The sequence below is a fragment of the Mesorhizobium sp. EU05-FHT14A09 genome, assembly GCF_058790995.1.
Genome location: NZ_JBYTDF010000001.1, coordinates 617870 through 733212 on the forward strand (window position 1 = coordinate 617870; position 115343 = coordinate 733212).

Here is a 115343-nt window from a genome sequence, read left to right on the forward strand (position 1 = left end):
TGAGCAGCTCTGGGGTGCAATCGGCGCCGTCTTTTCCAGTTGGATGAATGCGCGCGCCATCACGTATCGCCGCCTGCACGATATCCCTGAAGCCTGGGGTACCGCAGTCAACGTCCAGGCCATGGTGTTCGGCAATATGGGCGAGACTTCGGCCACCGGCGTTGCCTTCACCCGCAATCCCTCGACCGGCGAGAAGCTGCTCTACGGAGAGTTCCTGGTGAACGCGCAGGGCGAGGACGTGGTGGCCGGCATCCGTACGCCGCAGAACATCACCGAGGGTGCCCGTATCGCTGCGGGGTCCGACAAGCCTTCGCTTCAGAAGCTGATGCCCGAGGCCTTCGCCAATTTCGTGGCGATCTCGGACAAGCTCGAAAAGCACTACCGCGATATGCAGGATCTCGAATTCACCATCGAGCGGGGCAAATTGTGGATGCTGCAGACGCGTTCGGGCAAACGCACTGCCAAGGCCGCGCTGAAGATCGCGGTCGACATGGCTCACGAAGGCCTGATCACGAAGGAACAGGCGGTCGCTCGTATCGATCCGTCCTCGCTCGACCAACTCCTGCACCCGACCATCGATCCGCGCGCCGAGCGCAACGTCATCGGCGTCGGCCTGCCGGCATCACCAGGTGCCGCCACCGGCGAGATCGTGTTCTCTTCGGACGATGCCGAAGAGCTGAAGTCGCAGGGCCGCAAGGCGATCCTGGTGCGTGTTGAAACCTCGCCGGAAGACATCCATGGCATGCATGCCTCGGAGGGGATCCTGACCACGCGCGGCGGCATGACCAGTCACGCGGCTGTCGTTGCGCGCGGCATGGGCAAGCCTTGCGTCTCAGGTGCCGGTTCACTGCGCGTCGACCACAGGGCAGGCGTGTTGATTGCGCTCGGCACCACCTTCAAGAAGGGTGACATCATCACCATTGATGGCAGCAACGGTCAGGTCCTGAAGGGCTCCGTACCGATGCTGCAGCCGGAATTGTCGGGGGACTTCGCCGCCATCATGGAATGGGCTGACGGTGCTCGGCGTATGAAAGTCCGCACCAATGCCGAGACGCCGGCCGATGCACGCATGGCCCGCTCTTTCGGTGCCGAGGGCATCGGGCTCTGCCGCACCGAACACATGTTCTTCGACGGTGCCCGGATCGTCGCCATGCGCGAGATGATCCTGGCCGATACCGAGAAGGATCGCCGCGCCGCGCTTGCCAAGCTTCTGCCGATGCAGCGCTCGGACTTCCTGGAACTCTTCGAGATCATGGCCGGCCTGCCGGTGACCATTCGCCTGCTCGATCCGCCGCTGCATGAATTCCTGCCCAAGACGGAGGAGGAGATCGCCGAGGTCGCCGCCGCCATGAATGTCTCGGCCGACAAATTGCGGCAGCGCACCGAAGCCCTGCATGAATTCAACCCGATGCTCGGTCATCGCGGTTGCCGCCTGGCGGTCTCCTATCCGGAAATCGCCGAAATGCAGGCGCGCGCCATCTTCGAGGCGGCAGTTGAGGCCGGCCGCAAGGCCGGAGCGCTGGTAGTGCCCGAAATCATGGTGCCGCTGGTCGGCATCGTGAAGGAGCTCGACTACGTCAAGGCACGCATCGACCAGGTCGCCAAGGCCGTCATGGACGAGACCGGCGTCAAGATCGATTATCTCACCGGCACCATGATCGAATTGCCGCGGGCGGCCATCCGCGCTCATGTCATTGCCGAAACGGCGGAGTTCTTCTCCTTCGGCACCAATGACCTGACCCAGACCACCTTCGGCATCTCGCGCGACGATGCAGCTTCCTTCCTGGAAACCTATCGCCAGAAAGGCATCATCGAGCAGGATCCGTTTGTGTCGCTCGATCGCGATGGCGTCGGCGAACTGGTGCGCATGGCCGCCGAAAAGGGCAGGGGTACACGTCCGTCCATCAAGCTCGGCATCTGCGGCGAACATGGCGGCGACCCGGCCTCGATCAGCTTCTGCGAGGAAGTGGGACTGGATTACGTCTCCTGCTCGCCTTTCCGCGTGCCGATCGCGCGTCTGGCCGCAGCGCAGGCTGCGGTCGCGAAGTAGGGGAACATGCGGCGATCTTGCGCGTTCTGTCGCAAGATCGCCGTTTTCGCCAGCCATGGCCGGCGGGAATTGAGCTCCTTGGAAATTGCGATGCGTGTCCTTGCAACTGCTGCCTTGACGGCGACGCTGCTGACCGGGCCGGCCCTGGCCGGGCCGTCGGAAAGTCTTGTAGAGCCGACGCTGCGCATAACGCCAGGCGGCGAAGGAACGCCGCGTGTCGCGCTGACCTTCGATGCCTGCATGGGCAAGACCGATCGCCGCATCCTGTCTGTGTTGATCGACAATCGCATACCCGCGACGATCTTCGTCACCAGCCGCTGGCTGAAGCACAACAAGGATATTTTGGCCGAACTGCAGGCGCATCAGGACCTGTTCGAGATCGAGGATCATGGCGCGATGCATGTGCCGGCGGTCGATCGGCCGACCCGTATCTTCGGCATCGCTGCGGCGGGTTCGCCGGAGGCGGTCGACAAGGAAGTACGCGGCGGCGCAGCAGCCATCGAAGCGGCTGGTGTCACGGCGCCACGCTGGTTTCGTGGGGCAACGGCGCGCTACAGCAAGGGTACCATCGAGCAGATCCGCAAGCTTGGCCTGCGTGTCGCCGGCTACTCGGTCAATGGGGACGGCGGCTCGTTGCTCGGTGCCGCGACCACCGAAAAGCGAATTGCCGCTGCCCGCGACGGTGATGTGGTCATCGCCCACATCAACCAGCCGACACATGCAGCCGGTGAGGGTGTTGCCAAAGGCATCTTGGCGCTGAAGGCCAAGGGCTTTTCCTTCGTGAAGCTTTCAGATGTTTCTGCCGAGGGCTCAGACGGCACGACGGTTGAGACGATTACCGGTTACTGATTGGTCTGCCGGCTAGGCTGGAGTTGTTTCGATCTCGACCCGGTCAGGGTAAAATGCGCCGTGATCCTTGATGACGAGCATCTCGTCGTAGGGCGCCTGATAGGCCCACATCACATCCTTGCGCGTTTCACCGCCTGTGTCGACGCTCCAGTAGCTGGCGTCGCCCTTGAAGGGACAGTGGGTCGAGCTGTCGCTTGGCACCAGCGCATCGAAGCGGATGTCGGCGAACGGTACATAAAGCACTGGCCGGTAGCTTGCTTCCTGCAGAATCTGGGCACGGCCAGAGGTTGCGATCACCTTGCCACCGAAATTGACGGTGACCGTGCCGTCGAACGGTTCGATGGTGATCAGGTGGGCGGGATCGCGCTTGAAACCGGGAGCAGGATTAGCTTTCTGGTCCATCGGGCATCTCCATTGCTGGCTCCCATATAGGGCCGGCAACGGCTATCGCCAGCAGCCTGCTGACAAACCGGGTCTCTGGGATCAGGCGGCGACCTTCAGCGCATCCATCAGCCCGGCATAGGCCTCGGCGATGCGTGCGGCCGGGTTGCTGCTTTTGGAGGCGGTCTCCACTTTCAGCGGACCACCCTTGGCCGGCAGCGACAGCAGCAGGTATTGCCGGCTCTCGCCATCGCCCACCGACGCGGCGGCGACATATTCATCGGCGCCCTCGTTCAGCACGCACATGCTGAACAGCAATTTGCCGCTGACGGCCTCCAGCGCGCCGTCGACAACGGTTGCGAATTCTTCCGTGGAGACTGCCCTGGCCACTGGAGTCAGTTCGCCGAGGCTTTCCTCAAGCGCGGATTCAAGGGCTTCATCGTCGATCTGCGGGTCCATCGCGAACCTCATCCATCTCGCCTGTCACGTCCCGCCACCTTGAAAATATGCAGACTTTGGTCGGCTTGACAATGGTTGGTTGCAGATTCGCCGCGCGATACGCGTACAAAGGGTCTTTTCTGACCCTGCGGCAGTCTGGACTTTCCCGGCGTTCCTTTCAGAATGCGAAAAAACATAAGATGAGGAGGAACACGATGCTCGGACTGATGCAGCAATGGCCCTTGCTGTGCCACAAGATCCTGGACAATGCGGCGATCCAGCATGGCAAGCGTGAAATCGTCTCGCGCTCCTGCGAAGGGCCGATCCTGCGTTCAACCTATGCCGACCTCAGGCAGCGCTCATTGACGGTGGCGCAGCGGCTGGAGCGCGATGGTTTCAAGCTGGGCGACCGCATCGCGACGCTGGCCTGGAACACCGTCCGCCATCTCGAGGCCTGGTATGGCACCATGGGTATCGGCGCCGTCTATCACACGCTCAATCCGCGCCTTTTTCCCGAACAGATCGTCTGGATCATGAACCATGCGGAAGATCGGGCGCTTTTTGTCGATCTCACCTTCATGCCGCTGGTGGAGAAAATCGCCGGCGCGGTTCCGTCACTGAAAAAAATCATCGTCCTGACCGACCGGGCGCACATGCCGGCAACCGGCCTGCCCAATGTCGTGCCTTATGAGGAATGGTTGGCCGAAGCCGACGGCGATTTCCAATGGGCAAGCGTCGACGAAAATACCGCCGCGGGCATGTGTTATACGTCCGGCACCACAGGCGAACCCAAGGGAGTTCTCTACAGCCATCGCTCCAACGTGCTCCACGCCATGATTGCGGCCATGCCCGACGCCATGGGCATTTCGTCCCGCGATGTCGTGCTGCCGGTTGTGCCGATGTTCCACGCCAATGCCTGGGGGCTTGGCCAGTCGGGACCGATGATCGGGGCCAAGATGGTCATGCCCGGCGGGAAGATGGACGGCGCCTCGATCTATGAACTGCTCGACACCGAGCAGGTGAGCTTCACCGCGGCGGTGCCGACCGTATGGCTGATGCTGCTGCAGTATCTGGAGGAAACCGGCAAGCAGTTGCCTTACCTGAAGAAGGTGGTGATCGGCGGCTCGGCCTGTCCGCGCGCGATCACCCAGAAATTCCAGGAAAACTACGATGTTCAGGTCATCCATGCCTGGGGTATGACCGAGATGAGCCCGCTGGGCACTCTGGGGACGCTGAAGCCGGAATATGCCGGGCTGACCGGCGAGGCTCGACTCGATGTCCAGCAGACGCAAGGTTTTGCGCCGTTCGGCGTCGAAATGAAGGTCACCGACGACAACGACAATGCCCATCCCTGGGATGGCAAGACGTTCGGTCGCCTGAAGGTGCGTGGTCCCGCTGTGGCCCGCGCCTATTACGGTGGCGCAGGAGCCGAACAGTTCGATGCCGACGGCTGGTTCGACACAGGTGACGTCGCCCATATCGACCCCAACGGCTACATGCAGATCACCGATCGGGCCAAGGATGTCATCAAGTCCGGCGGCGAATGGATATCCACCATCGAACTCGAAAATCTCGCGGTTGGTCACCCCGATGTGGCGGAGGCGGCCGCAATCGGCATCCACCACTCCAAATGGGACGAGCGGCCGTTGCTGGTGGTGGTGAAAAAGCCGGGCAAGGAGCTCTCACGGGACGATATTCTTGGCTTCATGAGTGGCAAGATCGCCAAATGGTGGATGCCGGACGATGTCGCCTTTGTCGCCGAGATCCCGCACACAGCCACGGGCAAGATTCAGAAAAGCGCATTGCGCGCTCAGTTCCGGGACTATCGCTTGCCGACAGATTGATGGGGTTTGAAAATCGGAAGTGATTTTCGAACGATATGCATCCGTCAATGGAGTGCCGCGGGTTGAGCTTCAGCGCCTCGCAATTTCGCGGTCGATAGGCGGTGCTGATCGCCGCTTCTCGACTTCAATCCGGCGTCAAAACACTTTAATGCTCTGGCTGACCTGGAGCGTTTCCGTCCTTCCGGAAACGCTCCAGTTCTTTGTTTTTACGCAATTCCGGACGGGAAACCGCTACACACTTTTCCTGGAATTGCGCTGGGGGAAATTGGTGGCGATGACGGCATATCCCGAACGGCAGGTGGCAAAGGCGGCGGGTTGGTCGCGGCGAACGGGGGCCTTTTCGGCAGTGCTTCTGCTGACCGCCTGGGGTGGGCATCACTACGGCCTGGTCGAGACCGGTGGTTTTCTCTGGGTTTTGGCCCTGGTGGCACTGCTTGCTCTTTTGGCTCTGCTGTTTGCAGGTTTCGCGTTGGCCAGGCTTTGGAGCCATGGAGCGATCGGTGGCCGCGACCTCTCGGTGGGCGCGCTGCTCGCTGTGTTGGTGCTGGTGCCCTATGGTCTCGCTGGTTACCGCATCGCCAGCTTTCCGACGCTGCACGACATTTCGACGGATCTCGACAATCCACCGCGGCTCAATATTGCTTCCCGCACGGCTGGCATGAATGCGCTTGTGCCGCTGTCGCCTGGGGAAGAGCGCCTTCAGGCCGAAATCTACCCATCCGTGACTGGCCATCGCTACGACTTGCCTTTCGACGAGACCCTGGCAGCTGTGCAGACGGTGCTCGATCGCCGCGGCTGGACGATCGTCGGCGAAATGCCTGGACCGCAGGAAGGACAGACCGAGGCGACCATCACGGCGCTTGCCAAATCTTTCGTGCTCGATCTGCCAGCCGATGTAGCGATCCGCATCACCACCGATGGCGAGGCGACATTGGTCGATATGCGCTCAGCTTCGCGTTATGGCCGTCATGATCTCGGTGACAATGCCGAACGCATCGTCGCGTTCCTCGCCGAACTGGACCAGGAGGTCTCGGCGCAGATCGGGACGACAGCCGCGCAATAGCTTGCGCGCTTGGGCTTGATCTGGCCGTATCCAGAGTTTTCAGGCTGTTGGCCGGAAAACGCCGTCGATCGAGATCTCACCGTCGCTGGATGCCTGCCCGCGCGCGACCAGGTCTTCCAGATGCGCCAGCACCGAAAGCCCGGCAGCGCCATGCAGCCTCGGGTCGGTCTCGCGATAGATCGCCTCGACGATCGTCTTGATGGTGCGATCCCCGAGTTTCAGCCGTTCAAGCACGGCGCGCTCGCGCATCTTGCGGTGGGCCTTCAGCCCGCGCATGAAGGTTTTCGGCGCGGTCACCGGGCCACCATGACCAGGCAGCAAGACGCGATCGTCGCGCTCCAGCAGCCGGTCGAGCGAGCGCATGTAGTCGGCCATGGCGCCATCGGGCGGCGCCACGATGCTGGTGGCCCAGGCCATGACATGATCGGCAGAAAACAGGATGCCGCGGCCTTCCAGGGCGAAGGCGGCATGATTGGCGGTGTGGCCGGGTGTCAACACCGTGTGGATCGACCAGCCGTCGCCCGCGGTGACGGAATTGTCTGGCAGGACAACATCAGGCTGAAAGTCGGTATCGGCGCTGGCATCGAGCGGGTTGGTTTCTCCGATCCTGAGCGGCCGGGCAGGGCGGTGCGGTCCTTCTGCCAAAACAATTGCCCCTGTCGCCGCTTTAAGCCGTGCTGCAAGTGGCGAGTGATCGCGATGGGTGTGGCTGACGAAGATATGGCTGACCGGTCGTCCCGCAATGGCCTGGACCAGCGTGTCGAAATGCGCATCGCTTTCCGGGCCGGGGTCGATCACGGCGAGCGTGTCGCGACCGACAACATAGGAATTGGTGCCGTGGAATGTAAACGGGCTGGGATTTTGCGCCGTGATGCGCAGGACATCAGGCGTCAGTTCGACCACGGAACCATAGGCCGGCTCGAACCGGGCATCGAATTTGAGGGTCATGACGCTTTAGACTGCCGGATGTGTTGCACTGTCCATCCGCTGGGAAAACAGACTCGCAGAGTCGCCTCTGCCGATAGCGTAATAAAGTAGCCCATGCCTGCGAAGTTCGGCTGGATCATAGAGATTGCGGCCATCGACAACGATCGGTGCTTTCAATTGTGACTTCAACCAATCGAAGTCGACAATACGGAACTGTTTCCATTCCGTGCAGATGACAAGCGCATCGGCGTTTGCCACCGCTTCTTCTTGACGCTCTACCAGCGTGAAATCCGCGCGATGTCCATAGAGTTTTTGGGCGGCAGCACCAGCTTCCGGATCGTAAGCTCTGACCTTGGCTCCAACGTCCCACAGCGCTTCCATCAGGCTTCTGCTGGGAGCCTCGCGCATGTCATCGGTGTTTGGCTTGAAGGCAAGTCCCCAGACAGCGACAGTTCTGCCTGCCAGATCATTGTCGAATATTCGCGTGAGCTTATCGAAGAGGACGTTTCGCTGACGCTTGTTGGTTGTCTCGACCGCCTTGATGAGAGCTGTTTCGTAGCCGACGTCTTCCGCGCTGCGTGCCAGTGCCCGAACGTCCTTGGGGAAGCAGGAGCCGCCGTAGCCGCAACCGGGGTAGATAAAATGATAGCCAATGCGCGGATCCGAACCGATACCGAGACGGATCTGTTCGATATCCGCGCCCAGTCGTTCGGCAAGATTGGCGATCTCGTTCATGAAACTGATCTTCGTCGCCAACATCGCGTTGGCGGCATACTTCGTAAGCTCAGCCGACCGCACATCCATGAAGATGAGTTTGTCGTGATTGCGGTTGTATGGCGCATAAACCGTCCGCATGATTTTGCGCGCCCGCTCGGAATCGGTGCCGATCACGGTGCGAGCCGCCTTGGTGAAGTCCTCGATTGCACTGCCCTCTTTGAGGAATTCAGGGTTGGAGCAAACGTCGAATGGCAGGTTCAACCCGCGTGCGGCCAGTCGGGCAGAGATTGTGGCTGCGACTTTATCGGCAGTCCCTACCGGAACGGTCGACTTGTCGACCACGACGGCGTAGTCGCTCAGATTGTCACCGATGGTTGCTGCCACGGCCAGGACATGACTGAGATCAGCAGAACCGTCCTCCTCTGGTGGCGTTCCAACGGCGATAAAGATCAACTCGCTGAAATTGATCGCTGCCTTGGCATCGGTCGAAAATAGCAGGCGACCGGCCGCAAAATTGCGCTCGACGAGTTCGTCGAGTCCCGGCTCGGAAATGGGGACGACACCGTTCTTGAGGCCTTCGATCTTCTCGGCGTTGTTGTCGACACAATAGACCTGATGTCCCACCTCGGCGAAACAAGCGCCCGCAACCAGGCCGACATAGCCGGTGCCGAAGACGGAGATTTTCATGTAGAGGACCTCATAGCGATCTTCGGTGGGTGTTCGTGTTATTGCGTTTAAGGCGCTAGTGCGCCAGCGGAATCTGAACCGGCAACACGCCGGGTATCATTGCGATGTTGAGAGAGATAGCGTGCCTGCCAGAAGCTAGCATCAGGGAGTTTGCCGTTGAGGCTTGAAACCATGAGAGGAACGAAGACCGACTGGCTCGGGATGTTTCTTGAGTTGGTTGCGGTAGTCAAATCATCTCGCTAAAGGCGGGACAACAGCGGATCGTTCTGCAGGCGGAACTGGGTGAGCATCGTAGTTTGAACGCGGGAAGAAGAATTGACCGAATGACCAATTCTTCAAAATTGAGATTGTTTATGCGCCTTTCAAAGATATTTCTCTCATTTCGATTTCAGCTTTTTGGAGCAATTTTAATCGCTTCGATATTTCCTGCCATGATACGGCAGATTTTTGACAACGACGCATTTTCGTCTCAGACTCAGATAAACACATTGCTTGGAACATCTTCTGCAATAATATTAGGGTATTTTTTGCATAGAAGATTATCTATAATACCGGGCGTGAAGGCGGATTTTTATATCATACCGATATACGCGGTATCTTTCTATGTTCTTGTTCTTGTTTTTTTTCTGGCGAGAATAGATTATACGCGCGTGACATTAATTTCCAGTTTTTTCGTGGTTATTCTGTGGTTTCACGGCCATGCCGTCCTTTCTCGTCGAATTCAGGAGTATTCTCTGGCCATTGTTCCTGGTGGAGACGTTGAAGCGCTCTTGGGGTTGAGTGGCGTGCGGTGGGTTGTGCTGTCCGGCACAGCGATGCCGGATCGGACCTGCAATGGGTTGGTGGCCGATCTGCGGGCGGATTTGTCGCCTCAGTGGGTTCGCTTCATCTCAGAGACAGCGCTTGCGGGAACTCCAGTCTTCCACGTCAAGGAGATTCGAGAGTCTCTCACTGGAATGGTGGAAATCGAACACCTTTCCGAAAATACCTTGGGTTCACTTAATCCAAATGAAGTCTATCGAGAGCTTAAGCATACGATGGACTGGTTGAGTGCGTTGTTGGCTTTGGTTGTTCTGCTTCCGGCTTTTGCAATTATTTCTTTACTCATAAAAATAGACTCTCCCGGTTCTGTTCTGTTCAGGCAGGAGCGCCGTGGATATCGGGGCAAGGCGTTCAAGGTATTTAAATTTCGCACGATGATCGCAGTGCAGCCCACAGAAGATGTTGCGGCAAAAGTTGACGGCCTCGAGTTCGCGCGCGAACAGGCCAGAACCAAAGATCAGGATATGCGGATAACGCGCGTCGGCCGGGTTCTGAGGCGAACCAGATTGGATGAACTGCCTCAGGTACTGAATATTCTGCGCGGCGAAATGAGTTGGATTGGGCCGCGACCCGAGGCGTTGGTTCTGTCAAAATGGTATGAAAGCGAGCTTCCATTCTATAGCTATAGGCATATCGTATATCCTGGAATAACGGGTTGGGCTCAAATAAATCAGGGCCATGTTTCGTCTGTTGAGGACGTAAATGAAAAACTTCACTACGATTTTTATTATATAAAAAACTTTTCATTTTGGCTTGATTTGATAATAATCATGAGAACGGCAAAGATAATATTTACGGGGTTCGGTTCCCGCTGATGGCTTTTATCTGAGATACTCGACTGGTCCTGGTCTTGGGCGGCATGCTTGTGGACGCATTGCCCCTGCCTTGCGGACATCAATCTCGGCATGTCGGCCAACCTTCATCGAGGCGCGGCGCTGAGCGTGTTGACGGGAGGCTCTGCTGTCTACGCGAGGGCAGCTTCAATCGCGGTCGAAGCAAGATCAATCGGTGCTTGCGAGTGCAACCTCATTTGGGTATGGGGTGCGCGCGTTGCCGTAATTTGTGGAACCTGCGCGGTTTCGTAACTCGTCCGAGACGTGTTAGTCGGTTGTCGTGCGTCGACACATCTGCACGTCAGTGGACGATGGGATGGTCCGCTCCGGGCGCATTTATGAAAGTGATACTGCTCCATGATCAATCGTCGTTCCTATCAAATCTGCACGAATTGCATCATGGACACGTCGGATTCGAAGATCAGTTTCGATTCCGAAGGACGCTGCGAGTATTGCAGCAATTACTATAGCAACATTCTGCCCAATTGGCATCCCGACGAGCGTGGACTGCGCGAGATCACAGCGGTCGTTGATAAAATCAAGAAGGACGGTCAAGGCCGAGACCATGACTGCCTCATTGGCATCAGCGGTGGTGTCGATTCATCTTATGTAACCTATCTGGCTAAGGCGAAATTTGGTCTCAGGCCGCTGTTGTTCCACGTCGATGCGGGGTGGAACTCGCAGCAGGCGGTGAACAATATTGAGAAGCTTGTCGATGGCTTGAATCTCGACCTTCACACTGAGGTCGTCAATTGGCAGGAGATGAAAGATCTGCAGCTGGCGTTTTTCAAGGCGCAGGTCCCTCACATCGACACCCCACAGGATCACGCATTCTTTGCGGGCCTGTATAATTTTGCTGCGAAGCATGGCTTCAAATATATTCTGACCGGCGCGAACTACTCCACGGAGTGCGTTCGCGAGCCGTTGGAATGGCACTATCACGCGAGTGACCTGCGGCAGCTTAAAGACATCCATCGCCGGTTCGGTTCCAGGCCTTTGAAAACCTTCCCGCTTTCGGATATTTTTACCTTCAAGATTTATTATCGCTATTTCAAAGGCATCCAGGTTGTAAAGCCACTCAACTATGTGCCCTTCCGCAAGGAAGAAGCCATGCAAGAGTTGGTTGATAAGTTTGGCTGGCAGAAATATGCACACAAGCACTACGAATCCCGTTTTACGCGTTTCTATGAAGGCTATTGGTTGCCGACAAAATTCGGCTACGATAAACGCCGAGCGCATTTTTCCAGCCTGATCCTGACCGGGCAAATAACGCGCGAGGATGCACTGGAGCGTATTGCGCAGACTGCTTACAATCCCGATGATCTGGCTCAGGACTTCGAATACATCGCTACCAAACTCGACCTTACGGTTGCAGAGTTGCAGCAGATTATGGATGGTCCGAACAAGAGCTATAAGGACTATGCGAACGCAATGACCTTCATAGATCTCGGAACGAGAGTCTTGCGCGCGGTTGGGGTCCAAAGAGCGATCATCAGATGATTTCCATCGTGGACTACGGGCTTGGGAATGTCCGAGCCTTTTCAAACATGTACAAGCGGATGAATTTGGAGGCGACCCCCGTCAGATCCGCTGAGGAGTTACGCAAGGCAACCAAAATCGTTCTGCCAGGTGTCGGTGCGTTCGATCATGCCATGGAGCTTCTGGAAGCATCCGGCATGCGCGGTGTGCTTGATGAACTGGTACTTGAGAAGAAAATCCCCGTTATCGGTGTTTGCGTCGGGATGCAGATCCTGGCGGAAGACAGCGAAGAGGGCAGCCGTCCTGGGCTTGGCTGGATAAAAGGCACGGTTCGTAATTTTCGCTCGGAGCCTCGTGCGAATGGACTTCCTCTCCCTCATATGGGGTGGAACGACGTTAGGCCGTCTGCAGCCAGCGGGCTCTTTGATGGGCTTGGTGAGGATGCGCGGTTCTATTTCCTGCATTCTTTCTACTTCGATTGCACCCGTGCCGAAGATGCTGCGGCTCGCGCCAGCTATGGCGCCGACTTTGCGTGTAGCGTGATAAGCGGCAATATCCATGGGGTGCAATTCCATCCCGAAAAGAGCCATCACTACGGTGCGCGGCTCCTCAAGAACTTCGCGGACCTGTAGATGCTCAGACCTCGAATCGTTCCCTGCCTGCTCGTGCATGGTGGCGGACTCGTAAAAACGATCGGCTTCAAGGATCCGAAATACGTAGGCGATCCGATCAACGCGGTGAAAATCTTCAATGAGAAGGAATCCGACGAACTGATTGTGCTTGATATTGACGCGACCGCCGAGGGGCGGGAGCCAAATTTCAAAATGATCGGTGATTTGGCCGTCGAATGCCGCATGCCTCTTTGCTATGGCGGCGGCGTAAAGACAGCGGAACAGGCCAAACGGATTATCGGACTTGGCGTGGAAAAGGTTTCCATCAGCTCGGCGGCCATTGAAAATCCGCAGCTTATCTCGCAAATCTCCGATGAAGTTGGCCGCCAGAGTGTCGTCGTGGTGCTCGACGTAAAGAAAAAGGGTGGAGGTTACGAGGTCTGGACGCACAATGCCACGCGCAACACGGGGCGCTCGGTTATCGATCTTGCAAAGGAAGCTGAGCGCTGTGGGGCCGGCGAGATTGTTGTGAACTCAATCGACAACGATGGTCAGATGAAGGGCTACGATCTTGAGCTGGCCCGCCAGATCCGGCAAGCCGTCGGCATCCCCATGAGTGTGCTCGGCGGCGCAGGGTCGTTGAAAGATATTGGCGCATTGCTGGCAGCGTGCGGCGTTATCGGTGCGGCAGCGGGGAGTTTGTTTGTCTTTAAGGGAATGTACCGAGCTGTCTTGATTAACTATCCCAACCCAGATCAAAAGGATGAGATCATTCGTGCCGCCATCGGCCAATAAACGGCCTTACCCTCATCTAACTTTATCGAGAAAGCTATGTTTAAGGACAAGGTCCTCCTGATCACCGGCGGTACGGGTTCATTTGGCAACGCTGTGCTGCGCCGCTTTCTTGATACCGATGTGCGCGAGATCCGTATTTTCAGCCGCGATGAGAAGAAGCAGGATGATATGCGCAAGCGCTATCAGAATGCGAAGCTGAAATTCTACCTTGGTGACGTACGGGACTCGTCCAGCATTGCAGCCGCAATGCGCGGTGTTGATTTCTGTTTCCACGCAGCTGCACTTAAACAGGTGCCGTCTTGCGAGTTCCATCCGATGGAAGCTGTCCGGACCAATGTCATGGGTACGGAAAATGTGCTCGAGGCGGCAATCGCAGCCGGTGTCAAACGAGTTATTTGCCTGTCGACCGACAAGGCAGTTTATCCGATCAACGCCATGGGCATTTCCAAGGCGATGATGGAAAAGGTTATGGTCGCCGTTTCGCGCAACCTGGACGGGACAGGTACCGTGATTTGCGGTACCCGCTACGGAAATGTCATGGCGTCACGCGGATCTGTGATACCGCTCTTTATTGACCAGATCCGGAACAATCGCCCGATCACCATCACCGACCCGGCGATGACCCGTTTTATGATGACGCTGGAAGATGCGGTAGAACTGGTGCTCTATGCTTTTCAGCATGGTGGCAATGGCGATATCTTTGTTCAGAAAGCTCCCGCCGCGACCATCGCAACACTGACTGAAGCCATCACCAAATTGCTTGATAAGCCTGACCATGATGTGCGGGAGATCGGCACACGTCATGGTGAGAAGCTTTATGAGGTGTTGCTCAGTCGCGAGGAGATGGCCGGCGCTGAAGATCTAGGGGAATATTATCGGGTTCCACCGGATGGGCGCGACCTCAACTACACGAAGTTTGTTGAGCAAGGTGAACCGAAGATCAGTGCCAGCGAGGAGTACAATTCCCACAACACTCGCCGCCTCGACGTCGCTGGGATGCAGGATTTGCTGCTGAAACTCGATTTCATGCGCAGTATCATCAAGGGCGAAAAGCCTATGCTGGAAGACTGACGGTCGTGCAAATTGTCGTCACCGGCGCGAATGGCTTTATCGGCAGGAACCTCATAGTTCGACTGCGCGAGTTGGGCTACGCGGACATCCGGCAAGTCACCCGCGCAACCTCGGCCAGCGAGTTCGAGGCAATGCTGGCGACGGCCGATTTTGTCTTCCATCTGGCAGGTACGAACAGACCGAAAGATCCAGCGGAATTCACCATCGGCAACCAGGGCTTTACGCAACGGTTGTGCAGCACCTTGCGAGGCGTCGGACGCCCTGTACCCGTGGCCTACGCCTCGTCCACGCAAGCGATCCTGGACAATCCATACGGTGCCAGCAAACGCGCTGCCGAGGATGTCCTTTTTGCTTATGGACAAAGTACCGGGGCGCCTGTCCGGATATTCCGGTTAGCCAACGTGTTCGGCAAATGGGCGCGTCCGAATTACAATTCGGCCGTCGCAACTTTTTGTCACAACATTGCGCGCAATCTGCCGATCTCGATAAACGATGCGAATGCGAAACTAAACCTCGTCTACATCGACGATGTCGTATCCACATTCATTGATCTGCTCGAAAATCCCCAGCCAGGCGGCGGCTTCGGTGAGATTGCCCCGATCCATGAAACAACTGTGGGCGAAATAGCCAGGGCAATCTCCGACTTTCGCGAAAGTCGTGAGACCCTCACGACGTCACGCGTCGGGGAAGGCTTGTATCGTGCATTGCACGCGACGTATCTCAGCTACCTTCCGTGCGACGAGTTTACCTATTCCGTTCCTGTTCACGCCGATCCGCGTGGCGAGTTCGTAGAGATGTTGAAGACTCGAGATAGCGGCCAGTTTTCATATTTTACCGCACATCCAGGCATTACCCGTGGTGAACACTACCACCACACCAAAACGGAAAAGTTCCTGGTTATTCGAGGCACTGCACACTTTGGATTCCGCAACATCGACACCGGAGAAACGTTTGAGTGCGTGACCAAGGGGGGCGAAGCCAAAATCGTGGAAACGATCCCCGGCTGGGCTCACAACGTGACCAATGTTGGTGAAGATGAATTGATCGTCATGCTTTGGGCGAATGAGATATTCGATCGCGCCAAACCGGACACAATCGCGATGAAAGTTAAGCCGTGACCAAACTGAAAGTGCTTACTGTCGTCGGCACACGTCCCGAGATAATCCGGCTCTCGCGTGTCATGGCGCGACTTGACGAACACTGCAGTCATATTCTTGTCCACACTGGTCAGAATTATGACTATGAGCTCAATCAGGTCTTCTTCGACGATCTTGGCGTCCGCAAGCCAGATTATTTTCTAGACGCGGCCGCAGGCAATGCAGCTCAGACGATTGGTAACATCATCATCGCTGTCGACAAGGTCCTGGCGGATGAAAGACCTGACGCGATGCTGGTCCTGGGAGACACCAACTCCTGTCTTGCAGTCATTCCCGCAAAACGACGTAAGATCCCGATTTTCCATATGGAGGCCGGCAATCGTTGTTTCGACCAGCGCGTGCCTGAAGAAACCAATCGCAGAATTGTCGATCACACGGCCGACATCAATCTGACCTACAGTTCAATAGCGCGCGAATATCTACTTCGCGAAGGATTGCCGCCCGACATGGTCATAAAGACCGGCAGTCCGATGTTCGAGGTCTTGAGCTACTATCGGGACAGAATTGATGCCTCCGACGCCTTGGCACGCCTTGGGCTCGAGGAGTTCCGCTACTTCATAGTCAGCGCCCACCGCGAGGAAAATGTCGATTCGCCACGCTCCTTTTCCAAACTGGTCGAGGTGCTGAATGCGGTGGCCGAAGATTATGATCTTCCAGTGGTGGTATCTACTCATCCCCGCACGATGAAGCGTGTCGAGACTTCTGGCGCCAAGTTCCACGACAATGTTCGTTTGCTAAAACCGCTTGGTTTTCACGATTACGTCCGGCTTCAAATGTCTGCACGCGCCGTGCTTTCAGACAGCGGTACGATCAACGAAGAGTCTTCCATCTTGAACTTCCCGGCCCTGAATCTCCGCGAGGCACATGAACGGCCGGAGGGAATGGAAGAAGCGGCTGTTATGATGGTTGGGCTGGAGGCGGATCGCGTCCGCCAAGGGTTGTCAATCTTGGCGTCTCAATTGCGCGGTGCCGAGCGACAGATGAGATTGGTCGCCGACTATTCCATGCCAAATGTTTCCGACAAGGTGGTGCGGATCATCCACAGCTACACGGACTATGTCAGACGCGTGGTCTGGCGCCAGTACGATTGACGGTCCGTCATGCGTATCCTGGTAATGACGCAGTTCTTTTGGCCCGAAACATTTCGAGTCAATGATCTGGTCGAGGAATTGATCGCGCGTGGCCACGATGTAACGATCCTGACCGGATTGCCGAATTATCCGGACGGCGACATCTTCGAAGAGTACCGCCGGGAGCCGCAGCGCTTCTCGAAATTCCATGGTGCGCCTGTCTTGCGTGTCCCGGTAATTGGTCGAGGACGCAGCAGCAAGCGCCTTCTGTTGAACTATCTAAGCTATGTTTTGTCGGCCGGTATGCTGGGGGCTTGGAAGCTCCGCGGGCATAAGTTCGATGCCATTTTTGTCTCCATGAGTTCGCCGATTACAGCTGTGTTGCCTGCAATTCTTCAAAGGCGATTGAAGCGCGCAAAACTTGTTGTCTGGGTTCTCGATCTCTGGCCGGAAACGCTTTCGGCCGTCGGTGTCGTGCGATCGCCAGTCATATTGGGTTGGATCGGTCGTCTCGTGGCCTACATCTATCGGCGCACGGATCATATCTTGGTTCAATCTAAAGCATTTTTTCCCAACATTGAAAAATATGCCGGGAAAGAGGCAAAGGTCGACTACTTCCCTGCGTGGGCGGAGCCCATTTTCGAAGGAGATCCTGCGCTCGTCGAGAAGGCACCCGAGATGATGCCCTATCAGGACACTTTCAACGTGCTGTTCGCCGGAAATATCGGCGAGGCGCAAGATTTTCCAGCGATACTCGATGCCGTTGAAAAACTGCGGAACCACACTGGCATACGCTTCTTTGTTCTCGGTGACGGCCGCGCAGCAGACTGGGTGAAGAAGGAAATAGTTCAGCGTGGCCTTGGCGAGCGGATCATTCTGTTGGGCCGTTTTCCGATTGAAAGGATGCCTTCCTTTTTCCGTGCTGCGGACGCGCTGCTGGTATCCCTTAAGGCAGCGCCAATCTTTTCGATGACGATACCGGGCAAAGTGCAGAGCTACATGGCTGCCGGGGTACCTCTGCTGGGTATGTTGGATGGAGAAGGCGCCAGAGTTATCAACGAAGCGGGTGCCGGCTTAACGTGTGCTGCGGGAGACGGGCAGGGCTTGGCAAAGCTGGTTCAGCGGTTGTCGTCTCTTACAATCGAGGAGCGGCAGGAAATGGGACTGGCAGCACGGATATATTGTCAGCGGGAATTCGATCGAGAGACATTGATCAGCATGTTCGAGGGATGGCTTGCCGATCGTGCGGCGCCAGAGACGAAAAGAGTTGAAGTGCGGTGATCTCAAGGGTGTTGGCACCTTTGTCGCCATCACGACCCCGCAAGCTGACCGGGCACGAGATGGCCTTCGAGCTCTTTCCTCGCCTATGCTTATTCCGCGCAAATAGCTCCCCGCAACGACATCCACATAGTTCTTGCTCGAGTAGCCTGCCTGGGATAGTCCGGCATGGGATATTCATGGTGGACGATTGATGCAACCTGACGTTTCTATCGTTATAGCGGCAAAAAACGAAGAGTTACACGTTCAGGAAGCTGTTACGAGCATCCTCGCCCAAAAGGGGGTGAACTTCGAACTCGTGTTCGTCGATGATGGCTCAACAGACAGAACTTACGATATCGTCAGTGAATTTACGCGCGGTAATAACAATCTGCGATTGGTAAGAAATACTGGCAAAGGTAAAGTTTCGGCGTTCAACTATGGCATCAGTTTAGCGCAGGGAAAGTGGATCGCCATCTTTGCTGGCGATGACATAATGCCTGAGGGCAGTTTGGCCGCACGTTGGCTGGCCGTGAAAGACATCAAGTCAGACAAGCCGGTCATTGGCCTGTGTCGCTTGATGCAGATATCAGACATCAAAAAGATGCATGGCGTGGTGATTCCCAAAGATCCACGGAAAGGCGGACTGACAGGCGTTTCCTATCTGATGGATCAACGCGCAACGGCGAGAATATATCCGGTTCCAGATGAATTCCCCAACGAAGATACATGGACCGAAACGGGGGTTCTATACTTTGACAATTTGCTTGTTCACTCCGGTGTTATTGGTTGTCACTGGCGCGTTCACAGCGGGAACAGTATCAATTTTCTCCTGAACTTCGAGGAATTCAACAAGCGCTACACGCCTCGTATGCGGGCTTATTCGGTTTTCCTTGCACGATACGGATCAGGGCTGGTCCCTGAAAAGAGAGCTTCGCTTGCGGCAAAGGTCGAATGCGAGGAAGGTAGGAAGTCTCGAGATCTCAAAAGGATTGCTCTCAGTGGTGCAACGATCGTTGAAAGATTGAGGGCAGCTTCTCTGTCAGGTCCTTTCCTGTATAAGATCCGGCGGTTTCTCTATCGGTTTCTTTCAGGCTGGTGAGCCTTTTCCAAAGACGGGCGAGCGACCAAATCAACATTTGCGCTGGAAACCAATCGGCACCCTGGCCACTCAGCGCACGCATCGGTATACGAGACTGAGCTTTCAGCTTACCGGAGAATAGCGGCGGCCGCCACGCACACGAGCCCTGCGGCAACCCACAAGAGAAGAATAGGGGCGGCGCGTATCGCGCTCTTCCATGTTTCGAGCACCGTGCAGCCGGTTACCCCCAGGATGACGAACAGGTACCCCAAGTAGAAAACAAATCCGGATACAGCGTAAGTCTCCGACAGCAGATTTGCGAAGAACACGGAGGCAATGAGCACGCTTCCCGCGCGGAGTACGAGCCCTGCAGCTTGCAAGAATAGTGCCGCGCGTTGGTTGCCGGTCACATGCAGCGCCATGGAAATTGGGCTCGCCAGGAATTGTGCAACAAACCACGGCGTCATCCAGCGCACCAAATCTCCGGCCGGCCGCCACTCCTTGCCAAAAATAATCTCGAAGAAGTCCGGTGCCACCACACCGGCAAAGATCAGTGGACCAACGCCGAAACGAAAAAGTCCGGCCAGCATCTTGGCAGTGAAGACGTTCAGCCGGCCTGCATAATATTCCTCAGGCGAGCGCGACAGGTAAACTTGTGCCACCGACGATCCGATCAGGCCGAGAGGTGCCTGCATCACTTGCATGGCGAGGATAATGTATCCAGCGTCCGCCCGTGGCGACAAGGATCCGATCAGGATGACAGGAATGTAGATCGACGCATTGTTGCACAGCGCTTCAAACGTCGAATACTTGGGAAACCGCGCATTGGTGCTGAAGGCGGTCTTCATCGCCGGCCAGGAAACCGACTGGAGAAGGTGTCCATCTTCCCGAAAGAAACGATAGCCGAGGCCAAGGAAACCCGCGCCGGCATTGACCGCGAAGCCAAGCAACAGTCCTGTGGGGCTGGGATCGAAGAAGCCGAAGCCGATCATGATCACAGCCGCGACGCCGGCCTGGATGACACGGTTTGTCGCAATGCCGCGGTAGGCCTTCCGCCGGACCATCCAGTTTTGCAAAGCGCTATAAAAACTTGCGGCGAGGATTCCCAAGGGAAGCAGCCAAAGATAGGGCTCAAACGTCGGATGATGCAGAAAATCCGCCGTGGTCCTTGGCCCGAGGGACACGGGTACCAAAATCACACAGCCAACCAGTGCCGCAAAGGCGAGGGCGATGGCTAGGACATTCACCGCCTCGTCGTCACTGCGTACGATAGGAATTGCGATGTCGAAGCGCAGGCAGGCAGCAACCGAGACGATGGCGACGATCGAGGTGAACAGAGCGAGCAAAGAAAAATCGCTCGGCGAGTAGAGGCGCGTCGCCACTGGCATGCTGAGAGCGAAAATGACCTGGGCAGCCGCCGTGCCGCTGACCAGCAGACCGGTCGCCCGGACTAGGTCGTTTTGGACGAAGTCCTTGAGCCTACCAATCAGGCGGGCCATGAGGCGGCCTTCAACGCCTCTACGATGCGATCCTGTTGCTCCTCTGTCAGGTCGGCACTCATCGGAAGGCTCATCACATGAGCAGCTGCCCAATCTGAGTTCGGCGTGGCGTTACCGGTGGCCAGATGCGCATAAGCAGGCTGAGCATTGAGTGGGACGGGATAGTGAACCGCCGTCGGAATGCCTTGGCTTTGCAAATGGGCCTGGACCTGCTCACGGTTCTCAACGAGCACAGTGTATTGGGCGTAGACACTGTTACGGTCCTGCCGCTGATGCACGCGCTTTAGGCCAGCCTCGTCGATCAACCGGTTATAACGTGCCCCGATCGTTAAGCGACGCTCTATTTCCCATTCGAAACGCTCAAGCTTTGCCAGCACCACCGCGCACTGCAGCGTATCCATACGCCCGCCGACGCCGACCCGGGTGTGGACATAGCGCTTGCTCTGTCCGTGAACCCGAATTTCTCGGAAGGCCTTGGCAAGGTTGTCGTCACTGGTGAACATCGCGCCACCGTCGCCGTAACAGCCAAGTGGTTTGCTCGGAAAGAAACTGGTGCACCCCACCGTCGACAGATCGCAACTTTTGCGGTCACGGTAATCGGCACCGAAGCTCTGTGCTGCATCCTCGATAACGGGCAGATTGTGGCGAGCCGCCAGCTCGTTGATTTCGTTCATGTCGGCGGCCTGTCCGTAAAGACTTACCGGCATGATAGCCTTGGTGCGTGCACCAATCTTGGCTTCGATCAATGCTGCATCGATGTTGCAGGTTGCTGTTTCGATGTCGACAAAAACCGGAGTGGCTCCGAGAAGGACAATCATCTCGGCTGTGGCAGCAAAGGTAAAGGGGGTCGTTATCACTTCGTCGCCAGGCCCGACACCGAGCGCCATCATTGCGATCAAAAGTGCTTCAGTGCCGCTCGATACGGTGATGCAGTGCTTTGCGCCGGTATACACTGCAAGTTTCTGCTCGAGCTCACCGACTTCTGGTCCCATGATGTATTGACCATGATCCAGAACGGTCTGAATGCGTGCGTTCACCGCTTCACGGATAGCTGCGTATTGCGCCTTCAAATCAATGAACTGGATGGGATCATTCGACTTGGTTTGGATTGGCATTTGGTTCATGGTCCCAGCCTTTCGACGACGCCGTCGCGAAGTTGATATTCGTCGCCAGCAATAGGGCATCGGGCTGTGCCATTGCCTTCCACAGGCAGATCGAGGCGTTCGCCATGCATGCTCATCCATCCGATGCGCCGCGCCGGCACGCCAGCCATCAAGGCATATGCTGGGACGTTCCTGTTCACGACCGCGCCGGCCGCGACGAATGAATATTCCCCGATCGTAATCCCGCAGACTATGGTGCAATTCGCACCAAGTGTCGCGCCACGCTTGACGAGAGTATCCCTATACTCGGCCTTTCGGGGCACTGCGGAACGCGGATTGTAGACATTGGTGAAGACCATGCTCGGTCCGCAAAAGACATCATCCTCCAACGTCACGTTGTCGTAGATGGAAACATTGTTTTGTATCTTTGCATTGTTTCCGATCACAACGTTGTTGGCGACGAAAACATTCTGTCCGAACGAACAGTCGCGTCCGATGCAGGCGCCTCCACTGATATGTACCCAGTGCCAGATACGGCTCCCATCGCCGATTGTGGCGCCGGCGTCGATGATCGCGGAGGGGTGCGCTGTGTAGCCCAAGATCAAATCTCCAGCGGTAGCGGCACGCGGGTGCCGTTTCTCGCGGACTGGTACATGGCGACAAGCAGTTCCAGGCTCTTCAAGCCGGAGCGCCCATCCGTTTCTGCGTCGGCCTCCCCACGCAATGTCTTGATGACATTGTCATAATAGAGAGGATGGCCCAGCCCATAGACACTCGTTGTCTCGTAGTTCGCAGTCTTGATCAGGTCGTCTTCGGGGAGCTGTTCGGCAAACGACCATTCTTGGATCTCATTGACCGCCACACCTCCGATCCGAACCGTTCCGGTCTCACCCAGAATGGTGATCGAACCTTCAAGGTTCTTGGGATAGGTCAACATCGTCACATTGAGCGTGCCCATGGCGCCATTGCGCCATCTGATCGCAGCGACGCCCGTATCCTCGGCTTCGATGCTGCGCGCCAGTGTTCCAGTGTAAGCCATAACGCTTTCGACCGGACCGATGAGCCATTGCAGCAGATCGATGTAGTGGCTCGCTTGGTTCATGAACGCGCCGCCGTCAAACTCCCAGGTCCCACGCCATTTGGCGGCATCATAATAGTCCTGCGGGCGTGTCCAGAATACGTTGACCGCGACCGAATAGATGCGGCCGAAGCGCTTCTGGTCGATGGCCTGCTTCAGCAGTTGTAGGGTGGCGTTGCGCCTGTTCTGTTTGACGACAAAGAGTTTCACTCCCGCCAGGTCGCAGGCCTCGACCATGGCCAGGCCATCTCTCCACCGTGTCGCCATTGGTTTTTCGGTCAGGACATGACGGCCAGATTGCGCTGCAGCAATCGCCTGCGTGGCGTGAAGCCCGCTTGGCGTTGTCAATATCACGCAGTCGGCACTCGTCTCCGCCAGGAGGTCGTTTAGCTGGCTATAGCCTTTGGCTCCTGTCAGCGCAGTCGCAGCGGCAAGCGCCTGCGGATTGGTGTCGCACACACTGACCAACTCGCATCGATCGGCATGGCTCTCAATCGATTTGAAGTGATTGGCGGCAATCCGCCCAGCGCCAACGAGTGCGAAACGGACCTTGCTGTTCGAATTTTGTGCCATCATAGCCGAAACACCGTGAAACCTTCAGCCGCCGCAGCGTGCCGGTCGTAGAGACTTTTGACGTCGGCAAGCACGGGAGCGTTGCCTCGGGTGAGCGATCGTAGGTAGGCGGGGGTCATGTCACGGTATTCGTGGTGGCCAACCGCCACAACAATCGCGTCGACTGGATTGTCGGGAGACAACGAACCGACCTCGAAGCCATACTCAGCCCGAACCCCGTCCGCGTCCGCGTGAGGATCTGTGACCAGCACTTCGACGCCGTGATCCTGCAACTCACGGACGATATCCGCTACGCGCGAGTTTCTGGTATCGGGGCAGTTCTCCTTGAATGTGACACCCATCACGCCGATGCGGCACCTTGGAACATCCATGCCATTTTTCAACATCAGTTTGATTGTGTTGCGTGCAACGTAGCGGCCCATGTTGTCGTTTATGCGCCGACCGGCAAGAACCACCTGGGGAATGTATCCGAGTTGTTCCGCCTTGTGAGTCAGATAGTACGGGTCGACGCCGATGCAGTGGCCGCCTACGAGACCAGGCCGGAAGTTCAGGAAGTTCCACTTCGTGAGAGCTGCCTGCAACACCTCGGCGGTGTCGATGCCGACCCGCGCGAAGACGATCGAAAGCTCATTCATAAGGGCGATGTTGAGGTCGCGTTGCGTGTTCTCGATCACCTTGCAGGCTTCAGCGACCTTGATGCTGCTGGCCCGGTGAGTCCCAGCGGTGATGATTTCTGAATAAAGCCCATCCACCGCTTCGGCGGCCTCCGGTGTCGAGCCGCTTGTAACCTTTACGATGCTTGGCAGGGTATTTTGCTTGTCTGCGGGGTTAATACGCTCCGGGCTGTAGCCGCAGAAAAAGTCGACGTTAAACTTCTTGCCTGAAGTCCGCTCGAGCGCTGGAACACAGACCTCTTCGGTTGCCCCTGGATAAACAGTTGATTCATAGATCACCACCGCGCCCTGTGGCATCACCGAGCCGATCAGTTCGGATGCACGCACCAGTGGTGTTAGGTCTGGGCGATTGGCGTCATCGATCGGAGTGGGTACCGTTACGATAAAGACACCACATGCCTTAAGATCCGCGGGATCATCAGAGAAGGAAAGCTTCTTGGCTTCTGCGAGAGCTTCGGGCGTTACTTCTAGCGTATCATCCTCTCCGGCACGCAACGCATCGATGCGTTTGCGTTTGATGTCAAATCCGACGACGCGTCGTTTTTTCCCGAATTCAACTGCCAATGGCAGGCCAACATAGCCGAGGCCCACAACTGCAATCGCAGCGTTTTCTAAGCTGATCGTCATTTGCGAATTAGTCCACGACTTTGGATTGAGAGCTTCTGTTCTGCAAGTTTGCGGGGGCGGCTGTCAGGGTGCCGTCCTGAAGGATTGTGAATTCCGATATTCTCGGAGTTCAGCTCTATGTCGAGGCTGATCCTGCTGCTTTTCACAACAGCTTGAGGCTCTAACTTCTTTGATAGTCATGCGTGTATGTTCGCCTCTTAGAGATCAATCAACCCGCAAGCGGAGCCGGTAGGTATCTCGACAACATTGCGCCAATCCACTGATATCGCAGGTTATGTAATGCTTTTCCGGCACTTAGTCGTCTTAAGCAACAATGCCGGTGAGCATCTCCGCATGGCACCCGTTTGTGTGCGCTGGCCATACGCGAGTTGAGGCTGCTACTCAAGTCCCTCAAGGGTACTGTTCCCCTGTGGCAACAGTTCTGCATGCGTTGACGACTGGGCGGATTCAATAGGAAACGTGCTCTATCCGCAGATTCTCATCATGGTGCAGCCTAGGTGGCTCCGCCTCGACCGCATTTGGATCGTCCCGCAGGGAAATTCCAAGAACTGCCGGTTCCGGGAAAAATATATCTCAATAAGGGAAGGCAAAGAGCCTCGACAATGTTGGCGGGGCCTATTTCTGGCGCTAGAAGGTGGCAGGTTTGGCGTCCGGCCGGAACCGCGACAGCTTTGTCCCGCCAGGGTTGTTCGTTCCGGTTTGTTCGCAGGCGGAACTACGGCGATAAGAGACCTCATCGATGAACATGGCATTGACCCACCTGCAGCGGTTGGAAGCCGAGTCCATCCATATCTTTCGTGAGGTTGCTGCCAATTTCTCCAAGCCGGTGATGCTGTATTCCGTCGGTAAAGACTCGTCGGTCCTTATGCATCTGGCGATGAAGGCCTTTTATCCGGCCAAGCCGCCGTTTCCTTTCCTGCATGTCGACACCACCTGGAAGTTTCGCGAGATGATCGCTTTCCGCGACCAGATGGCGGAGAAGCTTGGCTTCGATCTTCTGGTGCATGTCAACGAGGATGGCGTGCGCGACAACATCAACCCGTTCGACCATGGTTCGAACGTGCACACCCATGTCATGAAGACCGTGGGCCTGCGCCAGGCGCTCGACAAATACGGCTTCGACGCTGCCTTCGGCGGTGCCCGTCGCGATGAGGAGAAGTCGCGCGCCAAGGAACGCATCTTCTCCTTCCGCAATTCAAGCCATGCTTGGGATCCGAAGAACCAGCGGCCGGAGATGTGGAACATCTACAACACCCGCATCGCCGCCGGGGAGTCGATCCGCGTCTTCCCGCTCTCCAACTGGACCGAGCTCGATATCTGGCAGTACATCCTGCAGGAAGACATCCCGATCGTACCGCTTTACTTCGCCAAGCAGCGGCCGGTGGTCGAACGCGACGGCATGCTCATCCTGAAGGACGACGACCGCATGAAGCTGCGTCCTGACGAGGTGATCGAAAACCGCCTGGTGCGTTTCCGCACGCTCGGCTGCTATCCGCTCACCGGCGCCATCGAATCCAGCGCCGACACGCTGGAAGCCATCGTCGGCGAGATGCTGACGGCGCGCACATCCGAGCGGCAAGGCCGCCTGATCGATCGCGATGAAGCCGGCTCGATGGAAAAGAAGAAGCGCGAGGGGTATTTTTGAGAATGCGCCATGTTCCGGCAAAAACCCTCGAGCCGAGCAACGAGGTGCGCGATTATCTGGCCGCGCAGGAGAAGAAGTCGCTGCTGCGCTTCCTCACCTGCGGCTCGGTCGACGATGGCAAGTCGACGCTGATCGGCCGACTGCTCTCCGACACCAAGCAGATCTTCGAGGATCAGCTCGCAGCGCTCGAGCGTGACTCGCGCAAGCATGGCACGACCGGCGAGGATGTCGATTTCGCGCTGCTGGTCGATGGTCTGGAGGCCGAGCGCGAGCAGGGGATCACCATCGATGTGGCCTACCGCTTCTTTGCCACGCCAAAGCGCAAGTTCATTGTCGCTGATACGCCGGGGCACGAGCAATACACCCGCAACATGGCGACCGGCGCTTCCACCGCCGATCTCGCCATCGTTCTGATCGACGCGCGCCAGGGCGTGCTGCGCCAGACACGGCGCCATTCCATCATCGCGTCGCTGCTCGGCATCCGCAACATCGTGCTGGCGGTGAACAAGATCGATCTGGTCGGCTTCGATCGCGTTATCTTCGACCGCATCGTCGCAGAATATCGCGATTTCGCGCGCGACCTCGGCTTCGAAAGTATTGCGCCGATCCCGATGTCGGCGCGCTACGGCGATAATGTTTCGGCGCGTTCGGAGCGGCTGGCCTGGTATCAGGGCCCGACGCTGATCGAGCATCTGGAGACTGTCCCGGTAGGAAGCGCTTCGGTTGAACAGCCGTTCCGTTTCCCCGTGCAATATGTGAACCGGCCGAACCTCGATTTTCGTGGCTTCGCCGGCACCATCGCCTCCGGCTCGGTGTCGCGTGGCGACGAGGTTGTGGTGGCGAAATCCGGCCGTTCCGCCCACGTCAAGCGCATCGTCTCTTATGGTGGCGACCTGCAGAAGGCGATTGCCGGCCAGGCGGTGACGCTGGTGCTGGATGAAGAAGTCGAGGTTTCGCGCGGCAACATGCTGGTGCAGCCGGATGCGCGCCCGCAGGTGTCCGACCAGTTCGCCGCCAAGCTGGTTTGGTTCGACGAGCAGGCGTTGCTGCCAGGCCGTTCCTACATCCTGCGCACCGAAACGGATGAGGCGAGCGCGACCGTCACCGAACTGAAACACCGTCTCAACGTCAACGACTTGAGCGAAGAAGCGGCGAAGTCATTGGAGATGAACGAGGTCGGCGTCGTCAACATCTCGACGCGCACCCCGATAGCCTTCGATGCCTTTGCCGAAGACCGCTCGACCGGCGCTTTCATCCTGATCGACCGCATCACCAATGCGACCGTCGGCGCCGGCATGATCCAGCATGCTCTGCGCCGTGCCGAGAACATCCATTGGCAGTCGCTCGACGTCGACAAGCGTGCGCGGTCCGACATGAAGCACCAGCGACCGGCGGTGTTCTGGTTCACTGGCCTGTCGGGCTCGGGCAAGTCCACCATCGCCAACCTGCTCGAGAAGAAGCTCGCCGCCACCGGGCGTCACACTTATCTGCTCGATGGCGACAATGTGCGCCATGGCCTCAACCGCGATCTCGGTTTCACCGATGCCGACCGCGTCGAGAACATCCGCCGTGTCGCCGAAGTGGCGAAGCTGATGGCGGATGCCGGCCTGATCGTGCTCGTCTCCTTCATCTCGCCTTTTCGTGCCGAGCGGCGTCTGGCGCGCGAACTGATGGCAGGTGGCGAGTTCGTCGAAGTGTTCGTCGACACGCCGTTCGAGGAGTGCGCGCGACGCGATCCGAAGGGCCTTTATGCGCGGGCATTGCGCGGCGAGATCAAGAATTTCACCGGCGTCGATTCTCCCTATGAACCGCCAGAGACCCCCGAGATCCGCCTGCAGACGGTCGGTAGAACCGTCGAAGAGATGGTGGATATCCTGGACGAATGGCTGGCCGAGCGCGACAAGGCTGAGACGCAATATGAAAGTGGCGGCGGCATCTAGGGCGTATTGAGGCCCGATCGATATCGGTCTGCAAATGGCGGACCGTCATTGCTCTCGCTGCTTGCATGTCGGGCACCATGCTGTATCCCGTCTATTGAAATCCACCAATTCAGGCTCGCTTTGCCATGAATCTCAACACGCCCGAGACCAGTTCTGCAGAGGCCCAGAAAGGCTCGGCACATGGCGATGTTGCCATGCTCGTCGTGTTGGAAAAGCTGTCATTGGCTGCCGGCAGTGCCATCATGCGCATCTTCCACGAAGGCTGCGCGGTCGATGCCAAAGCGGACGCATCACCGGTAACGGAAGCAGATCGGCAGGCCGAGCAGATCATTCTCGCTGGCCTTCGCGAAATCTATCCGGACGTGCCATGCGTGGCAGAAGAGGAAGCCAGCGCCGGTATCCTGCCGGCTTCGCTCGGCGAAGCCTTCTTTCTGATTGATCCGCTCGATGGCACCAAGGAATTCGTCAAGCGTGGCAATGACTTCACCGTCAACATCGCGCTGGTGCGCCACGGTGTTCCCGAGGTCGGCGTGGTCTTCGCACCGTGCTCCGGCAAGCTGTATTCGGGGCGGCCTGGAATGGCGGAAGCTGCAGAAGTCGATGCAAACCTCGGCGTGGTTGCGCGCCGGGCGATTGCGGCCCGTCCAGCCGCCTCGCCACTTGCAGTCGTTGCCAGCCGCTCGCACCGCACGCTGGAAACCGACGACTATATCGCAACACTGGGGCCGACGGAGATCGTCTCCATCGGTTCGTCGCTCAAGTTCTGCCTTCTTGCGGAAGCCGTCGCCGACCTCTACCCGCGTTTCGGTCGCACCATGGAATGGGATACGGCGGCGGGTGATGCTGTATTGCGCGCTGCTGGTGGCAGCACATCGACGCTCGATGGTGAACCGCTCACCTATGGCAAGCGAAATCAGGCGCACGACGCCGATTTCGCCAATCCGTTTTTTATAGCCAGAGGCAGGTGAGGGCCGCCTGCGCTGCAGGCAAATGCCCTCGGTCGATACGGCGAGGTATGCTTACTCCGCCGCCTGGATCGAGTTCGAACCGATGTAGTTGCGGATCGTCTCGATGACACGATCCTGGTCGGCTTCACTCAGATAGGGGTGCATCGGCAGGCACAGGATCCGGTTGGGCAGGCCTTCCGATACCGCCAGGCCGGTGGGCGTGCGCGGGAAGTGACGGTAAGCGACCTGCTCGTGCAACGGCTTGACGTAGTAGATGACGGACGGGATGCCTTTTTCCTGCAGGTGCGCCTTCAACCCGTCACGCTTTGGCGTTTCGATGGCGTATTGCGCCCACGCCGAGCGGCTGCCGTCGAGGTTGCCTGCTGCCGTGACGACGTCGCCGAGGCCTTCGGCATAACGCGCCGCCACCTTCTGACGGGCGACCATCTCATCTTCCAGGATCGCCAGCTTTTCGATCAGAATCGCTGCCTGCAGTGTGTCGAGACGCGAATTGATGCCGACATGGACATTGTCATATTGCGTTTCGCCCTTGCCGTGGAAGGCGAAGGAACGCAGCTTTTCAGCCAGTGCACCGTCATTGGTGAACATCGCGCCGCCGTCGCCATAGCAGCCGAGCGGCTTGGCCGGATAGAACGATGTGCCGGCGACATGGCCGAAGGCGCCGCATTTGGCATTGCTGGCGGTGCCGCCGATCGACTGGGCGGCATCCTCGATCACCAGCAGGTTCTCGCGCCTGGCAATCGCCATGATGGCATGGTAGTCGGCGGCAAGGCCGAACAGGTCGACGGGGATGATTGCCTTCGGTTTCAGCCGGCCTTCGGCCTTGACCATGGCGATGGCAGCTTCCAGGCTTTCGATGTCGATGTTGTAGGTCTTGGCATCGACATCGACGAAGATCGGTTCGGCCTTGGCCAGCGCCACCACTTCGGCGGTCGCTGCGAAAGTGAAGCTCGGTACAAACACTGCATCGCCAGGCCCAATGCCGGAGGCGTAAAGCGGCAGCAGCAAGGCGTCGGTGCCGTTGGCGCAAGCCACCACATGCTTCACCCCGACGTAATCTGCCAGCTTGGCTTCGAATTCGGCGACCTGCGGCCCGAGAATATAGCGGCCTTCCTCAACGACCTTGTCGATGGCTGACTTCAGCCTGTCGTGGATGCGTGCGCGCTGCGCGCCTAGATCGATGAACTGCATGTCGGCCCCGAATTTTGCCAGATAACGCGCCGCTGGTACCAGAGTTGCACGGCGCGCGAAAGATTTGCAGCAAGGCTGCGGCTTTAGGCAGCGGTCGCCTTCGTTACCAACAGCCGTTAAGCTGCTTTGGGGAAAAGCTGCAAAGCCAGGCTTTTGCGGGCTTTTTGTGCGGCCTGCGGCTACGGCATCGTCGTTTGCGAAACATAATGTGATTGCAATACGGGCTTTTAGCCGGCGACAGCGGCGCTTTCGATGAGTTCCCGCCGTGAAGGCGGATTGGCGCCGGCGCGGGAAACGGTGATGGCGGCGGCCTTGGCGCTGAAGGCAAGCACTGTAAGGATCTGGTTTTCCGAAAGGCCGGCAATCGCCTGCTTGGACAGCAGGCCCTGGTCGCGCAATGAGGCGAGGATCCCGGCATTGATCGTATCGCCGGCCCCGACCGTGTCGACAACCTTGACTGGCTCTGCCGGTACGGAAACGGCATGGTTCCGGGAGAATGCCACCACACCCTTGGCACCTTGCGTCACCACCATAAGACTGGGCCCCAGCCCAAGCCAGCGCGCCGCGATGTCTTCGAGGCTGCCGGTCTCGCCAAACCAGTCCAGGTCCTCGTCCGACAACTTGACGATATCGGCGAGCGCCAGCATCCGCTGCATGCGCGCGAGATGTCGCGGTTTGTCCTTGATGAAATTCTTGCGGATGTTGGGATCGAACATCATCACCCGCTTGTCGTGCTCGCGGCGCATCAGCGCCTCATAGGTCGCCCCGCACGGTTCCTGGATGAGGCTGACACAGGAGAAGTGCATCGCTTCAACCTCGTCATCGACGGTGGGCAGATCGGCCTCGACCAGCATGCGTCCCGCAGTGTTTTCGTCATAGAAGAGATAGCTGGCTTGGCCTCCGCTCAATCTCACGAAAGCAAGCGTCGTCGGCAGGTCGGCAAATTTGATGAAGTCGAGCGACACTTTGCTGGCGACAAGGGCATTGCGCAGCATGTCGCCGTAAAAATCCGTCGAGATGCCGGTGAAGAAACCAACCGGAATATCCAACCGGCCAAGCGCCACGGCTGTGTTGAAGACGGCCCCGCCGACATAGGGCGCGAAAGCTGCTTCGCCGGCTGTACTCTCGCGCGGCAGCATATCGATGAGGGCCTCGCCGCAGCACAGGATCATGCGTTCAGGCTCCGGTCGGGTAGATCACGCCCTTGCGGACGATGATGTTGGCGTAGAGCCGGGGCTCTGATGTCTGAACGATGGCATGGGCCGCCTTGACCCTGGCGTAGAAGTCGGCGCCTGGCATGGCGACCACCTTGCGGCCGGGCGCGCGTTTGGTGCACACCGCTTCGATCTCACCGTGGACGGGGTCGACCAGCTTCGGATCCCCTTTTTTCGAAGAACGGAACAGCGCTTCTTCGACGAAATCATCCACTGGCAAAACGGAAAGGATGGCATCGAGCATCGGCACCAGATCGACGCCGTCGGCACGGATCAGGCGGGTGGCTTGTTCTTCTGCTGGATAGTTGCCGTCAACGATGGCGATTTCGTCGCCATGGCCCATCGCACGCAGCACGCCAAGAAGTTCGGGCCCGAGCAGGGGAGAAATGCCGATCAGCATGTCAAAGCGTTCCGGATGTTGAGGTTGGACCGACAAGGAAGCGGTCGGAAAGGGGCAGGCTCGCGCCGCCGAGTGCTCGGGCGTGGATGCCGACAGTGCCTTCGCGCACGGTCGGCAATTTGAGGCCTTCGGCATCGACCTTGTCCAAAGCGGCGCCAACGGCCTTGACCAGACGGGCGCGAATTGCAGTGGGCATCCAGCCGTCAATCACTGCTTCCTCGAAGTCGATCACCGCGGATGCGGAGGCTATGGCGTAAGCAAGGGCCTCGGCCGCGCCGGCAAGCCAAGCGTCGAGCTCCGGCCCAATGTCACCCCACTCCTCGGGCGAGGTCCACAGGTGCTGGGCATCCACGCCACGCAGCGCAAGCGCCTTTTCCAACGTTGCGATGGAGGCGACGTCGATAAGCTGGATCGGCCTGCCGTCTGGCCCCGGCACCGGCATAGAGCCAAGCGCGCCGGCATTGCCGGTCGGCCCGCTGTAGATGCGGCCGTTGAGCACGATGCCACCGCCGGCAAAGGCGCCGATATAAAAATAGACGAAGTCGCGCACATCCAGCGCGTTGCCGAAAACAAGCTCGGCGCCGCAGGCGGCAGTCGCGTCATTCTGCAGATAGACGGGGAAGTCGCACAGCGCCTGGATGTCGGAGCGGATGTCGCGATGGCGCCATTCCTCCATGATCGAACGTGGCGCACCGGCTGCGTCGGCCCAGTTCCACAGCTCGAAAGGTACCGCGATGCCGAGGCCGGAGACACGTCGATCTTGTGCGGGCGTCAGTCCTGCCCGCAATTTGGCGACGCCGGCAGCAACGAAATCCACGGTCTCCGATGGAGCCGGGTAACGGTAGGAATGGTGAAGCATGGCGCGCACCTTGCCAAGGAAGTCGATCAGCACCAGTTCGGCGCTGCGACGGCCGATCTTGAGACCGATGAAGAAGGCGCCCTCCGGGTTGAGTGCCATGGGAATGGACGGCTGGCCGATGCGGCCACGCAGCGGTTCGCGCCTGAGCAGCAGGCCTTCTTCTTCCAGTTCACGCATGATGACGGAGACCGTCTGCGCGGAAAGACCGGTCATGCGGGCGATGTCGGATTTCGCCAGGCCGCCATGCTGCCGGACGAGCGAAAGCACGAGCCGCTCATTGTGGTCGCGCATGCCGCTCTGGTTGGTGCCGCGATGAAGACGGCTCGCCCCCGGCTCGTTCGAACCGTGCTTTTGAACGCCGTCGTCCAACAGCTTCCTCCCTCCCATGATTTCTTGTCTGACTTTTGGCCGAGAATGAGCCGGCTCCGCAAGTGTGTCAATAATAAATAAGAGTGATTTAATTATTGACTCGGAATTGCGATTGGTGTTTCGTTTGGACCGGGGAGCTCACCGGGAAAGCAGACGGGCGCCTCGGCGGCGCGCATTCAGTCGGCCGCGATCTTTGGTTCTGGGAGGAGTACCTCAATGCGATTTTCTGTTCTCAAGACGTCCGTGTTCGGCGCTGCGGTCGCAGCGCTCGCAAGCTTTACCGCGCCTGCTTCGGCGGCCGATGTCGGCGCGTGCCTGATCACCAAGACCGATACCAATCCGTTTTTCGTCAAGATGAAGGAAGGCGCCACCGCCAAGGCAAAGGAGCTGGGGGTCACCCTGAAGACCTATGCCGGCAAGATCGACGGTGATACCGAAAGCCAGGTCGCGGCAATCGAAAGCTGCATCGCCGACGGCGCCAAAGGCATCCTGATCACCGCTTCCGATACCAAGGGCATCGTTCCGACCATCAAGAAGGCGCGCGATGCCGGCATCCTCGTGATTGCGCTCGACACCCCGCTCGAGCCCGCCGATGCCGCGGACGCCACTTTCGCCACCGACAATCTGCTGGCTGGCAAGCTGATCGGTCAGTGGGCCGCCGCCACGCTGGGAGACAAGGCAAAGGATGCCAAGATCGCGTTTCTTGACCTTACCCCGTCGCAGCCGACCGTCGATGTGCTGCGGGACCAGGGCTTCATGATCGGTTTCGGTATCGATCCCAAGGACGCCAACAAGATCGGCGACGAGGATGATCCGCGTATCGTTGGCCACGACATCACCAACGGCAATGAGGAAGGTGGCCGCAAGGCGATGGAGAACCTGCTGCAGAAGGATCCGTCAATCAACGTCGTCCACACCATCAATGAACCAGCCGCTGCCGGCGCCTATGAGGCACTGAAAGCCGTCGGCATGGAAAAGAACGTGCTGATCGTATCGGTCGATGGCGGCTGCCCAGGCGTCAAGAACGTCGAAGGCGGCGTCATCGGCGCCACCTCGCAGCAATATCCGCTGCTGATGGCATCACTTGGTGTCGAGGCGATCAAGAAATTCGCCGACAGCGGCGAGAAGCCGAAGCCGACGGAAGGCAAGAGCTTCTTCGACACCGGTGTGGCACTGGTCACCGCCAAGCCGGCCAAGGGCGTCGAATCCATCGACGTCAAGACCGGTCTTTCCAAGTGCTGGGGTTGATTTGAACCCTTAACGGCATGATGCTGGCTGGAGTGTTTCCGTTTTTCACGGAAACGCGGAAACGCTCTGGGTTTATTTGTAGCAATTCCGGACACAAAACCGCTGCGCGATTTTGCTGGCATTGCTGTAGCGCATCGGCCCGAAAATCGGGTCCGATTTTCGGAAAGCACGATGCGCGGATTTAAGTGATAGAGTGGCCTTTGCGCGTCCGCAGGACGCGCGGCGCTCTATGCGGGGGTGCTCTCCTGGCGGAGCACCCTCTCTCCCGGTCGTCTTCTGACCGGGGAGGGGGTATCGGCCCGCCGGCGAGGCATCAACACCTTGGGCGTATGACGGGGCGTCAGTCCCCGATCGGGAGGAGCCGACATGACCGACGCTTCGGCGGATGCCAGGCGACCGCAGGAATTCGAAAAAGTGCTGACTGGAGCCGACACGGCGGTGGCGGACTTCGACACGCACACGCGTTCGACCTTGGAAAAGCTACAGCATTTCCTGCATTCCAATCCGGCTGCCGTACCATTGATCGTTCTGGTGGCTTCGGTGCTGATCTTCGGCCTGATCATTGGTGGCAAGTTCTTCTCTGCCTTCTCGATGACACTGATCCTGCAACAGGTCGCCATCACCGGCGTGATCGGGGCAGCGCAGACGCTGGTCATTCTCACTGCCGGTATCGACCTCTCGGTGGGCGCCATCATGGTGCTCTCGTCGGTGGTGATGGGACAGTTCACCTTCCGCTACGGGCTGCCGCCATCGATCGCGATCCTGTGCGGCTTCGCTGTCGGTGCGCTGTGCGGCTGGATCAATGGTGCGCTCGTGGCCTACATGAAGCTGCCGCCCTTCATCGTCACGCTCGGCATGTGGCAGATCGTTCTGGCCTCGAATTTTCTCTATTCGGCCAACGAAACCATCCGCGCGCAGGATATCGAAACGCAGGCGCCGATCCTGCAGTTCTTCGGCAACAATTTTCGCGTGGGCAATGCGGTCTTCACTTATGGCGTCGTCGCGCTGGTGCTGCTGGTCGCCATTCTCTGGTACGTCCTGAACCACACCGCCTGGGGCCGCCATGTCTACGCGATCGGCGACGATCCGGACGCGGCCGAACTGTCTGGCGTGCGCGTCACTCGCATGCTGCTATCGGTCTATGTACTGTCGGGCCTGATCTGCGCACTCGGCGGCTGGCTGCTGATCGGCCGTATCGGTTCGGTTTCGCCGACCGCAGGCCAGTTTGCCAACATCGAATCCATCACCGCGGTGGTGATCGGCGGCATCTCGCTGTTCGGCGGGCGCGGATCCATTCTCGGCATGCTTTTCGGAGCGCTGATCGTCGGTGTCTTCTCACTCGGGTTGCGCCTCATCGGCACGGACCCGCAATGGACCTATCTGTTGATTGGCGTGCTGATCATCAGCGCCGTCGCCATCGACCAGTGGATCAGGAAGGTCGCAGGATGACCACGGAACCCATTCTCACCGCACGCGGACTGGTTAAGCGGTACGGCCGCGTCACGGCACTGAACAACGCCGATTTCGACCTCTACCCAGGCGAAATCTTGGCCGTCATCGGCGACAATGGCGCCGGCAAGTCGTCGCTGATCAAGGCGATCTCCGGTGCTGTTACACCGGACGAGGGCGAGATCCGCCTGGAAGGCAAGCCGGTGCAGTTCAAATCTCCGATGGAGGCGCGCGGCGCAGGCATCGAGACCGTGTACCAGAACCTCGCCTTGTCGCCGGCCCTGTCCATCGCCGACAACATGTTTCTTGGCCGTGAGATCCGCAAACCCGGCATTCTCGGCTCCTGGTTTCGCATGCTCGACCGCACGGCGATGGAAAAACGGGCGCGCGAAAAGCTCACCGAACTTGGCCTGATGACCATCCAGAACATCGGCCAGGCGGTCGAGACATTGTCGGGGGGGCAGCGCCAGGGTGTGGCTGTCGCACGTGCTGCTGCTTTCGGCAGTCGCGTCGTCATCATGGATGAGCCGACCGCAGCGCTCGGCGTCAAGGAGAGTCGGCGCGTTCTGGAACTCATCCTCGATGTGAAGCGGCGTGGCCTGCCCATCGTGCTCATCTCGCACAACATGCCGCATGTCTTCGAGGTGGCGGATCGCATTCATATCCATCGGCTTGGCCGACGTCTCACTGTCATCAATCCGAAAGAATATTCGATGTCGGATGCGGTCGCTTTCATGACCGGGGCGAAGGCTCCGCCTGAGGCCGTCGCAGCAGCCGCATGATCTGCCGATTGCGCCCGGAGTGCATTGCGATATGCTCTGGGTGCAACGCAGAATATTAGCGATATTAAATCGATTGAAAAATTCCGGTCGGCTGTCTGGTCTGGGCCGGAAGGTCCTGCTATTCATGCTGTTTGAAAGGCAAAATCGGTTCTCGGCGAGATGAGTAAACTCTGATCGCCGGTCGCGCGAGAGGCAAGATGACCCGCACCAAGAAGCCCAGTGCTCCGCTGCCTGATCTCGACCACCCCGACCCGGAGACACTTGCGTCCGAGGTGCTGATGGCCCTCAAATACCGCGTCGGCAAGGACACCACGGTTGCGACGCCTTACGACTGGCTGACGGCTTCGATCAAGGTGGTGCGTGACCGCATCATCGACCACTGGATCAGTGCCACCAAGGAGACCTACGACCAGCAGGAAAAGCGCGTCTATTACCTGTCACTCGAGTTTCTCATCGGCCGGTTGATGCGCGACGCGTTTTCCAATCTCGACATCATGGACCCGATGCGCGAGGCGCTGTCCTCCCTTGGAGTCGACCTCGACGAGATCGCCACGCTCGAGCCTGATGCCGCGCTCGGCAATGGCGGCCTGGGCAGGCTCGCGGCTTGTTTCATGGAATCGATGGCGACCGTCGATGTGCCGGCCCATGGCTATGGCATCCGCTACGCCAACGGTATGTTCCGCCAGGAGATCCAGGATGGCTGGCAGGTGGAGCTGCCGGAGACCTGGCTCGATCATGGCAATTCGTGGGAGTTCGAGCGTCGCGAGCGTTCCTTCGAAGTCGGCTTCGGTGGCTCGGTCGAATCCGTCACAGCGAGGGATGGGCGACTAGAGCGCCATGTCTGGAAACCTCTGGAGCATGTTCTGGCGGTCGCCTATGACACGCCCGTGGTCGGCTGGAAGGCCAAGCGCGTCAACACCCTGCGGCTCTGGTCCGGCATGCCCGTCGACCCGATCCTGCTCGACAAGTTCAATGCCGGCGACCACATCGGCGCGCTGGCCGAGAGCAACAAGGCGGACGCGCTGTCGCGCGTGCTTTATCCGGCGGATTCCCACAAGGCCGGCCAGGAGCTGCGGCTGCGGCAGGAGTATTTCTTCTCGACCGCTTCACTGCAGGACATCCTGCAGCGTCACCTCAGCCAGTACGGAGAACTCGAGTCCCTGCCGGACAAGGCCGCAATCCACCTCAACGACACCCATCCAGCTGTTGCCGTACCAGAATTGATGCGACTGCTGATGGATGTCCATGGCATGGATTTCGCCAAGGCCTGGGACATAACCAAGCGAACCTTCGCCTATACCAACCACACGCTGCTGCCAGAGGCACTCGAAAGCTGGCCGGTGCCGCTGTTCGAACGGTTGCTGCCGCGCCACATGCAGATCGTCTACGCCATCAATGCCGAGGTGTTGCAGGAAGCGCGCTCGACGGGTCGTTTCTCCGGCGACCAGATCGCATCGATCTCGCTGATCCAGGAGAATGGTGATCGCCGCGTGCGCATGGGCAATCTTGCCTTCGTCGGCTCGCATTCGATCAACGGCGTGTCTGCGCTGCACACCGAACTGATGAAGCAGACGGTGTTCGCCGACCTGCACCGGCTCTATCCGGATCGCATCAACAACAAGACCAACGGCATCACCCCGCGGCGCTGGCTGATCCAGTGCAATCCGGGCCTGACGGCACTGGCGCGCGAAGCCATCGGCGACCGTTTCCTCGACAACATCGAGGTGATCAAGGATCTGGATCGCTTTGCGGATGACGCGGCATTCCGCAAGAAGTTTGCAGCCGTCAAACGCGCCAACAAGGTGCGGCTCGCCAATCTGGTCGCCGACCGGCTGGGCATCCGCGTCGATCCGTCGGCGTTGTTCGACATCCAGATCAAGCGCATCCACGAATACAAGCGCCAGTTGCTCAACATCCTGGAGGCCGTGGCGCTGTACGACCAGATCCGCTCGCATCCCGAGAAAGACTGGACGCCGCGGGTGAAGTTCTTCGGCGGCAAGGCGGCGCCGAGCTACCACAACGCCAAGCTGATCATCAAACTGGCTAACGACGTTGCCAAGGTCATCAACGGCGATCCCGCCGTTCGCGGGCTGCTCAAAGTGGTGTTCGTGCCCAACTACAATGTCAGCCTGGCCGAGATCATGATGCCGGCGGCCGACCTGTCGGAGCAGATATCGACTGCAGGCATGGAGGCGTCGGGTACCGGCAACATGAAGTTCGGTCTGAACGGCGCGCTGACCATCGGCACGCTCGATGGCGCCAATGTCGAAATGAAGGAACATGTCGGCGACGACAACATCTTCATCTTCGGCCTGAAGGCCGACGAGGTGGCAGAACGCCGCCGCAACGGCTATCAGCCGCGCGCCGTTATCGAAGGCTCGCCGGAACTGGCGCAGGCAATTTCGGCGATCTCGTCAGGGGTATTCTCACCGCACGATCCCGATCGCTACCGCGATCTGATGAACGGCCTCTACGACAGCGACTGGTTCATGGTCGCCGCGGATTTTGACGCCTACGCTGCCAAGCAGCGCGAGGTGGATGTTGTCTGGAACGACAGCGCCGATTGGAACGCCCGTGCCGTCCGCAACGTTGCCCGCATGGGCTGGTTCTCGTCGGACAGGACGATCCGCCAGTACGCGAAAGAAATCTGGAACGTGCCTGTGTGATGTGATTGCATGAGGCCATGTCCGTGGCCGTGGACCCAGGGAGGGGTACCGCTTGACAAAAAAGCCGCGCGCGACCGCGACGAGCGATCAATCTGACGGGGCGGCTTCAGCCACCGACGTCAAGGCGATTGTGGCGGGTACGCATGGCAATCCTTTCTCCGTCCTGGGCGTGCAGGAGGCCGGAGAGGGGTCTGTCGCACGGTGTTTCATTCCCGGCGCCGAGACCATCACTGTGCACACCCTGGCCGGCAAGGCGGTCGGCGAACTCTCGCGCCGCGGCGAGGCCGGCTTCTTTGAAGGACCGATCGCGGTCACCAAGCGCCAGCCCGTGAAATACCACGCCCGAAACGCCGGCGGTGACTGGTGGATCGCCGATCCTTATTCTTTCGGGCCGGTTCTCGGGCCGATCGATGACTACTACATGGCCGAAGGTTCGCATCTGCGCCTGTTCGACAAGCTGGGTGCGCATCTCATCGATCATGAAGGGGCGAGCGGCGTGCATTTCGCCGTCTGGGCACCCAATGCCAAACGCGTTTCCATCGTCGGCGATTTCAATGTATGGGATGGTCGTCGCCATCCGATGCGGCTGCGGCAGGACAGTGGCATATGGGAGATCTTCATTCCCGACCTCGGTGAAGGACGGCCCTACAAATACGAAATCGTCGGCGCAAAGGGCGTTCGCTTGCCGCTCAAGGCCGATCCCTTCGCATTCCGCTCGGAACTGCGCCCCGCCACGGCTTCGGTAACAACGGTTCCTTCCCGGCACAAATGGGGTGATGCTGCGCACCGCAAGTTCTGGCGCGAGGCGGAGGCGCGCCGCCAGGCCATTTCCATCTACGAGGTTCATGCCGGATCCTGGCAGCGCAATGAGGACGACAGCTTCCTGACCTGGGATGAACTGGCCGAGCGGCTCATTCCCTATGTCATCGACACCGGTTTCACGCACATCGAACTGCTGCCGATCTCGGAACATCCCTACGACCCATCCTGGGGCTATCAAACAACAGGGCTTTATGCGCCCACCGCCCGTTTCGGCGATCCCGAAGGTTTCGCCCGTTTCGTCGATGGCGCGCACAGGGCGGGTATCGGTGTCATTCTCGACTGGGTGCCGGCGCATTTTCCGACCGATGAATTCGGCCTGGCGAAGTTTGATGGCACCGCGCTCTACGAACATGCTGACCCACGCAAAGGCTACCAGCCTGACTGGAACACGCTCATCTACAATTTCGGCCGGCGCGAAGTGCTATCCTTTCTCGTGAACAATGCGCTCTACTGGGCCGAGAAATACCATGTCGACGGGTTGCGCGTGGATGCGGTCGCCTCGATGCTCTACCTCGATTATTCGCGCAAGGCGGGCGAGTGGATCCCCAACGAGAAGGGGGGACGCGAGAATCTCGAGGCCGTCGCCTTCCTGCAGCGCATGAACAAGGAGCTGTACGGCACGCATCCCGGCGTCATGACCATTGCCGAGGAATCCACGTCCTGGCCGAAGGTTTCGCATCCGGTGCACGAAGGCGGGCTCGGGTTCGGCTTCAAGTGGAACATGGGTTTCATGAACGACACGCTCGAATACCTTGCCCGCGAGCCGCTCTTCCGCAAGCACCATCACAACCAGATCACCTTCGGTCTGATGTATGCCTTCACCGAGAATTTCGTGCTGCCGCTCTCGCATGACGAGGTGGTGCACGGGAAATCGACACTGATCGGCAAGATGCCCGGCGATGACTGGCAGAAGTTCGCGACCCTGCGTGCCTACTACGCATTCATGTGGGGCTATCCCGGCAAGAAGCTGCTGTTCATGGGACAGGAATTCGCCCAGCGTCGCGAATGGAGCGAGGCTCGCGCGCTTGACTGGGACATGCTGCAGCACGCTCCGCATCGCGGCGTGCAGGAGGTGGTGCGCGATCTGAATCGCCTCTATCGCGAAAAGCCGGCGCTGCATGCGCGCGACTGCGAGCCGGAGGGCTTCGAGTGGCTGATTGTCGACGACGCCGAGAATTCGGTGTTTGCCTGGCTGCGCAAGGCTCCGGGCGCCAATCCAGTCGCTGTCATTTCCAATTTCACGCCGGTTCCACGCGAGAATTATCGCGTTCCGTTGCCGGAGGCGGGCACCTGGTGCGAGATCATCAACACCGACGCCGTCGCTTATGGCGGCTCGGGCAAGGGCAATGGCGGCGTTGTGGAAGCGCATGCCGAAGGCGATCGTGCGGCGGCATTGATGGTGTTGCCGCCACTGGCAACGCTGATGCTGGAATTCGTACCGGCGACCACGGGCAGGAAGGTCGAAGGACGGGCAAGTAAGGGTGCAGGGCCACGTGTGAGGAAAGCGGCGGCTCCAAGGGCAAAGCAGGGAGGTTGATAATGGCGGATTTCAAACGGTCGCAACCGCTGGCGCGCGATGCGATGGCCTATGTGCTGGCCGGCGGACGCGGCAGTCGCCTGAAAGAACTGACCGATCGGCGCGCAAAACCCGCGGTCTATTTTGGCGGCAAGACCCGCATCATCGACTTCGCGCTTTCGAATGCGCTGAACTCGGGCATCCGCCGCCTTGGGGTGGCCACCCAATACAAGGCGCACTCGCTGATCCGCCATCTGCAGCGTGGCTGGAACTTCCTGCGGCCGGAGCGCAACGAGAGTTTCGATATCCTGCCGGCCAGCCAGCGTGTTTCGGAGACGCAATGGTATGAAGGCACGGCCGACGCGGTCTACCAGAACATCGACATCATCGAAGCCTACGGGCCGGAATACATGGTCATCCTGGCCGGCGATCATATCTACAAGATGGACTACGAGTTGATGCTGCGCCAGCATGTCGATGCCGGCGCCGATGTCACGGTGGGTTGTCTCGAAGTCCCGCGCATGGAAGCGACCGGCTTCGGTGTCATGCATGTCGACAACAAGGACGCCATTCTCTCCTTCATCGAAAAGCCGGCCGATCCGCCCGGCATCCCCGACAAGCCGGACTATGCCTTGGCCTCGATGGGCATTTATGTCTTCAAGACCAAGTTCCTGATGGAACAGTTGCGCCGCGATGCCGCCGAGCCAGACTCCAGCCGTGATTTCGGCAAGGACATCATCCCTTACATCGTCCAGCACGGAAAGGCAGTGGCGCACCGTTTCGCGAAGTCCTGCGTGCGTTCGACGGCCGAGGCAGGGCCTTATTGGCGTGATGTCGGAACCATCGACGCCTATTGGGAAGCCAATATAGATCTGACCGATATCACACCCGAGCTTGACCTCTACGACCGCGACTGGCCGATCTGGACCTATGCCGAACTGAAGCCGCCGGCGAAGTTCGTGCATGACGACGAGGGCCGGCGCGGCATGGCGGTTTCGTCGCTGGTGTCGGGCGACTGCATTGTTTCGGGCGCCTCGCTGAAGCGCAGCCTGATCTTCACCGGTGCCCGTATCAATTCCTACTCCAGCCTCGACCATGTCGTGATGCTGCCGGACTGTCATGTCGGTCGCAACGCACAACTGACCAATGTCGTCATCGACCATGGCGTGCACATTCCGGAAGGTCTTGTCGTCGGTGAGGATTTGGAACTGGACCGCAAGCGTTTCCGGGTTTCGGAACGGGGTATTGTTCTGATAACGCAGGACATGATCGACAGGTTGGAAACGTAACGCATGCAGGTTCTGTCCGTCACGCCGGAGATCTTTCCGCTGGTCAAGACTGGCGGGCTCGCTGATGTCGCCGGCGCTCTGCCGGTCGCACTGGCCGGCAAGGGTGTCGCGATGCGCTCGCTCGTGCCTGGCTATCCTGTCGTGATGGATGCGCTGAAGAAAAAAAAGACGGCGGCGACCTATCAGGCACTCTATGGCGGCAAGGCCACCGTCCAGGCGGCGCAAGTGGACGGGCTTGATCTCCTGGTGCTCGACGCCCCGCATCTGTTCGACCGTGTCGGTGGGCCCTATGGTGACAGCAATGGCCGTGACTGGCAGGACAACTGGCGCCGTTTCGCGGCGTTGAGCAGGGTCGGCGGCGATATCGCCGGCGGCATCATCGAAGGCTACAAGCCCGACATCGTGCATGCCCATGACTGGCAGGCGGCAATGACGCTCGCCTACATGCGCTATGGCAAGGCGGTGGCTACACCGTCGCTGATCACCGTGCACAATCTGGCCTTCCAGGGCCAGTTCGGTGCCGGCATTTTCGGTGAGCTTGGCCTGCCGGCCGAGGCCATGAGCCTCGACGGCGTCGAATATTATGGTGGTGTGGGCTATCTGAAGGCGGGCCTGCAGGCCGCCTGGGCGATCACCACTGTCAGCCCGACCTACGCACAGGAAATCCGCGTGCCGGAATTCGGCATGGGGCTGGATGGGCTGATCAATCTCAGGGCGGCCGATCTCCACGGCATCGTGAACGGCATCGACGTCGATATCTGGAATCCGGCGTCTGACAAACACTTGGTGTCGACCTATTCTGCCGAGACACTGGTCAGGCGCGCCGCGAACCGCGCCGCGGTCGAAGAGCGCTTCAATCTCGCCAAGGACGACAGCCCGATCATCTGCGTGGTCAGCCGCCTCACCTGGCAAAAGGGCATCGACATCCTCGCGGCCATGGCCGACAGCATCGTCTCGGCCGGCGCAAGGCTCGCCGTGCTGGGATCGGGTGATCCAGGCCTCGAAGGGGCGCTGCTTGCTGCCGCTGCCCGTCATCGCGGCCGCATCGGCACCGTGATCGGTTATGACGAGGCGTTGTCGCACATCATGCAGGGTGGTTGTGACGCCATCGTCATTCCGTCCCGGTTCGAGCCGTGCGGCCTGACTCAGCTTTACGGTCTGCGTTATGGCTGTGTGCCGATGGTGGCACGTACCGGTGGGTTGGCCGACACCATCATCGATGCCAATGAGGCTGCGGTGGCTGCCGGTGTCGCCACCGGGTTCCAGTTCGCGGCCAACAGTGGCGATGCGCTGCTGCATGCTGTGCATCGGTTGATGCAGGCGCACGGCAATGCCGGCGTCTGGACCTCGATCCAGCGGCAGGGCATGAAGGCAGACGTGTCCTGGGACCGCAGCGCGGACAAATATGTCGAGCTCTATCGCTCGCTGCTTGCAAGGAAGGTTGCCTGAACGATGATCCGTACCGTCGCCACCAAGCCCTTTGACGACCAGAAGCCCGGCACATCGGGGCTGCGCAAGAAGGTGCCGGTGTTCCAGCAGGAGAACTATGTCGAGAATTTCGTGCAGTCGATCTTCGATTCACTGCAGGGCTTTCAGGGCAAGACGCTGGTGCTGGGCGGTGACGGCCGCTTCTACAACCGCGAAGTGGCGCAGAAGGTGATCGCCATTGCCGCCGCCAACGGCTTCGGCAAGGTCATGGTCGGGCAGGGCGGCATCCTGTCGACGCCGGCCGCGTCCCATGTCATCCGCAAGTACAAGGCCTTTGGCGGCATCATCCTGTCCGCCTCGCACAATCCCGGCGGTCCGCATGAAGACTTCGGCATCAAATACAATGCCGAGAACGGCGGCCCGGCGCCCGAGAAGCTCACCGATGCGATTTACGAGCGCACCAAGGTGATTGCCGAATACAGGATTGCCGACATCGCGCCTGTCGATCTCGACACGATCGGCACGGTGAAGGCGGGCGGCATGACGGTGGAGGTGATCGATTCCGTCGCCGACTATGCCGAACTGATGGCTGAGTTGTTCGACTTCGATGCGCTGCGCAGACTGTTCAAGTCCGGCTTCCGCATGCGCTTCGACGCAATGCATGCCGTCACTGGGCCCTATGCCAAGGAAATCCTGGAAACCCAACTCGGCGCGGCCGCTGGTACCTGCCGCAACTTCAAGCCGTTGCCGGATTTCGGCGGCCACCACCCGGATCCGAACCTGGTTCATGCCAAGCACCTCTATGACGAGATGATGGGGCCGGATGCGCCGGATTTCGGCGCGGCTTCCGATGGCGATGGCGACCGCAACCTGATCATCGGGAAAGGTATCTTCGTTACGCCGTCGGATTCCGTTGCCATGCTGGCTGCCAACGCGCATCTGGCGCCAGGCTACAAGGACGGTCTCAAGGGCATCGCGCGTTCCATGCCGACCAGCGGTGCGGCCGATCGTGTGGCGGAAAAGCTCGGCATCGGCATCTACGAAACGCCGACCGGCTGGAAGTTCTTCGGCAACCTGCTCGACGCCGGTATGGCGACGATCTGCGGGGAAGAGAGTGCCGGCACCGGTTCCAATCACGTGCGCGAGAAAGATGGCCTCTGGGCCGTGCTGTTGTGGCTGTCGATCCTCGCTGCGCGGGGAGAAAGTGCGAAGCAGATCGTTACCCAGCACTGGGCCGAATATGGCCGCAACTACTACTCCCGCCACGATTACGAAGAGGTCGACAGCGCCCGCGCCAATGCGCTGGTCGATGAACTGCGCGCCAGGCTGAGCTCGCTTCCAGGAACGGTTGCACGTGGCTTGAAGATCACAGCGGCCGACGACTTTTCTTACCACGATCCGGTTGATGGTTCCGTCAGCCAGAAGCAGGGCATCCGCATCCTGTTCGAAGGCGGCTCGCGCGTGGTGTTGCGGCTTTCCGGCACCGGCACGTCGGGTGCGACACTGCGTGTCTATATCGAACGCTATGAGCCGGATCAGTCCAAACACGGCCTCGACACCCAGGAGGCACTGGCCGACCTTATTGCCGCCGCCGACGACATCGCCGGGATCAGGCGCCATACAGGCCGCGACAAGCCGAGCGTCATCACCTGAGCCGTCTCCCGAAGAGGAGACGGTGTTTCGCTCTCAGCAGGACCAGAGCGTTTCCGTTTTTCACGGAAACGCGGAAACGCTCAAAGTTTTTGTTTTCGCCGCATTTTTGTAACGCCAAGTGATCCACTTGGCCACAAAATGCTTCAGGAGGCTGCAGGACTAGGGAATGTTGGGCTCGACCACATTGGCAAGCTGCAGCAGCGACTCCTGCCAGCCGAGATAGCAGCCGGCCTCCGGGATCAGGTCCGGTATGCCGGCCTGCTCTACCCTGATGTCGGTACCGCAGAAGACCTCGGTGAGTTCCACCGTGACCTTGATCTCTCCCGGCAGGTTGGGATCATCGAAGCGGTCTGTGTAGACGAGCTTGCGGTTGGGTTCGAGTTCGAGAAATTCACCGCCGAAGGAATGTGCATGGCCGGTCGTATAGTTCCTGAACGCCATGCGGAAGGTGCCGCCAACCCTGGCGTCGACATGCTGGACGCTGCATAGGAAGCCGTAGGGCGGCAGCCAACGAGCCAAGGCGTCTGCATCAAGGAAGGCGCGATAGACTTTTTCGGGTGGAGCTTTCAGGACACGGTGCAAGCGGATGGTGTAGGGCACGACTTCCTCCTGATCGGTTGCCGTTGAGAAATTCGGGTGAACAGCCGGTATCGACTTTCTGAAACAAGGTGATGAAACGCGCTATTTCGCGTCACGGCAAGCTTGTTAGTGTTGCTTGCCGACGAGTCGCATACAACACCGAATTCATCGCAGGAGCGCATGGTCCCCGCCACACTCGGAGCACGACCCGACAAATCCGGGACCGAATTTGAAGTCTGGTCCAGCCGTGCCGGGACGGTCGAGCTTTGCCTCTTTGATGCCACCGATCGCGAGATCGAGCGCTTGCCGATGGCACCTGGCGGGGACGGGGTCTTCCAACTGCACGTGAAGGGCATCAAGCCAGGCTCACGCTACGGCTATCGCGCCGATGGAGAGTATGATCCCGCACGGGGCCTATGGTTCGATCCGGACAAATTGCTTGTCGATCCTTATGCCGTCGCCATTGACCGTCCCTACGTCTACGATGCCACGCTAGGGACGCGTCGCGGGACGGGCGGCGACACTGCGCCTTTGATGCCGAAGGCGGTTGTTACGGCCTTGCCTGATGCATCGCCGGCGCCGCCGCCACTGTTCCAGCCGGGCGGGCTGATCTACGAACTGCCGGTGCGGGCCTTTTCGATGTGCCATCCGGATGTGCCGGAGAAGGATCGCGGCACGCTGCGCGCTCTGGCGCATCCTGTTGTCATTGATCACCTCAAGAAAATCGGCGTTTCCGCGGTTGAACTGCTGCCGGTGACGGCAAAGATCGACGAACGCCATCTGCCGCCACTCGGCCTGACCAATGCCTGGGGCTACAACCCCGTCAGCTTCATGGCGCTGGATCCACATCTGGCGCCTGGAGGCATTGCCGACCTGCGCGTGGCCACGGATGCGCTGCGCAAGGCGGGTATCGGCGTCATCCTCGATCTGGTCTTCAACCATACCGGCGAGAGCGACGAGCACGGCCCAACCCTGTCACTGCGCGGCCTCGACAATCTTGCCTATTATCGTCACGCGCCTGACGGTCGGCTGATCAACGACACTGGCACCGGCAACACGCTTGCCTGTGACCACCCGGCAGTGCGCGATCTGGTGCTGGCAAGCTTGCGCCATTTCGTGCGCCACGCCGGTGTCGACGGTTTCCGTTTCGACCTCGCTCCCGTGCTCGGGCGTGGCGACGACGGTTTCGCGCCGGATGCACCGCTGCTTGCGGCCATGCGTGCCGATCCGGTTCTGTCGGACAGGATCCTGATTGCCGAGCCGTGGGACATCGGGCCGGGTGGCTACCAGCTCGGTCGGTTCGGTTCCCCCTTTCTCGAATGGAACGACAAATACCGCGACGATGTTCGCCGGTTCTGGCGCGGCGGCGCCGGTTTGGTCGGGCGTCTGGCGACCCGGCTGGCCGGGTCTTCGGATGTTTTCGTCGGTGAAAAACAAAGCCGCAGCGTGAATTTCGTGGCCGCCCACGACGGCATGACGCTCGCCGACCTCGTGCGCTACGAGAAAAAGCACAACGAGGCCAATGGCGAGGCCAACCGTGACGGCCACGACGAGAACCTCTCCTGGAACTTCGGCGTCGAAGGCGAAAGCGCGGAGCCCCGGATCGTTGCTCGACGGGCCGGCGACCAGCGCGCACTGATCGCGACCCTGTTTGCCTCCCGGGGCACCATCATGCTGACCGCCGGCGACGAATTCGGCCGAAGCCAACACGGCAACAACAACGCCTATGCGCAGGACAACGACCTGACTTGGCTGGACTGGGACAGGCGCGACCGGGGTCTGGAAGACTATGTCGCCGCGCTAACGACTTTGCGCCGTAACCTGCCTGCGTTGCGTGACACGGCCTTTTTGACAGGTCAGCCACGGGGTGGCGACGGGGTGCCTGATGTCGTCTGGATGACGGAGACCGGTCTGCCGATGGACGAGGCTGCCTGGAATGACCCGGGTCGGCATCGCCTGGTTATGGTGCTGGCGGACGCCAATGGCGATGGGGGACGTCTCGCCGTTCTGGTCAATGGCGACCGGCGATCCTCGACCTTCGCACTGCCATTGCGTGACGGTTATCGGTGGTTCGATGCGCTTGATCCTGCTGCATCTGCCGAAGCGTGGCATCGGGTCGAGAGCAGGGCGGTGGTTTTCATGGTCGAGCGCAGGTCGGATGGAGGTGAGCCAAGATGACCAATCCCGGAAGCGAATGGTGGCGCGGCTGCGTCATCTACCAGATCTATCCGCGCTCCTTCCAGGATACGACCGGTGACGGCAGTGGTGACCTCAAGGGTGTGACGACGCGGCTTGCTCATGTCGCCTCTCTTGGCGTCGACGCGGTCTGGCTCTCGCCGTTCTTCAAGTCTCCCATGGCTGACATGGGCTATGATGTCTCCGATTACCGGGCTGTCGATCCCATCTTCGGTTCTTTGGAGGATTTCGATGCGCTGCTGGCCGAGGCGCATCGGTTGGGGCTGAAGGTCATCATCGACCAGGTGCTGTCGCACACGTCGGACCAGCATGATTGGTTCAGGCAAAGCCGCTCCAGCCGCGACAATGCAAAGGCGGATTGGTACGTCTGGGCCGAAGCCAGGCCGGATGGCTCGCCCCCGAACAACTGGTTGTCGGTGTTCGGAGGGCCGGCCTGGGAATGGGACGCGACACGCCGGCAGTACTACATGCACAATTTCCTCGCTGCCCAGCCGGATCTCAATTTTCACAATCCGGCGGTGCAGGACGCGCTTCTGGACAGCGTTCGGTTCTGGCTTGATCGTGGCGTCCACGGCTTCCGCCTCGATACGGTGAATTATTATGTCCACGACCGCTGGCTGCGCTCCAACCCACCCCTGACCGCAAGCCTTGCTGGAACGTTGATCGAAACCAACCCCTATCTTTTTCAGGAACATCTGTTCGACAAGACGCGCCCGGAAAATCTCGAATTCCTGAAGCGGTTCCGCGCCTTGATCGATGAGTACGACAACCGCGCCGTGGTCGGAGAGGTCGGCGATGAAGGTCGGTCGCTGCAGACCATGGCGGCCTACACATCAGGCATCGATCGCCTGAACATGTGCTACACCTTCGATTTTCTCGGGCAGGCGTTTTCGGCAGGACATATACGCGGCTGTGTCGAAGCGTTCGAGGCTGCAGCGCCGCAGGGCTGGGCGTGCTGGGCTTTTTCCAACCACGACGTCGTGCGCCATGTCAGCCGCTGGACGCCGCCTGGCGGAGATGCCGACGCTGTGGCGAGATTCGCCATTCGGTTAATCGCCTGCCTGCGTGGTTCGATCTGCCTCTACCAGGGCGAAGAGCTTGGATTGCCCGAGGCCGAGCTTGCCTTCGAAGATCTGCGTGATCCCTACGGCATTCGTTTCTGGCCAGCCTTCAAGGGGCGCGATGGTTGCCGAACGCCGATGCCCTGGGCGGCTGGCGCTGAAAACTCCGGCTTCTCAAGCGCGAAGCCATGGCTGCCGATTTCGCCTGAGCACAATACTCGTGCCGTCGACGTTCAAAACGGTAGCGACGAAAGCGTGCTCGCTGCTTATCGTGCCGCGCTGGCTTTGCGGCGGCAGCATCCGGTGCTCGCGACGGGCACGATCCGCTTCCTGGGAACGGACAGCAATGTTCTGGCCTTCCTGCGCGAGGGGAAGGGGGAGCAACTGCTGTGCGTCTTCAATTTCGCGCATGAAGACGTCGCGTGGACACCGCCGGCAGGCGTTGGCGACGTCTTTGATCTTGACGGTGCGCCGGCCTCGTTTGATGGCGGGAAACTGCCGCCGCTCGGGGCGTTTGTGGCCAGGCTGGCCTGAAAATGCGCAGACGGCGGGAGAGCAATCGCCATCCCGCCGTCTTGAGACGTTTCAAGTTTTCCAGGCTCTACTGCACCAGCACCGATCGGCCGCAGGTTGCGCCGGTCACGCGCACGTCGGCTTCGCCAAGTGTAATCCCCAGGGAGTTGAGCAGGCTGAACAAGATCGCATCGACCTGTGACGTCACGCTTGTCAGCAAAGGCAGGACGGCTGTCTTCAGCGGATCGAGAACGATGTCCAGAAGGCTTATAGGCGCTCCCAGCAGGTAGGGCTTCAATTCCAGTCCGGTTAGCAGCGAAGAGGTCAGCGACGTCGCGAAGTCTTTGGTCGATGTTTTCTTGATGCGCTTGGCGGTGATGTCGGCATCGTCGAAAACAAGTGTCGTTGGCGTCATGTTGCCGCTGCTGACATGGGCTTTGGCTCTCAGCTCCAGAAGGTCGAGTTTGATCAGTCCAAGTATGTTGATGTTGGCTGCTACGACGCTGGCATCGCTGAAGCTCTGAGGTTTGGTGAAATCGGCAAAGTCCGAACTGGTATTCTTGGCGAGATAGGCCTCGACGATGCCGGGCCGTGCCGCAATCGTTACCTTTCGGCTTTCCGGGCGACCGGTCGGGCAGCTTATGTCCATGAGCTCGGCTTCGGCGTAGGCCACCTCGACATTGAGCGGGATCGAGACGCTGACGATCTTGATGCCAGTGGACACATTGCTGGAGCCAACGGTCACCTCAAGCTTCAGGCGTGTCTGCGCGGTGCGGACTTTGGCACCCTTTTCGCCAACCGTCAGCCAGGGCGTCGACTGCGGTGGCTCGCCGACGGCGACCTTCGCAACGACCTCGAGCAGGCCCGGCAGTGAAATACCGGTGTTGAGGTCGATTTGTTTGGCGCCTCCCGCAAGATTGGCTGCTGCCTTGACGATGGAGAGAGCATCCGCATCGATCGTCAAGCCGGCAGGGCGCTGGCCAAGGCCCACTCGGCCGACATTGCCGAGATCGATGAGATGATCCAGCGGGATCTTGATGGCATTGGTGGCGCCCGCCACCATGGTTTGCAGCGCGAGTTTGCTGCGTGAATCAAGCCCGGGAATATTGGCCATGGCGCCGATGATCTGGGTCAGTGTCGCCTTGGAGGCCAGCACGTTGGAGTAGCTGACACCGGTCAGATTGAGCTTGATGGCAAGCTGATCGAGGAAGGACAACACATTGACGTCGGCTCCGATCAGCGCGTTGTAGTCCATTACGTTCAGCGAGATGTTGGTGCCCAGCGCATCGCCCAGAATGCTGTTGAGCAGGGGACTGCTCGACGTATCGACCGCGGCGAGCCGCGAGCCGATCGAGAACGCGGCTTGTGGCGTCGTCGAGGCGATCGCATCGCTGCGGATCATTGGCGGATCCATGAAGGCACCGCCAAAATACATGGTGCCGATCTTCTGCACCGAAATCGAAACGGCATTGAAAGGTGTCTTGTTGGCTTCGAAACGTTGGCCAACCGCCAGGCTTGGCGTGTAGCGTCCCCGCACGACACTCACCACAGGCTTGCCTTGTGCGGGCGCACCGGTGCCGATCACCGCGCCGGTCAGTCCGTTGTCACTCAGCGTATTCAGGACAGCTTGTTCGGCATTGGTGATGTTGGTGCCGCCTGCGATGGCCGCGAGGTCTGTGATCGACTGCACGGCACGCCGCTCTGTATAGAGCGCGCCTTCGTCGACAGCGACAGCCGTGACTGCCAGCATTATCGGCATGCAGAGTGCCGCCATGACGGCAAAGTTCGCGTTGCGATCCGGCAGGAAACGCCGGGTCGCAACGGTCAGGATCGAATGGATGCGCATCATATGCCCCCGACGCGGATCGTGGATTGGCGCGCAATGTTGGTGCCCGGCAGTTGCAGGCCGGACAAAAGGTTCCAGATCGGTAGGTTGCGCGCATCGTAAGTCACGGAAACCACGAACTGGTTGCCGTCCGCGCTGCTGTCCTGGGCGACCACCGTAAGCTTGGTGGGATCGACGAACGGATAGCCGGCCGCGTTGTTGGCCAGGAACGTGGTAACGAGCGATTGACGCTCGGTCTGGTTCAGACCGCCGACCGCGGTGCGGGCCGCATCCGCGGCGATCTGTTGTACGGAATGGCTGGCACCGAAATAAATTCCGTATGCAACCATTCCGAGTAGAAAGAGAATGAACAGCGGCGCAAGCAAAGCGAATTCAATCGCCGATGTTCCTTCGTCGTTATCTTTCCATCTCGAAATTCTCGAGCGGAGAGGGAAAGTTGAGCCTCCTCGTATACTATGCATGCTTTCTCCCGCCTAAAAAAGAAAAGCCTACAAAAGTACATTCGAAAGTAACCGGGGGTTGCTTAATGTCACATTAATATTTTGGGCGGGTGTCAAAGGAGTTGGGTTTTTATCGCGCTAAGGCGAATAATGGTTAGTTATGGGTTACGTATTTGATTTTATTAATCTTTCGAAACATCTGCACAACTATCGATGAAAGATGACGCTGGGGAAGGTTGAAGGTGTGTTGAAATAAAAATTCGCGGCGTTAGTGTCTGCGCATCTGCTGCGGAGAGGGAACCGCGGCTCGCCCCAGGAGAGGCCGGTGAACGGTCTGCGGGTGTCAACGTCCCGCGAGCCCCAGCAGGCTGGCTCGCATGAGAAAGGGAGTATTGTTTCAATGCTGAAAACCATGCTGAGGGCGACTGTGTTCGCCTCTACGCTTGCTTTGGCAAGCGGTGCCTTCCACGCGGCGGCATTCGCCGAAGTGGTCTACAATCGCGGCAGCGCGGCCGAGCCGGAAACCGTCGATCCGCACAAGACGTCGACGGTTTACGAAGCCCATGTGCTGCGCGACCTGTTCGAAGGTCTGGTCATGCAGGACGCCAAGGCCGATCTCATCCCTGGCGCCGCCGAAAGCTGGACCATCTCCGACGACGGCAAGACCTACACTTTCAAGCTGCGCAAGGATGCGGTCTGGTCGGACGGCAGCCCGGTGACGGCAGATGATTTCGTCTATGCCTTCCGTCGCCTGGAAGATCCCGCGACCGGCGCTGAATACGCCTCGATGTTGTATCCCGTGGTCAAGGCTGAGGACGTCAACAAGGGCAAGGCCAAGCCTGAGGAGATGGGGATCAAGGCGGTCGACCCCTTGACCCTCGAAGTCAAGCTGAACGCGCCGACGCCTTATTTCCTCGAAATGCTGACCCACCAGGCCGCTTACCCGGTCAACAAGGCGTCGATCGAAAAACTGGGCGCGGAATGGGTGAAGCCGGGCAAGCTTGTCTCCAACGGCGCCTACACGCTGGCCGAGTGGGTACCGAACGATCACATCAAGATGGTCAAGAACCCGAAATTCCACGATGCCGCCAACGTCAAGATCGATGTGGTCAACTTCATCCCAACCGAAGACCGCTCCTCGGCAATGAAGCGCTTCGAGGCTGGCGAGATGGACAGCTACGACGATCTGCCGACCGAGCAGTTGCCTGACCTCAAGGCGAAGTTCGGTGACCAGATCCGCGTCGCGCCTTACCTCGGTACCTATTACTACGCGATCAAGACCGACAAGAAGCCGTGGGACAACGTTGAACTGCGCAACGCCATCTCCGAGGCCATCGACCGCGATTTCCTGGCTGAGAAGGTCTGGAACAATTCAATGTTCCCCGGCTATTCGATGGTGCCGCCCGGCATCAAGGGCTACACGCCTGCCATGGCCAAATTCGCTGAGAAGTCGCAGATCGACCGCGAGGATGAAGCCAAGAAGGTTCTGGAAAAGCTCGGCTACGGCCCGAGCAACCCGTTGAAGATGGAAATCCGCTACAACACCTCCGAGAACCACAAGAACACCGCCGTCGCCATCCAGGAACAGCTGAAGCCGCTGGGCGTCGAGGTCACTCTGCTCAACACCGACACCAAGACCCACTACGGCTTCCTGGAGCAGAAGGGCAATTACGACGTTGCCCGCGCTGCCTGGATCGCCGACTATCAGGATCCGGAAACCTTCCTCGGCATCACCCGCAAGGACAGTGGCAACAACTATTCGAGCTACAACAGCCCGAAGTTCGAAGAAGCCATGAACAAGGCCGCTGCTGCCGGTGGCAATCCGGAAGAGCGCATGAAGCTGCTGAGCGAGGCTGAACGCGTCATGATCGACGAAGTCGGTCAGATCCCGCTGCTCTATTATAGCTTCCACAACATCGTTTCTCCGAAGTTGCACGGCTTCGAAGACAACGTGATGGACGTGCATCCTTCGCGCTTCATCAGCAAAGACCAATAATCCGCACGGACCGCCGTCTCCTTCCGGAGACGGCGGCTTCCCTGCGCTGGTGAGGTCTGGCGACAATGTTGATTTACGTGTTCCGGCGGCTTCTGACCGCTATCCCGACGCTATTCGTGATCGTTACGCTGGCGTTCTTTCTGATCCGGGTGGCCCCTGGTGGCCCCTTCAACCAGGAGCGTGGACTAAGTCCCGTCATCAAGGCCAATCTTGAGGCCCAGTTCGGTCTCAATGATCCGCTCTGGAAACAATACCTGAATTATCTCAACAACTTGCTGCACGGTAGTTTCGGGCCGAGCTACAATCTGCCTGACTTCACCGTTGGTGAGCTGTTCTGGAAAGGCTTGCCGATTTCGATCCAGCTCGGCACCTCTGCACTGATCCTTGCGTTGATCCTGGGGTCCATCCTCGGCGTCACTGCCGCGCTCAATCAAAACAAGACTGGCGACTATGCGGTGATCGCGGTTGCGACCGCCGGTTCCACCATTCCCACCTTCGTCATCGCGCCCCTGATCCAGCTTGTCTTTGGGCTAAGCTGGAAACTGCTGCCGATCGGCGGCTGGGGCGATGGCGCCCTGATCAACAAGATCGGCCCGGTGATCACGCTGGCGTTGCCGCAGATCGCCATCGTGGCGCGGCTGATGCGTGGCTCGATGATCGAATCCTTGCGGTCGCATCACATCCGAACGGCGCGGGCACTGGGTCTTTCGGACTGGTCGGTGGTGGTCAAGCATGCTTTGCGCGGCGCGTTGCTGCCGATCATCTCTTATGCCGGCCCCGCTGCAGCGGCACTGCTCACCGGTTCCATCGTGGTCGAAACCATCTTCTCGATACCCGGTGTCGGTCGTTACTTTGTCGATGCGGCGCTCAACCGCGACTATACGCTGGTTATGGGCACGGTGGTTGTGATCGCCATCTTCACGATCATCTTCAATCTGATCGTCGATATCCTCTACGCCGTGGTTGACCCGAGGGTGCGCTATGACTGAGATCGCAGCCACCTCAGCTCCTCCTCCCTTGACCGTTGTGGGCCGTTCGCTCTGGGGCGACGCCTGGGCACGATTGAAAGCCAATCGGGCGGCCATGTTCAGCCTCTGTTATCTCATCCTGATGGGGCTGGTCTGCATCATCGGTCCCTGGTTCGTGCCGCACCAGTACACGACCATCTATTCCGACTATGTGCGCACGCCGCCGAGCTTTTCCGCCTATCCGAAGGAAGAGATGATCAAGACGGCGCTCGACGATGTGGTCCGGCGCATGCGTGTCGACGTCAAGGACGTGAAGCAGGATGGGAGCAACCTGACCATCACGCTGAGCTCGTCCAAGCCGATCGATGAACGATATCTTCGCTACCTCGATCGCTCGGATACGTTCGATGGCGCCCAGGTGCTGAGCAAGTCGCCGGAAGGCAACGAACTCGTCATCGGCACGACGGTGCGGCAGGCCTATTTCTTCTTCGGCACCGACAATATCGGCCGTGACCTGTTGTCTCGCACCCTTGTGGCTGGCCGCATCTCGTTGGCCATCGGCCTGCTTGCCGGCGTCGTCGCCGTCGTGATCGGCGTGCTCTACGGCGCCACGGCGGGTTTTTCCGGCGGCAAGGTCGATGAAGTGATGATGCGCATCGTCGATGTACTCTATTCGCTACCCTTCATCTTCTTCGTCATCATGCTGGTGGTGTTCTTCGGGCGAAATTTCGTGCTGATGTTCCTAGCCGTCGGCGCGGTGCTCTGGCTGGACATGGCGCGCATCGTGCGTGGCCAGGCATTGTCCATCCGCCGGCAGGAATATGTGCAGGCAGCCGAAGCGCTTGGGGTTGGCCAGCGCGGCATTTTGCTGCGTCACGTTATCCCCAACCTGCTCGGGCCGGTCGTCATTTACATGACGTTGCTGGTGCCGCAGGTCATCATCCTGGAAAGCTTCCTGTCGTTCCTCGGTCTGGGCGTGCAGGAACCGATGACCAGCTGGGGCGTGCTCATCTCCGCGGGCGCCAAGAATATCGGCACCGCCAACTGGTTGCTGCTGTTCCCCGCCTTCTTCCTTGTCTCGACGCTGTTCGCACTGAACTTCGTCGGCGATGGCCTGCGCGATGCGCTCGATCCGAAGGACCGTTGAGATGGCTGCTGCAGAAACCGTTCTCGATGTTCGCGACCTCAAGGTTCGTTTCCGCACGCTCGATGGTGCCGTGGAAGCCGTGAAAGGCATCAACATCAACGTGAAAGCCGGCGAAACCGTCGCCGTCGTTGGTGAATCGGGCTCCGGCAAAAGCCAGACCATGATGGCTGCGATGGGCCTGCTGGCGTCCAACGGCGAAGCGACCGGCACGGTCGACTATCGCGGCTCGAACCTGCTCACCATGCGCAAGAGCGAGCTCAACAAGGTGCGCGGCCGCAAGATCAGCATGATCTTCCAGGAGCCGATGACTTCGCTCGATCCGCTCTACACGATCGGCAACCAGTTGATGGAGCCGATCCGGCGCCATCGCGGTCTGAGTGCTGCGGCCGCACGCGAGGAGGCGCTGAAACTGTTGCGCCTCGTCCACATCCCTGATCCAGAGCGGCGGCTGAAATCCTATCCGCACGAAATGTCGGGCGGCCAGCGTCAGCGTGTGATGATCGCCATGGCGCTTGCCAATGATCCGGACATTCTGATCGCCGACGAGCCGACGACGGCGCTGGACGTGACCATCCAGGCCCAGATCCTGGTGCTGTTGGCTGAGCTGCAGAAGAAACTCGGCATGGCCATCGTCTTCATCACGCACGACCTTGGCATCGTGCGCCGCTTCGCCGACCGCGTCTATGTGATGCGTTCCGGGGAAGTGGTGGAGGAAGGGGAGGCGACTGCGCTTTTCGCCAACCCGCAGCATCCCTACACCAGGATGCTGCTGGCTGCCGAACCCACCGGTCACAAGGCGGCTCCGGCCCCCGATGCACCGGTTCTGCTCGAAGGGCGCAAGGTCGAAGTCACCTTCAAGATCGGCGGCGGCTTCTTGGCAGGCGATCCGGTCATCCTGCGTGCTGTCGATGACATTTCCATTCGCCTCAAGCGCAACCAGACCATCGGCATCGTCGGCGAATCCGGTTCGGGCAAGTCGACGCTTGGTCGTGCATTGCTGCGGCTCCTGCCAAGTGACGGGCAGATCCGTTTCGGCGACAACGACATTTCCGGCGCAGACAAACAGGCAATGCGGCCGTTGCGCCGTCAACTGCAACTGGTGTTCCAGGATCCGTTCGGTTCGTTGTCGCCGCGCATGACGGTCGGCCAGATCATCACCGAAGGACTTCTGGTGCATGAACCTGCGTTGTCGTCCAGGGAGCGCGACCATCGAGCGGTGGAAGCGTTGAAGGAAGTTGGCCTCGATCCAGTCATGCGCAACCGCTATCCGCATGAATTTTCAGGCGGCCAGCGCCAGCGCATAGCCATCGCCCGCGCGATGATCCTGAAACCAAAAGTGGTGGTTCTGGATGAACCGACATCGGCACTTGATCGCTCGGTGCAGAAACAGATCGTGGAATTGCTGCGCAAGCTGCAGGCCGACCACGACCTGTCCTATCTGTTCATCAGCCACGATCTCGCCGTGGTGCGGGCGATGGCCGACTACATCATCGTCATGAAGCAGGGCAAGATTGTCGAGGAAGGTCCAACGGACGCCATTTTCGACCATCCGCACGAGAAGTACACGCAGACGCTGATGGCCGCGGCGATCGATTCAACCCGCTTCCGGGCAAGTGCCTGACAGGTTGAACGCGTTTGCAAAAGAAAAGGCCCCGGAACCTGATGGAACCGGGGCTTTTCCATTCTGGCGGCTATTTCAGTAGTTGCCGTTGTAATATCGATCGTCGCAGGGCGCGGTGTAGACGCGGCCATAGCGATCCTGGTAGCGGCACATCTCCTGGCCACGGCGTTGTGGTGTCGTTGAACTGCCCACGGCCGCACCCAGCAACGCGCCGGCACCGGCTCCGATCAGGGTGCTCTTGGTGTCGCGGCCGATCGCCTGGCCGACCAGCGCGCCGCCGGCGCCGCCGATCAGCGCGCCCGTGCCGGCCCGCTGCCCTTGTTCCGATGTCTCGCAGCCCGCGAGCGCGACCGCCATCAGCATGGCGGTAATGGTTGTATGAAGTCGCATCGCGAAATCCTCTCATGAAGCCCCACCGTTGCCCTGAAAGGTCATTGCGGCGGAACGGGGGCAGCTAATCATGTCGTGACCAGCGGCAACGCAACGTGATCGGCATATCCCGACGCTGACAATTGAACTGCGTGGCAGAATGTCGGCGGCTTGATCGATGGTTATTGAAACCAGGCCGAATTCAATCTGCATATTCTCGATGCACCGGCCGGCGCTGTGGACGCCCCATCGTCGGAGCGCCCCCTTATGGTATGCAAGTATGGACTGACGCGCAGGTATCTGTTTGCATCGCATGCCACATCGCCTCGCGAGTCGAGAGAGGCACACAATGCTTGATCTGTAAATTGCGATTTCAGTCAAGCTGTTCGAATGTGATGTTTTGTATCTGGATGGTTGATTTTTCCGGATTGTAGTAATTTAGCAAGAAGATCGGCGCAACAGTCTGCGTTTTGGCGCGAAATTGATTGACAGTGTTTCCGGATCCTGAAAATTCGCCAGAATAATGCTTCCACTCAGGGGATGGTTTGATGGTGGCGTTGTTAAGAACACCATAGCGATGGGTGCCCGGTTCTTCTGTTTCGACGGCGCCGCTGGCGTCGTATGTGGCCAGCCCCACGAAGACATTTGCTTCAGGGTTGTTTTGCGGGACGCGCATGTCAAAGGAGAGCCGATATCGCTTCTTGATATCAACCGCAACTTGCCGGCCTGTCGTCACGACAACTTTTCTGTCCAATGTAAGATAGGCTGTCCCGTCTTCCGTTGAAATTGAGCCGGCGCATTTCAAATTCGTCCCATCGTCTGTCATCAAACCCTTATCGTCTGTGACGGTAAACAGCGCTGGATTTCCGGAAGAGACGAATATCGGACCTGACTGCTGTTTGCTGAGCAGAGGTGGGATTCCCGCTGCTGTGAGCAGTTGATTGCCCTCTATTGAGGCTTCTATCTGGAAGTACTTGTTATCTTTCAGAAGGTCTCTGAAGATGGTCCTCTCGATTTCACCCATCTTGTATTGCGGCAGCAATATGTGGGTGATCCCGAGTGATCTTAATGCAGTAAACGCTTCCTGACTGCTCGGCGCCAGAAACGCGGGAAGTAGCTTTGGGTCGAGATAGCTGACTATCGGATAATTGCCATAGTAAGCAGACCCGGCAGGGAAAAAGGCCAAAACTTTTATCTTGCGATCAGTCGTTGTCGTGAGGGCGGTATTGATTTTACTTACCAGTTGGAGCGCAGGATTGGGATTGCACGCAAGTACGATATTCGGATCGCTCGAATGGGATTCGTTGACGGGGTTTATCCGGAGCCTCCAACTGCTTTGGCCTTTTGCGTCGTCAAGCAACGTCCATGACAGTGCAATTGCGATCGGCAAATAGATGTATCCTGGTGAAGGCAGTCGCCACCAGCGCCGTTCTCCCAGCCAAAACAGGATCTTGTCTGCCATCAACGCCGCGGCAATTCCTGCAAGCGCGGACATGGTTGCTATGTAACGGACGTTCTTGATCATCGTGTTGGACCCGAGCGCGACTGACAGGATCAGTAATGCCAGGAAAGCGCCCATCGAGAGGATCAAAGTGTTGATGAGTGTAGGTTGGGTCAATTTTTCAAAAAGTGCCTGAATGCCTCTGCGCGGTAAGACCAGGAAAATCAGGTAGAAGAAGAGACTCAATGCAAATACGATCGTTGTCCAGCCGAACGTTGTAGGCTTGGCGAGGGCGCCGAAAACGCCATTGACCAGCTTCTGGTGCATGCTGCTAATCGCGCGCTGTTCATTCAGGAAAGACGCAAGGTCTAGGGATTTAACCTCCCAGAGCGGTACGCTGTCGCCTATCAAGTAGCCAAAGTGAGCGTAATTTGCTGCGTAGTCGGGAAGCAGCATCAAAATGGCGGCCGCCGATGTCAGCAGTCCATGGGCCAGCCGGCTGGCCAGTCGCCCAGATTGCAGGACCAGCAAGAGGCCAGCCAGGAAGCCAAAGAAAAGCACTCCAAGGGAGTGAATGAACAAGGCCAGACCAGCAAGAATTCCGAATGCCAGGGACGTTGCAAGAGTTCGGCCCCCCAGCCACATCGGAATTATGCATATTATGGAAGTCCATACGGCCAGGCGGGCAACGTCGACGTGCATGTCGAAGACTTCCCACATGACCAAAGGAATAAGCAGGACGATCAGCGTGCTGATCACGCTCGACCATCTAAACGGTCCGCCGGACCAAGCCCATGTGACCAGGGCGAGGCTGACGGCGGCGTAAACATTGAAAATCTTCGCGATGCCGGCAAAAGCCGCGGTTCCTTGGCAAAGATAGAGCCAGGCAATAACCAGTACATAGCCAGGGGGGTGCGTCCAAGGACCATAGAAACCCTTGGAAACGTTTTCGTCCAGGATCGGATATATTCCGTCAAGTCGCTGATGCTCGAAAATTGCCCTCGCGACTGTGAAGTACTCCATTGGATCGTTGGTGGCGACCGGTAGGCGGATATTTGCCGACAGTGCTATTGCCGAAAACACGATCAGTACTGCGATCAAGAGCATTGGAGCTGATCGCTCTAACCACGACCTTTTGTTCCATCGTAAACCGACGCGGTATAGATTTGGCGTCTTGCGGCCGCACGCAATCAACGACCAGGCTGCAAATGGAACTGCAATCGCAATAACAGCAATGAGGTAGAACCGCGGTGCGTGATTTGGCGCGAGGCGCAAAGCACTTCCATATGTCCAGCTCAAAGCCATCGGTCCCAAGGCAACGCAAGTTGCCAAGGCCTGAAGGGGCGTAAACCGCTTGAACAGGCCAGAAGTGCAGCCGACCCAGAAGATTACGGCTGCATAGCACAAGAACACGCCAAGCGCTAAAGCTGCACTCGTTGCAATATCAAGTGAATTCATCGTTCCGTCCGCCGGTCAGCGTTTCAATGACTTGTTGGCCTCCATATCCATCCACATCGAAAAGAAGAAACTGTTTAAGGAAAAACTGACGGTAAAAAGGAAAGCGAGGGTGGACAAAACTGGTGCTTCGCCCACGGTAATCCATTTGACAATGGTACTCGCCAGGAAAAACAAAGACATGATCGCGGTCAAGATACCGAAGATAAAGAAGAATATAAGTGGATTGAAGTCGTAAACGACGTATTTGAGGAATAGTCTCTCAAGTCCTCGTTTTACAAGCACGTTCGATATGGTGAATATCACGCGATGAAGTTTTATTCCGCTTACCTCGCCCACTCCGTATATGGGCTTCACGGGGACGTCTTTTACCGAAAAATTTTGAATGTTTAGTGAAACGAGCAAGTCGTTCGGCTGCCCGTAACGTCTGTACATCTTGCTCCAGTCAACCAGGCGGAGGACATTTTTGTCCACAACCGTGTATCCGCACTGGCTGTCGCTCACGTGCCAATAGCCCGATGCAAACTTGGTAAGAAGCGACAGGGCTGAATTGCCGAAGAACCGAATTCCAGGAATGATGTGTCGGGACTGCTGATAAACCAGTCTGTTGCCTTTTACATAGTTGACGCCGTCGCGCAGGCAGGGGGCAAGTAGACTGGGCAATTCGGCTGGATCCATCTGAGCGTCACCGGCCATGACGACGGCGGCATCCATGCCGTTGTCCCGCGCCCATTCGTAGCCGGTTGCAATGGCTCCACCCACTCCCTGATTTACCTCGTGCTGCAGAACGACAACCCGTGGATCTTTCTCGCGCGCAGCCACAGCGACCGCGACTGTGTCATCCGAACTTTTGTCATCTACGACGACAATGGCGTCGCAATAATCCGGAATCGTCTCGATCACCGTTGTCAAATTGCGCTGTTCGTTATGGCACGGGACAACGATCGCGATCTTGGCCTTACGAAGAACTGGCAACAGTTCCGGATCCACCTCAGCTTCGCTGGGCTTCGAAATATGCATCTAATATATCCCCTGACCTAGCTGCTCAACGGCGCGAGCAGCAGGACTGATTGGCAGAAGCTCGTCTCTTGATCAAGCGCAATAGCACCGAAGCTTAATTTAGTTTAACTCATCCGAAGGCATCCCAAGGCTGGCCCCCTTTATCCTGTGGCAAGCGACGCATTTCGATCGCTCATGTAGAATTTGGGAAATGGCATCAGGCAGTCGGGCGAACCGTGTGCAATAAGGTAGCCTGGGATTGCGAGCGCGATTCCTTCTGCTCGTTTTTCTCGGCTCTCGGAAAGAAAGGGAAGCTGCCCCGGCGCAGTATCAAGCGCACTATCATCCATTGGGTGGCCATTTTTGACTATGAGTCCGAAAATACCACGCATGTTGGCTGCTTTAAAAAGATATTGAGGAATGACTTTCACGTCGGTTGCCCGATGATCGCGAGATATGCTTAGACGCAAGCAAGCGCTCGTGGCAAGTCCCGGCCTTCATGTGCGTTCAGCGTCCTTGGTAAACCGCTCACTGATGCCGCCAGTTGGAGGCGATTCTGCAAAAACTCACGATAAATCTTGCTGTGAACCTATCCAGTCTGGCCTTCCTGGCTATCACTGGATTTGTAATTAATATTCTGATTGGACGCTACTACGGACCTTCGGATCTTGGCGTTTTCAACGTTATTTTTGCGCTCTTTATCTTTTTTTCGCAGCTTGGGTCGTTCGGATTACAGTATTCAACTTTGCGTTTTGCTTCTCGGAGTCGTGATTTTGACGAGCGCCATTTGATTTTCCGGTCAGCAATCAGTCTTGCTGTCAGGACATCATCTGCCACTGTCGTCTTGGGCTTTGCGCTGACGCCTGTAATAGGCCACTTCTTCGACCTGGGCGGGACGGTTTGGCCGTGGCTGATCGTTCTCCCTGGATTGTGGTGCTTCTCGCTCAACAAGGTACTTCTGGCATTTTTGAATGGCATTGATGCTATGCGATCTTTCGCGGCCTATCAATCTTGCCGTTATATTTTAATGAGCGTGGCATTAATCATTTTTATAGAACTTGGAATGAGCGGAAGTCTTATATGCGTAATATTGACTTTTGCGGAATGTATAATGTTGCCACTGATAATGTGGCGTCTTCGTATTTATTTTAGGAAGCCTGCTGGTGAGCAAGATGGTGTAAAAAGCTGGCGGAAGCAGCATTTTAATTTTGGCGCGGTTGCTATGCCAAGTGGTGTCATGGCCGAACTAAATACCCGGGTGGATACACTCATCGTTGCCTTGATGCTCGGCTCTCACGAGACCGGTGTATATACGATAGCGATCTTGCTGGCCGAGGGGCTTGGCCAGGTAACACCTGTCGTGCGCAATGTGATCAATCCAATGCTGGCGCCGATCGTTGAGCATCGGGACCAGCAAGCTCTCAGAAACCTCACGCGTCGTCTTGGGTTGGCCACAGCAGCTGTCATGGCTATTGGCGGAGTTGTTCTGATCGTCCTGTTTCCATATTTGAATCGCTGGTACCTCAATTCTGCCTTCTCGGATGCATTTCAGCCGTTGGTCATCCTGATCGTCGGACAGATCATTACAGCTCCGATGATGATCTTTGCGATGATATTAAACCAAGGCGGAAGGCCTGCCTTGTTTACATTGTTCATGATGATCGTTTTGATAGCGAATGTCGCACTCAATGTAGCCGGAACTGCATGGTGGGGATTGTCGGGAGCTGCCATCGGAACCGCAATCTCTTATGTCGTTGGCATAGCAGCGCTCAATATTCTTTGCGCACGTGCCTTTGGGCTCCGGTTGATCAGCTAGGAGTGAAGTTGCAACCCAGACTCGGGAAAAGCGCAGATACCGGATAGCCAAGCCTCCGACTTTCTGGTCGGAGCGGTGGGACCTGCTCCCCCATCGTGTCGAACGCCTCTGCCTGCCATCGATGCCGAAGCCGCTCCCCTTGGACGAGGCAAGCCGGCGATACATTTGGCCGCCGGTCTGCGTCTATGTAGAACTCGGCGAGGTAACGCGGCGCGCAGAAGGCTGGCGGCTTGATCCCTTGTCAGCCAATGGACGCGAGCTTCGGATTTCGCTGACGATGATAGGAAGCGTCGTGATGTAATTCTCAACATGGCGGCCGTCTCTTTCGGCTTTGCGTGGCTCGGAACAACGCCATCAGCGTGGACAACTGCGACGTCTGCGATCGTGATGCGGCGGGGTCGGTTGCGCCCACTGTCGAGATGTTCAGTTTGGCAAGGTAGGCCGTGAGGTCTTGTTATCATGCAAGATCGCGCGCAGGCCGGCCATGGCCCGTGCGCTTCCCGCCGTCTTCGATGGATCGTCCAGATTTGCTGCGGAGTGATCCGCCTATACTGCGGCTTTCCTTGCACCAAAGAAGTCGGTCGACTGTTGCTCAGCAGCTCTTCGCCTTACCTGGGTAAGTTTCACCCGGGCGGAGTGGACAGAGCGCGATCACGCCCGCGATCAGGATGCTCGAGATGTTGGCTGCCGCGTTGACGAAAGTCGACAAGAGGCCGGCAGTGTTTAGGGTAATCGTCATTTGCAACGTGAAGAAAGGAATTGCCTCTGGGAGAGGCGTGAGCGTGCGAAAAAATGATATATCGCGTCAGTCCGCTCCGGTTTTCATGAGAGGACTTCATTATGTCTACGTTCTACTGGACCTGGCTTCGTGAAAAGGGCATATCAGCGCGCGGGTAGTGGGGGATTCTATTCGTGGCGGTGTTCCAATTCGTGGCCGATCGCATCGGTCGCTGGCTCTTTCGTGAGGGCGGCAGATACAATCTCGCCATCGGCCGGGTCGCAATTGGCCTGGCGCTCTTCCTCACCATCACCCATCACGGCAATTTCGATTCCATGGCGTGGGATTGGGCCGGATGGGTCAAGGGATATGAGCCGTCTGGCTGGACTCCAAAAGGCATCATCAAGATCGCAAACTGGTGGTGGAGCGGACCGCCGCCGGCCGATCTGACGCTCGCGATCTTCCTCGTCAGCAAAGTTGCGATCATCATGATGATCGTCGGGTTCTTGACATTCCCGGCACAGATCATTGCGACGATGGGAACGCTCTATATCGTTTCCCTGCAGACGTCCTACGGCCCGTATTGGTCGCACGCTTACAACGTGCAACTGCTCGCTGCGCTATCGTTCATGTTCTCGCGAACATCCTCCGATGTCTTGTCGGTCGACAGTATCATCAGGAATTTGCTCGGTGGACCTCGCCGGTCGAACGAGGGGCATTACTGGTGGCCTGTGGTGTTCGCCGAGTTGTCGACGACGCTTTTCATGTTCGGGGCCTTCTTGCAGAAGTTTCGGACCAACGGCTTCGACTGGGCATGGTCGGACAACATCCGCAATTCGCTTGCCGTGTCGTGGTTTCAATATAGGAGCGATCCTCCTCCATTGGTGGAGTTCATTGCCAGCCACGCGGAGTTCTGGAAAACTGCCGGCACGCTCCAACTTGTCGCTCAGGCCACAACGGCTTTGGCCGCGATCCTTGTCGCACGGCCGCTGTTTCGGTTGATCTTCGGCGGGTTCTTTTTCCTACTCGAAATCATTGCGTTGGGGAGGGTGTTCAGGTTCTGGCATCCATTCTGGGTGCCTCTCTGCCTGCTTTCGATAGATTGGGAGCATTTCTACGCACAGTTCAAGGAACGGCGCCTCATTCTCCCTGGGTGGGCCAAGCGGAACAGGTGCCTATGGCTGTTAGGCTTTCTGTTTCAGCGGCGCATTGAAATGACAGACCAGCATCCCAGAATGTCATTCGCTTCAGCTATCCCCGTCCTCGGGTTCGGCGTGACGTTCTTGGGTTACTACCTCGCCACGCTCTATTGGCAGCTCGGAGAAAAGCATCTCAACTATCCGTTCTCGACGATGGGCTTCTACAGCGAGAACCGAGCGGTCGCGCCATACGGTGTTCATCGATTCTTCCCGATTTACACTGGAAGGATCGACGCTTACCGTAAGGGGGACAAAGAGCCGGTCCCGCTATGGTATCGAGTTGGAATGCTAGAAGATCGCCTCTTTCGCGTCAGCACGATTGCCGAACTGAAGGAGTTGATCGCCGTCTACCGCATTTCTGCCGAGCGCGGACTTTATCAGAGCGTAGGCAAGAACGACGGCAGCTTTAATTACGCACCCGTTGACGCTGATCGCATAGTTCTCCGCGCCGGCATGATGGCTGTTCCTCCATATCCGCAGCCTGTGGGTATGGTAGACTATTTCATGGGCCTAAGAGCGGTGGGGGCAGCTGGCCAGTTCCGGGCGCTTGTTGGTCATCCTGGCGTTGATGACACCGGCAAGCAGTTCGTAGACATCGACTACGAGGGGTTCAAGAAACCTTCATTTGAGATCTGGCAGCATATTCTCGACCCGGAAGCAACCACACTGCCAAAATTGGTCGCGGTTTCTGGGGAGTGGAAGGGGGATCGCTTCTTCCCAAGCGAGGAAATTTCAGCTGCATACGTGATGATCCGGGTGCAGGACCCTATATTGGAAATTGATGAGACCTATTATGGCGCCGATCTTTTCAGAAACTGAAGGTGACTTCCTGCTCTATGACGGGGAGTGTCCGTTTTGCTCGGCCTACGTCAAGATGCAGCGCTTGCGTGCTGCTGGCGTCAGGCTCGAGCTTATCGACGCTCGCCAGGATCCCGAGAAGGTGAGCGTGCTGGCAGCACATGGCATCGATGTAAATCAGGGAATGTTTCTCAAACTAGGTCGCAGCGAGTTCTTCGGCGGTGACGTCATGAACGCGGTTGCTCTGATGACCGGGCCAACGGGAACAGTAAATCGAGCCTTGGGCCTCGTTTTCCGGAACAGGACGGCTGCTCGGCTTCTTTATCCGGTCTTGCGGACTGGCCGGAACACTATTCTGAAACTGATGGGCCGCCGACAGATCACGGTTCAATAGCCTTTCCGCAGAGTTTTCTCTGCTCTCTTCGTCGTTACAGGCCTGCAGCTTGGCGTCAAGCAAAGCGTGGCTCGGCCCGGGGGGGAATTGCCTCCCTGATACAAGCTCTGCCTGCCTCGTAGACAGACTAGCGTACATGCTTGAAGCCGATTTTCGGGCCGTACGACTTCACCCTCGTGATCCGATCCCAATCGTAGGGGATGTCGGTTCGCTCGCCGTTTATGTCGACCGTGAAAATCTCCATGTCCTGCCTCACGTCGACGATGAACAGTTCGATCGTGACGCGGTCGCCAGTCTTTAAGTTGCGTGCTTTCTTGGCCATCCTGCCCTCTTATGTCGAATCTGACCCTCATCGTAACCCTTGTCTGCTACGCTATCGACGGTCACCGTTGTAGAATTCTGCATGCCCGGTTTTCAGGATCTGAAAGCCAGACCGGGCGCGGATCACGGCCCTATGCATGATGATCTGATCCACGTGCTTCGTTGCTCGAAGTTGGGCGGGAAGGAATGGGCTCCATCCGCGAAGGGCAATGATAAACGGTTGGCGACCTCACGCACCGCGGCACCTACTCCGGGGCCAAGGGGCATCTAGAGCATGCTCTTCACCCACGCGCCAAACTTCGAGATGAGAGGCATCCCGAACGAATCTGGCGTCAGCTTCTCAGTCATCTTTCGTCTCCTGGAACCAAGACGCGATCGTGCCGGGAAGTTTAGAATGTCCAGAGAACAAAGATAGATTATTCGGGATGGGCGTTTCTGTGCGCCGACTGGTCGGAGTGGCAGGATTCGAACCTGCGACCCCATCGTCCCGAACGATGTGCGCTACCAGGCTGCGCTACACTCCGTGACCAGACGGCGGGCTTATAGCTGCCGCATTCGGTTCCTGCAAGCGGGTATGGCGCAGTTACCGTCGCATTTTATGAGCTTTGTCGGCGCAGTGTTTTTCCAGGGCAGATTTCGGTGGGCAAGAGCCCTCGAGGTGTCCGCCGCGTTTTCGACCAACGCGCACCGTGATGGGATATTTCGACGAGACGCGAACCTGACGGAGCGGCGCACGACTCAGAAAGAGATCGTGCGTTCTAGTAGGGGCTCGCCACATCGCCGGTCTCGACATAGACCGCCTTTTCCTGGGAATAGAGCGCCAGTGCCGCCAGTGAATTCTCGCGGCCGATGCCTGATTGCTTGAAGCCGCCGAAAGGCATCTCGACCGGCGACAGATTGTAATTGTTGATCCAGCAGGTGCCTGCTTGCAACTCGGCGATGACGCGGTGTGCGCGTGGCAGATCGCGGGTGAACACGCCGGCCGAGAGGCCGAATTCGGTGTCGTTGGCGCGGTCGATCACTTCGTCTTCGTCGGTGAAGGACAGCACACTCATCACCGGGCCGAATATTTCCTCGCGCGCTATGCGCATCTGGTCGCTGACATGGGTGAAGATGGTCGGTTCGATGAAGAAGCCGTTTTCGAATCCCTGCAGCTTCGGCTCGCCGCCACCGTAATGGAGCGATGCGCCCTCAGCCTTGCCGATACCGACATAGGACATCACCTTGTCGTGCTGTGCCTTGTTGATCAGCGGGCCCATCTGCGTTTCAGGATCCAGCGGGTCGCCAATGCGGATCGCCTTGGTGCGTTCGGTCAGTCGCTCGACGAAGCGGTCGTGCAGGCCCTTCTGCACGAATACACGGGTGCCGTTCGAGCAGACCTGGCCTGTCGAATAGAAATTGCCGAGCATGGCACCGCCGATGGCGTTCTCGAGATCGGCATCGTCGAACACGATCAGCGGCGACTTGCCGCCAAGTTCCATCGTGGCGTGTTTCATCAGCGAGCCGGTCAGCGCCAGCACCTTCTTGCCGGTCGGCACCGAGCCGGTCAGCGATACCTTGGCGACAACCTCGTGCGAGGCCAGCGCGCCGCCGACGTCGCCATAACCCTGTACGACGTTGAACAGTCCGTCCGGAAGGCCGGCTTCGGTATAGATTTCAGCGAGCGCCAGCGCGGAAAGGGGGGTGTTCTCGGATGGCTTGAACACCATGGCATTGCCCATGGCGAGTGCCGGTGCCGATTTCCAGCCCGCACCCTGGATCGGGTAGTTCCACGCGCCGATGCCCACGCACACGCCGAGCGCTTCGCGCCGCGTGTAGGCAAAGGGGCCGCCGAGATCGACATAGTCGCCGGTATAGCTTGCCACCGCGCCGCCGAAATATTCCAGTGCATCGGCGGCGGAAGCCGGATCGGCCACCAATGTCTCCTGGATGGCCTTGCCGGTGTCCAGCGTCTCGATGCGGGCAAGCTCGGCGTTGCGGGCACGTAGGATATCGGCGGCACGCCGCAGGATACGGCCGCGCTCCACTGGTTTCAGTCGGGCCCAGGCCGGCTGCGCCGCACGCGCTGCTTCGACGGCCAGTTCGACGATGTTGGGCGTCGCAGAATGCAGCGTGGCGATGGTTTCACCGGTTGCCGGGTAGATAACCGGTAGCGGCGCGCCCTGTTCGTCGTCGACGTAACGGCCGTTGATATAGTGCGATGCCTTGGGCTGCGCGCGCATGGGATACTCCGAATTCTGTGGCTGCCGGATGCGGCGGCCCGATGATGCTCTATCTGTCCGAGACCTGCCAGCGCGGATTGATCCAGGGTTCCTGGTTCGACGGCGCAAGCGGCGTGCGGCCAAGAATATGGTCGGCGGCCTTTTCGCCCGTCATGATCGACGGTGCATTGAGGTTGCCGTTGGTGACGCGCGGGAAAATCGAGGAATCGGCGACACGCAATCCGTCGACACCGATCACCCGGCACTCTGGGTCGACCACGGCGTGGAGGTCGTCAGCGCGGCCGATGCGGCAGGTGCCGCAGGGATGATAGGCGCTCTCCGCATGCGCGCGAATGAAAGCGTCCAGTTGATCGTCGCTCTGCACCTGGTTGCCGGGCGAAATCTCCTGGCCGCGGAACGGATCGAAGGCCGCCTGCCCGAAAATCTCGCGGGTGAGGCGGATGCAGTGGCGGAAGTCGCTCCAGTCGTCGGGATGCGACATGTAGTTGAAGCGGATGACCGGCTTGGCGTTGGGGTCGTGCGAGCGCAGCGTTATCGAGCCACGCGACTTCGAGCGCATTGGTCCGACATGCGCCTGAAAGCCGTGCGACTTCGCCGCCGCCTTGCCGTCATAGCGAACCGCCGCAGGGATGAAATGATACTGGATATCGGGATAGTCGACGCCCGGCGCCGAGCGCACGAAGGCGGCGGCCTCGAAATGGTTGGTGGCGCCAAGCCCGCTCTTGAAGAACATCCAGCGTGCGCCGATCAGCGCCTTGGAGAATGGATTGAGGATCGAGTTCAGCGTGATCGGCTGGGTCGCTTCCTGCTGGATGTAAAGCTCCATGTGATCCTGCAGGTTCTGGCCGACGCCAGGTCGGTCGGCGATGACGGCAATGCCGTGCTCGGCCAGATGTTTCGCCGGGCCGATGCCCGACAGCATCAGGATCTTGGGCGAATTGATCGAGGACGCAGCAATGATCACCTCACGTCGCGCTTTAACGACCTGAATCTGTTTGCGAGCTTCGATCTCGACGCCGACGGCGCGTTGATTCTCGATGATCACACGCCGGGCGAAACCTTTGACGAGACTCACGTTTTGTCGCTTCAGCGCCGGCCTCAGATAAGCATTCGCCGCCGACCAGCGCTGGCCCTTGCGGATGGTCTGCTCCATCGGGCCGAAGCCTTCCTGCTTGGCGCCGTTATAGTCGTCGGTCAGTTCGAAGCCAGCCTGGCGGCCTGCCTCGATGAAGGCGGCATAGAGCGGGTTCGTGCGGGCACCGCGCTGGACATGCAGCGGGCCGCTCTTGCCGCGCCAGCCATCTTCGCCGCCATGGCTGTCTTCCATACGTTTGAAGTAGGGCAGCACGTCAGCAAAGCTCCAGCCATTCGCACCTTGTTCGGCCCAATGATCGAAGTCGCGCGCATGGCCACGCACATAGACCATGCCGTTGATCGAGGACGAACCGCCGATGACTTTGCCACGCGGCGTCGCCAGGATGCGTCCGCCGAGATGCGGTTCCGGTTCCGAGGCGAAACCCCAGTCGTAGAGCGGCATGTTGAGCGGGATCGACAGTGCCGACGGCATCTGGATGAGCGGGCCGGCGTCGGAGCCGCCATATTCGATGACGATCACCGAATGTTTGCCGTCCTCTGAAAGACGGTAGGCCATGGCCGAACCGGCAGAGCCGGAGCCGATGATGACGAAATCCGCTTCAAGCATTATTCACCCCTCGGAAAGCGTTTGTCCGCTTCAAGTGTGTCGAGGTTCATGTGGTTGCGCATGTAGCGCTCGGAAGCTTTCTGCAGCGGCTGGAATTCCCACGGGTAGTAGGCGCCGTTGCGCAGTGCCGGATAGATCACCCAGCGTCGTGCCTGGCTTTCGCGCACCGCGGCATCAAATGCCGCCATATCCCAGCGCGACCGCACCTTTTCCATGAGTGCGGCTGCCACCGCTGTATGGCTGGGATCGCCGGCGAGATTGACGCGCTCGTGCGCGTCCTGTTCGAGGTCGAACAGTTGCGGCGGGTCGATCTCGCAATGGACGTATTTGTAGCGGCCTTCGCGGATCGCCACCATCGGGGCGTAGGAGCCCTCGGCTGCGTATTCCATGAGCACCGGTTCGCTGCGTCCGCCACCTTGCAGCAGCGGCAGGAGCGACTGCCCATCGGTCCAGGGCAGGATGGCGCTGATGTCGATACCAGCGAGGTCGCAGAGCGTCGGGCAAAGATCGAGGTTCGAAACCGGTGCATCGACGCGGGCAGGGTTGATCCCCTTGCCGGCGATCATCAAGGGCACGCGCGCCGAACCCTCATAGAAGCACATCTTGAACCACAGGCCTCGCTCACCCAGCATGTCGCCATGATCGGACGCGAAAACGACAAGTGTGTCGTCGGCCATGCGGGTACGCTCGAGCACAGACAGCAGTTCGCCGACCTTGTCGTCGAGATAGGAAATGTTGGCGAAATAGCCCTGTCGGGCACGACGGACATGCTCCGGGGTGATCGAGAAGCTGTCGTAGTCGCTGGCCTTGTAGAGCCGCTGCGAATGCGGATCCTGCTTGTCGTAAGGGATGAAGCCGGTTTCGGGTTCGAGCGCCGGGGAGTTCTCATAGAGATCCCAATAGCGTCGCCGCGCGACATACGGATCGTGTGGATGGGTGAAGGAGACGGTCAGGCACCAGGGACGGCGCTGCGGGGCATCCGATGTCCGGGCGAAGTCGTAGAGCTTCTGCTGGGCGTGGAAGGCGACTTCGTCGTCATACTCCATCTGGTTGGTGATTTCGGCGATGCCTGCGCCAGTCACCGAGCCCAGATTGTGATACCACCAGTCTATGCGTTCGCCGGGTTTGCGGTAATCCGGCGTCCAGCCGAAATCGGCTGGGTAGATGTCGGTGGTCAGCCGCTCCTCGAAGCCGTGCAACTGATCGGGTCCGACGAAATGCATCTTGCCCGACAGCACGGTGTGATAGCCGGCCGCGCGCAGGTGGTGCGCGAAGGTCGGGATCGAGGATGGGAACTCGGCCGCATTGTCGTAGACGCCGTTGCGTGACGGCAGTTGCCCGCTCATGAAGGCCGCGCGTCCGGGCGCGCACAGCGGCGATGCGGTGTAGTTGTTGCGGAAACGCGCCGAGCGTGCGGCCAGCGCCTTGAGGTTCGGCGCATGCAGGAAATCCGCCGGCCCATCCGGAAACAGCGTTCCGGACAGCTGGTCAACCATGATGATCAAGATATTGGGGGTCATCGGACCTGTGCCAGCTTGGCGTCGATATAGTCTTCCACCAGCGCACCGGCGCTGAGCGGATTGGGCAGGCCGTCGCGCAGCGCCCGGCGGATGTAGAGCCCGTCGATCATGGCTGCGATTGCCTCGGCCATGCGTGCGGCCTCGTCGCGCGGCACCAGCGGCAGAAGCCCGCTCATCAGGTTGGAGTGCAGCCGGCGTGCATAGATACGCAGCAGCCGGCGCAGCGAGAGCGAGTTCTGTGCTTCGACATAGAAAGCGAGCCAGGCATGCACCGTCTCTTCACGGAACTGACCGGCATTGAAGTTCACGCCGACGATTGCCGAGAGCCGTTCCCGCGGCGTGCTGGCCTTGCCGAGGGCCGCTATCGTGTCGGCGCCGAGGTCCGCCAGCAGATGTCGCATCGTGGCGAGCAGCAGCTCTTCCTTCGGGCCGAAATAGTGATGCGCAAGCGCCGAAGAAACGCCAGCGCGGTCGGCGATTTCCGACATGGTGACGTTCAGTGATCCACGCTCGCCGATCGCGGAGATTGTGGCATCGATCAGCGCCTTGCGGCGCAGTGGTTCCATTCCGATTTTCGGCATGACGAGTATCTCCCGAGGGGCAGGTTATTTTTTATTGACTCGTCAATCAATAATAATCCCGTCATGCATTTTGGTTGTTGCGACGTGAGCCGGGCCTCTTCCCGAAAGGACATTCGTAACTCTCGGCAACTGGCCTATATGTTCAGGATTGAACAGTTACCGCGCCGGGCCTAATGTGCTAGGAAAGGCAAGGCCAATCCGGAGAACTCCCATGACCGCAAGCATCGTTGGCTGGGCGCATTCGCGCTTCGGCAAGCTGGAGGGCGAGACGCTCGAAGGCATGATCACCAAGGTTGCCGCGGAGGCGCTCGAACATGCCGGCATCGGGCCGGGCGATGTCGACGAAATCGTGCTCGGCCACTTCAACGCGGGTTTTTCGGCCCAAGATTTCACCGCGAGCCTTGTGCTGCAGGCGGATGACCGGCTGCGCTTCAAGCCGGCTACCCGGGTCGAGAATGCCTGTGCTACCGGTTCGGCCGCGGTCCGTCAGGGTATCCGCGCCATCGATGCCAATGCCGCTCGCATCGTGCTGGTGGTTGGGGCCGAGCAGATGACGACAACGCCCGGTCCTGAGATAGGCAAGAACCTGCTCAAAGCTTCTTACCTGCCGGAAGACGGCGACACGCCCGCTGGTTTCGCGGGTGTCTTCGGCAAGATCGCCCACGCCTACTTCCAGCGTTACGGTGACCAGTCTGACGCGTTGGCCATGATCGCGGCCAAGAACCACAAGAACGGCGTCGACAATCCTTATGCGCAGATGCGCAAGGATTTCGGCTTCGACTTCTGCCGCCAGGAAAGCGAGAAGAACCCCTTTGTCGCCGGGCCGCTGAAGCGCACCGACTGTTCCCTGGTTTCGGATGGCGCAGCGGCACTGGTGCTCGCCGATACCGACACCGCGCTCAGGATGCGCCGCGCAATCACTTTCCGCGCCAACGAGCATGTGCAGGATTTCCTGCCGATGTCGAAGCGCGACATCCTCGCCTTCGAAGGCTGCGAACAGGCCTGGGAGCGCGCGCTGAAGAAAGCTGGCGTCACATTGGGCGACCTTTCCTTCGTCGAGACGCATGACTGCTTCACCATCGCCGAACTCATCGAATATGAAGCGATGGGCCTGGCCAAGCCGGGCGAGGGCGCGAAGCTGGCGCTCGAAGGCTATACCGCCAAGGATGGCAGGCTGCCGGTCAACCCATCAGGGGGGCTGAAGGCCAAGGGCCATCCGATCGGCGCCACCGGCGTATCGATGCATGTGCTGACCGCCATGCAGCTTGCCGGTGAGGCCGGTGGTATCCAGGTGAAGGACGCCAAGCTCGGCGGCATCTTCAACATGGGCGGCGCAGCGGTCGCCAACTACGTCTCGATCCTCGACCGCATCCGCTAGGGCATGATCCTGAGACGTGGAAAGATCCCGTTCTGACAACAAGATAGAACGGGATTCTGATTCACTATAGTCCCGCATGGGGACGCCTTGAGATGGAATGGGGCCGGCCTGCAATGCGCAGACCGGCCCCATTTGACTCTCTGCCGTCTCGACCGGGCTCAATCATGCCCGGGTTGTCGCGTCCTTGGGCAGGATCATGGTCTGGGGCACATCGGCGTTGCGCGCCAGGAAGTAGTAAACCACTGAAGTGGCCACCAGGGCGACGATCCAGGAGATGTCAGCGCCGCCCAGCAGCACGGCAATCGGTCCTTCGTAGAGCGCCTGGTTCAGGAAGGGGATCTGGATCACCACGCCGAAGAGATAACAACCGAGCGCTGTCCAGTTGTAGGCGCCATAGCGACCCGATGCATCGTACAGTGCTGGAATATCGACCTTCTCCTTCGAGATCAGGTAGTAGTCGACCAGGTTGATGGCGCTCCACGGCACGAAGACGGCAAGCAGCAGCAAGACGAAGTTCTTGAACGCCGACAGGAAATTCGCGCTGGCAAAGATGGCGATTGCCACCGATACGATGACGAAGGCAACGATGTAGGCGATGCGCGTCGCCTGGGAGATGCGTTCCTGGCGGGTGAAGGCACTGACCGTGGTCAGCATGGTCATCGAACCGCCATAAGCATTCAGGCAGTTCACCGTCAGCTTGTTGGTGACGATGACGATGTAGGTCAGTAGCGCGGCCAGGGCCGGGCCCGCCAATTCACCCATGAAACCGACCTGGTTCTGCAGGAATTTGCCGCCGAGTGCCGCCACGATAACGCCGAAGCTCATGGCAATCTGTGCGCCGATCGCCGAGCCGAGAAGCGTCGACCAGAAGGTCGTGCTGCTCGGAGTTGCCGTGGGCAGATAGCGTGAATAGTCCGCCACATAAGGGGCAAAGGTCATCTGCCAGCCGGCGGCGAGCGCGATGGTGAGCAGGAATGTGGCGACGCTGAACGGCTTCTGGCCGAAGGCGTCCGCGACATTGTATTGCGAGAACAGCTGTATGGCGAGGTAGCCGAAGCCGAGGATGCCGACGACCGTTGCGATGCGTCCGATGACATGGATGAGCTTGTAGCCGACGACCGCGACGATGATGGTGATGAGGCCGAACATCAGCATGCCGAAAGCCGCTGTCTGCACGCCGAACATCAGGTTGATTGCCTGGCCGGATAGCACCGTGCCGGTGGCAGCAAAGCCCAGATACATCAACACGGTGAGGATGAGCGGCAGGGCCGCACCCTTAACGCCGAACTGCGCACGGCTGGAGATCATCTGCGGCAGGCCGAGGCGCGGGCCCTGCGCCGAATGCAGCGCCATGACTGCGCCGCCGAGCAGGTTGCCGATGGCGAGGCCGATGATCGCGGTCAGCGCCTCCGCCCCGAAAACGATAGACAGGGCTCCGTCGACGACGGCGGTTATCTGAAGGTTCGCACCGAACCACAGTGTGAACTGATTGAAGGGCGAACCATGTCGCTCACCTTCCGGAATTCGGTCGATCGTGCGCCTTTCGGCCACGCCGGTTGATGCCGCTGCCATGCTTTCCTCCTCCCGAGAGTCGGTCTTTGATCCATTGGAGATGTAATATGTATATACATAGATCGGCGGGTGGTGAGTCAAGAGTGAGCGCTCTGGTTGTGTTTTCCCCGCTATTTGTGAGGGCCAAACCGAGTCATCGGGCTTGTCGGCGTGAGATATCCTTTCCATCGAAAGGCTTATGCGCTTCTCGTTCCGAGACTGCCGGTTTCTGTCAGCCGGCTTCGATCCTGGCGGGAGTGGGCCTCAGAACCGCTGCGATAGGGCCAACGCTTGCCGGTTGCGTGAAAAGCGCGGAGCCGCTACCCGTTCGTGGCGAAATCGAAGCGAGGATTCCATGGCCAATCCGGTTCTGGTCGAGGTGCTGCGTGGTGCCGTGGTGGAAAGTGGCCACCGTGGAGCCGTGGCGGTGGTGGATGCGGACGGCAAGACGGTGTTCGATGTCGGCAACACTGCCCATCCGGTTTTCCCGCGTTCGGCAGTAAAGGCGATCCAGGCGCTGCCGCTGATCGAGAGCGGTGCTGCAGATGCCTACGGTTTCGGCAATCGTGAGCTGGCGCTGGCCTGCTCATCCCATTCCGGTGAGCCTGAGCATGTCGAGCTGGCGGCAGCGATGCTTGCCAAGGCGGGACTGGACGGCAGCGCTCTGGAATGCGGTTCGCATTGGCCTTCCAATCACCATGCCACCATCCAGCTCGCTCGTGCTGGCGGCGAGCCGAATCCCTTGCACAACAACTGTTCCGGCAAGCATGCCGGTTTCATCTGCACCTGCTGTCATTCTGGTTTTGATCACCGCGGCTACGTGGCGGCCAGCCACCGCATGCAGGAGATGATCAAGGACGCGATGGAAGCGGTGACGGGTGCCGCACACAGCGCGTCCCATTGCGGTACCGACGGCTGTTCGATCCCGACCTATGCGGTGCCGCTGCGCAGTTTCGCGGCAGGATTCGCCAAGATGGCGACCGGAAACGGCCTGACGCCAGAGCGTGCCAAGGCTGCGAAACGGCTGGTCGATGCCTGCATGGCCGAGCCGTTCCTGGTTGCAGGGACGGATCGCATCGACACAAGGCTGATGCTGGCTGCCCCTGGTCGCATTTTCGTGAAGGTCGGCGCCGAAGGCGTCTTCTGCGCTGCCTTGCCAGAGCTCGGCCTCGGCATCGCGCTGAAATGCGACGACGGCGCCGAACGTGCCGCCGGGGTGATGGTCGCAGCCGTGCTGGCTAAGCTGCTGCATGCGGATGCCGAACTGGCGGTCAAGCTGGTGGAATTCGCGAATCCGCCGGTGGAAAGCCGGCTCGGGGCTCGAGTGGGTCTCCTGCGCCCGACCGCGGCCCTGGTGTAGGGGTTCAGCTCACCCGGTTCCGTTCCACAGTGAGATGTCCGTAGCCGGCATTGCCGATCTCAGCGAGGTCGGCGGTCACCGGCTCAGCCCAGCGTTTGCCGATGATGGCGCCGTGCAGCAGGTCCTGCAACACATTGTCGGTGATGATCGTTGGGCCCGCACCATCGACGACGCTCACCGCGATGCCGATGCCGGCTCTGCGCACGACATTTCCCGTCGCCACCACATTGCGCAGGTACGGCCCCCAGCCGAGCTGCATGCCGCATTGGGGGGCGTTTTCCACGACATTGCCGGTCACCGTGGTATCGGCTTCCACACCGATGCCGATACCGAATCCGCCGACTTCTGCAGGGTAGGGGCCGGTGGTGGAAAGATTGCGCACGATGTTGCCGCTGCAGGTCGCCATGCGCCCGCCCTCGTTGAAGTTGACGATCGCGATGCCGTTGGCCGCACCGTCGACCACATTGTTGGCGATCGCCGCACCTTCGAAGGCGAACTCGGCATAGAGCGCGGTCTCGCCGGAGCGCAGGCAGCTGTTGCCGGCGATCTGTACGTTGGAGCCGGAATTGGCGCGGATCGCCGAAAAGGCACAGTCGCTGACGATGTTGTTCGCGATGAGTACTCCTCCGGCGCGGAACACGTTGATGCCGTTGCCGTTCTGGCCAGTGCCGCCGTTGCGCGCGCCGATGCGCGCGATGCGGTTGCCGTTGACCATGGTGCCGTCTTCACCGATCTGCCGCCGATGCACCAAGATGCCGCCATTGGCGCAGTCGCTGACGGCATTGGCGTTGATCGCCAGGCCGCCGGCATCGACGGACCAGATGCCGGCGTCGGCGGCGCCCTTGATGGTACAGCGTTCAATGCGCCCCGCCGCGCGTTGCAGCGCGATGCCGTTCTTGGACGCGTCGTTCACCTGGCAGTCGTCGATCGTCAGGACTTTCACCGAACGCAGGTCGAGAAGGCCGGAAACACTCTCGCCGAGATATTGTTTGGCGCCGTCGAAGACCAGTCCGGAAAAAGCGACGTGATCGGCATTCTCAGCCGAGAGGAATGGCCCGCCGCCGCCATGGATCAGGCGGGTAGCGCCTGCGGTGCCATTGATCCGCACGCGTGGCGGCAAAACGAGGCCTGAGACGATGTAAGCGCCGGGCGGTAGCAGGATTGGCTGATTGGCGTCGCTGGCTGCCTTCAGCATCTTGGTGAACGCGCCGGTCTGGTCGTCGGTGGCGCCCGGCCGCACGCCGTAGGCGGCAGGGTCGATAGCACCTGTTCTTGCCGAAGACGATTTCGCTGCCGGTTGCTTGGCCGTGTTCGCCACTCCTGTCATCAGCCCGAACCCGGCAGCGCCCGCGGCGAAGCCGAGGAGATGGCGTCTGTTCAGCATTGCTGCGATTCCCTGTTTTCCTGCCTGGCGGGCAGGAAATTGCCATGGCGATGGCTGGCTGGCTAGGAGAACCGCTCACAAGCGGTCTGCAGCGCGATCTGGTGGCGCTCCACGCTTGTTAAGCCGGCTGGCCAGTCCTAAATTCCCCTTATGAGCAGAGCTTTTACCCGTGAAGAAGACAGTGAAAATGCCATTGCCGGCATCGGTGAGCGGCCCGTCAGTTCACATCGCAATCTCGTCACCATGGATGGCCTGGCGATGATCGATGCCGAGATGGCATCGTTGCGCGCCGCACTGGCCAGTGCTGAAGCGGCGAGCGACCGCGAACGCATCGCGCTGGTGTCGCGTGACCTGCGTTACTGGAATGCCAGGCGCGAAAACGCAGAGGTTTCCGTTCCAGAGCCGGACAGCAGTGTCGTGCGCTTCGGCATGAGCGTGACGCTTGAGGACGAGGCGGGCAAGAAGGTGACCTGGAAGATCGTCGGCGAAGACGAGGCCGAGCCCGCGAAGGGCTCGATCTCGCATGTCTCGCCCATGGCGCTGGCGCTGTTCGGAAAAGGCGTCGGTGACACGGTCTCGGTTAATGGCCGCGAATGGGACGTGGTCAGGCTGCGATAATCAGTCGCTCGAACCAGCCTGCAACCGGTTCAGTCCAGCAACCTGTCCACCAGCCGCTCCGCCGCTTCCGGGATGACCGTACCGGGCGGGAAGATTTCGGCAGCACCGGCCTTCAGGACAGCGTCGAAGTCCTGTGGCGGGATGACACCGCCGGCGACGATCAGCATGTCTTCACGGCCCAGTTTCTTCAGCACGGCTTTCAGTTCCGGCACCAGGGTCAGGTGGCCGGCGGCAAGCGAGGAAACGCCAACGATGTGGACGTCGTTCTCCACCGCCAGCTTGCCGATCTCCTCGGGCGTCTGGAACATGGCGCCCACCGTTACGTCGAAGCCGAGGTCGGCAAAGGCCGTGCCGATCACCTTCTGGCCGCGGTCATGGCCATCCTGGCCGAGCTTGGCGACCAGGATGCGCGGCTTGGCGCCGTGCTTCTTCTCGAAGACAGCGATCTTTTCCTGCAGTCGGTCGACTTCCGGGTTCTCGCCGAGAGCGGCGCGATAGACCCCGGAGATCATCTGCACTGTAGCGACGTGGCGCCCGAACGCCTTTTCCAGCGCCAGCGAGATTTCGCCGACGGTCGCCTTGGCGCGGGCGGCCCGGACGGCGAATTCCAGCAGATTGCCGTCGCCTTGCGCCGCCTTCGACAGATCGTCCAGCGCCTTTTCGACGGCGCTGACGTCGCGCGTGCCTTTCAGCTGCTGCAGCTTCGACAATTGTCTTGCCCGCACTTCGGCATTGTCGATCTTCAGCACGTCCACTTCGATGTCGCGCTCGGGGCGGAAGGCGTTGACGCCGACCAGCATCTGCTCGCCGGAGTCGATCCGGGCCTGGGTGCGTGCCGCCGCTTCCTCGATACGCAGCTTTGGAATGCCCTTTTCGAGCGCCGCCGCCATGCCGCCCAGCTTTTCGACTTCCTCGATATGAGCCTGCGCGCGTGTCGCGAGCTCATGCGTCAGCTTTTCGACATAGGCCGAACCACCCCACGGATCGATGATGCGGGTGGTACCGCTCTCCTTCTGCAGGATGATCTGCGTGTTGCGGGCGATACGTGCCGAATGATCGGTCGGCAGCGCCAATGCCTCGTCGAAGGAATTGGTGTGCAACGACTGGGTATGGCCCTGGGTCGCAGCCATCGCCTCGATCATCGTGCGCACGATGTTGTTGTACGGATCCTGCGCCGTCAGCGACCATCCGGATGTCTGGCTGTGGGTGCGCAGCGACAGCGAGCGCGGGTCCTTCGGCGCAAAATTCTTCTCGATGAGTTCCGCCCAGAGCAGGCGCGCGGCGCGCAGCTTGGCGACCTCCATGAAGAAGTTCATGCCGATTGCCCAGAAGAACGACAGCCGTGGCGCGAACTTGTCGATGTCGAGGCCTGCGGCAACGCCGGCGCGCACATATTCGATGCCGTCGGCGATGGTGTAGGCGAGTTCCAGGTCAGCCGTCGCACCGGCTTCCTGCATGTGGTAGCCGGAGATCGAGATCGAGTTGAACTTCGGCATGTGCCTGGACGTGTAGGAGAAGATGTCCGACACGATCCGCATCGAGGGTTTCGGCGGGTAGATGTAGGTGTTGCGCACCATGAACTCTTTCAGAATGTCGTTCTGAATGGTTCCGGCGAGATCCTTCTGCGCAACGCCCTGTTCTTCGGCGGCGACGATGTAGAGCGCCAGGATTGGCAGCACCGCGCCGTTCATGGTCATCGACACGGTCATCTCGTCGAGCGGGATGCCGTCGAACAGCTGGCGCATGTCGAGGATGGAATCGATCGCTACGCCCGCCATGCCGACATCGCCGGCAACGCGCGGATGGTCGCTGTCATAACCACGGTGCGTGGCGAGGTCGAAGGCGATGGAAAGGCCCTTCTGGCCGGCGGCGAGATTGCGCCGGTAGAAGGCGTTGGACTCTTCAGCCGTTGAAAAACCGGCATATTGCCGGATCGTCCAGGGCTGCTGGACATACATGGTCGGATAGGGGCCGCGCAGGAACGGCGTCAGGCCCGGATAGGTATCGAGATTGCCAAGTCCCTCGAGATCGGCCTGGTCATACTGGCGTTTGACCGCGATGCCTTCCGGCGTTTCCCAGGTGCCGCTGGTCGTACCGGATGGCGTCCGCGGCGCCACCCAGTCCATGTTGCTGAAATCTGGGATCAAGCCGGTCCTCCGGCCGCCAGGTCGTCACGTACCGGCGGCAGTGCTTCGCAAAACACGATGCCGTCGGTCGGCACCGTCCGCGGCGTGGCATCGAGCGTCTCCACCGGGCGCTCGCTCTTCAAGGGATGCAGCGTGGTGCCGACGATGGTGCGCTCGCCACGGTGATAGGCTTCCGCCCGTGCCTTGCGGGCTGCCGCGATACGGCCCTGGATGTGACCGTCCTTCAGGCTGGGAAGCACGCCGCCTTCCTTTTCGATCTGCCTGAATTCCTTCCAGGCTGCCTCGCACAGGCTGTCGGTCAGGGCTTCGATGCTGCCTGCGCCGAAGGCCGGATCGCCGACATGGTCGAGATGGCTCTCGCGGGCGACGACGAGCTGCGTGTTGCGGGCGACGCGGCGCGCGAACGCGGCGGGCAGGCCGTGCGCGATGGTGTGCGGCAGGATCGAGATCGAATCGGCGCCGCCGACCGCAGCGGCGAAACAGGCGATGGTCGAGCGCAGGATGTTGGTTTCCGGATCGAGCGCCGTCACCATCCGGTAAGACGTTTCCGCGTGCACGCTGGCGGGCGCCGGCTGGATTGAACTCGCTTCGAGCACGCGTGTCCACAGGCGGCGCAGCGCCCTGATCTTGGCGATCGACAGGAACTGGTCCTGGTCCACGGACAGTGCGAAACCGATATGCGGGGCGGCATAGATCAGCGCCTGCCGCGCCTCCTCGAACAGCCGCAGATAGGACACGGCGGAAGCCAGCATGATGCCCAGCTCCTGCGCCTCGGTGGCTCCGGAATTGTGGAACACGCGCCCGTCGGCCTCGAGCAGCACGCCCGGCACATCCATGGCGAAGAAATGCGCCAGCGACTGCGGCATCGAGGCCTGCAGCGCCTCGATCGACATGCGCAACCGGCCCGTACCGGCGAAAATCGCGGCCGGGTCGATGCCGAAGGAAAGGTTGAGCCTGGCCGGGTCGACGCGGCGTTTCGCCAGGAATGCGGTCAGCCAATCGGCCATGGCGCGACTTGCGGGGTGGACGTCGACGCGCAGATAGGTCTTGTCGAGCGGCACGTCCTCCAGCACGCGCTCGATCGTGTCGGGCGCATAGGGCAGGCCATAGCCGAAGGAATTCGGCGCGCCTTCGAACACCAGCGACAGCCCGGTCGCGCCTTGCGCGATGTCTTCCGCCACCTGCAGGCGTGCGCGTTCGACATCGGGGTCGTCTACGCGCTGCGAGATGATCCAGGGCTTCAGCGGGTTGGCGCGCAGGCTGTGCTCGCGACCGGCCGCGCGCTCATAGAGCGGGTTGATGCGGATGCCGTCGTCGGTCTGGGAAACCAGCTTCTCTTCGAACGAGGCACCAGCCAGCGCCTTCTCGGCCAGCGCCAGCCAGCGCTGCCGTTGCGGATTGTCGGGTTCGCTCGGTTCGTCGACGGCTTTGCTGCCCATCATCTATCCTCGTCTTCCGGCCGCATCAGCCACTTTCAAAATCACTCTAAGGTCCATTGCCGCGCATCGCAATGCGGCCAATGTCGCAAGCAGGTCACTAACGCCTTTGAATTTGGTGGTTGCGTTACTATACCTGCGACGGGACTGGTTTGTGACGATTTGCACAGCGGCTTTGCGGAGACGAGATATGGCTGACGAGACAAGCATCTTCCTGGGCGCCAGCCGCAAGCCGGATGACAGCTACCAGAAGCCGGAGAGCCTGCTGCTGCGCTATGGCAACCGCCACGGGCTGGTCACCGGCGCCACCGGCACCGGCAAGACCGTTACGCTGCAGATCATGGCCGAAGGCTTTTCCAATGCCGGTGTTCCGGTGTTCTGCGCCGACATCAAGGGCGACCTTTCCGGCATCGCAGCGATGGGCGAGGCCAAGGACTTCCTGGTCAAGCGCGCCAAGGACGTGAAGCTCGACCCTTATGAGTTCCAGGAATTCCCCGTCATCTTCTGGGATCTGTTCGGCGAGCAGGGGCATCCGATCCGCGCCACGGTTTCCGAAATGGGCCCGCTGCTCCTGTCACGGCTGATGAACCTCACCGAAGCGCAGGAGGGCGTGATGAACATCGCCTTCCGCATCGCCGACGAGGAAGGCCTGCTGCTGCTCGACATGAAGGACCTGCAGGCGCTGCTGGCCAACATCGCCGAGCGTGCCAGCGAGATCGCTGCGCGCTTTGGCAACGTCACCAAGCTGTCGGTCGGTGCCATTCAGCGCTCGCTGCTCATCCTGGAACAACAGGGCGGCGCCAATTTCTTCGGCGAGCCGGCGCTGCGCATCCCAGACATCATGCGCACGACGCGCGATGGCCGCGGCGCCATCAACGTGCTGGCGGCCGACAAGCTGATGGCCAGTCCGCGCCTCTACGCCACTTTCCTGTTGTGGCTGATGTCGGAACTGTTCGAGCAGCTTCCGGAAGTCGGTGACCCCGACAAGCCAAAGCTGGTCTTCTTCTTCGACGAAGCGCATCTCCTGTTCGACGATGCGCCGAAGGCGCTGATCGACCGGGTCGAGCAGGTCGTGCGGCTGATCCGCTCCAAGGGCGTCGGCGTCTATTTCGTCACCCAGAACCCGCTCGACGTGCCCGAAACGGTGCTGGCCCAGTTGGGCAACCGTGTGCAGCATGCGCTGCGCGCCTACACGCCGCGCGAGCAGAAAGCGGTGAAGACGGCGGCGGAAACCTTCCGTCCCAATCCCGATTTCGACTGTGCCAAGGCCATCACCCAGCTCGGCACCGGCGAGGCGCTGGTCTCGACGCTGGAGGAAAAGGGCGTCCCGTCGATGGTCCAGCGCACGCTGATCCGCCCGCCGTCCTCCAGGCTTGGGCCGATCACCGCGGAAGAGCGCCGCAGGCTGATCACCGAAAGCCCGGTCGCCGGCCAGTATGACGAGACCATCGACCGCGAATCGGCCTTCGAGATGCTGCAGAAGAAGGCGGCCGAGGCGCAGGCCCCGCAAGAAGGCGGTTCCGGCTGGACATTGCCGGATTTCGGCGGTGGCAGCCGCCAGCCTTCCGGTCAGCCGCGCGCGCCACGCCCGTCGAACCGGCAGACCGTTACCGAAGCCGCCATCAAATCGGTCGTGCGCTCGGTCGGCTCCTCGCTCGGCCGCGCCATCGTGCGCGGCATCCTGGGCAGCCTGTCGCGCCGCTGATCCGCGGCGACAGCAGGTTGCCGGGATGACCGTTGCACGCCGGCTCCTGCACACGGAGCGTCTTGTCCTGCGGCCGACCGTGGCTGCGGATGCCGGGCGGGCATTCGAGATCCAGTCGGACTGGCAAGTGACACGCATGCTGCGCATGGCGTCGTTTCCGCCCGACCGGCAGGAGATAGGTCGATGGTTCCTCGACCAGCCACGCGAATGGCTGGCCGGTGAGGCGTACCGTTTTGCCGTCGAGCACGAAGGGCGCATGACCGGCATGGTCGACATCGACGAGATCGGCGACGGCGTCGGCAGCCTGGGTTATTGGTTTGATCGCGTGTCGTGGGGCAATGGCTACGCATTCGAGGCGGCAGAGGCAGTCATGCGCTTTGCCCGCGAGGAGGTCGGCTTGGCCGGGCTCAAATCCGGGCACGCGGCCGACAATGCCGCTTCGGGACGGGTTCTGGCGAAACTCGGCTTCAGCCTTGTCGATACCGTCCAGCTGTTTTCCCGCTCACGCGGAGAAACGATGGATCAGCGCCGCTACGCCTTGAGCTTCCGCAACTGATCGTCGCGCAGTCTTTCGCTTTGCGTTCTCCCAAATTGTCATGATTTTTCGAAGGTCGTATTCAGGAGCGCCGATTATGCTGGCAGCTCTTGGTGGGGCGTTGCGCATGCGACATGTACTTCTTTGCATGGCAGTGACTTGCAGCCTGACCCAGGCCGCAACGAGCGAGCCGCTGTCGCGCGAACGATGGGAGGGCCTCGGCAAAATCTATCGCGAGCGGCCGATCCGTCGCCAGGAGATGGTCTCGAATTGCACGGCCAACATATTGGCCATGCCCACCCCTGATTTCATCAAGGAGATTGAGCGAGGATACGGCATGTCGGGCGCCAGGGCGGTCGCGCAATTCTGCGCCGACTACTACGAATCCATAGGCGACGGCAGCTTGAAATATGAAGACGTCTATGGCGAGACGGCGCCGCCCGCACCGCCCCCACAGTGACAGCACTCGTTCCGTTCAACGACCCTGGTTGTGATCCAGCCGCAGAAGATCGCTGGCTTCGACCCGTGCCAGCTCGAGCAGATAGGCCAGGACGCTGTGGCCGTCCCGTGCGGCGGTCTCATTGTGGGCGCTGAGCAGCGCGCGCATGTCCTTCAGCGATCTGCGCTGGTTTTCCGTGAGCGTTCGCATCCGTTCCTCCTCCGGGATTGGCTCATATCGAATGCGTCGTATATGGCGGTTGTGCTCGTTCCCGGGCATACGGCAAATGCCGTATTTCGGCATGCCGATGCAACTGCAGCGCGAAAATGGTTAGCCTTTCGTCAATGGGGGATCAGGCTGTTCTGACCGGGTGCGCTTGATCGGGCTATCGCACCGAGGCGACCGCATCCGGCTGGCCATTCCCGGACAGGATCTGTGCCGTACCCAGCATGGCGTTGCGGAACGCATCGTCGAAACTAACGCCGCGCACCTGCCAGCGATAATCCTTGCCGTTGGCGGCAAGCTGCCAGTCGCCGACCCAGCCGAGCGCCTCCGCGCGCCAGGCCAATGTGCCTGCAAGCGCCAGGTCGCCACCCAGGGCCTTCGCCGTGGTGGCCAGCGCTTCCGGCTTCCTGTCCTGAACAGGCTCGCCTTTGCCGGGCAGCACCACCGGCATCCCGGCTTGCCTCGCAGCCACCGCCAGGGCGGTGCGCATGTCGGCGGCTTGTGGCGCGTCGGTGTCCTTCGCCAGCGTGAAATCGTCGCCTTTCATCGGCTTTATCTCGAAGACGGCAACGATCTCGGGGCGCGCAGTCCACGGCTTGCGGCCAAGCGAATCCAGCAAGGCATCGATCTTGTCGGGGACGAAGTCGGCGGTGAGATATTGCGGCCGGTCGTAAGTTCCCTGCTCGTCATGCGGTGGACGGTTGTTGAGCAGGTCGCGATAGCTGAAATCCTTGACATAATCGGCCGCGCGGCCGGCCATATCCTTGACACGAGGGTCGCCGATCAGGCGGGGATCGCCGGACAGTTTGACCAGCACTTCGGTGAGGCTGGGTGCCAGGGCGCGCATCCGGTTCGCTTCCCCGAAACCGTTGGTCACCGATTGCGCCCGGTAGAGCATGGCGCGGTCGATTTCCGCCGCGCTGGCGCCATGGTTGGCCGCAGCCCCGAACCCCGCCAGCAGCAAAGCAAACGCCAGATGTCCCCGCATGCGCCAATCCTCCGCTTAACCGCAGCTTAGAACAGGATCCGGCAAACGCGCAGGGTTTTCGGATAGGTCTCGGCCAACGAAAAAGCCGCCATCCGGTCGGATGGCGGCTTTTTCGAAGTAGTTTCCGATCGTGTTGCTTAGAACCACGAGCGGCCGGCAGGGCCGAGCAACCGTGCTTCCGGCACACCTTCGTCGATCGGGATGCCTTGTTCATCAGGGGCAGCCGGTGCGACCGGTCGACCGGCAACGTCGGTGACGATCACCTTGGCGCCGTTCTTGACGCGGTCGTAGAGGTCGATGACGTCCTGGTTCATCAGGCGCACGCAGCCCGACGATACGGACTTGCCGATCGAACTCCATTCCGGTGAGCCATGCAGGCGATACAGCGTGTCTTCGCCGTTCTGGAACAGGTAAAGCGCGCGTGCGCCGAGTGGGTTCTTCAGGCCGGGCGGCATGCCGCCATTGTCGGCGCTGAATTTCCGCAGTTCCGGCTGCCGCTGGATCATTTCCTCAGGCGGCGTCCACTTCGGCCACTTGCGCTTCCACTGCATGACGGCGCTGCCCGACCAGGCAAAGCCGGCGCGGCCAAGACCGACACCGTAGCGCAGTGCGCGGCCACCCGGCAGCACGACATAGAGGAAGTGCGTGGACGTCTCGACCACGACGGTGCCGGGCTTCTCACCGGTTGGATCGGGGACCACCTGGCGCAGGAACTGCTGGTCGATCTTGCGGTAGGGGATCGCCGGGATTTCGTAGTTCTCGTCCACCACGGGGCCATACATGATGGCGTAGTCCGGCAGCACCGGATCCGGCGGCGGAGGCGGGGCCACCGGCGCGACGGGCGGCGGTTCCTGGGAAACGGTGGTGCAGGCGGCGAGCGCCACCGACGCGGCACCGACCAGGGCGGTGTTCAGGAACCCACGACGGGTTATCGAGAAGGCGGGCGGCGTCTTGATCATGATGGCCTTGGATAATTCGATATGTCGAAGAAAGCATGAACGGGCCAAAGCCCGCGTGGTTGCTTCCTTTTTCGAGTTGGCGCGATAGGCGTTTCTGAATCGGGCGGCAAGGTGGACAAAAAGAGGCGAGGCGATGACAGGTGAACGACTGTTGCCGATCGGCAACGCCATTTTGAGGCGTTTGACGGAAGTTCAGGCTGGTTGGCGGAGATTTGGAACGCGCCAGGGCTTGCCGCGCCTGACATTGGCTCTCCGGTGAGCCCGTCCGATCACATCTGCGTGACGATCTGCAGGAAAGCGTTATGACGCCCGGACTGTGCTGGCCTTACCGAATATGACCGATGCCGGTTGACGGGGTCGTTGCGGAACGACCAATCTCCGCAGCCTCATTGCGGCAAGAAAACGGGATACGACAATGAACCTGGCAGCAGCGGCGCTTTCAACCACATGGACCTTCGTCGACGGTGATTGGCACGAAGGCAATGTGGCGCTTGTCGGGCCGCGCAGCCATGTGTTCTGGCTGGCATCCAGCGTCTTCGACGGCGCGCGCTGGTTCGAGGGTGTTGCGCCCGACCTTGACCGTCATGCCGCCCGCGTCAATGCATCGGCCATCTCGCTTGGCCTCAAGCCAACCAGGACGGCGGAGGAAATCATCGGCCTCACTTGGGAGGGATTGAAGAAATTCGACGGCAAGACCGCCGTTTACATCCGGCCGATGTACTGGGCCGAACACGGCGGCTACATGGGTGTGCCGGCCGATCCGGAATCGACGCGGTTCTGTCTGTGTCTTTATGAAGCGCCGATGCTGCCGCCGGCCGGGTTTTCGATCGGTGTGTCGTCGTTTCGGCGTCCTTCGCTGGAAACCATGCCGACGGACGCCAAGGCCGGCTGCCTCTATCCCAACAACGGCCGTTCCATCCTCGAAGCCAAGGCGCGCGGCTTCGACAATGCGTTGGTTCTGGACATGCTGGGCAACGTTGCCGAGACCGGCTCGTCCAATGTCTTCATGGTCAAGGACGGCCATGTCTTCACCCCGGCAGCCAATGGCACGTTCCTCTCCGGCATCACGCGGGCGCGCACCATCAAGCTGCTTGCCGACTACGGCTTCCGCACCACCGAGAAGACGCTGACGGTGAAGGATTTCCGTGAGGCGGACGAGATTTTCTCGACCGGAAATCATTCGAAAGTGGTGCCGATCACCCGCTTCGAGGATCGTGACCTGCAGCCGGGTCCCGTCGCCAAGAAAGCGCGCGAACTCTACTGGGAGTGGGCCCATTCGGCACCGGCGAACTGAGGGCCTGATGCGCGCCGCGATCTTTCAGATTGCTCCTTGCGCTTCGGACCCTAAATTTTGCGCATGTCGTCATCGCAAAACCGCTACACACTTTGGCGCGACATGCTTTAGAAGATGGCCGGCGCTCCGTTTTTCGGAGTTGTCGCTGCCCGATCCAACCCTATCTTAGTTCGGTATCGACACTGATTTTTGCCACAAGGGAGTTTATCCATGGCCTTCGAATTGCCCGCCCTGCCTTACGATTATGAGGCGCTTCAGCCCTTCATGTCGAAGGAGACGCTGGAATATCACCACGACAAGCACCACAAGGCCTATGTCGACAACGGCAACAAGCTGGCCGCAGAGGCCGGCCTTGAGAATCTGTCGGTCGAAGAGGTGGTGAAGCAGTCGTTCGGCAAGAACGCCGGCCTCTTCAACAACGCAGCCCAGCATTACAACCACGTCCACTTCTGGAAGTGGATGAAGAAGGGCGGCGGCGGCAACAAGCTGCCGGGTGCGCTGCAGAAGGCGGTCGACAGCGATCTCGGCGGCTACGACAAGTTCAAGGCCGACTTCATTGCCGCCGGCACCACCCAGTTCGGCTCGGGCTGGGCCTGGGTTTCGGTCAAGAACGGCAAGCTCGAAATTTCCAAGACCCCGAACGGCGAAAATCCGCTCGTGCACGGCGCGACCCCGATCCTCGGCGTCGACGTATGGGAACACTCCTATTACATCGACTACCGCAACGCCCGCCCGAAATATCTCGAAGCTTTCGTCGACAGCCTGATCAACTGGGATTACGTGCTGGAACTCTACGAAAAGGCCTGAGATAGCCATTTCGTTCAGGAAAAGCCCCGCTTTTGCGGGGCTTTTTCTTTTTGAAATCAATGCATTGCGGTGGGGTTTCGCAGGGACGCCAGGGCGTTCACCGGAAGTTCAGGGCGTCGGTGGTGGATATTCGGGAATTTTTACGCCACCTTGGCCGTTGTCCGCAGGCATATGCCTCATCTTTCAATCACGGAGCCCACGGAATGAGAAAGCTAGTCCTCGCCATCTCAATGCTCGCCTTCGCAGGTTCGGCCGCATTTGCCGACCCGATCGCCGACCGGGAGGCTTCGATGAAGGAACGCGGCAAGATTGTCGGCGGTCTTTCCAAGGTCGTGAAGGGTGAGGAGGCTTTTGATGCCGCAGCGGTGCTGGAGCAGTTGAAAGCGCTCGAAGCCAATGCCGACAAGTTTGACGTCGCCGCCTTGTTTCCGGCCGGCAGCGATCAGGGCAAGACCGAAGCCTCACCGAAGATCTGGGAAGACATGGCCGGCTTCAAGGCCGCTGAAGACAAATATCTGGCCGATGTGAAGGCTGCTGTCGCGGCGGCTCCAGCCAATGTCGACGCATTGAAGGAAAGCTTCGGCAAGGTCGCAGCCAATTGCGGCGCCTGCCACAAGGTCTATCGCCTGAAGAAGAGCTGATCCGGTGCTGGGAAAGATAGCCGGCGCCGTCGTGGCGCTGGCTGCGGTCGCCGCGGGTGTCGGCTGGTGGCTGTCGGAGCCGGTTCGGCTGACGGCAGGCGACGTGCGGGGGCTCGGCCAGGGCGATGCCGCGCGCGGCGAGCGTATCTTCCATGCCGGTGGCTGCACCTCCTGCCATGCCCGCCCGAAGGCCGAGGGAGAAGCCAGGCTTGAGCTCGTCGGCGGGCTCGAACTGAAGACGGAATTCGGCACCTTCGTTGCCCCCAACATCTCGCAGGACAAGGCCGACGGCATCGGCGCCTGGTCGATGGAAGATTTCGCCAATGCGATGATGCGCGGTGTCTCGCCGGCGGGCGAGCATCTCTATCCGGCGTTTCCGTATCCTTCCTACGCGCGCATGAAGCTGCCGGATGTCGCCGATCTCTATGCCTTCATGAAAACCTTGCCGGCCGTGCCGGGCAAGGCGGCGGAGCCGGTGCTGTCATTCCCCTTCAACATTCGCCGCGGCATCGGCCTGTGGAAACAGCTGTACCTCGACAGCAGCCCGGTGGTTGCATTCGCGGCCGACGCGCCGGCCGATGTGCTCGCCGGCCGCTACCTGGTTGAAGGGCCAGGGCATTGCGGCGAATGCCACACCCCGCGTGACATGTTCGGTGGGGCAAAGAAGGCCGAATGGCTTGCCGGCGCGAAAGCGGCCGAGGGTAGCGGCGTCGTGCCGAACATCACCGGTGGAGAGGGAGGCATCGGCGACTGGTCTGCCGCCGACATCGCCAACTATCTCGAAACCGGCTTCACGCCGGAATTCGACTCGGCCGGTGGCGCCATGGCCGACGTGCAGGAAAACATGGCAAAGCTGACACCGCAGGATCGTGCGGCGATCGCGGCGTACCTGAAGGCCATCCCGGCGCACAAGGATGGATATCAGTCGGCCAAGCCGCAGAGTTAGAGGTTGACGACGCCTCCGTGGAAGACGTTTGCGCCCGCAGCTGCACCGCCAGTGCACCGGCGGTGCTAGAGCGTTTCCGTCTTTTACGGAAACGCTCTAATTCTTTGTTTTTACGCAAGTCCGGACGCAAAACCGTGTGCACTTTTCCTGGAATTGCTCCAGGCAAGGTTTATCCGCGCGGCTGCAGCAGCACCAGGGCCGCCGTTACCGCTGCGAGAATGGTGGTAAGGGTCAAAGGCCCCGAAGCACCGTAAGTGTCCACGATATAGCCGCCGACAACCGCGCCGATGGTGATGGCGACCTGAAAGGATACCACCATCAGGCTGCCGGAAGCTTCCAGCGCGTCGGGCGCCGCGCGCGACAGATTGGTCGGCAACACGACCGGCGCCATGCCGAAGGCGAAGCCCCAGAGCGTGACGAAACCGAAGGCGACGCCGATATGCGCACCCCACGACACCAGCGCGAGCGCGCCGAGCCCCATCAGGATCGAGGTGGTAACCAGAGCCATGCGGATGTTGGCGTCCGCCATGCGCCCGCCGGCAACGTTGCCGACCACGGCGGCGATGCCAAATCCGAGCAGCGCCAGCGCGATCGGTCCGGTACCGAGCAGGGTCACCTTCTCAAGAAACGGGCGCACATAGACCGAACCCGCGAAGTGCCCGGTCATCAGCACGAGGATGGCCAGCATGCCGAACTGGATGCCGCGTCGGCGCGTCAGCCGAAGCACGTCGGCCAGGCTGTTGCTCGCGGCCGCCGGCAGGGTCGGCAGGCTGATGAACTGCAGCACCATGGCAAGCGCGGCGAGCCCCGCCGTCATCGCCATGGCGACACGCCAGCCCAGCCAGTCGCTGATCAGCGCGCCGAGCGACGGCGCCGCGATGGTTGCCAGCGAGACGCCGAGGGTGACGATGGCCATGCCCCGGCCGGTCGCGTTGGCGCCGACCAGCCGCGCCACGACCGCGACCGACAGCGCCCAGAAGGCGCTGATCGAGATGCCCAGCCCGGCGCGACCAAGCAGCAGCAGCCAGAAGTCCGTTGCCAGTGCCGAAAGAATGTTGGAGCCGATCGCCAGCGCGCTGAGGACGATCAGCACCGTCTTGCGGTTCAATTTGCCGATGAGAACATTGCTCAGCAGCGCCGCCACTGCGCCCACCGAGGCGGTGGCGGTAACGACTTGCCCAGCCGTTCCCTCGCTGATGCCCAGGTCGCGCGCCATAGGTGTCAAAAGGCCCGCCGGCAGGAATTCAGCCGACACCAGCGCGAAGCTGGTGGCGGCCATCGACAGAACGGCAAGCCAGGTCGTGGTGCTCCAGGACGTTTCGTCCGACGCGTCCTGTTCGATATCTATCGCGGCGCGATCAAGCGATAGGGTTGTGTCCGTCATATGAAGATCTCCAAGGTTTGGAGCTCTTCATAGACAAGCTTTTTCGGATGATATGTATCTTAAAATCCGAATTCCATATCTATTCGTCCGGAAATTGTGCGCCGCACAACGCCGGGCGAGACATTGGTGATGCGTTTGAATGCGCGTGCGAAGGAGGCTTCTGACTCGTAGCCCAGGCGAGTGGCGACTTCGGCGACCGAAAGATCGCCCTGTGCCAGCAATTCCTTCGCGAGCTGCATGCGCAGGCGAGCCAGATAATGCGCCGCGCCTTCGCCAAGGATGGCGCTGAAGCGCTCCGCGAAAACCGAGCGCGATTGACCCGCCAGGCCGGCAAGACTTTCCAGGGTCCAGTTATGGCCGGGGTCGCGGTGCATCGCCACAAGCACGCGTCCGATGTGGGGGTCGCGGATGGCCGCGAGCCAACCGGTGGTCGAGCTGTCATGGCATTTGACCCAGCAGCGTATCAGCCGGGCGGTCAGCAGGTCGGCCATGCGCGACAATATGGTGGCGCTACCCATCTTGGGATGGCATGCCTCTTGGGCCATGGCCTCCAGCAGGGGACTGATGATCGGGTCGTTGGAAGCGACGTCGCAGCCTTTGATGATGACGGGCATCAGGCTGATCAGCGGGTGCAGGGCATAGGCTCCCAACGCCATCGAGCCACAAAACAACACGCTGGCGGCGCCTTCGCCCTGCTGCACCACTTCACAGACATTGCCGCCAAGCTGGGTCACTTCGCAACTCGTCATGCAGTTGCCGGTAACTTCCGGCGCACTGGCCAGGCGGTGCTCGACGCCTTGTGGCAGCAGCACGAGATCGCCCGCGCGCAATTCCTGCCAGCCCTCGGCCTCGGTGTGCACCCAGCACGGCCCGTCACTGACAAAGTGAAACCGCAGCAAAGGTTGCTGGGGAAAGGTGATGCTCCATGGATGTCGCAGTTCGCAACGGCCGTAGCTGACGCCGCTGAGCCGAAAATCCTGAAGGATTTGGCTCAGCGCGTCTGTCGGGACGGGTGGCGGCGACGACTTGGACGAATAGTGCAGCATTCTGCTATTCTATGTGCCGGTCGTCCGAGTGGCAAGCGGGCCGCTACGCGGTCTGCTTGTCCGTTACCTTCAGCGCGAACGCGTAGTTCAGCGCGACTTCCTCCAGCCGCGAGAAACGGCCGGACGCGCCGGCATGGCCGGAGTCCATGTTGATCTTGAACAGGACCGGGTTGTCGCCGCTCTTCAGTTCGCGGAGCTTGGCCACCCATTTCGCCGGCTCCCAATAGGTGACACGCGGATCGGTGAGCCCGGCGACGGCGAGGATGGGCGGATAGTCCGCCGAGCCGACCTTGTCATAGGGCGAATAGGCCGCGATCGTATTGTAGTCTGCCTCCGAGGCAATCGGATTGCCCCATTCCGGCCATTCGGGTGGCGTCAGGGGCAGCGTTTCATCGAGCATGGTGGTCAGCACGTCGACGAATGGCACTTCGGCCACGATGCCGCCGAAGGCCTCCGGTGCCATGTTGACGATCGCACCCATCAGCATGCCGCCGGCCGAGCCGCCCTGAGCGACGATACGATCATGGCTCGTGTAGTGTTCGGCCACCAGATGCCGGGCGACCGCGATGAAATCCTTGAAGGTGTTCGTCTTCTTGGCGCGCTTGCCGTCCTCGTACCAGGCGTAGCCCTTGTCTTTGCCGCCGCGGATATGGGCGATCGCATAGACGAAGCCACGATCGACCAGCGAGAGGCAGTTGGTGTTGAAAGAAGCCGGGATGGTGATGCCATAGGAGCCGTAGCCGTAAAGCAGGCACGGCGCCGAACCATCGATTGCGGTGTCGCGATGGTGGATCAGCGACACCGGAACCAGCTCGCCATCATGCGACGGCGCCATCAGCCGGCGCGTGACATAATGGCTGGCATCGTGCCCCGACGGCACTTCCTGGGTCTTCAGAAGCGCGCGCTGCCGGGTGCGCATGTCATAGTCGAACACCTGCGCCGGCGTCGTCATCGACGAATAGGAAAACCGCACGATGTCGGTGTCATATTCATAGGAGCCGGACAGTCCGAGTGAGAACGCTTCCTCGGCGAAGGAAATCAGGTGCTCCTCGCCGCCGGCGCGTTCGCGCACTACGATGCGCGGCAGCCCGTCCTTGCGCTCCAGCCGGACGAGGAAATCCCTGAAGCCGATGACGGACAGGATCAGCCGGCCTGGCTCGTGCGGAACGACTTCCGTCCAGTTCGCCCTGACGGGATCATGCACGGGGGCTGCCATGATCTTGAAGTCCTTGGCGCCGTCGGCGTTGGTCAGGATGAAGAAGACGTCGCCGCCTTCCTCGAGGTCGTATTGCAATCCGATCTCGCGAGCGGCGACCAGCTTTGGCTCGGCTGTCGGGTTGTTCGCGGATAGCAATCGATATTCGGATGTCTCATGGTCGTTGATGCCGATCATGATCCATTCATTACTGCGCGTTCCTCCGACATTCATGAAGAAACCCGGATCCTGTTCTTCATAGACAAGACGATCTTCTTTCTCGTCGCCACCGATCGCATGGTAGAAAGTCTTGGAAGGACGATGGTTGGCATCCAGCCGCGTGTAGAAGAAACCGCTGTTGTCTCGCGACCAGACACCGCCGCCGCCGGTGTCCGCGATACGGTCGGCGAGGTCTTTGCCCGTGGCGATGTCGCGCACGAGCAGCGTGTGGAATTCCGAGCCTTTGTCGTCGAACGACCAGAGCAATTTCTTGTGATCGGAAGAGTGGTCCACGCCGCCGAGGCGGAAATAGGCTTTTCCCTCGGCCTCGAGGTCGCCATCGAGCAGGATCTGCTGTTCACCGCCATCCCGCGGCATGCGGAAGTAGCGCGGCTGCTCGCCGCCTAGCTTGAACGATGAACCATAAGCGAACGGCCCGTCCTTCATCGGCACGGAGGAATCATCCTCCTTGATACGCCCCTTCATCTCGGCAAATAGCGCCTTCTGCAGGTCGGTCGTGTCCGCCATCAGCGTTGACTGGTAGCTGTTTTCGGCCTCCAGGTGGGTTCGGATTTCCGGTGCCAGCACCGAGGGGTCCTTGAAGACCTCCTGCCAGTTGTCCGCCCTCAGCCAGGCATAGTCATCGGTTCGGGTGATGCCGTGGTGGGTATCGGAATGGGGTTGTTTTTTTGCCCGAGGCGCCTCGGCCGCCGGGAAGATTGCTTTGCGGGTCATCCGTATCTCATGCTTTAGAATCCAGGGTTTGACTGAACACGCTGGCCGCCCTCGGTTCAAGGGGCGTCGATGGCTTCGTTCGATGCGAATGCCGCGGTGTTGTCTGACGCCCAGCGCGGCAGCCAGTCGTTGTCCTTGTGCCGACACTTCGGAATAGTTCAAGAAATTCTGGATGAGCGTCGTTGATTAGGCGCAGGGGAGAATGGGAAATGTGTACGTAGTACGAAAAATATCCATCCGTCCAAGAATATTTGCTTCGTTAGTATTAATATAGTCAGGCAATGAATTGACTTACTTGCCTATCAAGTCCATTAAGGCAGCGTGACACGACTCATGGGCGCGCCCTGTTGAGAATCGTGCGACGCCCTCTCAAGAATGGGCAAGACTTAACTCTCGTTGGGACCAGAACGATATGGATATTGCGGAAACGCCCCCTAGAAATAGCGATATGCTGATCGAACTCACGGCGGACGTCGTCGCCGCCTATGTCAGCAACAATCCTGTTCCTGTCGGTGAATTGCCTAATCTGATCGCCGATGTTCACGCCGCCTTGGGCCGGGTGGGCGGAACGGTGGAACAGCCGCCTGCCGACAAGCAGAAGCCGGCCGTCAATCCTAAGCGTTCGGTTCATGACGAATACATCGTCTGCCTTGAGGACGGCAAGAAGTTCAAGTCGCTCAAGCGCCACCTGATGACCCACTATGGGCTCACCCCCGACCAGTACCGCGAGAAGTGGGGCTTGGATGCGAGCTACCCGATGGTAGCGCCGAACTACGCAGCCGCCCGTTCGCAGCTTGCCAAGAAGATGGGTCTGGGCCGCAAGCGCAAGGGTCGCTGAACCGATCGACCCGGTACCATGAATTCCAACGGCGTCTTCGGGCGCCGTTTTGCTTTGGAGCAATTTCGGGAAAAGTGTGCAGCGCTTTTCCCGAAATTGCGTAAGAACAAAGAGTTGTAGCGTTCCCGCTTCCTTGAAACCAGAAGCGCTGTCGCTGCTTTCACCCGCGAATCCGATTACTCAGGCAGGCTGTGTCAGTGCCGTCTCGGCATCATGCTTGATGCGCTTGACCATCGAGCGCAGGCCATTGGCTCGTTGCGGCGAAAGGTGCTCGTCCAGCCCGAGTGCCTTCAGCGTGGCTTCCGCGTCGGTCTTCAGGATTTCGCTGGAGGGCCGGCCGGAGAAAAGTGCCAGCATGATAGCAACCAGCCCGCGCACGATGTGTGCGTCGGAGTCACCCTGGAACGTCAGCACGGGATCCGCATCGCCACCGCGTTCGGTGGTCAGCCAGACCTGGCTGACACAGCCAGGCACTTTGTTTGCCGGCACACGTTGGCTTTCGGGGAATTCGGCCAGGGACTCGCCCAGCTCGATCACATAGCGATAGCGGTCTTCCCACTCGTCGAGCAGGGCGAAGTCGTCGCGGATGGCGTCGATCGTTGTCTTCATGCAGGCGATATAGTCACGACGCTCGACACAGTCACGGAAAAAGAAAAACCGCAGGCGCCGAGAGGGAGGCTGCCTGCGGTGATGCCGGAGGTCGGCAAGGGAACAATCAAGGCGTGGAATGCGAGGCGTATCGTGGTCAGCTGTTCGGGTCAGGGCGGGCCGACGGCGTCGGGATGACGCTTCCGGTGATGGTGGCCTGATCGGTGGCCGGAATTGCAGCGGCGGGCCGTGCGACAACCTCTGCGGGCTGCTGGTCGAGCATGTCGGCGGCAATGCGGGCGGTTTCCTGGGCGCGCACGCCGATGGTGTGCATGGCGGCCTTTCCGGTTTCGCAGACATCAGGCTTGCGTTCGCACATGCCGGCGATGTCGCCGACGGCGTCACGGGCGGCCAGCAATGCCTGGATCGGATTGACGCTCTCGCGGCCCTGTTCGTCCGTGCCGAAGCCGAACGGCAGCGCGAGCAGCACCAGGGAGAACCAGAAGGCGGCTCTGAGCAGGAAGAACATGATTAGACCCTCTCTCTTTGCGACCGGACCGCGCATCATTGTGCCGCGATCTCGTTTGTTGAGAGTGATCCTGACACGATCGCACAAAGGACGGCTTGCAGCCAAACCGAGAATTTTCTTCAAATTTTAGATGACCGGGTAAGGAACTGTTTGCGATTTGGACCGCGTCAAATCGGGCGCCGTTTTGTTAGGGTGGCGATAACCATCTAACTGTTTGTCTTTGATGGTCTTTTCGAATGCTTTCGAAGCCTGATGCGAAAACCGTCTTCTCATCGGCAAGCTGATCCGGCTAACCCGGTGTTTACCATGCCCGCAATCGGCTGGGCGTGAGGGCCGTTCGATACCGATATTCGCCGTCGCGCTGTCGTTGTCAGGTTCCGTTTTATTCATTCCTTAAACGCTGGATGCGAGTTTCAGACCAACCAAAAGCGATCTGCAAAGCAGACAGTCGAGAGTGCGTTGCGTTGAATTCTATTGCGACCCGATACACTGACTTGCCCGACGCCGTGGCCGCTGGCTGCGAGCGGCTCGTGCACACGTCCGTTGTCGATCCGATGGCGCGCCGCACGCAGCGTCGCTTCATCGGCCTCATGCTTGCAGCGCCGTTCCTGGCCGCGAGCATGGCGGTCGTGCTGGTCACGGCAAGGCTCGGCGCCGGCGTGACGGTAGCCACCATCTTTGCGGTCTTTGGTCTGTCCTGGTTCATGGCGCTGCTGACTGCCGCCACGGGCCGGCTCATCCCGTCTGCTGGCGCCGCTCTCGGGATCGCATCCGTTGGATTGGCGGGCTTGATCGCAGCCGGTGGCGGACTTGCTTCGCCCCTGCTGGTCCTGGCTCTGGCTCTTCCGGTGGAGGCCTCGTTTGTCGGTGGCCAGCGCCGCGCAGCGGTCTTTGGTTCAATCGCCGCTGTTGCTGCGATTGTCCTTCAGTTCGCGTTGGCTCCTCTGCTGCCGGTCGCAGCGCCTGCGGCCTGGCATTGGCTGTTCCCGGTCGCCTGGGGGCTCAGCTTGCTGCCGCGCGCCGGCGGATTTGCCATGGCTTCGCGCCAGACCGCGCAGGAGCAGCTGCGTCTCGAAGATGTCATCGATGCTGTTGTGTTGCGCATCGCCCAGAACGGAGAAGTGCAGGACGCGTCATCCCAGTCGAGGAGCCTGTTGAGGCTTGCGCCGGAGCTGTTGTCCGGCACGGGATTGTTTGACCGCGTCCACCTGGCCGATCGCGTTGCCTATCTGTCGGCGCTTGCCGACATGCGTGAGGGCGCAACGTTGCGCCGCGTCGAATTGCGCGTGCGTCTGCCGAAGGCCGAGGCCACGGATTTCGGTGCCAACCACAGGCCGTTCCTGCTGGAGTTGATGCGTGCGGGTGACGACATCGTTGCGCTTCTGCGCGTCAATGACGAGGCGGTCGATCTGAAGGAAGCGCTCGAAACCGCACGAGCATCCGCTGCAGGTGCCGATGTCGCCAAGGGTCGTTTCCTGGCCGCGGTCAGCCACGAGCTGCGCACGCCGCTCAATGCCATCATTGGCTTCTCGGACATGCTGCTCAACGAGATCTTCGGTGGTTTCAAGGACCCTCGGCAGAAGGAATATGTCGAACTGGTGCGCGATTCCGGTCAGCACCTTCTGGCCGTCGTCACCTCGATCCTCGATGTCTCGCGCATCGAATCGGGCGCATATTCGGCGCAGCCGGAGCCCTTCCGTTTCGTCGACGCCGTTGAGATGTGCCGGTCAATGATGCGTATCCAGGCCGAGACCAAGAACATCAGGCTGACCACGCAGATCCCGGCCGATGCCGGCGAGATCAATGCCGATCGCCGCGCCGTGCAGCAGATCCTGATCAACCTGGCTTCGAACGCGATCAAATTCACGCCGGATGGCGGTGCTGTCTCGATCGGCGCCCGCCGGCTCGGTTCGCGGTTGCATTTCTGGGTGAACGATACCGGCATCGGCATCGCGGAAGCCGATCTCGGCAATCTTGGCAAACCCTTCATGCAGATACAGAACGACTACACCCGCCGCTTCGAAGGCACCGGGCTTGGCCTGTCACTGGTGAAAGGGCTGGTCGCGTTGCATGAGGGCACCATGTCGATCGAAAGCGCGCCGGGCGAGGGCACCAAGGTGACCATCAGCCTGCCCGTGGACGGCCCGAAGGGTGGTGCGGCCAAGCCGACCGTCCTGCCGCTTTCCCAGCCACGGAATGAGAAGGAGGCCGGCGTTGGCCCGCTCCGCAAAACAGCCTAAGAAAGGGACGCGAGCCAAGCAGCGTCCCGGCATGCTGCAGGCTGGGACCGCGGCGCTTGGCGAGGCCATCGCCAACAACCCTGTGCTGGTGGGCGGTTCGACGGCCTTCCTGGTGACGCTGTTTTATGTTTCGGCCAATGCGCTCTGGTACCAGCCCGGCCTGCATGCCGGCGCCTTTTTCGCCACGCGCAGCTACCAGCATTTTCCGGCATCCACGCCGGTCGAGCCTGAGACGACGATCAACATCGAACGCCCCGAGCCGCAGGCATCGGCAGCGCAGGGCACGACATCTCCAGTCGCAGTCGTCGCCAAAAGCGATCCGATCGTACTGCGTGTGCAAGGCGTGTTGAAAGATATCGGCTACTACGATGGAACGGTCGACGGTCTGACCGGGCCCGCAACGCGCAAGGCGATCGAAGCCTACAGGCAGAAAATGGCCCTGCCGGTTTCCGGTGCCATCGACGAGGCGCTGCTCGATCAGCTCGGCATCGCATCCACCACCGCATCCGTGGTGCCGCAACCGGCACCGCGTGACGAAGTGGCCGGGATCATCGGCAATCAGTCCGGCGCAGCCTCAGCGCAAGGCCAGCAGAAACTTGACGCCCGGATCGTGAAAATCCAGGCAGGGCTGCGCGCTTTCGGCAACAACGACATCAAGGCGGACGGCGTGATCGGTGGGCGGACGAAATCCGCCATCCGCGAGTTTCAGTCGCTGTTTGGGCTGCCTGAGACCGGCGAGCCGGACGAGGCTGTGTACGCGAAGATGCGCGAAATCGGCCTGACCAACTAGGGCTTTCCTCGCTGGACAGCAGCGTACGCCCTGCTACAGCAATCAATCCATGACCAGCAAAATACATTGCGGCCTTCCGTGCGGAGACCGAGCATGCGCGTAACCACCGATTTCTGGGTCTCAGCCATGGTGCGACGGGTCTTTTCGTCGAGCGGCTTCGCGGCTGTGATTCAGCGAGGCGCGACCGAGGCAGGCGCCGTCTTTGTGCTGACGCGCGACCGCTTCGGTGAAGTGACGTTGTTCGGTCCGGCGCCGCAGACCAGTTACGACGAAGCCAGGCCGGACGAACGCCTGTTCGGCAGGCTTGAAACGACGGTTGATGAAGAGGCTGTCAACATCAGGCTGGAACGGGAACGAAAATTCGATCCGGACATCTGGGTGGTTGAGATCGAGCCCGGCACGATACCGATCGAAGAGCTGATCGCGATCAGGACTTCTTGAAACTTTTGCCGAATTTCGGCTGCGCAACGACGGGTTTGTCGGAATTCGCCGTTGTTTCCCGCGCATCGCGAAGGCCCGGCGACATCGCATCGATCTGCCACTGGCTAAGCTGATTGCGCGCCACTTCGACCGGCAGCAACCTGTAGCGGTCGAGGAACAGGCGGATCGCCTGAGGGTGCGGGAAGTGTTGCGGAAAAACGGCAACGGCGATGAGGAAGGCGTGATCCTCGCCAAGCTCAAGCGCCCTCAATGCTGAAAGCAGCCTTGCATAGTCATTGGTCGTGACGATGGAATGGGCCGTGGCAAAGTCGATCCGCAGTGCGTCGGCCAAGGCGGTCTGGAAGAAAACCAGATTGCCGCTGAGTGCTGTCTCGCGCAGTTTCGAATAGGGGCTCGTGTCTCGTGTAACGGCTCGCGTCTCGTGGGTTCCCGCCATGATGGCACGCAGCCGATGACGGACCCCTTCGGCGGCTTCGCTGGATTTCACCGTGGTCTGTTCTTTGGCCTCGGCGGTCTCACCCTCGGCGGCCACGACCAGTTTTGGCTTTTCCAGGGCGCGGATCAAATGGACAATGGCCGGATTGAGGTCCTTGCGACGGCCGATCGCCCGTGCATGCGGCAGTCCGTGCCGGCCTATCAGGGCAATCAGATCGACATCGCCGAGCACCGCAGACCGGATCAGCAAGGGAGCGGCGACATCGACCTTGCTGTCGGCCAGGCGCAGCACCAGTTGCCGCGGTGCATATTCGGTTTCCGAGAGTGCCGCGGCGCCGAAGCGCAGCGCATCGTCGGGGACATCCTCGAAAAGCGGCAGGGCAAGATCTTCCAGCTGAGTGATCTCGCGTCGCGAGGGACGCGGCAGCGAGCAGAAAGCCGAAATGGCGGCACGAAACAGCCGTTCAGCCTTTCGCGTTTCGGTCCGCATAGCGATTTGCCGGAAATCGGAAGAAGACACGGGGTACGCCTGTACAATTCACACCAGCCGCCTTCGTTTCTGCCGGGCCCGTAGCGGGCGGCACAACGTGCGAACAATCTTCAAGTTAGCGACGATCCGTTAGCGCTACGTTAACCCTCTGAGAGCCTAATCACAGAAGGAGGCGTTGCGTTTGTGCTCTGGGTACAACCTGAGAGGAATGCGCGAACCATGGGACAGGTTCTGTCTTTCACGCCGCGGAATGCGGCACCAAACAGACTTCCACGAAATGTTGATACGGTGGCGGCCGTGATCATCTTCCCGGGGGTCCGCTACGAGCGGCCTCAGGAAGCAACGCCGGTTGTCGCGGGCATCGAAGCTGGCTCGAAGGGCACGCCGTCGCCCAAGCCACGACACTGAACGGGGGACGTCGGTCCGGTCAGAATTGCTGCAGGTCGCAGGCACTTTGGCTGAGGAATTTCGTCACGGCCGGCTGCCAGCTTTCGTCAGGCACGAATGCACGCAGCACGACAATGCCTTCCCCTATGGGGGCTTCGACAAAAATCGAACCTTCGAATCCGTCCGGCAACGCCTTGCGCATTTCGATCATCTGCGCTGGCGTCAGGACAACGGCGTCCATCTGCCCGCTGGTCGATGAGCGATCGTTGAAACTGTAGATGTTGTGGCCGTTGCGATCATAGACGGAGACCGACCAGAATGGCACCGAGCCGGGCGCCGTTATCTGCGCCATGCCGTCGCGCAGATCGAAGCGGCAAGCGGCTGCGGCAAACAGCGGATCGATCGACTTGATCGGAGCAGGGCTGCCTGATTCGGCATCGAGCCGCGTCATTTTGTAGAAATCCGCCTTCATCGAAAGGTTGGACCACGCATCACGTTCTGAAAATTCGGGTACCAGCAAAAGCACGACGATATGGACGATCGCGGCGCCGATCAGCCCGATGACGATGGCATGGAGAAGCTTACCCATTGCAGCCGACCTTGACGATGGTGGGCAGCTTCACGTCGGAAAGCCCGGTAGAGGCGGCAATCGGCGTATCGTAGAAATTCAGCACGAAACGCAATGGTCCGCTGCCATTGACTGGCAGCCAGTTGCCGGCGGCAGCTTGCGCAGCCACCGTGATGACGGCCGAATTGTCGGGCTGACGCAGGATTTCATAGGAATGCAGCGCCGCCTGATGTCGTCGGCCCGAGGCGATCGGGTCGAGGGTGACGTCCGCGACATGCAACGTCCAGAAGCGGGCGGTCGGGAAGCCGCCTTCGATCGTATAGCTGCATTCGCGCCGCAATCCTTCGCCGGCGGTATCGGCCTCGGCAATGAAGGACAGTCCCTCTGCCCGGCCAAGCGTCAGCGCACCCTGGCGCGCAACGCGCGCCTGCGAGTAGGGGTCGGCGTCCAATGTGCCGATGTCGGGAAAAGCCGTCCATGGCCCGATGCGGATGGCGCCGCCGCCGCTTTGCGCGTCGAGCGTATACCAGACGCTGCCGCCGCCGAGCCCGATGGCGATGGTGAGTGCCAGCAGCGTCAGCAATGCGTTCTTCAGCATGAAGGCTCGTCAGGGCTAGAGCATGATTCCGAAGAGTTGCAGATTTTTCGGAAAGAAATCATGCGACAAAACAAACAGATAGAGCGGAAGGATTCCGCTCCAGGGCAATCCCGGCAAAAGTGCGTAGCGGTTTTGCGTGCGGACTTGCGTAAAACCAGAACGTTAGAGCGTCTCCGCTTCTCCGTGAGAAACGGAAACACTCTTCTGTCCACCGCGACATAGAAGCTGGTGAGGGGACAGGCAAGCCGGGCGGCGGCGTCTGCAGGCGTCACAGTGCCGAGAGCTTTTCGGGAGTGGCGGGCGGAACAAGCTGAGCCGCGCCTTCGAAGGTTTTGGAAAGCGTGCGTAGCGTCTGCGTGGTGCGGCTGGAGAGCACTGGCGGGCGTTCTGCCGCAGCCTTCGCCTCTTCTTCCGCAGCCAGCTTCTTCTGCGCTTCCTCCGCCTTTGCCGCTACGGTCTTGTCGACGAAAGGCTGATCGATGCCGGGAATTGGCTTCAGGTCGATGTTCTGATGGGCGTAGACCATCATTCTTTGCCAGATCATCGCCGGCAGCGAGCCGCCAGTCATGTTGTTTGTCGGACGGAAGTCGTCATTGCCGAGCCAGACCGCGGCCGTGTAGTTGCCGGTGAAGCCGACATACCAGGCGTCGCGATAGCTCTGCGTCGTACCGGTCTTGCCGCCGGAAACAATATTGGGCAATGCCGCCCGCCGTGCCGTGCCGATCACGGGTACCTGGGTCAGCATCGAATTCATCGAGCGCAGCGCCTGTTCCGAAAGCACACGGCGGGGCGGCGGCGCATCCTTGGCCCAGTCGTAGACGACTTCCCCGGTGTGGGTGACAAGCTGGGTTATGCCGTGGCGGGTGCCGACATAACCGTTCTGCGCAAACACCGAATAACCGGTGGCCTGGTCCATCACCGTCATGCCGGAGGTGCCGAGCACCATGGTCTTGTGCGATTCCAAGGGTGATTCAACGCCCATGTCCTCGGCCAGTTTCTTGATCGGCGGGATGGACAGCGAGTCCTTGGCAAGCCGGACTGGCACTGTGTTGATCGAGCGCACAAAGGCATTGAGCAGCGTGATCTTGCCGCCGAAGCCGCCGCTGTAGTTCTTCGGCGACCAGTTGCCCCAGCTGACTGGCCCGCTCGAGACGACCGAGTCCGGCGTGAAGCCATGTTCCATGGCGGTGGCGTAGACATAAGGCTTGAAGGACGATCCGGTCTGGCGCAGCGCCTTGGTGGCGCGGTTGAACTGGCTGGCGCCATAATCGCGCCCGCCGACAATGGCGCGCACGGAGCCGTTGGTCTCGATCACGACGACCGCGCCTTCGGTGACGCGGTATTCCTTACCGTATTGGCGCAGATGGAATTCCACCGACTCTTCGGCGGCATCCTGGATATTGGCGTCGAAAGTTGTGTGCGCGACCAGTGAGTGCGTGCCTTTCGGCGCGATCTTCTTGACCTCGTCGAACGCCCAGTCGAGGAAATAGTCTGGGCTCTTGCGCTCGCCCCGGTCAACGACCGTCGCCGGATGCAATCTGGCCTGCAACACCTGGCCTTCCGACATGAAGCCGCTGTCGACCATGTTGTTGAGCACGACGTTGGCGCGGGCACGCGCTGCCGGAAGGTTGATGTGCGGCGCATATTTGGTGGGTGCCTTGAACAGGCCGGCCAGCATGGCCGCTTCCGCCAGCGTCAGGTCCTTCACGCTCTTGCCGAAATAGAAATCGGCGGCCGCCTCGATGCCGAAAGTGCCGCCACCCATATAGGAGCGGTCGAGATAAAGCTGCAGGATTTCCTTCTTGGACAGGTTGGCTTCCAGCCACAGCGACAGAAACGCTTCCTTGACCTTGCGCTCCAGCGTCCGTTCATTGGTGAGGAACAGGTTCTTGGCCAATTGTTGCGTAATGGACGAGCCACCCTGCACCACGGAATTGGCACGCACGTTTTCCGTCAGCGCGCGCGCAAGACCGAGGAAGTCAATGCCGTAATGTTCGAAGAAACGGCGGTCCTCGGTTGAAAGAACCGCCTTGATGACGTGATCCGGCATCTGGTCGACGGGCACGGAGTCGCGCTGGATGATGCCGCGCTGGCCGACTTCGTTGCCGTAGCGGTCGAGGAACGTCACCGCGAAGTCACCTTGCGCCCTCCAGTCGCCGGAGGTTTCCTGGAAGGCGGGCAGGGCCAGCGCCAGCAATGCGACGGAAGCGCCGGTGCCGAGTGTAAATCCCTCCGACAGCGCCTCCACCAGCCAGCGCCGCCAGCCGGTGACCTTGAAGCGTCGAAAGAAGATCGTTGCCGATTCCCAGAACTCGCCGGCCCGATAGCGCAGTTTGTACAGGCTGGAATCCAGCCAGGCGTCGAGCGACAGGAACCAGGCCGCGATCGGCCCTCTTTTCTTGCGCGGTTCCTGGGGGATGTTCATTCGAGGCCGGTCACACGCTTGCGATGGGTTGCGCCGTGGCGCGCCAGTATACTCGTTTGCCGCGCAATCGGGAACGCGGATGGCCCTGTTTCCGTTGCCGAGCCGACTATTCGTCGATTGCGGCGACGCTGGCAAGGGCCCCGCCATTGGATGCCTGATTGGTGAAGGGAGGGTAAAGGACGCTCCCGATCTTCGGCGAGTGTCACCCGGCAGGCGGTTGTTGTCCGGCCATGATGCCGGCGGCCGCGTCGACGACCGCCGGCAGCGACATAAGGTGAGCGATTGCGGAACCGACAGGCCCGGTCTGGGCGATGCCTTGCCGGAGCAATTCCTCCCCGATTTCCGGAAATCGGTCGGCGTCCCCGGTTGCAATGTCGAAACTGACCCAGCGGCGTTGCCCATCCACCATAAGGGGCGAGCCTTCCGGAACGCGTGGCAGGGACGGCCACGCTTTTTGTTCGGCCATGTGAAAAGCGGTTGCTGCGTCGAAACCTGCACCGAGCAGCAGAATTCGCGCCTTCGATCGATAGAGATAGCCAAGTGGGCCATCGCCACCGAAAGGCTCGTCGAGCGGTTGCCGCGCGGTGATGGCTTCGGCTTCCGGGCCGAGCGCCGCAAAAGAGCAGGTTGGATGCATGCTTCGCCGGGCACCTGGCCAGGCGCGAAACAGTTCCGCGACGGCGCCCATGTCGCGGGTCGGCGTGGTGCGTGGATTGAAGGCAGGCAAGGTCGCGCGGATGATCTCGATCCAGGTGCCCGGAACAGCCGGCGCCTGCCAGTTAGCAGGGTCGCTGAGCTGCGATGACTGCGATGGCATCACCAGCGTGCCGGTCTGTGTGATCGCGCCCAGCAAGGCGCGCACGATCGTTTCCGCGCCGCCTGAGACCCAGCCGACTTTGCTCATCGCGCAGTGGACGAGCAGGGTGTCGCCCGGTTTCACCCCCAGGCGCTGCAGGTCACGGGTCAGGCTCTCCTGTGTTCTCGGCTCGGGTGTGTTGGCGACAATGGTGTGTTCCGTCATTTCACGTTCCTCGATGTCGCTGGCTACCTGTTGCGGGCCGCAATCCGGGAAGTCATGCCACGCATCGTGGCAAGCGCTGTTCTAAGACAAGCGGGAGCGTCCCGCCAAGGACCGCCTCGTCGTATCCTTTGGCGCAAACCGCGCCACGGTATGGCGCTGGATCAAAAGCCCTTGTCGCGCAGGTCGTGGCTGCCGATAAGAGAGCATGACGGCTTCAATCGACAAGACAGGCGATCACCCTCAGCCGCGCGCCCTGTGGCGTGGTGCTTTCAGGAATGATGAGGTGAATGCACTGCATGCCGAATGTTTCGCGCATGCGCTGTCCGATGACGATTGGTGGTCACAGGTCAACCGCTTCAGCCTGGGTTGGGTGACGATGCGGGCAGGGGATGAGCTTGTCGGGTTCGTGAATGTCGCCTGGGATGGCGGGGTGCATGCCTTCCTGCTTGATACGATGGTGCATTCTGCGCAGCGTCGTCTCGGCTATGCGTCGCAACTGGTGAAGGTCGCCGTCGACAACGCCCGGGCTTCGCAGTGCGAATGGCTCCACGTCGACTTCGACCCGCATCTGCGCGATTTCTACCTCGGCGCTTGCGGGTTCAAGCCGACCGATGCCGGGCTGGTTCGGCTACGATAAAGGATCTGCCCAGCCGGCGCTCAGCCCGTCGACATAGGTCATGCCAGAATTGGCGACCAGCGAGCCGCCATCCACCGCATAGACGGCGCCGTTGACGAAAGAAGCCGCTGGCGACAGCAGGAAGGCGATGACCTCGGCGGCTTCCATCGACGAACCGGCGCGGCGTTGCGGAACATGTTCGCTAACCTTGGCGTAAGCCGCATCCAGGTCGGTTCCGATCGGCAGCGCGCGCATCTCTTCATCCGCCATCTCGCTGCGGATCCAGCCCGGTGCCACGACATTGGCGCGCAGGCCATGGCGTGCATACTCATAGGCGAGGCATTTGATGAACTGGCTGACACCGGCTTTCGCAGCCGAGTAGGCGGCGATACCCGGCCCGGTTTGAACCGCACCCACCGAACTCACCGCCACGACGGCGCCCCGGCTGGCCAGGAGATGTGGCAGCGCGGCCTGGCTCATGACGAAAGGTGCCGTCAGATTGACCGCGATCTGCCGTTCCCAGTCAGCGATCGGAAGTTCCGCGATCGACGCGGACTGGATGATGCCGGCATTGAGAACAAGGCCATCGAGGCGTCCGTATTGCTCCGCGGTCCGGCTCACCAGCAGATGCGTCGCCGCATGGTCGGTGACATCCAGCGGAATGGCCTGTGCGCCGGTGCGCGCCGCGACTGCATCGAGCGCATCCTTGCGGCGCCCGCAGATGACCACACGGTGGGAGTTGGCGAGGCGTTCGGCAACGGCGGCGCCGATGCCGCTGCCGCCGCCCGTGACGATCACGACGGGTTTGGCATCGTCACTTTGCATGCTCTCTCCTCCCTGCGATTAAAGTTCAGCGTAGCAGGCTCACGCATGCAATCCTGTCGTCCTCTGGGATGACCCTGCCTGCCGGGGGCGAAACCTCGTTATTGGCACAGGGTGCTGCTGTGCATTGGGACAGTCATATTGGGCGGTGCTCCGGAATGAGTCAGGGCCGGTTGGGCGTCGGCCCGGAAACGGCAGGCTGTTGTCAGCTCCCGTCAATCGCTCCGGCAACGGCTTCAGCACGGGCCGATCGCAAAAAACTGAAAATTGTGAAGGAACCAAACCAGCCTATGGCTGTTACTGCGCGGGTTTTCGATTTGGGGGGAAGCAGATCAGGAGACAGTAATGAACGATCACGTCACCGACCGTTTGGCCGTCGACGGCGATACGATGTTCGAACTTTTCTCCGATAAATGGACCCTCATCGTGCTGCGGCAGATCTACCTCGAGGGTGGAGCGGCACGTTTCAATGCCCTCAAGCGTCAGGTGGCAGGCATCAGCCAAAAGACCCTGACGCAGTCTCTGCGACGCCTCGAGCGCAATGGTCTCGTCAATCGTTACCTTGTCGACACAACGCCTCCCGGCGTTGAATACAGTCTCACGGCACTGGGCAACTCCTTGAAGCTGCCTCTCGGCGTGCTGCGCGATTGGTCTGAAAACAATGCGCATGCGATTCATCATGCGCAGCAGATTTTCGACCAGAAGCAATCAAAAGCACCAGGAACCATGGTCGCCTGATTGATTGTGTCTTTATTGCAACGCGATAAAGGCACTATTGAAACGAATTGGCGTCGCAAATTATGGTATGAAATTTCATACCATTTCTTACGATTTTCCGGTATTTCGGAAATATGACATGAAATCAGTGAGTTGGTAGATGTAGGTTTACGATTTGATACTTAGATATAATTATGAATGTTACAGATCGGTAACATTTTTGTTATCAAGGGCGGCGCCACAAATTATGCATAGTCCGGTCGTTCGGATCGGGAACTTCCGGCGGCGTTTTGCTCGCGACTGGGGGAACTTGACGATCCTAAAGCACGAACAGGGGATATCAGTGAGAATCCACACCCTTCTTCTCGGCTCGGCAGCGGCACTGATCGCCGTTACCGGCGCTCGCGCCGCCGACGCCGTCGTCGTCGCAGAGCCGGAACCGGCAGAATACGTCAAGATCTGCGACGTCTACGGCGCCGGCTATTTCTACATCCCAGGCACCGAGACCTGCCTGCGTATCGGCGGTTATGTCCGTTACGACGCCGGCCTCGGCGATCTTGGCTCGTTCGACGGCGCCAAGACCCGCGATCGCCTCAATGGTGATGAGCAGGACACCTGGCAGAAGAACGCCCGTCTTGCCCTGCGCACCTGGACTGGTCAGGAGACCGAGTACGGTACGCTGAAGACGTTCACCGAGACCCGCTTCAACTTCGGCAATCGCGATGGCAGCGGCGAAGCCGGCAACAAGGGCGACATCCAGCTCAAGTGGGCCTGGATCCAGCTCGGCGGCCTGCGCGTCGGTAAGGACGAATCGGCTTACGACACCTTCTCGGGTTACGCCGCCAACGTCATCCAGGATACGCTGGTTCCTTACGGTGAATTCGACACCAACCTGATCAGCTATACCTTCGACGGCGGCAACGGCTTCTCGGCGATCGTGTCGCTCGAACAGGGCTCGGGCAGCTACAACACCTACGTCAAGGACGGTGCTGGCAACTGGGTCTACACGAGGGATAACAACCAGACCATCGACAGCTACGTTCCGAACGTGGTTGGCGGCGTGAAGTATACGCAGGGCTGGGGCGGCATCTCCGGTGTCGTTGCCTACAATTCTTCCTGGGAAGAGTGGGCTGGCAAGGTTCGCTTGGACGTGAACGCCACCGACCAGATCTCGCTGTTCATCATGGGCGGCTACGGTACCGACGACAACATCTACCGCAGCTTCTACAAGCCATGGGGCGGCAACTGGGCGTTCTGGGGCGGCGGTACCTACAAGTTCAACGAGAAGACCTCTTTGAACGCGCAGGTGTCGTATGACGAGGGCGAGACGCTCGGCGTCGCCGTCAACGTCGCACACCAGCTGGTTCCGGGCTTCACCGTCACGGCCGAAGTTGACTATGTCAACGAAGGCAAGTTCGGCAAAGCCGACTACCGTGGCAGCTGGTCCGGCGCGGACAAGGACAGCAGCGTCGGCGGCATCCTCCGCTTCCAGCGCGATTTCTAAGATCTTACTGCTTTAGCGGGTGCAGGCTTGACCTCCAGTCATTCGCTCTTTTTATCGAGGTGAGATTGTTTCACCGCAGAAATGGCCCGGCCTCAGGTCGGGCCATTTCTTTTGGATTGCTGCTTCGAGCACCGCAACGTCGCTGCCGATGCTGGCTCCAGCCGATTGGTCCAGAAGCTGCCTTTGCGTTGACGTTGCGTCAATGGTGGTTGCCGCCTCCATCTCCAGATGGCGATATGTGCCCGTCGCTCAGTTGATCGAAAGATCAAAGGAGGACTGAGCGCGTTTTCATCAGAGTGGAGGAGACACTATGGAACGTGCAAACAGAAATCTGGTCGGGGCGATGTGCGGCATTGCTCTGGCTGTCAGTGCGGCCGCCGCATCGGCCGCCGATAAACCCCGCGCCCGCGATCTCGGCATTCCCTTCGAAGGGACGCCGGGGCCGAACAACGCCATCACCGACGTGCCGGGCGTCACCGTGGGTTACGCGACGATCATCGAGGGCGAGGGTAAGATCGAAGTCGGGAAAGGGCCAGTCCGAACTGGCGTCACCGCGATCCTGCCACGAGGCAAGTCGTTCGGTCCATCCTTCGCCGGTTGGTATTCGCTGAACGGCAATGGCGAGATGACCGGGACAACCTGGATCGAGGAGAGCGGCTTCCTCGAAGGGCCGATCATGATCACCAACACACACAGTGTCGGTGTCGTCCGTGACTCGGTCATTTCCTGGGAAGCCGAGAACAACATGGTCGGTCCGCATTTCCGCGACCTCTACTGGCGGCTTCCGGTGGTGGCCGAGACCTGGGATGGTATCCTGAACGACATCAACGGCATGCATGTGAAGAAGGAACATGTCTATGCCGCGTTGGATACCGCCAAATCGGGCGCGATCGCCGAAGGCAATGTCGGCGGCGGAACCGGAATGAACCTGTTCAACTTCAAGGGCGGTGCCGGCACGGCCTCGCGCAAGCTGTCGGTCGAAGAAGGCGGCTACAATGTCGGCGTGCTGGTTCAGGGCAATTTCGGCTCGCGTGCCGATCTCACCATTGCCGGCGCTCCCGTCGGCAAGGAGATCACCGACCTGATGCCGGATGTCTCATGGAAACGCCAGGAAGCGGGATCGATCATCGTCGTGGTGGCGACCGATGCGCCACTGTTGCCGCATCAGCTGAAGCGTCTTGCCCGTCGCGTTCCACTCGGCATTGCCAAAACCGGCGGTTATGGCGGCAATGGCAGCGGAGACATCTTCATCACCTTCTCGACAGCCAATCCTGAGGCCTTCAACCAGGAGAAGAATACGACCGTCGAGATGGTCTCCAATGACAAGATCAATCCGCTTTTCCATGCTACCGCGGATGCAACGGAAGAAGCGATCGTCAACGCGATGGTCGCGGCTGAGACGATGAAGGGGCGCGACGACAATGTCTCCTTCGCCATTCCGCACGATCGGCTGCAGCAGGCATTGAAGAAGTACAACCGGTTGGCCAAGTAAGTCCGCCACGAAAGGCCGGCTCTCGGGTAGGGGGCCGGCCGACGTCGCCGTTCTAGAGCATTTTGTAGCCAAGTGGGATCACTTGGCGTTAAAAAATTCAGAGAAAACAGAAGCTTAGAGCATCTCCGCGTTTCCGTGAAACACGGAAACGCTCTAGGTCTGCGATGCGACGATGCGTTTGTGCACACCGTCCAGGCTCAGGTTGAACGCATCGAACAGCCCGGCCTTGCTCAGCTCGTTCAGGATCTGTTCGTTGATGCCGCCGCGCGTTGCATATTCCTGGGACAGATGCATGAAGCTGGCCTCGGGGGCCGTCTCTGGCGCGTTGGCCAGCGCCTTGAACAGGGTCGCGACATAGTCGCGGCCCTTGACCTCATCGATCCCTTGGGCTTTCAGCCATGTGTGAATGGTGTCGAGATATTTGAAATAGCTGGCGTAGGTCGCCGTTACGACGCTGAGAGCGTCGAATTCGCTTGCATTCTCCACTTCGATGGCTTTCCCGAGATTGCCGAAGAAGGCAGCCATATCCCTGTCCGGCGGATAGAGGATGGTGGCGCCTTGCCTCAGGGCAATCATCGGCATCGGCAGCGCCTTGGTGAGTCTGTGCGCCGGCGTGACCAGGGTGGCGATATCCCCAAGCGAGAGTGTCGCGATCAGGCTGACGACATGGTGGTCTGCTCTGAATCGCAGCGACGGGATGACTTCATGGGCGACCTGCGGACGGACCGCCAGCATGACTGTATCGCTGCCGTCGAGCACCGCCTGGTTGTCAGGTGCCACCCGTACATCCTTGAAGCGTGAGGCGAGGCCGGCGGCGATCTCTTCATTGCGCGGCGACAGCAGGACAGACACCGCGTTGTCGGCCACGGATTTGAGCCCTGCGACAATCGCCGCGGTGAGTGCGCCCGTACCGACGAAACCAAGTTTCATGAGATGCTCTGTTTTGCTGACTGGGATCGGTTTTTCGACGACCATAGTCAGGACAGCAGCACGGGCAAGTGCTGAAGCATCCGATCCTGTCGGCTCCCCCCTCGAAGTCCTTGCATGGTATTGTTGCCCATCGCCGGTTTGGTCATTTGCTTGGCGGTTGTCTGTCCCCGATCGCTTCGGCTAAGGTCCGCGCGGTTTGCTTTTGCGGACAAGCTAGGGAGACGCAGTCGGGTGTTCATTTCGTGTTCAGCCCCGTTGCGCTAAAAAAGGCGCCATGAACAGGTTCTGCTCCAATCTCCGGTCTTTTGTGCTGGCGCTTAGCATTGGCGGGCTGCTTGCTGCCCCGGCCAGCGCGCTGCCGGTCTCGTCTCCCAGCTATCCCAGGCAGATCGTGACCGTTGCTGCCGACTGCTATGCGATTGGCCAGGAAGTCGCTGCCCAGAATGGCGGTACGCTTGCCAAGGCTTCGTCCGCCAACCGCGGCGGGCAGGAGGTTTGCGTCATCGTCGTTCTGGTGCCGGGTAAGGATGGTGAGCGCCCACGCAGGGCCGAGATGGTGGTGCCGGCTGGCTGATTGCGTTTTCCGCGATCAGGAATCGGCCTATATCCGAACAATCGAACAGAACGATACGAGGCAGGATGCGCGTACTGGTGGTCGAGGACGACAAGGAACTGAACCGGCAGCTCGCCGATTCGCTTGTCGATGCCGGTTATGTGGTCGACCGCGCCTATGACGGCGAGGAAGGACACTATCTCGGCGACACCGAACCCTATGATGCCGTCGTGCTCGATATCGGGCTGCCGCAGATGGACGGTATCAGTGTTGTCGAACGCTGGCGTCGCGACGGCCGCAAGATGCCGGTGCTGATGCTGACGGCACGCGATCGCTGGAG

96 protein-coding genes, 1 tRNA gene and 1 pseudogene (2 of these 98 running past the window's edge) are annotated in these 115343 nt (G+C 59.8%); 53 read left to right on the forward strand and 45 right to left on the reverse strand.

Going from position 1 to position 115343, the window contains the following annotated elements; translation table 11 throughout:
* Positions 1-2050, forward strand: partial view of a pyruvate, phosphate dikinase gene (gene ppdK / locus AC3WTO_RS02790; RefSeq protein WP_492459156.1) — the 3' portion only. 611 nt of this gene lie to the left of the window's left edge; 2050 of the gene's 2661 nt are visible here — the last part of the coding sequence; the start codon falls outside the window, past its left edge; its stop codon occupies positions 2048-2050.
* A gap of 90 nt (positions 2051-2140) precedes the next feature.
* Positions 2141-2899, forward strand: coding sequence for a polysaccharide deacetylase family protein (locus tag AC3WTO_RS02795; RefSeq protein ID WP_492459157.1), 759 nt, complete (start codon positions 2141-2143; stop codon positions 2897-2899).
* 12 nt (positions 2900-2911) lie between these two features.
* Here AC3WTO_RS02795 and AC3WTO_RS02800 read toward each other — a convergent pair whose 3' ends face one another.
* Entirely contained in the window at positions 2912-3301 is a 390-nt protein-coding gene (locus AC3WTO_RS02800; protein WP_492459158.1) for a DUF427 domain-containing protein, read from the reverse strand.
* 81 nt (positions 3302-3382) lie between these two features.
* Entirely contained in the window at positions 3383-3751 is a 369-nt protein-coding gene (locus tag AC3WTO_RS02805; RefSeq protein ID WP_492459159.1) for a hypothetical protein, read from the reverse strand.
* A gap of 182 nt (positions 3752-3933) precedes the next feature.
* On the opposite strand from AC3WTO_RS02805, the gene AC3WTO_RS02810 reads away from it, so the two are divergent.
* Both AC3WTO_RS02810 and AC3WTO_RS02815 read left to right on the forward strand, forming a co-directional pair.
* Entirely contained in the window at positions 3934-5562 is a 1629-nt protein-coding gene (locus AC3WTO_RS02810) for a fatty-acid--CoA ligase (RefSeq protein ID WP_492459160.1), read from the forward strand.
* Between the two features lie 274 nt (positions 5563-5836).
* Positions 5837-6625 (forward strand): DUF1499 domain-containing protein, encoded by a 789-nt coding sequence (locus tag AC3WTO_RS02815; RefSeq protein ID WP_492459161.1) that lies wholly within the window; start codon positions 5837-5839, stop codon positions 6623-6625.
* Between the two features lie 39 nt (positions 6626-6664).
* On the opposite strand, the gene AC3WTO_RS02820 is transcribed toward AC3WTO_RS02815, so the two are convergent.
* The gene (locus AC3WTO_RS02820) at positions 6665-7573 is read right to left on the reverse strand and encodes an MBL fold metallo-hydrolase (RefSeq protein ID WP_492459162.1); all 909 of its coding nucleotides are present in this window, start codon (positions 7571-7573) and stop codon (positions 6665-6667) included.
* A gap of 6 nt (positions 7574-7579) precedes the next feature.
* Positions 7580-8956 carry a UDP-glucose dehydrogenase family protein gene (locus AC3WTO_RS02825; RefSeq protein ID WP_492459163.1) on the reverse strand — a complete coding sequence of 459 codons (1377 nt, stop codon included), beginning with the start codon at positions 8954-8956 and terminating at the stop codon, positions 7580-7582.
* 323 nt (positions 8957-9279) lie between these two features.
* Between AC3WTO_RS02825 and AC3WTO_RS02830 the strand changes: the two genes are divergently transcribed.
* From AC3WTO_RS02830 to AC3WTO_RS02870, 9 genes are all read left to right on the forward strand, one after another.
* Positions 9280-10593 carry a sugar transferase gene (locus tag AC3WTO_RS02830; protein WP_492459164.1) on the forward strand — a complete coding sequence of 438 codons (1314 nt, stop codon included), beginning with the start codon at positions 9280-9282 and terminating at the stop codon, positions 10591-10593.
* 375 nt (positions 10594-10968) lie between these two features.
* A complete protein-coding gene (locus tag AC3WTO_RS02835) occupies positions 10969-12111 on the forward strand; it encodes an N-acetyl sugar amidotransferase (RefSeq protein WP_492459166.1) in 1143 nt (380 codons plus the stop codon).
* Positions 12108-12722 (forward strand): imidazole glycerol phosphate synthase subunit HisH, encoded by a 615-nt coding sequence (hisH, locus tag AC3WTO_RS02840; RefSeq protein WP_492459167.1) that lies wholly within the window; start codon positions 12108-12110, stop codon positions 12720-12722. The genes AC3WTO_RS02835 and hisH overlap by 4 nt, the downstream gene beginning before the upstream one ends.
* Positions 12723-13496 carry an AglZ/HisF2 family acetamidino modification protein gene (locus tag AC3WTO_RS02845; RefSeq protein WP_492459168.1) on the forward strand — a complete coding sequence of 258 codons (774 nt, stop codon included), beginning with the start codon at positions 12723-12725 and terminating at the stop codon, positions 13494-13496.
* A gap of 36 nt (positions 13497-13532) precedes the next feature.
* Positions 13533-14567, forward strand: coding sequence for a polysaccharide biosynthesis protein (locus AC3WTO_RS02850; protein ID WP_492459169.1), 1035 nt, complete (start codon positions 13533-13535; stop codon positions 14565-14567).
* 5 nt (positions 14568-14572) lie between these two features.
* Positions 14573-15685: a UDP-2-acetamido-2,6-beta-L-arabino-hexul-4-ose reductase gene (wbjC, locus tag AC3WTO_RS02855; RefSeq protein ID WP_492459170.1), complete on the forward strand. Its 1113-nt coding sequence runs from the start codon at positions 14573-14575 to the stop codon at positions 15683-15685.
* Positions 15682-16815, forward strand: a complete 1134-nt coding sequence (gene wecB, locus AC3WTO_RS02860; RefSeq protein WP_492459171.1) for a non-hydrolyzing UDP-N-acetylglucosamine 2-epimerase — start codon at positions 15682-15684, stop codon at positions 16813-16815. The genes wbjC and wecB overlap by 4 nt, the downstream gene beginning before the upstream one ends.
* Before the next feature lie 9 nt (positions 16816-16824).
* Positions 16825-18075 (forward strand): glycosyltransferase family 4 protein, encoded by a 1251-nt coding sequence (locus tag AC3WTO_RS02865; protein WP_492459172.1) that lies wholly within the window; start codon positions 16825-16827, stop codon positions 18073-18075.
* 190 nt (positions 18076-18265) lie between these two features.
* Positions 18266-19153, forward strand: coding sequence for a glycosyltransferase family 2 protein (locus AC3WTO_RS02870; protein ID WP_492459173.1), 888 nt, complete (start codon positions 18266-18268; stop codon positions 19151-19153).
* Between the two features lie 107 nt (positions 19154-19260).
* Here the strand turns inward: AC3WTO_RS02870 and AC3WTO_RS02875 are convergent, their stop codons facing one another.
* The 5 genes from AC3WTO_RS02875 to AC3WTO_RS02895 are packed head-to-tail and all read right to left on the reverse strand — an operon-like array spanning position 19261 to position 24686.
* Positions 19261-20631 carry a lipopolysaccharide biosynthesis protein gene (locus tag AC3WTO_RS02875; RefSeq protein ID WP_492459174.1) on the reverse strand — a complete coding sequence of 457 codons (1371 nt, stop codon included), beginning with the start codon at positions 20629-20631 and terminating at the stop codon, positions 19261-19263.
* A complete protein-coding gene (locus AC3WTO_RS02880) occupies positions 20619-21755 on the reverse strand; it encodes a DegT/DnrJ/EryC1/StrS family aminotransferase (protein WP_492459175.1) in 1137 nt (378 codons plus the stop codon). Before AC3WTO_RS02880 ends, AC3WTO_RS02875 begins: the two co-directional genes overlap by 13 nt.
* Positions 21752-22333: an acyltransferase gene (locus AC3WTO_RS02885; protein WP_492459176.1), complete on the reverse strand. Its 582-nt coding sequence runs from the start codon at positions 22331-22333 to the stop codon at positions 21752-21754. Before AC3WTO_RS02885 ends, AC3WTO_RS02880 begins: the two co-directional genes overlap by 4 nt.
* Positions 22334-22335: 2 nt before the next feature.
* Positions 22336-23388: a Gfo/Idh/MocA family protein gene (locus AC3WTO_RS02890; protein ID WP_492459177.1), complete on the reverse strand. Its 1053-nt coding sequence runs from the start codon at positions 23386-23388 to the stop codon at positions 22336-22338.
* Positions 23385-24686: a nucleotide sugar dehydrogenase gene (locus tag AC3WTO_RS02895; protein WP_492459178.1), complete on the reverse strand. Its 1302-nt coding sequence runs from the start codon at positions 24684-24686 to the stop codon at positions 23385-23387. The genes AC3WTO_RS02890 and AC3WTO_RS02895 overlap by 4 nt, the downstream gene beginning before the upstream one ends.
* 739 nt (positions 24687-25425) lie before the next feature.
* Between AC3WTO_RS02895 and cysD the strand changes: the two genes are divergently transcribed.
* The 3 genes from cysD (at position 25426) to cysQ (ending at position 29239) form a co-directional block, all read left to right on the forward strand.
* Complete coding sequence (cysD, locus tag AC3WTO_RS02900; RefSeq protein WP_492459179.1) at positions 25426-26331, forward strand: sulfate adenylyltransferase subunit CysD; 906 nt, start codon at positions 25426-25428, stop codon at positions 26329-26331.
* 2 nt (positions 26332-26333) lie between these two features.
* Complete coding sequence (gene cysN, locus AC3WTO_RS02905) at positions 26334-28271, forward strand: sulfate adenylyltransferase subunit CysN (RefSeq protein ID WP_492459180.1); 1938 nt, start codon at positions 26334-26336, stop codon at positions 28269-28271.
* A 194-nt stretch (positions 28272-28465) separates the two neighbouring features.
* Entirely contained in the window at positions 28466-29239 is a 774-nt protein-coding gene (gene cysQ / locus AC3WTO_RS02910) for a 3'(2'),5'-bisphosphate nucleotidase CysQ (protein ID WP_492460021.1), read from the forward strand.
* 51 nt (positions 29240-29290) lie between these two features.
* Here the strand turns inward: cysQ and AC3WTO_RS02915 are convergent, their stop codons facing one another.
* The 4 genes from AC3WTO_RS02915 to AC3WTO_RS02930 form a co-directional block, all read right to left on the reverse strand.
* Positions 29291-30430 (reverse strand): DegT/DnrJ/EryC1/StrS family aminotransferase, encoded by a 1140-nt coding sequence (locus tag AC3WTO_RS02915; RefSeq protein WP_492459181.1) that lies wholly within the window; start codon positions 30428-30430, stop codon positions 29291-29293.
* Between the two features lie 227 nt (positions 30431-30657).
* Positions 30658-31602, reverse strand: a complete 945-nt coding sequence (locus AC3WTO_RS02920) for a carbohydrate kinase family protein (RefSeq protein ID WP_492459182.1) — start codon at positions 31600-31602, stop codon at positions 30658-30660.
* Between the two features lie 4 nt (positions 31603-31606).
* On the reverse strand, positions 31607-32044 hold the full coding sequence (locus tag AC3WTO_RS02925; RefSeq protein ID WP_492459183.1) for an RbsD/FucU family protein: 438 nt from the start codon (positions 32042-32044) through the stop codon (positions 31607-31609).
* Between the two features lies 1 nt (position 32045).
* Positions 32046-33194: an ROK family transcriptional regulator gene (locus AC3WTO_RS02930; RefSeq protein ID WP_492460022.1), complete on the reverse strand. Its 1149-nt coding sequence runs from the start codon at positions 33192-33194 to the stop codon at positions 32046-32048.
* Positions 33195-33488: 294 nt separating this feature from the next.
* On the opposite strand from AC3WTO_RS02930, the gene AC3WTO_RS02935 reads away from it, so the two are divergent.
* The 8 genes and pseudogenes from AC3WTO_RS02935 to AC3WTO_RS02970 all read left to right on the forward strand — a co-directional run bounded on the left by AC3WTO_RS02935 (position 33489) and on the right by AC3WTO_RS02970 (position 46125).
* Positions 33489-34520, forward strand: a complete 1032-nt coding sequence (locus AC3WTO_RS02935; RefSeq protein ID WP_492459184.1) for a sugar ABC transporter substrate-binding protein — start codon at positions 33489-33491, stop codon at positions 34518-34520.
* A 366-nt stretch (positions 34521-34886) separates the two neighbouring features.
* Positions 34887-35969: an ABC transporter permease gene (locus AC3WTO_RS02940; RefSeq protein ID WP_492459185.1), complete on the forward strand. Its 1083-nt coding sequence runs from the start codon at positions 34887-34889 to the stop codon at positions 35967-35969.
* Positions 35966-36751, forward strand: a complete 786-nt coding sequence (locus AC3WTO_RS02945) for an ATP-binding cassette domain-containing protein (RefSeq protein WP_492459186.1) — start codon at positions 35966-35968, stop codon at positions 36749-36751. The genes AC3WTO_RS02940 and AC3WTO_RS02945 overlap by 4 nt, the downstream gene beginning before the upstream one ends.
* Positions 36752-36948: 197 nt before the next feature.
* Positions 36949-39417 carry a glycogen/starch/alpha-glucan phosphorylase gene (locus AC3WTO_RS02950; RefSeq protein WP_492459187.1) on the forward strand — a complete coding sequence of 823 codons (2469 nt, stop codon included), beginning with the start codon at positions 36949-36951 and terminating at the stop codon, positions 39415-39417.
* 52 nt (positions 39418-39469) lie between these two features.
* Positions 39470-41671: pseudogene (gene glgB, locus AC3WTO_RS02955) on the forward strand (1,4-alpha-glucan branching protein GlgB); the annotation flags it as partial.
* Between the two features lie 107 nt (positions 41672-41778).
* Positions 41779-43044 carry a glucose-1-phosphate adenylyltransferase gene (gene glgC, locus AC3WTO_RS02960; protein ID WP_492459188.1) on the forward strand — a complete coding sequence of 422 codons (1266 nt, stop codon included), beginning with the start codon at positions 41779-41781 and terminating at the stop codon, positions 43042-43044.
* A gap of 3 nt (positions 43045-43047) precedes the next feature.
* Positions 43048-44493, forward strand: a complete 1446-nt coding sequence (gene glgA, locus AC3WTO_RS02965; RefSeq protein ID WP_492459189.1) for a glycogen synthase GlgA — start codon at positions 43048-43050, stop codon at positions 44491-44493.
* Positions 44494-44496: 3 nt separating this feature from the next.
* Positions 44497-46125 (forward strand): alpha-D-glucose phosphate-specific phosphoglucomutase, encoded by a 1629-nt coding sequence (locus AC3WTO_RS02970; RefSeq protein ID WP_492459190.1) that lies wholly within the window; start codon positions 44497-44499, stop codon positions 46123-46125.
* 159 nt (positions 46126-46284) lie between these two features.
* Here AC3WTO_RS02970 and AC3WTO_RS02975 read toward each other — a convergent pair whose 3' ends face one another.
* Positions 46285-46725 carry an SRPBCC family protein gene (locus AC3WTO_RS02975; RefSeq protein ID WP_492459191.1) on the reverse strand — a complete coding sequence of 147 codons (441 nt, stop codon included), beginning with the start codon at positions 46723-46725 and terminating at the stop codon, positions 46285-46287.
* Between the two features lie 159 nt (positions 46726-46884).
* Between AC3WTO_RS02975 and glgX the strand changes: the two genes are divergently transcribed.
* Positions 46885-48882 carry a glycogen debranching protein GlgX gene (glgX, locus tag AC3WTO_RS02980; protein ID WP_492459192.1) on the forward strand — a complete coding sequence of 666 codons (1998 nt, stop codon included), beginning with the start codon at positions 46885-46887 and terminating at the stop codon, positions 48880-48882.
* Complete coding sequence (gene bglA, locus AC3WTO_RS02985; RefSeq protein WP_492459193.1) at positions 48879-50495, forward strand: beta-galactosidase BglA; 1617 nt, start codon at positions 48879-48881, stop codon at positions 50493-50495. The genes glgX and bglA overlap by 4 nt, the downstream gene beginning before the upstream one ends.
* 67 nt (positions 50496-50562) lie before the next feature.
* On the opposite strand, the gene AC3WTO_RS02990 is transcribed toward bglA, so the two are convergent.
* Positions 50563-52320, reverse strand: a complete 1758-nt coding sequence (locus AC3WTO_RS02990; RefSeq protein WP_492459194.1) for a pilus assembly protein TadG-related protein — start codon at positions 52318-52320, stop codon at positions 50563-50565.
* The gene (locus tag AC3WTO_RS02995) at positions 52320-52781 is read right to left on the reverse strand and encodes a TadE/TadG family type IV pilus assembly protein (RefSeq protein ID WP_492459195.1); all 462 of its coding nucleotides are present in this window, start codon (positions 52779-52781) and stop codon (positions 52320-52322) included. Before AC3WTO_RS02995 ends, AC3WTO_RS02990 begins: the two co-directional genes overlap by 1 nt.
* Before the next feature lie 379 nt (positions 52782-53160).
* Here AC3WTO_RS02995 and AC3WTO_RS03000 point away from each other — a divergent pair, with 379 nt between their 5' ends.
* The 4 genes from AC3WTO_RS03000 (at position 53161) to AC3WTO_RS03015 (ending at position 58492) form a co-directional block, all read left to right on the forward strand.
* A complete protein-coding gene (locus tag AC3WTO_RS03000; protein WP_492459196.1) occupies positions 53161-54756 on the forward strand; it encodes a peptide ABC transporter substrate-binding protein in 1596 nt (531 codons plus the stop codon).
* A 65-nt stretch (positions 54757-54821) separates the two neighbouring features.
* Positions 54822-55745 carry an ABC transporter permease subunit gene (locus tag AC3WTO_RS03005; protein ID WP_492459197.1) on the forward strand — a complete coding sequence of 308 codons (924 nt, stop codon included), beginning with the start codon at positions 54822-54824 and terminating at the stop codon, positions 55743-55745.
* Positions 55738-56871 (forward strand): ABC transporter permease, encoded by a 1134-nt coding sequence (locus AC3WTO_RS03010; RefSeq protein WP_492459198.1) that lies wholly within the window; start codon positions 55738-55740, stop codon positions 56869-56871. The genes AC3WTO_RS03005 and AC3WTO_RS03010 overlap by 8 nt, the downstream gene beginning before the upstream one ends.
* A gap of 1 nt (position 56872) precedes the next feature.
* Positions 56873-58492: an ABC transporter ATP-binding protein gene (locus AC3WTO_RS03015; protein WP_492459199.1), complete on the forward strand. Its 1620-nt coding sequence runs from the start codon at positions 56873-56875 to the stop codon at positions 58490-58492.
* A gap of 75 nt (positions 58493-58567) precedes the next feature.
* Here the strand turns inward: AC3WTO_RS03015 and AC3WTO_RS03020 are convergent, their stop codons facing one another.
* From AC3WTO_RS03020 to AC3WTO_RS03035, 4 genes are all read right to left on the reverse strand, one after another.
* Positions 58568-58882 carry a YMGG-like glycine zipper-containing protein gene (locus tag AC3WTO_RS03020; RefSeq protein ID WP_492459200.1) on the reverse strand — a complete coding sequence of 105 codons (315 nt, stop codon included), beginning with the start codon at positions 58880-58882 and terminating at the stop codon, positions 58568-58570.
* Positions 58883-59234: 352 nt separating this feature from the next.
* The gene (locus AC3WTO_RS03025; protein WP_492459201.1) at positions 59235-61760 is read right to left on the reverse strand and encodes an ArnT family glycosyltransferase; all 2526 of its coding nucleotides are present in this window, start codon (positions 61758-61760) and stop codon (positions 59235-59237) included.
* Between the two features lie 15 nt (positions 61761-61775).
* Positions 61776-62777 (reverse strand): glycosyltransferase family 2 protein, encoded by a 1002-nt coding sequence (locus AC3WTO_RS03030; RefSeq protein WP_492459202.1) that lies wholly within the window; start codon positions 62775-62777, stop codon positions 61776-61778.
* A 140-nt stretch (positions 62778-62917) separates the two neighbouring features.
* A complete protein-coding gene (locus AC3WTO_RS03035) occupies positions 62918-63187 on the reverse strand; it encodes a hypothetical protein (RefSeq protein ID WP_492459203.1) in 270 nt (89 codons plus the stop codon).
* 113 nt (positions 63188-63300) lie between these two features.
* On the opposite strand from AC3WTO_RS03035, the gene AC3WTO_RS03040 reads away from it, so the two are divergent.
* From AC3WTO_RS03040 to AC3WTO_RS03050, 3 genes are all read left to right on the forward strand, one after another.
* The gene (locus AC3WTO_RS03040) at positions 63301-64572 is read left to right on the forward strand and encodes a lipopolysaccharide biosynthesis protein (RefSeq protein WP_492459204.1); all 1272 of its coding nucleotides are present in this window, start codon (positions 63301-63303) and stop codon (positions 64570-64572) included.
* A 912-nt stretch (positions 64573-65484) separates the two neighbouring features.
* Positions 65485-67308: a hypothetical protein gene (locus tag AC3WTO_RS03045; RefSeq protein WP_492459205.1), complete on the forward strand. Its 1824-nt coding sequence runs from the start codon at positions 65485-65487 to the stop codon at positions 67306-67308.
* The gene (locus AC3WTO_RS03050; RefSeq protein ID WP_492459206.1) at positions 67283-67681 is read left to right on the forward strand and encodes a thiol-disulfide oxidoreductase DCC family protein; all 399 of its coding nucleotides are present in this window, start codon (positions 67283-67285) and stop codon (positions 67679-67681) included. Before AC3WTO_RS03045 ends, AC3WTO_RS03050 begins: the two co-directional genes overlap by 26 nt.
* Positions 67682-67808: 127 nt before the next feature.
* On the opposite strand, the gene AC3WTO_RS03055 is transcribed toward AC3WTO_RS03050, so the two are convergent.
* The 6 genes from AC3WTO_RS03055 to betI form a co-directional block, all read right to left on the reverse strand.
* Positions 67809-68003: a hypothetical protein gene (locus AC3WTO_RS03055; RefSeq protein WP_492459207.1), complete on the reverse strand. Its 195-nt coding sequence runs from the start codon at positions 68001-68003 to the stop codon at positions 67809-67811.
* Between the two features lie 446 nt (positions 68004-68449).
* Positions 68450-68526 (reverse strand) — tRNA-Pro (locus tag AC3WTO_RS03060).
* Positions 68527-68760: 234 nt separating this feature from the next.
* A complete protein-coding gene (gene betB, locus AC3WTO_RS03065) occupies positions 68761-70224 on the reverse strand; it encodes a betaine-aldehyde dehydrogenase (protein WP_492459208.1) in 1464 nt (487 codons plus the stop codon).
* Between the two features lie 49 nt (positions 70225-70273).
* On the reverse strand, positions 70274-71926 hold the full coding sequence (gene betA, locus AC3WTO_RS03070) for a choline dehydrogenase (RefSeq protein WP_492459209.1): 1653 nt from the start codon (positions 71924-71926) through the stop codon (positions 70274-70276).
* Entirely contained in the window at positions 71926-73446 is a 1521-nt protein-coding gene (gene betC, locus AC3WTO_RS03075; RefSeq protein WP_492459211.1) for a choline-sulfatase, read from the reverse strand. Before betC ends, betA begins: the two co-directional genes overlap by 1 nt.
* Entirely contained in the window at positions 73443-74027 is a 585-nt protein-coding gene (gene betI, locus AC3WTO_RS03080; protein WP_492459212.1) for a choline-binding transcriptional repressor BetI, read from the reverse strand. The genes betC and betI overlap by 4 nt, the downstream gene beginning before the upstream one ends.
* A gap of 211 nt (positions 74028-74238) precedes the next feature.
* Between betI and AC3WTO_RS03085 the strand changes: the two genes are divergently transcribed.
* Complete coding sequence (locus AC3WTO_RS03085; RefSeq protein ID WP_492459213.1) at positions 74239-75405, forward strand: acetyl-CoA acetyltransferase; 1167 nt, start codon at positions 74239-74241, stop codon at positions 75403-75405.
* Positions 75406-75567: 162 nt separating this feature from the next.
* Here AC3WTO_RS03085 and AC3WTO_RS03090 read toward each other — a convergent pair whose 3' ends face one another.
* Positions 75568-76977, reverse strand: a complete 1410-nt coding sequence (locus AC3WTO_RS03090; protein ID WP_492459214.1) for a purine-cytosine permease family protein — start codon at positions 76975-76977, stop codon at positions 75568-75570.
* A 334-nt stretch (positions 76978-77311) separates the two neighbouring features.
* Here AC3WTO_RS03090 and AC3WTO_RS03095 point away from each other — a divergent pair, with 334 nt between their 5' ends.
* Entirely contained in the window at positions 77312-78316 is a 1005-nt protein-coding gene (locus tag AC3WTO_RS03095) for an asparaginase (protein ID WP_492459215.1), read from the forward strand.
* Positions 78317-78320: 4 nt separating this feature from the next.
* Here AC3WTO_RS03095 and AC3WTO_RS03100 read toward each other — a convergent pair whose 3' ends face one another.
* Positions 78321-79700: a TIGR03808 family TAT-translocated repetitive protein gene (locus tag AC3WTO_RS03100; RefSeq protein ID WP_492459216.1), complete on the reverse strand. Its 1380-nt coding sequence runs from the start codon at positions 79698-79700 to the stop codon at positions 78321-78323.
* Positions 79701-79850: 150 nt separating this feature from the next.
* On the opposite strand from AC3WTO_RS03100, the gene greA reads away from it, so the two are divergent.
* Positions 79851-80318: a transcription elongation factor GreA gene (greA, locus tag AC3WTO_RS03105; RefSeq protein ID WP_492459218.1), complete on the forward strand. Its 468-nt coding sequence runs from the start codon at positions 79851-79853 to the stop codon at positions 80316-80318.
* A 29-nt stretch (positions 80319-80347) separates the two neighbouring features.
* On the opposite strand, the gene scpA is transcribed toward greA, so the two are convergent.
* Together scpA and AC3WTO_RS03115 are read right to left on the reverse strand one after the other, a co-directional pair.
* Positions 80348-82465 (reverse strand): methylmalonyl-CoA mutase, encoded by a 2118-nt coding sequence (scpA, locus tag AC3WTO_RS03110; protein ID WP_492459219.1) that lies wholly within the window; start codon positions 82463-82465, stop codon positions 80348-80350.
* Positions 82462-83904, reverse strand: a complete 1443-nt coding sequence (locus tag AC3WTO_RS03115) for a methylmalonyl-CoA mutase subunit beta (RefSeq protein WP_492459220.1) — start codon at positions 83902-83904, stop codon at positions 82462-82464. The genes scpA and AC3WTO_RS03115 overlap by 4 nt, the downstream gene beginning before the upstream one ends.
* Positions 83905-84091: 187 nt before the next feature.
* Here AC3WTO_RS03115 and AC3WTO_RS03120 point away from each other — a divergent pair, with 187 nt between their 5' ends.
* The 3 genes from AC3WTO_RS03120 (at position 84092) to AC3WTO_RS03130 (ending at position 86601) form a co-directional block, all read left to right on the forward strand.
* Entirely contained in the window at positions 84092-85606 is a 1515-nt protein-coding gene (locus AC3WTO_RS03120; protein ID WP_492459221.1) for a helicase HerA-like C-terminal domain-containing protein, read from the forward strand.
* Between the two features lie 25 nt (positions 85607-85631).
* Positions 85632-86162 carry a GNAT family N-acetyltransferase gene (locus tag AC3WTO_RS03125; protein WP_492459222.1) on the forward strand — a complete coding sequence of 177 codons (531 nt, stop codon included), beginning with the start codon at positions 85632-85634 and terminating at the stop codon, positions 86160-86162.
* Between the two features lie 76 nt (positions 86163-86238).
* Positions 86239-86601 (forward strand): hypothetical protein, encoded by a 363-nt coding sequence (locus tag AC3WTO_RS03130; protein ID WP_492459223.1) that lies wholly within the window; start codon positions 86239-86241, stop codon positions 86599-86601.
* 15 nt (positions 86602-86616) lie between these two features.
* Here AC3WTO_RS03130 and AC3WTO_RS03135 read toward each other — a convergent pair whose 3' ends face one another.
* The 3 genes from AC3WTO_RS03135 to AC3WTO_RS03145 all read right to left on the reverse strand — a co-directional run bounded on the left by AC3WTO_RS03135 (position 86617) and on the right by AC3WTO_RS03145 (position 88752).
* Positions 86617-86790 carry a hypothetical protein gene (locus tag AC3WTO_RS03135; protein ID WP_492459224.1) on the reverse strand — a complete coding sequence of 58 codons (174 nt, stop codon included), beginning with the start codon at positions 86788-86790 and terminating at the stop codon, positions 86617-86619.
* A 175-nt stretch (positions 86791-86965) separates the two neighbouring features.
* Positions 86966-87793 (reverse strand): DUF8605 domain-containing protein, encoded by an 828-nt coding sequence (locus AC3WTO_RS03140; RefSeq protein ID WP_492459225.1) that lies wholly within the window; start codon positions 87791-87793, stop codon positions 86966-86968.
* A gap of 137 nt (positions 87794-87930) precedes the next feature.
* Complete coding sequence (locus AC3WTO_RS03145) at positions 87931-88752, reverse strand: L,D-transpeptidase (protein WP_492459226.1); 822 nt, start codon at positions 88750-88752, stop codon at positions 87931-87933.
* Positions 88753-89167: 415 nt separating this feature from the next.
* On the opposite strand from AC3WTO_RS03145, the gene AC3WTO_RS03150 reads away from it, so the two are divergent.
* The 4 genes from AC3WTO_RS03150 (at position 89168) to AC3WTO_RS03165 (ending at position 92440) form a co-directional block, all read left to right on the forward strand.
* A complete protein-coding gene (locus AC3WTO_RS03150) occupies positions 89168-90046 on the forward strand; it encodes a branched-chain amino acid aminotransferase (RefSeq protein WP_492459227.1) in 879 nt (292 codons plus the stop codon).
* A gap of 210 nt (positions 90047-90256) precedes the next feature.
* Complete coding sequence (locus tag AC3WTO_RS03155; RefSeq protein ID WP_492459228.1) at positions 90257-90853, forward strand: superoxide dismutase; 597 nt, start codon at positions 90257-90259, stop codon at positions 90851-90853.
* A gap of 203 nt (positions 90854-91056) precedes the next feature.
* Positions 91057-91494 (forward strand): c-type cytochrome, encoded by a 438-nt coding sequence (locus AC3WTO_RS03160; protein WP_492459229.1) that lies wholly within the window; start codon positions 91057-91059, stop codon positions 91492-91494.
* A 4-nt stretch (positions 91495-91498) separates the two neighbouring features.
* Positions 91499-92440, forward strand: coding sequence for a c-type cytochrome (locus tag AC3WTO_RS03165; RefSeq protein ID WP_492459230.1), 942 nt, complete (start codon positions 91499-91501; stop codon positions 92438-92440).
* 169 nt (positions 92441-92609) lie between these two features.
* Here the strand turns inward: AC3WTO_RS03165 and AC3WTO_RS03170 are convergent, their stop codons facing one another.
* From AC3WTO_RS03170 to AC3WTO_RS03180, 3 genes are read right to left on the reverse strand one after another with little or no spacing between them, the layout of a single operon-like run.
* Positions 92610-93824, reverse strand: a complete 1215-nt coding sequence (locus AC3WTO_RS03170; RefSeq protein ID WP_492459231.1) for an MFS transporter — start codon at positions 93822-93824, stop codon at positions 92610-92612.
* A gap of 59 nt (positions 93825-93883) precedes the next feature.
* Positions 93884-94870 (reverse strand): AraC family transcriptional regulator, encoded by a 987-nt coding sequence (locus AC3WTO_RS03175; protein ID WP_492459232.1) that lies wholly within the window; start codon positions 94868-94870, stop codon positions 93884-93886.
* Between the two features lie 43 nt (positions 94871-94913).
* A complete protein-coding gene (locus tag AC3WTO_RS03180; protein ID WP_492459233.1) occupies positions 94914-97019 on the reverse strand; it encodes a S9 family peptidase in 2106 nt (701 codons plus the stop codon).
* Between the two features lie 412 nt (positions 97020-97431).
* Here AC3WTO_RS03180 and AC3WTO_RS03185 point away from each other — a divergent pair, with 412 nt between their 5' ends.
* Positions 97432-97857: a Ros/MucR family transcriptional regulator gene (locus AC3WTO_RS03185; protein WP_054308879.1), complete on the forward strand. Its 426-nt coding sequence runs from the start codon at positions 97432-97434 to the stop codon at positions 97855-97857.
* 180 nt (positions 97858-98037) lie between these two features.
* On the opposite strand, the gene AC3WTO_RS03190 is transcribed toward AC3WTO_RS03185, so the two are convergent.
* Positions 98038-98466: a SufE family protein gene (locus AC3WTO_RS03190; protein WP_492459234.1), complete on the reverse strand. Its 429-nt coding sequence runs from the start codon at positions 98464-98466 to the stop codon at positions 98038-98040.
* A 136-nt stretch (positions 98467-98602) separates the two neighbouring features.
* On the reverse strand, positions 98603-98974 hold the full coding sequence (locus AC3WTO_RS03195) for a DUF5330 domain-containing protein (protein WP_492459235.1): 372 nt from the start codon (positions 98972-98974) through the stop codon (positions 98603-98605).
* A 554-nt stretch (positions 98975-99528) separates the two neighbouring features.
* On the opposite strand from AC3WTO_RS03195, the gene AC3WTO_RS03200 reads away from it, so the two are divergent.
* The 3 genes from AC3WTO_RS03200 to AC3WTO_RS03210 all read left to right on the forward strand — a co-directional run bounded on the left by AC3WTO_RS03200 (position 99529) and on the right by AC3WTO_RS03210 (position 102445).
* The gene (locus AC3WTO_RS03200) at positions 99529-101214 is read left to right on the forward strand and encodes a sensor histidine kinase (RefSeq protein WP_492460023.1); all 1686 of its coding nucleotides are present in this window, start codon (positions 99529-99531) and stop codon (positions 101212-101214) included.
* Positions 101189-102004, forward strand: a complete 816-nt coding sequence (locus AC3WTO_RS03205) for a peptidoglycan-binding protein (protein WP_492459236.1) — start codon at positions 101189-101191, stop codon at positions 102002-102004. The genes AC3WTO_RS03200 and AC3WTO_RS03205 overlap by 26 nt, the downstream gene beginning before the upstream one ends.
* 93 nt (positions 102005-102097) lie before the next feature.
* A complete protein-coding gene (locus tag AC3WTO_RS03210) occupies positions 102098-102445 on the forward strand; it encodes a DUF1491 family protein (RefSeq protein WP_492459237.1) in 348 nt (115 codons plus the stop codon).
* Here AC3WTO_RS03210 and AC3WTO_RS03215 read toward each other — a convergent pair.
* From AC3WTO_RS03215 to AC3WTO_RS03235, 5 genes are all read right to left on the reverse strand, one after another.
* Complete coding sequence (locus tag AC3WTO_RS03215) at positions 102432-103370, reverse strand: hypothetical protein (protein WP_492459238.1); 939 nt, start codon at positions 103368-103370, stop codon at positions 102432-102434. The genes AC3WTO_RS03210 and AC3WTO_RS03215 overlap by 14 nt on opposite strands.
* A 427-nt stretch (positions 103371-103797) precedes the next feature.
* Positions 103798-104346, reverse strand: coding sequence for a DUF1254 domain-containing protein (locus AC3WTO_RS03220; RefSeq protein WP_492459239.1), 549 nt, complete (start codon positions 104344-104346; stop codon positions 103798-103800).
* Complete coding sequence (locus AC3WTO_RS03225) at positions 104339-104923, reverse strand: DUF1214 domain-containing protein (RefSeq protein ID WP_492459240.1); 585 nt, start codon at positions 104921-104923, stop codon at positions 104339-104341. The genes AC3WTO_RS03220 and AC3WTO_RS03225 overlap by 8 nt, the downstream gene beginning before the upstream one ends.
* A 268-nt stretch (positions 104924-105191) precedes the next feature.
* Entirely contained in the window at positions 105192-107348 is a 2157-nt protein-coding gene (locus tag AC3WTO_RS03230; protein ID WP_492459241.1) for a transglycosylase domain-containing protein, read from the reverse strand.
* A gap of 202 nt (positions 107349-107550) precedes the next feature.
* Positions 107551-108369 carry an AAC(3) family N-acetyltransferase gene (locus AC3WTO_RS03235; RefSeq protein ID WP_492459242.1) on the reverse strand — a complete coding sequence of 273 codons (819 nt, stop codon included), beginning with the start codon at positions 108367-108369 and terminating at the stop codon, positions 107551-107553.
* Between the two features lie 205 nt (positions 108370-108574).
* Here AC3WTO_RS03235 and AC3WTO_RS03240 point away from each other — a divergent pair, with 205 nt between their 5' ends.
* Complete coding sequence (locus tag AC3WTO_RS03240; protein ID WP_492459243.1) at positions 108575-109006, forward strand: GNAT family N-acetyltransferase; 432 nt, start codon at positions 108575-108577, stop codon at positions 109004-109006.
* On the opposite strand, the gene AC3WTO_RS03245 is transcribed toward AC3WTO_RS03240, so the two are convergent.
* The gene (locus tag AC3WTO_RS03245; RefSeq protein WP_492459244.1) at positions 108998-109810 is read right to left on the reverse strand and encodes an SDR family NAD(P)-dependent oxidoreductase; all 813 of its coding nucleotides are present in this window, start codon (positions 109808-109810) and stop codon (positions 108998-109000) included. The genes AC3WTO_RS03240 and AC3WTO_RS03245 overlap by 9 nt on opposite strands.
* A gap of 342 nt (positions 109811-110152) precedes the next feature.
* On the opposite strand from AC3WTO_RS03245, the gene AC3WTO_RS03250 reads away from it, so the two are divergent.
* The 3 genes from AC3WTO_RS03250 (at position 110153) to AC3WTO_RS03260 (ending at position 113520) form a co-directional block, all read left to right on the forward strand.
* A complete protein-coding gene (locus AC3WTO_RS03250) occupies positions 110153-110545 on the forward strand; it encodes a winged helix-turn-helix transcriptional regulator (RefSeq protein ID WP_492459245.1) in 393 nt (130 codons plus the stop codon).
* A 322-nt stretch (positions 110546-110867) separates the two neighbouring features.
* Positions 110868-112028: a porin gene (locus AC3WTO_RS03255; RefSeq protein ID WP_492459246.1), complete on the forward strand. Its 1161-nt coding sequence runs from the start codon at positions 110868-110870 to the stop codon at positions 112026-112028.
* A 310-nt stretch (positions 112029-112338) separates the two neighbouring features.
* Positions 112339-113520 (forward strand): DmpA family aminopeptidase, encoded by a 1182-nt coding sequence (locus AC3WTO_RS03260; RefSeq protein ID WP_492459247.1) that lies wholly within the window; start codon positions 112339-112341, stop codon positions 113518-113520.
* A gap of 153 nt (positions 113521-113673) precedes the next feature.
* Here AC3WTO_RS03260 and AC3WTO_RS03265 read toward each other — a convergent pair whose 3' ends face one another.
* Entirely contained in the window at positions 113674-114450 is a 777-nt protein-coding gene (locus tag AC3WTO_RS03265) for a pyrroline-5-carboxylate reductase (RefSeq protein WP_492459248.1), read from the reverse strand.
* A 274-nt stretch (positions 114451-114724) separates the two neighbouring features.
* Between AC3WTO_RS03265 and AC3WTO_RS03270 the strand changes: the two genes are divergently transcribed.
* On the forward strand, positions 114725-115024 hold the full coding sequence (locus AC3WTO_RS03270; protein ID WP_492459249.1) for a hypothetical protein: 300 nt from the start codon (positions 114725-114727) through the stop codon (positions 115022-115024).
* A gap of 65 nt (positions 115025-115089) precedes the next feature.
* On the forward strand, positions 115090-115343 hold the start of the coding sequence (locus tag AC3WTO_RS03275) for a response regulator transcription factor (protein WP_129410493.1). Its footprint extends 412 nt past the window's final position; the window shows 254 of its 666 coding nt (coding positions 1-254); the start codon lies at positions 115090-115092; its stop codon lies beyond the right edge, outside the window.

What these genes read in the sequence shown, in the direction of transcription:
- AC3WTO_RS02880 (WP_492459175.1), bottom strand. Translation starts at nt 21,755, where the DNA reads ATGAACCAAATGCCAATCCAAACCAAGTCGAATGATCCCATCCAGTTC.
- betC (WP_492459211.1), bottom strand. Translation starts at nt 73,446, where the DNA reads ATGACCCCCAATATCTTGATCATCATGGTTGACCAGCTGTCCGGAACG.
- AC3WTO_RS02940 (WP_492459185.1), top strand. Translation starts at nt 34,887, where the DNA reads ATGACCGACGCTTCGGCGGATGCCAGGCGACCGCAGGAATTCGAAAAA.
- betA (WP_492459209.1), bottom strand. Translation starts at nt 71,926, where the DNA reads ATGCTTGAAGCGGATTTCGTCATCATCGGCTCCGGCTCTGCCGGTTCG.
- AC3WTO_RS03240 (WP_492459243.1), top strand. Translation starts at nt 108,575, where the DNA reads ATGACGGCTTCAATCGACAAGACAGGCGATCACCCTCAGCCGCGCGCC.
- AC3WTO_RS02925 (WP_492459183.1), bottom strand. Translation starts at nt 32,044, where the DNA reads ATGCTGATCGGCATTTCTCCCCTGCTCGGGCCCGAACTTCTTGGCGTG.
- AC3WTO_RS02825 (WP_492459163.1), bottom strand. Translation starts at nt 8,956, where the DNA reads ATGAAAATCTCCGTCTTCGGCACCGGCTATGTCGGCCTGGTTGCGGGC.
- AC3WTO_RS03140 (WP_492459225.1), bottom strand. Translation starts at nt 87,793, where the DNA reads ATGCGGGGACATCTGGCGTTTGCTTTGCTGCTGGCGGGGTTCGGGGCT.
- betB (WP_492459208.1), bottom strand. Translation starts at nt 70,224, where the DNA reads ATGCGCGCGCAGCCCAAGGCATCGCACTATATCAACGGCCGTTACGTC.
- greA (WP_492459218.1), top strand. Translation starts at nt 79,851, where the DNA reads ATGAGCAGAGCTTTTACCCGTGAAGAAGACAGTGAAAATGCCATTGCC.
- AC3WTO_RS03055 (WP_492459207.1), bottom strand. Translation starts at nt 68,003, where the DNA reads ATGGCCAAGAAAGCACGCAACTTAAAGACTGGCGACCGCGTCACGATC.
- AC3WTO_RS02850 (WP_492459169.1), top strand. Translation starts at nt 13,533, where the DNA reads ATGTTTAAGGACAAGGTCCTCCTGATCACCGGCGGTACGGGTTCATTT.
- cysQ (WP_492460021.1), top strand. Translation starts at nt 28,466, where the DNA reads ATGCTCGTCGTGTTGGAAAAGCTGTCATTGGCTGCCGGCAGTGCCATC.
- AC3WTO_RS03190 (WP_492459234.1), bottom strand. Translation starts at nt 98,466, where the DNA reads ATGAAGACAACGATCGACGCCATCCGCGACGACTTCGCCCTGCTCGAC.
- AC3WTO_RS03095 (WP_492459215.1), top strand. Translation starts at nt 77,312, where the DNA reads ATGGCCAATCCGGTTCTGGTCGAGGTGCTGCGTGGTGCCGTGGTGGAA.
- AC3WTO_RS03260 (WP_492459247.1), top strand. Translation starts at nt 112,339, where the DNA reads ATGGAACGTGCAAACAGAAATCTGGTCGGGGCGATGTGCGGCATTGCT.
- AC3WTO_RS02950 (WP_492459187.1), top strand. Translation starts at nt 36,949, where the DNA reads ATGACCCGCACCAAGAAGCCCAGTGCTCCGCTGCCTGATCTCGACCAC.
- AC3WTO_RS03145 (WP_492459226.1), bottom strand. Translation starts at nt 88,752, where the DNA reads ATGATCAAGACGCCGCCCGCCTTCTCGATAACCCGTCGTGGGTTCCTG.
- AC3WTO_RS02920 (WP_492459182.1), bottom strand. Translation starts at nt 31,602, where the DNA reads ATGATCCTGTGCTGCGGCGAGGCCCTCATCGATATGCTGCCGCGCGAG.
- AC3WTO_RS02820 (WP_492459162.1), bottom strand. Translation starts at nt 7,573, where the DNA reads ATGACCCTCAAATTCGATGCCCGGTTCGAGCCGGCCTATGGTTCCGTG.
- AC3WTO_RS02810 (WP_492459160.1), top strand. Translation starts at nt 3,934, where the DNA reads ATGCTCGGACTGATGCAGCAATGGCCCTTGCTGTGCCACAAGATCCTG.
- cysN (WP_492459180.1), top strand. Translation starts at nt 26,334, where the DNA reads ATGCGCCATGTTCCGGCAAAAACCCTCGAGCCGAGCAACGAGGTGCGC.
- glgX (WP_492459192.1), top strand. Translation starts at nt 46,885, where the DNA reads ATGGTCCCCGCCACACTCGGAGCACGACCCGACAAATCCGGGACCGAA.
- AC3WTO_RS02795 (WP_492459157.1), top strand. Translation starts at nt 2,141, where the DNA reads ATGCGTGTCCTTGCAACTGCTGCCTTGACGGCGACGCTGCTGACCGGG.
- AC3WTO_RS03160 (WP_492459229.1), top strand. Translation starts at nt 91,057, where the DNA reads ATGAGAAAGCTAGTCCTCGCCATCTCAATGCTCGCCTTCGCAGGTTCG.
- hisH (WP_492459167.1), top strand. Translation starts at nt 12,108, where the DNA reads ATGATTTCCATCGTGGACTACGGGCTTGGGAATGTCCGAGCCTTTTCA.
- AC3WTO_RS03005 (WP_492459197.1), top strand. Translation starts at nt 54,822, where the DNA reads ATGTTGATTTACGTGTTCCGGCGGCTTCTGACCGCTATCCCGACGCTA.
- AC3WTO_RS02970 (WP_492459190.1), top strand. Translation starts at nt 44,497, where the DNA reads ATGATCCGTACCGTCGCCACCAAGCCCTTTGACGACCAGAAGCCCGGC.
- AC3WTO_RS02895 (WP_492459178.1), bottom strand. Translation starts at nt 24,686, where the DNA reads ATGACGATCAGCTTAGAAAACGCTGCGATTGCAGTTGTGGGCCTCGGC.
- AC3WTO_RS03195 (WP_492459235.1), bottom strand. Translation starts at nt 98,974, where the DNA reads ATGTTCTTCCTGCTCAGAGCCGCCTTCTGGTTCTCCCTGGTGCTGCTC.
- AC3WTO_RS03200 (WP_492460023.1), top strand. Translation starts at nt 99,529, where the DNA reads ATGGCGCGCCGCACGCAGCGTCGCTTCATCGGCCTCATGCTTGCAGCG.
- AC3WTO_RS02805 (WP_492459159.1), bottom strand. Translation starts at nt 3,751, where the DNA reads ATGAGGTTCGCGATGGACCCGCAGATCGACGATGAAGCCCTTGAATCC.
- AC3WTO_RS02845 (WP_492459168.1), top strand. Translation starts at nt 12,723, where the DNA reads ATGCTCAGACCTCGAATCGTTCCCTGCCTGCTCGTGCATGGTGGCGGA.
- glgA (WP_492459189.1), top strand. Translation starts at nt 43,048, where the DNA reads ATGCAGGTTCTGTCCGTCACGCCGGAGATCTTTCCGCTGGTCAAGACT.
- AC3WTO_RS02935 (WP_492459184.1), top strand. Translation starts at nt 33,489, where the DNA reads ATGCGATTTTCTGTTCTCAAGACGTCCGTGTTCGGCGCTGCGGTCGCA.
- AC3WTO_RS03030 (WP_492459202.1), bottom strand. Translation starts at nt 62,777, where the DNA reads ATGCATATTTCGAAGCCCAGCGAAGCTGAGGTGGATCCGGAACTGTTG.
- AC3WTO_RS03015 (WP_492459199.1), top strand. Translation starts at nt 56,873, where the DNA reads ATGGCTGCTGCAGAAACCGTTCTCGATGTTCGCGACCTCAAGGTTCGT.
- AC3WTO_RS02990 (WP_492459194.1), bottom strand. Translation starts at nt 52,320, where the DNA reads ATGCGCATCCATTCGATCCTGACCGTTGCGACCCGGCGTTTCCTGCCG.
- AC3WTO_RS03155 (WP_492459228.1), top strand. Translation starts at nt 90,257, where the DNA reads ATGGCCTTCGAATTGCCCGCCCTGCCTTACGATTATGAGGCGCTTCAG.
- AC3WTO_RS03050 (WP_492459206.1), top strand. Translation starts at nt 67,283, where the DNA reads ATGGCGCCGATCTTTTCAGAAACTGAAGGTGACTTCCTGCTCTATGAC.
- glgC (WP_492459188.1), top strand. Translation starts at nt 41,779, where the DNA reads ATGGCGGATTTCAAACGGTCGCAACCGCTGGCGCGCGATGCGATGGCC.
- AC3WTO_RS03120 (WP_492459221.1), top strand. Translation starts at nt 84,092, where the DNA reads ATGGCTGACGAGACAAGCATCTTCCTGGGCGCCAGCCGCAAGCCGGAT.
- AC3WTO_RS03265 (WP_492459248.1), bottom strand. Translation starts at nt 114,450, where the DNA reads ATGAAACTTGGTTTCGTCGGTACGGGCGCACTCACCGCGGCGATTGTC.
- AC3WTO_RS02875 (WP_492459174.1), bottom strand. Translation starts at nt 20,631, where the DNA reads ATGGCCCGCCTGATTGGTAGGCTCAAGGACTTCGTCCAAAACGACCTA.
- AC3WTO_RS03125 (WP_492459222.1), top strand. Translation starts at nt 85,632, where the DNA reads ATGACCGTTGCACGCCGGCTCCTGCACACGGAGCGTCTTGTCCTGCGG.
- AC3WTO_RS02945 (WP_492459186.1), top strand. Translation starts at nt 35,966, where the DNA reads ATGACCACGGAACCCATTCTCACCGCACGCGGACTGGTTAAGCGGTAC.
- AC3WTO_RS03010 (WP_492459198.1), top strand. Translation starts at nt 55,738, where the DNA reads ATGACTGAGATCGCAGCCACCTCAGCTCCTCCTCCCTTGACCGTTGTG.
- AC3WTO_RS02890 (WP_492459177.1), bottom strand. Translation starts at nt 23,388, where the DNA reads ATGATGGCACAAAATTCGAACAGCAAGGTCCGTTTCGCACTCGTTGGC.
- AC3WTO_RS03270 (WP_492459249.1), top strand. Translation starts at nt 114,725, where the DNA reads ATGAACAGGTTCTGCTCCAATCTCCGGTCTTTTGTGCTGGCGCTTAGC.
- AC3WTO_RS03245 (WP_492459244.1), bottom strand. Translation starts at nt 109,810, where the DNA reads ATGCAAAGTGACGATGCCAAACCCGTCGTGATCGTCACGGGCGGCGGC.
- AC3WTO_RS02865 (WP_492459172.1), top strand. Translation starts at nt 16,825, where the DNA reads ATGCGTATCCTGGTAATGACGCAGTTCTTTTGGCCCGAAACATTTCGA.
- bglA (WP_492459193.1), top strand. Translation starts at nt 48,879, where the DNA reads ATGACCAATCCCGGAAGCGAATGGTGGCGCGGCTGCGTCATCTACCAG.
- AC3WTO_RS03135 (WP_492459224.1), bottom strand. Translation starts at nt 86,790, where the DNA reads ATGCGAACGCTCACGGAAAACCAGCGCAGATCGCTGAAGGACATGCGC.
- AC3WTO_RS02830 (WP_492459164.1), top strand. Translation starts at nt 9,280, where the DNA reads ATGACCAATTCTTCAAAATTGAGATTGTTTATGCGCCTTTCAAAGATA.
- AC3WTO_RS03090 (WP_492459214.1), bottom strand. Translation starts at nt 76,977, where the DNA reads ATGGCAGCGGCATCAACCGGCGTGGCCGAAAGGCGCACGATCGACCGA.
- AC3WTO_RS03230 (WP_492459241.1), bottom strand. Translation starts at nt 107,348, where the DNA reads ATGAACATCCCCCAGGAACCGCGCAAGAAAAGAGGGCCGATCGCGGCC.
- AC3WTO_RS03000 (WP_492459196.1), top strand. Translation starts at nt 53,161, where the DNA reads ATGCTGAAAACCATGCTGAGGGCGACTGTGTTCGCCTCTACGCTTGCT.
- betI (WP_492459212.1), bottom strand. Translation starts at nt 74,027, where the DNA reads ATGCCGAAAATCGGAATGGAACCACTGCGCCGCAAGGCGCTGATCGAT.
- AC3WTO_RS03225 (WP_492459240.1), bottom strand. Translation starts at nt 104,923, where the DNA reads ATGCTGAAGAACGCATTGCTGACGCTGCTGGCACTCACCATCGCCATC.
- AC3WTO_RS03250 (WP_492459245.1), top strand. Translation starts at nt 110,153, where the DNA reads ATGAACGATCACGTCACCGACCGTTTGGCCGTCGACGGCGATACGATG.
- AC3WTO_RS03115 (WP_492459220.1), bottom strand. Translation starts at nt 83,904, where the DNA reads ATGGGCAGCAAAGCCGTCGACGAACCGAGCGAACCCGACAATCCGCAA.
- AC3WTO_RS03175 (WP_492459232.1), bottom strand. Translation starts at nt 94,870, where the DNA reads ATGCTGCACTATTCGTCCAAGTCGTCGCCGCCACCCGTCCCGACAGAC.
- AC3WTO_RS03185 (WP_054308879.1), top strand. Translation starts at nt 97,432, where the DNA reads ATGGATATTGCGGAAACGCCCCCTAGAAATAGCGATATGCTGATCGAA.
- AC3WTO_RS03085 (WP_492459213.1), top strand. Translation starts at nt 74,239, where the DNA reads ATGACCGCAAGCATCGTTGGCTGGGCGCATTCGCGCTTCGGCAAGCTG.
- AC3WTO_RS03025 (WP_492459201.1), bottom strand. Translation starts at nt 61,760, where the DNA reads ATGAATTCACTTGATATTGCAACGAGTGCAGCTTTAGCGCTTGGCGTG.
- AC3WTO_RS03150 (WP_492459227.1), top strand. Translation starts at nt 89,168, where the DNA reads ATGAACCTGGCAGCAGCGGCGCTTTCAACCACATGGACCTTCGTCGAC.
- AC3WTO_RS03100 (WP_492459216.1), bottom strand. Translation starts at nt 79,700, where the DNA reads ATGCTGAACAGACGCCATCTCCTCGGCTTCGCCGCGGGCGCTGCCGGG.
- AC3WTO_RS03130 (WP_492459223.1), top strand. Translation starts at nt 86,239, where the DNA reads ATGCTGGCAGCTCTTGGTGGGGCGTTGCGCATGCGACATGTACTTCTT.
- AC3WTO_RS03020 (WP_492459200.1), bottom strand. Translation starts at nt 58,882, where the DNA reads ATGCGACTTCATACAACCATTACCGCCATGCTGATGGCGGTCGCGCTC.
- AC3WTO_RS02930 (WP_492460022.1), bottom strand. Translation starts at nt 33,194, where the DNA reads ATGCGCGACCACAATGAGCGGCTCGTGCTTTCGCTCGTCCGGCAGCAT.
- AC3WTO_RS03235 (WP_492459242.1), bottom strand. Translation starts at nt 108,369, where the DNA reads ATGACGGAACACACCATTGTCGCCAACACACCCGAGCCGAGAACACAG.
- AC3WTO_RS03215 (WP_492459238.1), bottom strand. Translation starts at nt 103,370, where the DNA reads ATGCGGACCGAAACGCGAAAGGCTGAACGGCTGTTTCGTGCCGCCATT.
- AC3WTO_RS03180 (WP_492459233.1), bottom strand. Translation starts at nt 97,019, where the DNA reads ATGACCCGCAAAGCAATCTTCCCGGCGGCCGAGGCGCCTCGGGCAAAA.
- AC3WTO_RS03170 (WP_492459231.1), bottom strand. Translation starts at nt 93,824, where the DNA reads ATGACGGACACAACCCTATCGCTTGATCGCGCCGCGATAGATATCGAA.
- AC3WTO_RS02835 (WP_492459166.1), top strand. Translation starts at nt 10,969, where the DNA reads ATGATCAATCGTCGTTCCTATCAAATCTGCACGAATTGCATCATGGAC.
- AC3WTO_RS02915 (WP_492459181.1), bottom strand. Translation starts at nt 30,430, where the DNA reads ATGCAGTTCATCGATCTAGGCGCGCAGCGCGCACGCATCCACGACAGG.
- AC3WTO_RS02815 (WP_492459161.1), top strand. Translation starts at nt 5,837, where the DNA reads ATGACGGCATATCCCGAACGGCAGGTGGCAAAGGCGGCGGGTTGGTCG.
- AC3WTO_RS02995 (WP_492459195.1), bottom strand. Translation starts at nt 52,781, where the DNA reads ATGCATAGTATACGAGGAGGCTCAACTTTCCCTCTCCGCTCGAGAATT.
- AC3WTO_RS02800 (WP_492459158.1), bottom strand. Translation starts at nt 3,301, where the DNA reads ATGGACCAGAAAGCTAATCCTGCTCCCGGTTTCAAGCGCGATCCCGCC.
- cysD (WP_492459179.1), top strand. Translation starts at nt 25,426, where the DNA reads ATGAACATGGCATTGACCCACCTGCAGCGGTTGGAAGCCGAGTCCATC.
- AC3WTO_RS02870 (WP_492459173.1), top strand. Translation starts at nt 18,266, where the DNA reads ATGCAACCTGACGTTTCTATCGTTATAGCGGCAAAAAACGAAGAGTTA.
- AC3WTO_RS03220 (WP_492459239.1), bottom strand. Translation starts at nt 104,346, where the DNA reads ATGGGTAAGCTTCTCCATGCCATCGTCATCGGGCTGATCGGCGCCGCG.
- AC3WTO_RS03210 (WP_492459237.1), top strand. Translation starts at nt 102,098, where the DNA reads ATGCGCGTAACCACCGATTTCTGGGTCTCAGCCATGGTGCGACGGGTC.